This is a genomic window from Flavobacterium sp. CAU 1735, assembly GCF_039888695.1.
Taxonomy (GTDB): domain Bacteria; phylum Bacteroidota; class Bacteroidia; order Flavobacteriales; family Flavobacteriaceae; genus Flavobacterium.
The window spans coordinates 91,970-207,312 of sequence record NZ_JBDQQQ010000004.1 but is presented as its reverse complement, the minus strand read 5'-3'; the positions used below and the strand labels follow the sequence as shown (position 1 = coordinate 207,312).

The 115,343-nt window shown below is 40.2% G+C and carries 95 protein-coding genes (1 of these 95 cut by a window edge); 57 read left to right on the top strand and 38 right to left on the bottom strand.

Annotation, left to right across the window (positions count from 1 at the left end):
• The 4 genes from uvrA to AAFN64_RS11355 form a co-directional block, all read right to left on the bottom strand.
• Positions 1-2,708 carry the 5' portion of an excinuclease ABC subunit UvrA gene (gene uvrA, locus AAFN64_RS11370; RefSeq protein WP_300489140.1) on the bottom strand. 127 nt of this gene lie to the left of the window's left edge, so 2,708 of the gene's 2,835 nt are visible here — the first part of the coding sequence; the start codon lies at positions 2,706-2,708; its stop codon lies off the left edge, out of view.
• Positions 2,709-2,961: 253 nt separating this feature from the next.
• Positions 2,962-4,782: a chloride channel protein gene (locus AAFN64_RS11365; RefSeq protein ID WP_347760514.1), complete on the bottom strand. Its 1,821-nt coding sequence runs from the start codon at positions 4,780-4,782 to the stop codon at positions 2,962-2,964.
• 81 nt (positions 4,783-4,863) lie between these two features.
• Positions 4,864-5,529, bottom strand: coding sequence for a DNA alkylation repair protein (locus AAFN64_RS11360; RefSeq protein ID WP_347760513.1), 666 nt, complete (start codon positions 5,527-5,529; stop codon positions 4,864-4,866).
• Positions 5,513-6,115, bottom strand: a complete 603-nt coding sequence (locus AAFN64_RS11355) for an acyl carrier protein phosphodiesterase (protein ID WP_347760512.1) — start codon at positions 6,113-6,115, stop codon at positions 5,513-5,515. Before AAFN64_RS11355 ends, AAFN64_RS11360 begins: the two co-directional genes overlap by 17 nt.
• Positions 6,116-6,365: 250 nt before the next feature.
• Between AAFN64_RS11355 and glmM the strand changes: the two genes are divergently transcribed.
• Entirely contained in the window at positions 6,366-7,754 is a 1,389-nt protein-coding gene (gene glmM, locus AAFN64_RS11350; RefSeq protein WP_347760511.1) for a phosphoglucosamine mutase, read from the top strand.
• A gap of 80 nt (positions 7,755-7,834) precedes the next feature.
• Here glmM and AAFN64_RS11345 read toward each other — a convergent pair whose 3' ends face one another.
• From AAFN64_RS11345 to AAFN64_RS11320, 6 genes are all read right to left on the bottom strand, one after another.
• Positions 7,835-8,593 carry an SDR family oxidoreductase gene (locus AAFN64_RS11345; RefSeq protein ID WP_347760510.1) on the bottom strand — a complete coding sequence of 253 codons (759 nt, stop codon included), beginning with the start codon at positions 8,591-8,593 and terminating at the stop codon, positions 7,835-7,837.
• 76 nt (positions 8,594-8,669) lie between these two features.
• Positions 8,670-9,188 (bottom strand): 5'(3')-deoxyribonucleotidase, encoded by a 519-nt coding sequence (locus tag AAFN64_RS11340; protein WP_347760509.1) that lies wholly within the window; start codon positions 9,186-9,188, stop codon positions 8,670-8,672.
• A 6-nt stretch (positions 9,189-9,194) separates the two neighbouring features.
• Positions 9,195-9,623: a GNAT family N-acetyltransferase gene (locus AAFN64_RS11335; protein ID WP_347760508.1), complete on the bottom strand. Its 429-nt coding sequence runs from the start codon at positions 9,621-9,623 to the stop codon at positions 9,195-9,197.
• A gap of 127 nt (positions 9,624-9,750) precedes the next feature.
• Positions 9,751-10,998, bottom strand: a complete 1,248-nt coding sequence (locus tag AAFN64_RS11330) for an agmatine deiminase family protein (protein ID WP_347760507.1) — start codon at positions 10,996-10,998, stop codon at positions 9,751-9,753.
• A gap of 47 nt (positions 10,999-11,045) precedes the next feature.
• Positions 11,046-11,420 (bottom strand): VOC family protein, encoded by a 375-nt coding sequence (locus AAFN64_RS11325; RefSeq protein ID WP_347760506.1) that lies wholly within the window; start codon positions 11,418-11,420, stop codon positions 11,046-11,048.
• 91 nt (positions 11,421-11,511) lie between these two features.
• The gene (locus tag AAFN64_RS11320) at positions 11,512-12,324 is read right to left on the bottom strand and encodes a helix-turn-helix domain-containing protein (protein ID WP_300489112.1); all 813 of its coding nucleotides are present in this window, start codon (positions 12,322-12,324) and stop codon (positions 11,512-11,514) included.
• A 75-nt stretch (positions 12,325-12,399) separates the two neighbouring features.
• On the opposite strand from AAFN64_RS11320, the gene def reads away from it, so the two are divergent.
• From def to AAFN64_RS11280, 8 genes are all read left to right on the top strand, one after another.
• On the top strand, positions 12,400-13,047 hold the full coding sequence (gene def, locus AAFN64_RS11315; RefSeq protein WP_300489109.1) for a peptide deformylase: 648 nt from the start codon (positions 12,400-12,402) through the stop codon (positions 13,045-13,047).
• Positions 13,048-13,049: 2 nt separating this feature from the next.
• Positions 13,050-13,442 (top strand): VOC family protein, encoded by a 393-nt coding sequence (locus tag AAFN64_RS11310; RefSeq protein WP_300489106.1) that lies wholly within the window; start codon positions 13,050-13,052, stop codon positions 13,440-13,442.
• Between the two features lie 200 nt (positions 13,443-13,642).
• The gene (locus AAFN64_RS11305) at positions 13,643-14,815 is read left to right on the top strand and encodes a porin (protein ID WP_347760505.1); all 1,173 of its coding nucleotides are present in this window, start codon (positions 13,643-13,645) and stop codon (positions 14,813-14,815) included.
• A 26-nt stretch (positions 14,816-14,841) separates the two neighbouring features.
• A complete protein-coding gene (locus tag AAFN64_RS11300; protein WP_300489101.1) occupies positions 14,842-16,272 on the top strand; it encodes an anion permease in 1,431 nt (476 codons plus the stop codon).
• A 16-nt stretch (positions 16,273-16,288) separates the two neighbouring features.
• Positions 16,289-16,945, top strand: a complete 657-nt coding sequence (locus tag AAFN64_RS11295) for a succinate dehydrogenase cytochrome b subunit (RefSeq protein ID WP_347760504.1) — start codon at positions 16,289-16,291, stop codon at positions 16,943-16,945.
• A gap of 13 nt (positions 16,946-16,958) precedes the next feature.
• The gene (locus AAFN64_RS11290; protein WP_347760503.1) at positions 16,959-18,875 is read left to right on the top strand and encodes a fumarate reductase/succinate dehydrogenase flavoprotein subunit; all 1,917 of its coding nucleotides are present in this window, start codon (positions 16,959-16,961) and stop codon (positions 18,873-18,875) included.
• A gap of 16 nt (positions 18,876-18,891) precedes the next feature.
• A complete protein-coding gene (locus tag AAFN64_RS11285) occupies positions 18,892-19,638 on the top strand; it encodes a succinate dehydrogenase/fumarate reductase iron-sulfur subunit (RefSeq protein WP_347760502.1) in 747 nt (248 codons plus the stop codon).
• A 154-nt stretch (positions 19,639-19,792) separates the two neighbouring features.
• Complete coding sequence (locus AAFN64_RS11280; protein ID WP_300489089.1) at positions 19,793-21,286, top strand: aminotransferase class V-fold PLP-dependent enzyme; 1,494 nt, start codon at positions 19,793-19,795, stop codon at positions 21,284-21,286.
• 15 nt (positions 21,287-21,301) lie between these two features.
• Here AAFN64_RS11280 and AAFN64_RS11275 read toward each other — a convergent pair whose 3' ends face one another.
• The gene (locus AAFN64_RS11275) at positions 21,302-22,213 is read right to left on the bottom strand and encodes a lysophospholipid acyltransferase family protein (RefSeq protein WP_300489087.1); all 912 of its coding nucleotides are present in this window, start codon (positions 22,211-22,213) and stop codon (positions 21,302-21,304) included.
• 110 nt (positions 22,214-22,323) lie between these two features.
• Between AAFN64_RS11275 and AAFN64_RS11270 the strand changes: the two genes are divergently transcribed.
• A complete protein-coding gene (locus AAFN64_RS11270; RefSeq protein ID WP_300489084.1) occupies positions 22,324-22,962 on the top strand; it encodes a rhomboid family intramembrane serine protease in 639 nt (212 codons plus the stop codon).
• 49 nt (positions 22,963-23,011) lie between these two features.
• Positions 23,012-23,698: an SIMPL domain-containing protein gene (locus AAFN64_RS11265; RefSeq protein WP_347760501.1), complete on the top strand. Its 687-nt coding sequence runs from the start codon at positions 23,012-23,014 to the stop codon at positions 23,696-23,698.
• Between the two features lie 54 nt (positions 23,699-23,752).
• Here AAFN64_RS11265 and AAFN64_RS11260 read toward each other — a convergent pair whose 3' ends face one another.
• A complete protein-coding gene (locus AAFN64_RS11260) occupies positions 23,753-23,956 on the bottom strand; it encodes a hypothetical protein (protein WP_347760500.1) in 204 nt (67 codons plus the stop codon).
• 292 nt (positions 23,957-24,248) lie between these two features.
• Here AAFN64_RS11260 and guaA point away from each other — a divergent pair, with 292 nt between their 5' ends.
• The 13 genes from guaA (at position 24,249) to AAFN64_RS11195 (ending at position 42,268) form a co-directional block, all read left to right on the top strand.
• Entirely contained in the window at positions 24,249-25,778 is a 1,530-nt protein-coding gene (gene guaA, locus AAFN64_RS11255) for a glutamine-hydrolyzing GMP synthase (RefSeq protein WP_347760499.1), read from the top strand.
• A 74-nt stretch (positions 25,779-25,852) separates the two neighbouring features.
• Positions 25,853-27,853, top strand: a complete 2,001-nt coding sequence (locus AAFN64_RS11250) for a LysM peptidoglycan-binding domain-containing protein (RefSeq protein WP_347760498.1) — start codon at positions 25,853-25,855, stop codon at positions 27,851-27,853.
• A complete protein-coding gene (locus AAFN64_RS11245) occupies positions 27,853-28,254 on the top strand; it encodes an OsmC family protein (protein ID WP_347760497.1) in 402 nt (133 codons plus the stop codon). Before AAFN64_RS11250 ends, AAFN64_RS11245 begins: the two co-directional genes overlap by 1 nt.
• Positions 28,254-28,694, top strand: coding sequence for a DUF805 domain-containing protein (locus AAFN64_RS11240; RefSeq protein WP_347760496.1), 441 nt, complete (start codon positions 28,254-28,256; stop codon positions 28,692-28,694). Before AAFN64_RS11245 ends, AAFN64_RS11240 begins: the two co-directional genes overlap by 1 nt.
• Positions 28,694-28,930, top strand: a complete 237-nt coding sequence (locus tag AAFN64_RS11235) for a DUF3820 family protein (protein WP_300489066.1) — start codon at positions 28,694-28,696, stop codon at positions 28,928-28,930. Before AAFN64_RS11240 ends, AAFN64_RS11235 begins: the two co-directional genes overlap by 1 nt.
• A gap of 102 nt (positions 28,931-29,032) precedes the next feature.
• Positions 29,033-30,649 (top strand): CTP synthase, encoded by a 1,617-nt coding sequence (locus tag AAFN64_RS11230; RefSeq protein ID WP_347760495.1) that lies wholly within the window; start codon positions 29,033-29,035, stop codon positions 30,647-30,649.
• 31 nt (positions 30,650-30,680) lie between these two features.
• Positions 30,681-32,576 (top strand): membrane protein insertase YidC, encoded by a 1,896-nt coding sequence (gene yidC / locus AAFN64_RS11225; RefSeq protein WP_300489059.1) that lies wholly within the window; start codon positions 30,681-30,683, stop codon positions 32,574-32,576.
• 116 nt (positions 32,577-32,692) lie between these two features.
• Complete coding sequence (locus AAFN64_RS11220) at positions 32,693-33,439, top strand: hypothetical protein (protein WP_347760494.1); 747 nt, start codon at positions 32,693-32,695, stop codon at positions 33,437-33,439.
• Between the two features lie 58 nt (positions 33,440-33,497).
• Positions 33,498-34,685 carry a tRNA 2-thiouridine(34) synthase MnmA gene (gene mnmA, locus AAFN64_RS11215; RefSeq protein ID WP_347760493.1) on the top strand — a complete coding sequence of 396 codons (1,188 nt, stop codon included), beginning with the start codon at positions 33,498-33,500 and terminating at the stop codon, positions 34,683-34,685.
• A gap of 25 nt (positions 34,686-34,710) precedes the next feature.
• Positions 34,711-36,324 carry a S8 family serine peptidase gene (locus AAFN64_RS11210; RefSeq protein ID WP_347760492.1) on the top strand — a complete coding sequence of 538 codons (1,614 nt, stop codon included), beginning with the start codon at positions 34,711-34,713 and terminating at the stop codon, positions 36,322-36,324.
• A 143-nt stretch (positions 36,325-36,467) separates the two neighbouring features.
• The gene (locus AAFN64_RS11205; RefSeq protein WP_347760491.1) at positions 36,468-39,404 is read left to right on the top strand and encodes a S8 family serine peptidase; all 2,937 of its coding nucleotides are present in this window, start codon (positions 36,468-36,470) and stop codon (positions 39,402-39,404) included.
• Between the two features lie 129 nt (positions 39,405-39,533).
• Positions 39,534-41,168 (top strand): S8 family serine peptidase, encoded by a 1,635-nt coding sequence (locus AAFN64_RS11200; RefSeq protein WP_347760490.1) that lies wholly within the window; start codon positions 39,534-39,536, stop codon positions 41,166-41,168.
• A 161-nt stretch (positions 41,169-41,329) separates the two neighbouring features.
• Entirely contained in the window at positions 41,330-42,268 is a 939-nt protein-coding gene (locus AAFN64_RS11195) for a nitronate monooxygenase (RefSeq protein WP_347760489.1), read from the top strand.
• 33 nt (positions 42,269-42,301) lie between these two features.
• Here AAFN64_RS11195 and AAFN64_RS11190 read toward each other — a convergent pair whose 3' ends face one another.
• Positions 42,302-42,982: a Crp/Fnr family transcriptional regulator gene (locus tag AAFN64_RS11190; RefSeq protein WP_300484845.1), complete on the bottom strand. Its 681-nt coding sequence runs from the start codon at positions 42,980-42,982 to the stop codon at positions 42,302-42,304.
• A 104-nt stretch (positions 42,983-43,086) separates the two neighbouring features.
• Between AAFN64_RS11190 and AAFN64_RS11185 the strand changes: the two genes are divergently transcribed.
• The 8 genes from AAFN64_RS11185 to AAFN64_RS11150 all read left to right on the top strand — a co-directional run bounded on the left by AAFN64_RS11185 (position 43,087) and on the right by AAFN64_RS11150 (position 51,865).
• Positions 43,087-45,468 carry a heavy metal translocating P-type ATPase metal-binding domain-containing protein gene (locus AAFN64_RS11185; RefSeq protein WP_347760488.1) on the top strand — a complete coding sequence of 794 codons (2,382 nt, stop codon included), beginning with the start codon at positions 43,087-43,089 and terminating at the stop codon, positions 45,466-45,468.
• Positions 45,469-45,596: 128 nt separating this feature from the next.
• On the top strand, positions 45,597-45,788 hold the full coding sequence (ccoS, locus tag AAFN64_RS11180) for a cbb3-type cytochrome oxidase assembly protein CcoS (RefSeq protein ID WP_300484850.1): 192 nt from the start codon (positions 45,597-45,599) through the stop codon (positions 45,786-45,788).
• A 2-nt stretch (positions 45,789-45,790) separates the two neighbouring features.
• Positions 45,791-47,986 carry a cytochrome-c oxidase, cbb3-type subunit I gene (gene ccoN, locus AAFN64_RS11175; protein WP_347760487.1) on the top strand — a complete coding sequence of 732 codons (2,196 nt, stop codon included), beginning with the start codon at positions 45,791-45,793 and terminating at the stop codon, positions 47,984-47,986.
• Positions 47,987-47,992: 6 nt separating this feature from the next.
• Complete coding sequence (locus AAFN64_RS11170) at positions 47,993-48,181, top strand: CcoQ/FixQ family Cbb3-type cytochrome c oxidase assembly chaperone (RefSeq protein ID WP_136401240.1); 189 nt, start codon at positions 47,993-47,995, stop codon at positions 48,179-48,181.
• An 11-nt stretch (positions 48,182-48,192) separates the two neighbouring features.
• A complete protein-coding gene (locus AAFN64_RS11165; RefSeq protein WP_300484855.1) occupies positions 48,193-49,137 on the top strand; it encodes a cbb3-type cytochrome c oxidase N-terminal domain-containing protein in 945 nt (314 codons plus the stop codon).
• A gap of 46 nt (positions 49,138-49,183) precedes the next feature.
• The gene (gene ccoG / locus AAFN64_RS11160; RefSeq protein ID WP_300484857.1) at positions 49,184-50,602 is read left to right on the top strand and encodes a cytochrome c oxidase accessory protein CcoG; all 1,419 of its coding nucleotides are present in this window, start codon (positions 49,184-49,186) and stop codon (positions 50,600-50,602) included.
• 35 nt (positions 50,603-50,637) lie between these two features.
• On the top strand, positions 50,638-51,084 hold the full coding sequence (locus AAFN64_RS11155) for a FixH family protein (RefSeq protein ID WP_300484859.1): 447 nt from the start codon (positions 50,638-50,640) through the stop codon (positions 51,082-51,084).
• A 79-nt stretch (positions 51,085-51,163) separates the two neighbouring features.
• Positions 51,164-51,865: a sulfite exporter TauE/SafE family protein gene (locus AAFN64_RS11150; protein WP_347760486.1), complete on the top strand. Its 702-nt coding sequence runs from the start codon at positions 51,164-51,166 to the stop codon at positions 51,863-51,865.
• On the opposite strand, the gene AAFN64_RS11145 is transcribed toward AAFN64_RS11150, so the two are convergent.
• Complete coding sequence (locus AAFN64_RS11145; protein ID WP_347760485.1) at positions 51,862-52,437, bottom strand: uracil-DNA glycosylase family protein; 576 nt, start codon at positions 52,435-52,437, stop codon at positions 51,862-51,864. The two genes, AAFN64_RS11150 and AAFN64_RS11145, sit on opposite strands and share 4 nt — an antisense overlap.
• Positions 52,438-52,604: 167 nt before the next feature.
• Entirely contained in the window at positions 52,605-53,966 is a 1,362-nt protein-coding gene (gene hemN / locus AAFN64_RS11140; protein ID WP_347760484.1) for an oxygen-independent coproporphyrinogen III oxidase, read from the bottom strand.
• Positions 53,967-54,100: 134 nt separating this feature from the next.
• Here hemN and AAFN64_RS11135 point away from each other — a divergent pair, with 134 nt between their 5' ends.
• The 7 genes from AAFN64_RS11135 (at position 54,101) to AAFN64_RS11105 (ending at position 61,463) form a co-directional block, all read left to right on the top strand.
• A complete protein-coding gene (locus AAFN64_RS11135) occupies positions 54,101-54,490 on the top strand; it encodes a rhodanese-like domain-containing protein (protein ID WP_300484867.1) in 390 nt (129 codons plus the stop codon).
• A gap of 117 nt (positions 54,491-54,607) precedes the next feature.
• Entirely contained in the window at positions 54,608-55,249 is a 642-nt protein-coding gene (locus AAFN64_RS11130) for a histidine kinase (RefSeq protein WP_347760483.1), read from the top strand.
• Positions 55,218-55,937: a response regulator transcription factor gene (locus AAFN64_RS11125; protein ID WP_347760482.1), complete on the top strand. Its 720-nt coding sequence runs from the start codon at positions 55,218-55,220 to the stop codon at positions 55,935-55,937. Before AAFN64_RS11130 ends, AAFN64_RS11125 begins: the two co-directional genes overlap by 32 nt.
• Positions 55,938-56,061: 124 nt before the next feature.
• Positions 56,062-58,332, top strand: coding sequence for a cation:proton antiporter (locus tag AAFN64_RS11120; RefSeq protein ID WP_300484873.1), 2,271 nt, complete (start codon positions 56,062-56,064; stop codon positions 58,330-58,332).
• A 61-nt stretch (positions 58,333-58,393) separates the two neighbouring features.
• Complete coding sequence (locus AAFN64_RS11115; RefSeq protein ID WP_347760481.1) at positions 58,394-58,954, top strand: AraC family transcriptional regulator; 561 nt, start codon at positions 58,394-58,396, stop codon at positions 58,952-58,954.
• A gap of 83 nt (positions 58,955-59,037) precedes the next feature.
• Complete coding sequence (locus AAFN64_RS11110) at positions 59,038-61,242, top strand: heavy metal translocating P-type ATPase (protein ID WP_347760480.1); 2,205 nt, start codon at positions 59,038-59,040, stop codon at positions 61,240-61,242.
• A gap of 5 nt (positions 61,243-61,247) precedes the next feature.
• Positions 61,248-61,463, top strand: a complete 216-nt coding sequence (locus AAFN64_RS11105; RefSeq protein WP_300484877.1) for a hypothetical protein — start codon at positions 61,248-61,250, stop codon at positions 61,461-61,463.
• Positions 61,464-61,569: 106 nt separating this feature from the next.
• On the opposite strand, the gene AAFN64_RS11100 is transcribed toward AAFN64_RS11105, so the two are convergent.
• From AAFN64_RS11100 to AAFN64_RS11085, 4 genes are all read right to left on the bottom strand, one after another.
• Complete coding sequence (locus AAFN64_RS11100) at positions 61,570-62,592, bottom strand: M28 family metallopeptidase (protein WP_300484878.1); 1,023 nt, start codon at positions 62,590-62,592, stop codon at positions 61,570-61,572.
• A 122-nt stretch (positions 62,593-62,714) separates the two neighbouring features.
• Positions 62,715-63,377 (bottom strand): thiamine diphosphokinase, encoded by a 663-nt coding sequence (locus tag AAFN64_RS11095; RefSeq protein WP_300484880.1) that lies wholly within the window; start codon positions 63,375-63,377, stop codon positions 62,715-62,717.
• Between the two features lie 82 nt (positions 63,378-63,459).
• Positions 63,460-64,275: a DUF4249 domain-containing protein gene (locus AAFN64_RS11090; RefSeq protein ID WP_347760479.1), complete on the bottom strand. Its 816-nt coding sequence runs from the start codon at positions 64,273-64,275 to the stop codon at positions 63,460-63,462.
• 24 nt (positions 64,276-64,299) lie between these two features.
• On the bottom strand, positions 64,300-66,666 hold the full coding sequence (locus tag AAFN64_RS11085; RefSeq protein WP_347760478.1) for a TonB-dependent receptor: 2,367 nt from the start codon (positions 66,664-66,666) through the stop codon (positions 64,300-64,302).
• Positions 66,667-66,844: 178 nt separating this feature from the next.
• Between AAFN64_RS11085 and AAFN64_RS11080 the strand changes: the two genes are divergently transcribed.
• From AAFN64_RS11080 to AAFN64_RS11055, 6 genes are all read left to right on the top strand, one after another.
• Positions 66,845-67,849, top strand: a complete 1,005-nt coding sequence (locus tag AAFN64_RS11080) for a histidine kinase (RefSeq protein ID WP_347760477.1) — start codon at positions 66,845-66,847, stop codon at positions 67,847-67,849.
• On the top strand, positions 67,825-68,520 hold the full coding sequence (locus AAFN64_RS11075; RefSeq protein ID WP_347760476.1) for a response regulator transcription factor: 696 nt from the start codon (positions 67,825-67,827) through the stop codon (positions 68,518-68,520). The genes AAFN64_RS11080 and AAFN64_RS11075 overlap by 25 nt, the downstream gene beginning before the upstream one ends.
• Before the next feature lie 298 nt (positions 68,521-68,818).
• Positions 68,819-74,128 carry a gliding motility-associated C-terminal domain-containing protein gene (locus AAFN64_RS11070; protein WP_347760475.1) on the top strand — a complete coding sequence of 1,770 codons (5,310 nt, stop codon included), beginning with the start codon at positions 68,819-68,821 and terminating at the stop codon, positions 74,126-74,128.
• A gap of 74 nt (positions 74,129-74,202) precedes the next feature.
• Positions 74,203-75,138 (top strand): type IX secretion system membrane protein PorP/SprF, encoded by a 936-nt coding sequence (locus AAFN64_RS11065; RefSeq protein WP_347760474.1) that lies wholly within the window; start codon positions 74,203-74,205, stop codon positions 75,136-75,138.
• Between the two features lie 15 nt (positions 75,139-75,153).
• Positions 75,154-77,004 (top strand): OmpA family protein, encoded by a 1,851-nt coding sequence (locus AAFN64_RS11060; RefSeq protein WP_347760473.1) that lies wholly within the window; start codon positions 75,154-75,156, stop codon positions 77,002-77,004.
• A gap of 169 nt (positions 77,005-77,173) precedes the next feature.
• Positions 77,174-83,623, top strand: a complete 6,450-nt coding sequence (locus AAFN64_RS11055; RefSeq protein WP_347760472.1) for a T9SS type B sorting domain-containing protein — start codon at positions 77,174-77,176, stop codon at positions 83,621-83,623.
• Between the two features lie 109 nt (positions 83,624-83,732).
• Here the strand turns inward: AAFN64_RS11055 and AAFN64_RS11050 are convergent, their stop codons facing one another.
• The 6 genes from AAFN64_RS11050 to AAFN64_RS11025 form a co-directional block, all read right to left on the bottom strand.
• On the bottom strand, positions 83,733-85,955 hold the full coding sequence (locus AAFN64_RS11050) for an NADP-dependent isocitrate dehydrogenase (RefSeq protein ID WP_347760471.1): 2,223 nt from the start codon (positions 85,953-85,955) through the stop codon (positions 83,733-83,735).
• A gap of 240 nt (positions 85,956-86,195) precedes the next feature.
• Positions 86,196-86,549 (bottom strand): 50S ribosomal protein L19, encoded by a 354-nt coding sequence (rplS, locus tag AAFN64_RS11045; RefSeq protein WP_347760470.1) that lies wholly within the window; start codon positions 86,547-86,549, stop codon positions 86,196-86,198.
• Positions 86,550-86,716: 167 nt separating this feature from the next.
• Positions 86,717-87,394 (bottom strand): tRNA (guanosine(37)-N1)-methyltransferase TrmD, encoded by a 678-nt coding sequence (trmD, locus tag AAFN64_RS11040; protein WP_300490167.1) that lies wholly within the window; start codon positions 87,392-87,394, stop codon positions 86,717-86,719.
• A gap of 44 nt (positions 87,395-87,438) precedes the next feature.
• Complete coding sequence (locus AAFN64_RS11035) at positions 87,439-88,173, bottom strand: hypothetical protein (RefSeq protein WP_347760469.1); 735 nt, start codon at positions 88,171-88,173, stop codon at positions 87,439-87,441.
• 11 nt (positions 88,174-88,184) lie between these two features.
• A complete protein-coding gene (locus tag AAFN64_RS11030; RefSeq protein WP_300490173.1) occupies positions 88,185-88,631 on the bottom strand; it encodes a DUF1569 domain-containing protein in 447 nt (148 codons plus the stop codon).
• A gap of 3 nt (positions 88,632-88,634) precedes the next feature.
• Positions 88,635-89,435 (bottom strand): class I SAM-dependent methyltransferase, encoded by an 801-nt coding sequence (locus AAFN64_RS11025; RefSeq protein WP_347760468.1) that lies wholly within the window; start codon positions 89,433-89,435, stop codon positions 88,635-88,637.
• 145 nt (positions 89,436-89,580) lie between these two features.
• On the opposite strand from AAFN64_RS11025, the gene AAFN64_RS11020 reads away from it, so the two are divergent.
• The 6 genes from AAFN64_RS11020 to AAFN64_RS10995 all read left to right on the top strand — a co-directional run bounded on the left by AAFN64_RS11020 (position 89,581) and on the right by AAFN64_RS10995 (position 95,155).
• Positions 89,581-90,738, top strand: coding sequence for an MFS transporter (locus AAFN64_RS11020; protein WP_300490179.1), 1,158 nt, complete (start codon positions 89,581-89,583; stop codon positions 90,736-90,738).
• 63 nt (positions 90,739-90,801) lie between these two features.
• Positions 90,802-91,734, top strand: coding sequence for a peptidylprolyl isomerase (locus AAFN64_RS11015; protein ID WP_300490181.1), 933 nt, complete (start codon positions 90,802-90,804; stop codon positions 91,732-91,734).
• A 342-nt stretch (positions 91,735-92,076) separates the two neighbouring features.
• Complete coding sequence (locus AAFN64_RS11010) at positions 92,077-92,361, top strand: microviridin/marinostatin family tricyclic proteinase inhibitor (RefSeq protein WP_300490184.1); 285 nt, start codon at positions 92,077-92,079, stop codon at positions 92,359-92,361.
• A gap of 56 nt (positions 92,362-92,417) precedes the next feature.
• Positions 92,418-93,392: an MvdC/MvdD family ATP grasp protein gene (locus AAFN64_RS11005; RefSeq protein WP_347760467.1), complete on the top strand. Its 975-nt coding sequence runs from the start codon at positions 92,418-92,420 to the stop codon at positions 93,390-93,392.
• An 88-nt stretch (positions 93,393-93,480) separates the two neighbouring features.
• On the top strand, positions 93,481-94,506 hold the full coding sequence (locus AAFN64_RS11000) for an MvdC/MvdD family ATP grasp protein (protein WP_347760466.1): 1,026 nt from the start codon (positions 93,481-93,483) through the stop codon (positions 94,504-94,506).
• Positions 94,507-94,603: 97 nt separating this feature from the next.
• Entirely contained in the window at positions 94,604-95,155 is a 552-nt protein-coding gene (locus tag AAFN64_RS10995; protein ID WP_347760465.1) for a hypothetical protein, read from the top strand.
• A 51-nt stretch (positions 95,156-95,206) separates the two neighbouring features.
• Here the strand turns inward: AAFN64_RS10995 and AAFN64_RS10990 are convergent, their stop codons facing one another.
• The 3 genes from AAFN64_RS10990 to AAFN64_RS10980 form a co-directional block, all read right to left on the bottom strand.
• Positions 95,207-95,596, bottom strand: coding sequence for a GreA/GreB family elongation factor (locus AAFN64_RS10990; RefSeq protein ID WP_136401174.1), 390 nt, complete (start codon positions 95,594-95,596; stop codon positions 95,207-95,209).
• An 11-nt stretch (positions 95,597-95,607) separates the two neighbouring features.
• Positions 95,608-97,170, bottom strand: coding sequence for an FMN-binding glutamate synthase family protein (locus AAFN64_RS10985; protein ID WP_347760464.1), 1,563 nt, complete (start codon positions 97,168-97,170; stop codon positions 95,608-95,610).
• Positions 97,171-97,445: 275 nt separating this feature from the next.
• A complete protein-coding gene (locus AAFN64_RS10980; RefSeq protein ID WP_300490199.1) occupies positions 97,446-98,003 on the bottom strand; it encodes a thioredoxin family protein in 558 nt (185 codons plus the stop codon).
• 83 nt (positions 98,004-98,086) lie between these two features.
• On the opposite strand from AAFN64_RS10980, the gene AAFN64_RS10975 reads away from it, so the two are divergent.
• Positions 98,087-98,431: a tRNA-binding protein gene (locus tag AAFN64_RS10975; protein ID WP_300490202.1), complete on the top strand. Its 345-nt coding sequence runs from the start codon at positions 98,087-98,089 to the stop codon at positions 98,429-98,431.
• On the opposite strand, the gene AAFN64_RS10970 is transcribed toward AAFN64_RS10975, so the two are convergent.
• The 6 genes from AAFN64_RS10970 to AAFN64_RS10945 all read right to left on the bottom strand — a co-directional run bounded on the left by AAFN64_RS10970 (position 98,432) and on the right by AAFN64_RS10945 (position 103,229).
• Positions 98,432-99,310, bottom strand: coding sequence for a helix-turn-helix transcriptional regulator (locus AAFN64_RS10970; RefSeq protein ID WP_347760463.1), 879 nt, complete (start codon positions 99,308-99,310; stop codon positions 98,432-98,434). It lies immediately after the preceding gene.
• Entirely contained in the window at positions 99,289-99,723 is a 435-nt protein-coding gene (locus tag AAFN64_RS10965) for an N-acetyltransferase (protein WP_347760462.1), read from the bottom strand. Before AAFN64_RS10965 ends, AAFN64_RS10970 begins: the two co-directional genes overlap by 22 nt.
• A gap of 115 nt (positions 99,724-99,838) precedes the next feature.
• A complete protein-coding gene (locus AAFN64_RS10960; RefSeq protein ID WP_347760461.1) occupies positions 99,839-100,783 on the bottom strand; it encodes a putative sulfate exporter family transporter in 945 nt (314 codons plus the stop codon).
• Between the two features lie 65 nt (positions 100,784-100,848).
• Positions 100,849-101,754, bottom strand: coding sequence for a LysR family transcriptional regulator (locus AAFN64_RS10955; protein ID WP_347760460.1), 906 nt, complete (start codon positions 101,752-101,754; stop codon positions 100,849-100,851).
• 45 nt (positions 101,755-101,799) lie between these two features.
• A complete protein-coding gene (locus tag AAFN64_RS10950) occupies positions 101,800-102,594 on the bottom strand; it encodes a DNA alkylation repair protein (protein ID WP_347760459.1) in 795 nt (264 codons plus the stop codon).
• A complete protein-coding gene (locus tag AAFN64_RS10945; RefSeq protein WP_347760458.1) occupies positions 102,591-103,229 on the bottom strand; it encodes a peroxiredoxin-like family protein in 639 nt (212 codons plus the stop codon). Before AAFN64_RS10945 ends, AAFN64_RS10950 begins: the two co-directional genes overlap by 4 nt.
• A gap of 138 nt (positions 103,230-103,367) precedes the next feature.
• Here AAFN64_RS10945 and AAFN64_RS10940 point away from each other — a divergent pair, with 138 nt between their 5' ends.
• Both AAFN64_RS10940 and AAFN64_RS10935 read left to right on the top strand, forming a co-directional pair.
• Positions 103,368-103,718 (top strand): helix-turn-helix domain-containing protein, encoded by a 351-nt coding sequence (locus AAFN64_RS10940; RefSeq protein ID WP_347760457.1) that lies wholly within the window; start codon positions 103,368-103,370, stop codon positions 103,716-103,718.
• A gap of 33 nt (positions 103,719-103,751) precedes the next feature.
• Positions 103,752-104,672, top strand: coding sequence for a DUF4421 family protein (locus AAFN64_RS10935; RefSeq protein WP_347760456.1), 921 nt, complete (start codon positions 103,752-103,754; stop codon positions 104,670-104,672).
• A gap of 11 nt (positions 104,673-104,683) precedes the next feature.
• Here the strand turns inward: AAFN64_RS10935 and mgtA are convergent, their stop codons facing one another.
• Complete coding sequence (mgtA, locus tag AAFN64_RS10930; RefSeq protein ID WP_347760455.1) at positions 104,684-107,362, bottom strand: magnesium-translocating P-type ATPase; 2,679 nt, start codon at positions 107,360-107,362, stop codon at positions 104,684-104,686.
• Positions 107,363-107,389: 27 nt separating this feature from the next.
• Positions 107,390-107,542, bottom strand: coding sequence for a hypothetical protein (locus AAFN64_RS10925; protein ID WP_347760454.1), 153 nt, complete (start codon positions 107,540-107,542; stop codon positions 107,390-107,392).
• Positions 107,543-107,975: 433 nt separating this feature from the next.
• Between AAFN64_RS10925 and AAFN64_RS10920 the strand changes: the two genes are divergently transcribed.
• Positions 107,976-109,118, top strand: a complete 1,143-nt coding sequence (locus tag AAFN64_RS10920) for an FIST N-terminal domain-containing protein (protein WP_300490237.1) — start codon at positions 107,976-107,978, stop codon at positions 109,116-109,118.
• Positions 109,119-109,120: 2 nt separating this feature from the next.
• Entirely contained in the window at positions 109,121-112,150 is a 3,030-nt protein-coding gene (locus tag AAFN64_RS10915; protein WP_347760453.1) for a PAS domain S-box protein, read from the top strand.
• Between the two features lie 85 nt (positions 112,151-112,235).
• On the opposite strand, the gene AAFN64_RS10910 is transcribed toward AAFN64_RS10915, so the two are convergent.
• Positions 112,236-112,988 carry an ATP-binding cassette domain-containing protein gene (locus tag AAFN64_RS10910; RefSeq protein ID WP_347760452.1) on the bottom strand — a complete coding sequence of 251 codons (753 nt, stop codon included), beginning with the start codon at positions 112,986-112,988 and terminating at the stop codon, positions 112,236-112,238.
• A gap of 22 nt (positions 112,989-113,010) precedes the next feature.
• On the bottom strand, positions 113,011-113,838 hold the full coding sequence (locus AAFN64_RS10905; RefSeq protein ID WP_300490246.1) for a siderophore-interacting protein: 828 nt from the start codon (positions 113,836-113,838) through the stop codon (positions 113,011-113,013).
• Between the two features lie 129 nt (positions 113,839-113,967).
• Between AAFN64_RS10905 and AAFN64_RS10900 the strand changes: the two genes are divergently transcribed.
• Positions 113,968-114,960 carry an AraC family transcriptional regulator gene (locus tag AAFN64_RS10900; protein WP_347760451.1) on the top strand — a complete coding sequence of 331 codons (993 nt, stop codon included), beginning with the start codon at positions 113,968-113,970 and terminating at the stop codon, positions 114,958-114,960.
• The last annotated feature ends 383 nt before the right edge of the window (positions 114,961-115,343 follow it).

Below are 115,343 nucleotides of genomic sequence, written 5' to 3'. Positions count from 1 at the left end.
ATATAATCGGCCAGTTTGATCACATCTAAATTATGTTCGATGATCACTACGGTATTACCTTTGTCAACCAGTTTGTTGATCACTTCCATTAATACACGGATGTCTTCAAAATGCAATCCTGTCGTAGGCTCGTCCAAAATATAAAAGGTATTACCCGTGTCTTTTTTAGATAATTCCGTGGCCAATTTGATCCGTTGGGCTTCTCCTCCGGATAGGGTTGTACTTTGCTGACCAAGGGTGATATAGCCTAAGCCTACATCCTGTATGGTTTTTATTTTACGGTAGATTTTCGGAATGTTTTCAAAAAACGGAACCGCTTCGTCTACCGTCATCGCCAATATATCCGAAATGGATTTTCCTTTATAACGGATTTCGAGTGTTTCACGGTTAAAACGTTTTCCCTGACAGGTTTCACATTCTACATATACGTCTGGTAGGAAACTCATCTCGATGGTACGAACACCCGATCCTTCGCAGGTTTCGCAACGTCCGCCGGATACGTTAAAGCTAAAACGCCCCGGTTTATAACCACGAATCATTGCTTCCGGAGTTTGGGTAAACAAAGTTCGGATTTCCGAAAATACATCGGTATACGTTGCCGGATTGGAACGCGGTGTACGGCCAATCGGACTTTGATCAATATCAATTACTTTGTCGATATGTTCCAGTCCTTCGATTTTTTTATACGGTTGCGGTTTTTTAACGGCATTAAAAAAGTGCGTATTCAGAATCGGATAAAGCGTTTCGTTAATTAACGTTGATTTTCCACTTCCGGAAACACCGGTCACACAGATCAGTTTTCCCAATGGGAATTCAACGCTTACGTTTTTCAGATTGTTTCCGGTCGCACCACTCAATTTTAATACTTTTCCGTTTCCTTCACGGCGTACTTCCGGAATAGCAATTTCCATTGTCCCGTTTAAATAGGAAGCGGTTAAGGTTTTTTCGGATAACAATTCCTGCGGCGTTCCTTTACTGATGATTTCGCCACCAAAACGACCGGCTTTCGGACCAATATCGATCACATAATCGGCACGTTCGATCATGTCTTTGTCGTGCTCGACTACAATAACCGAATTGCCGATATCACGCAATTGTTCCAGCGAGCGAATCAGACGTTCGTTGTCGCGTTGGTGCAAACCAATACTCGGTTCGTCCAGGATATACAATACACCAACCAGTTGGGAGCCGATTTGTGTGGCCAGTCGGATTCGTTGTGCTTCACCACCCGAAAGGGATTTGGAACTACGATTTAGCGACAGATAGTTCAATCCTACATCGACAAGAAAACTCAAACGCGCGCGTATTTCTTTTACAATTTCGGTAGCGATTGCTTTTTGTTTTTCGGATAAATGGGGTTCAAGTTCCTGAAACCATAGACTCAATTCATCGATATCCATGGCCGAAAGTTCACCAATATTTCTTTCGTTGATTTTAAAGTATAACGCTTCCTTTCGCAATCGGGTTCCTTCGCAAACAGGACAATTAACTTCGTCCATGAATTCTTTAGCCCAACGTTTGATCGTTGCCGAATCACTTTCGTCGTGCTGGTTTTTGATAAAATTGGAGATCCCTTCAAAATCGATTTTATATTCTTTTGTGATTCCCATAACTTTCGAAACCACAGAGAATTTTTCATTTCCACCGTTAAGGATCATGTCGATCGCTTCCGGTGAAATTTTTTCGATCGGATCGGTTAGTTTAAAGCCAAACTTTTCACCGATGATTTCCAGTTGTTTAAAAATCCAGGAATTTTTCTGTTCCCCTAATGGTGCAAAACCGCCGTTTTTAATCGAAAGTTTTGGGTTTGGAATAATTTTATTCAGATTTACTTCACTCACCAAACCCAGTCCGTTACAATGTTCGCAAGCGCCTTTTGGCGAGTTAAACGAAAAGTTGTTCGGTTCCGGATTCGGATACGAAATCCCGGTTGACGGACACATCAGGTTTCGGCTAAAAAAGCGAACTTCCTGACTTTCCTGTTCGATTACCATCATGATATCTTCTCCGTGATACATGGCGGTTTTAATACTTTCGGTAAGTCTTTTGTCGTTGTCTTCCGTATTTTCAATTGCCATACGGTCGATCACAATTTCGATATCGTGGGTTTTATAACGGTCGACTTTCATACCGAATTCCAGATCGCGGATTTCTCCGTCTACGCGCACTTTAACAAAGCCCTGTTTGGAGATTTGTTCAAACAATTCGCGGTAGTGTCCTTTTCGGGAACGGATCACCGGCGCCAGAATATTGATGCGTTTTCCGTTGAAATTTTCAAAAATCAGCTCTTTAATTTGCTCATCACTATAACTCACCATTTTTTCACCGGTGTTGTAACTGTAGGCTTCACCGGCACGGGCATAAAACAAACGAAGAAAATCGTAAATCTCGGTAATGGTTCCTACGGTAGAACGCGGACTTTTGCTGGTCGTTTTCTGTTCAATGGCAATTACCGGCGAAAGACCGTCAATTTTATCCACATCCGGACGTTCCAGTCCACCCAGAAATTGGCGGGCATACGCAGAAAAAGTTTCAATGTAACGGCGCTGTCCTTCGGCATAAATGGTATCGAAAGCCAGCGATGATTTTCCGGAGCCGGATAAACCGGTAATTACAACCAGTTTCTCCCGCGGAATCACAACGTCAATATTCTTTAAATTATGCGCTCTTGCGCCTAATACTTCAATAGTTTCTTCTGTGTTTAGCATAAAAAATCGAGCAAAACGCAAAGGTACTGTTTTGAGCGCGATTTGAGACGTCCCGAAGAAAGAAATTTTTGTTATTTTTTAGTAGTGGAATGCCAGGTTGAGATCGCAAAACCAAACTAAAAAGCATTTGATTCCCAATAGATAACTATTCTTACAAAGAATCCGGAGCGAAAGTTTTTTTCGTTGTAAATGTTCTATAAAATCTTCTGAAGATCGGGTAAATAATGATGGGTTTTATGGCAATAATCGGCTATTATTCGATTCGCATGTCTTTTAACTTTTCACGATAGCTTTCCAGTACTTCGATTTTGGAAATATACCCCAGGTATTTGTTGTCTTTTAAAACAAAAAGGATGTCGGTATGATAGGTTTCGAATTTATCCATTACCGTTTCCATGATTTCGTCATAACAGATAACGGCTTCGGGTTTTTCGGTTACATCCTGTAAGGAGGTGTATTTGATTTGAAAAGGTTTGAAAATAATATTTCGGATGGAATCAAAATTAATCACGCCGGTTAATTCTTCTTTTTCGTTTAGTATCGGAAAAAGAGTCTGTCGGGTATTCGAAAGTAAATCGACAATATTTTCCAGTTTCGAATCGGAAGTAATCGTTGTAAAATCATTGCGGATATGTTTCGACAGGTCAATCGAGGAAAGAATGTTTTTGTCTTTATCACTGGTAAATACCTGACCTTTATCGGCCAGATTTTTAATGTCCATCGAATGAATTTCCATTTTTTTGGTGATGGCAAAACTGATAGACGAAACGATCAATAACGGAACCATTAATCCATAGCCACCGGTGATTTCAGCAATAAGGAAAATCGCGGTTAATGGTGCGTGAAATAGGCCACTTAATACGCCCGCCATTCCAACAATGGTAAAATTACTAACCGGAAGGTTGTCTGATAATCCGATTAAACTAAAAAATTTCGCGACGCAAAAGCCGAGATAGGAACCTACAAACAGGGAAGGTGCGAAGTTACCACCGTTTCCACCGCTTCCTAATGTGAGTCCGGTCGCAAAAACTTTTAAAAACATTGTAGCACCTACAAATACCAACAGAATGATATCGTTGTCTTTAAACGAGTTTAAAAGCGTGTTTTCGAGTATTTTACTCGGATTTCCGTTCGATAGTATTTTAATGCTTTCATATCCTTCTCCAAAGAGGGTTGGAAAAAAGAAAATCAGTATGGCCAGCATTGAAGCACCGATCAGTGCTTTTTTATAGGTTTTGTTTTTATAACGATCGAAAAAATGCTCGACCTTTCGGAACGTTCGGGCGTGGTAAACCGAAACCAGTCCGGCAAAAATTCCAATGGCAATATAATAGGGAATGTTGTGATAATCAAAAGTGAGCTGTTGGTGGAAGGATAAAAGGATATCCTCTTTTAAAAGCACATTGGTGACCAACGAACCGGTTGCGGCTGAAATCATAATCGGGATAAAAGCGGTAACACTCATATCGGCCAGAATCACTTCAATGGCAAACAATACACCGGCAATTGGAGCGTTAAACGCGGCAGCAATACCGGCGGCAACACCACAGGCTAATAAAAGCGTTCGGTCTTTGTAATTCAAACGGTATTTTTGCGCATAGTTCGATCCGAAAGCCGCTCCGGTAATGGTAATTGGAGACTCCAATCCGGCCGATCCTCCCAAGCCTACCGTAAGGGAACTCGTAATGATCTGTGCATACATCTGTTTCCGGGGCATGATACCCGATTTTTTAGCTACGGCAATCATAATCTGTGACGTACCTTTTTCGATACTTCCGTCCAGAAATTTTTTGATCACAAAGGCGGTCAGTAAAATCCCGACAATCGGCAGGATACTGTTACTATACGGTAAGTGAAGTATATTATCGATATAATTCGCAAAACGGAATACCGAGTGTGCAAACGTTTTTAGTACGATTACCGCTAAAGCCGAAGATAAAGCCACTAAAATACAGGATAAATAAATAAACTGTCGGTTGTTTAAAATAGCTTTTAAGAAAAATAACGAGGCTTCTAAACGCTTTAAGTTTTTTCGCAAAAAAAGGATTATAGGCGAGACGTTTTTATTCGGCATTGTAGCAAGGTTTAGATGATCCGTTTCGGAAACTTGAAACTGCTAAATTAAGCCTTTTGAGTCAGTATCATTTTAAAAACGTTATAAATTTTTTAAAGCTTCCCGTTTGCTTAATGGTTTTAAAGTGGTGTCCAAAACAAATTTTATAACGGCTTTCGGGTCGGTTTTGGCATATTCCCGTAGCGCCCATCCGATTGCTTTTTGGATAAAAAATTCGCCGGAACCGGAATGTTTTTCGCATAAGGCAAACAATAGGGCGACATCGGTTTTGTTTTTATAACCCAATTGAAAAAGTATAGCGGAGCGGTTTAACCACATGTTTTCGGAATCGGAAAACCGAGCCACGACGGTTTCGGTTTCTTCAGGAAATTGCAACAGATAATTGCCCAACAGGTATTTGGCTAGAAAATCGACGGTATCCCACCATGAATCGGTGATGAGGGTCTTTTCGATCAGCTCGATATCCTTTTTTACAAATTTTCCGCGCAGTTCCTTTTCCAGTATTTCCATAGCGGCATAATGAAACTCTCTTTGTTGCTGCTGTAAGAGTGTCAAACCAATTTCACGGGCATTGTTTTTGACTTCGGTTTTATGCTGCGACCCGATTTGTTTGGTAATCTGTTTTCGCAAAGGCGCTTTGATGCCGTAAAACTGAAAATGATGTTTCATATAGGCTTCCATAGGTCCGGCATTGTCTGCCGAAGCATTTTCGCGGAAAGCTTGTGTAAGATCAGTTAGAAAAGTCATGCGTAATTTCCGCTAATTTATCGGTTGCAAATTGTTTTATTTCTTCAAAGAAAAGGGTGAATTCGATTTCAAAGTTGACATAGTATTCCTTTAATTCCCGTACGGAATATTGCATACGGGAACGGTTTTTTGTACGCTGATCCATTTGGAAAAGTATGGTCGCAATACCGTCTATGGAGGCATAGCTAACCAACCAGTTCCGTTCAATCATATACGGCATTAGTCCTTTGGTTTTATCGGTTAGCAAATCATAATGCTCTTTTAAAGACGAATAAAATGCCGAAACATAGGTTTCCAGTGGGATTTCGGAATATCGATCCCAGTTTTTAGCTAGGAAATGATCATAAAAAACATCCATAATCACACCGGAATAATGACCGTAGGCTTCATGCAGTCGGTGTTTACTTTTTCTGAAAATCGGATGCGCATCGGTAAAGGTATCGATCGCACGGTGTAACAGTATGCCTTTTTGAATATCCGGGTTAAAGTTCCGGTAATCATTACCGCGAATACCATCGGCCATAAAGTTGCCAATTTTAATCAGATCATGATCTCCGGATAAATAGATATGGGCTAAAAAGTTCATTAGTGTTTACATTTCAGTCATTGTGGACTCTGGTTTGTAAATGTAACGATAACTTTTCTAAAAACAGTATCGAAAAAGGGAAGGTTTGCCGGATTCAACCGATGTCGTTTGCTTTACATTATTTCAGAATGGTACGTGCTTTTTTAAAACTAAAAAATGTTACAGAATAAAAAAAGGATTAGAATAGGGTACTACGCCGACAACTTTTTATATTTGTGATGATTTTGAATTTTAATCCCCAATAGCATATATGACACTGATAAAATCGATTTCCGGTATTCGAGGAACAATAGGAGGAAAAACTGGTGATAACTTAACACCGGTGGATGCGGTAAAATTCGCTTCCGCCTATGGAACGTTTTTAAAACAAAATAGCAATAAGGAAAAATTAACCGTTGTGATTGGTCGCGATGCCCGGATTTCAGGGCCGATGATTCACAATCTGGTCGTAAATACACTGATAGGTCTTGGAATTGATGTTATCGATTTGGGATTATCGACAACGCCAACTGTTGAAGTTGCCGTTCCGTTGGAAAAAGCCGATGGCGGAATCATTCTAACGGCTTCGCATAATCCGAAACAATGGAATGCGTTAAAATTATTAAATGATAAAGGCGAGTTTTTAAATGGCGCCGATGGTGCTAAAATTCTGGAAATTGCCGAAAGTGAAGCATTCGATTTTTCGGATGTGGATCATTTGGGAACGATTACCGAAAACGATGCTTATATGGACATTCATATCGATGAGGTATTGAATTTAGCCTTGGTAGATGCCGAAGCGGTAAAAAAGAAAAAATACAAAGTGGTTGTCGATGGTGTGAATTCCTCCGGAGGGATCATCATTCCGAAATTACTGGAGCAAATGGGCGTGGAAGTGGTACGTTTGTATTGCGAACCAAATGGTCATTTTCCACACAATCCGGAGCCGTTAAAGGAACATTTGGGAGATATCTGCGAATTGGTGGTAAAAGAACAAGCCGATTTCGGTATTGTAGTTGATCCGGATGTAGACCGATTGGCGTTTATTTCCAATGACGGAGAAATGTTTGGAGAAGAATATACACTAGTAGCCGTGGCTGATTATGTGTTGAGTCGTACGCCCGGAAATACCGTTTCGAATATGTCGTCGTCCCGAGCGTTACGCGACATAACGCAGAAATACAACGGAACCTACGAAGCCAGTGCGGTGGGAGAGGTGAATGTTGTGGAACTGATGAAAAAGAATAACGCGATTATCGGTGGTGAAGGCAACGGAGGTATTATTTATCCGGAAGCACACTACGGGCGTGATGCTTTGGTTGGTGTCGCTTTATTCCTGACCTATCTGGCCGGACAAGAGCAATCGGTGGCCGAATTAAGAGCCGGCTATCCGCAGTATTTTATGAGTAAAAATAAAATCGAGTTAACCCCACAAATCGATGTAGATGCCATTTTAAAAGCCATGACAGCGAAATACCAACATGAGAATATTTCGACTGTAGATGGTGTGAAGATTGATTTCGCAGAAGACTGGGTACATTTGAGAAAGTCGAATACGGAACCGATTATCCGGATCTATACCGAAGCACCTACTCAGGAGCAAGCTGATAAACTGGCGTTGCGAATTATCGATGAAATCAAAGAAATCGCCGGAATCTAAAACCGGGATTATATAAATAAAAAACCTGTTCGCTTAAAAGCGGACAGGTTTTATTTTTTAGGAGCAAGCGTCCTTTCGTTTTATAACATCATTCCTCCGGAAACTTCAATACGTTGTGCGTTAATCCAGCGCGCGTCATCGGTACAAAGGAAAGCAACTACACCGCCAATATCGTCCGGTAAACCAACACGTCCTAATGCGGTTGCCGCAGCAATGTTTTTGTTCATTTCGGCATTATCGCGAACCACACCGCCACCAAAATCGGTTTCGATAGCACCCGGAGCGACCACATTCACGCGGATTCCTCGGGAACCTAATTCTTTAGCCTGGTATTTGGTTAAAGTTTCAATAGCACCTTTCATCGAAGCATAAGCGGCATAACCCGGAAATGAAAAACGAGCCAGTCCGGTCGAAATATTTACAATACCACCGCCGTTAGCCATAAGTGGTAAGGCTTTTTGTGTAAGGAAAAATGGCCCTTTAAACTGAATTCCCATTAAGGTATCAAACTGTTCTTCGGTAGTGGCTTCAAAAGAAGCATGAATTCCGATTCCGGCATTATTTACCAGATAATCAAAATGATCGGCTTGGAAATGGGTTTTTAAAGTCTGCTGAACGATTGTCCAAAAAGCGTCAAACGATGCGATATCGGATACATTTAACTGAACGGCTGCTGCTTTTCGGCCGTATTGCTCGATTTCTTTGACTACTTCGAGTGCTTCTTCTTTTTTACTGTTATAGGTTAGTACGACATCCAGTCCTTTTTGAGCCAGTTGCAGTACCATATTTTTACCAAGTCCGCGGCTTCCGCCGGTTACAAGTACTATTTTTTGAGCCATTGCTTTGATTTTTAAAGTTTTACTAGGCAAAGGTAAGCGGTTGTAAGAAGGTAACTATGGTGATAGTTTAAGTATTTTACAACAAAATTTTTGCAACATCCGACCAACTGTCTACACGCGTATGATTTTTTGTATTTCCGGAAATATTATGCGGCTGGGAAAACAACAGGGTTTTTCCGTCAAAATAATCCAGGTTTTTAAAGTGATCATCAATCATGATATCTCCTTTTACAACTGTTTTTGAACCGCACATCACGATTTGCTTCCAGTGGAGAAACGGAAAATGTTCTTCCAGCCAATAGAATTTGTCCGTAAGGCTTTTGGGAAATTCCATAGCAGCGCTCACAATAAACAGTTCGTATTTCTCATTGAGTTGTCGCATTACTTCGACACTACCTTCCATAACCGGTAGGTTTCTAAAAAAACCGTCACTAAAAATATATTCTAAAGCATTTTTAAAAGTGTCGACTTCTGATGTTCCATTCATTTTTTCGTAAGATTGGCGGATGCCAAGTTCCTGGTATTCGAATTCTATCAATTGGGCATATATATCGGCCAGGACGCCGTCCATATCCACTAATAAGCGTTGTTTCATATGGTATTATGATTTAAGCGATTTTACTAAATATTTAGGCACTTCGGTATACCCTTGTCGGTCATAAAACCGATGTGCTTCGGTTCTTCTGGAGTGGGAGTGTAATTCGATCCGATCACAGTTTCGTTCCCGTGCCAATGCCACACAATAGGCTTCCATTTCTTTCCCGATTCCTTTACTACGGGCGGTTTCGTCTACGGAAAAATAACTGATCCGCGCAAAATCGCCATCGAGTGCCAGTTGCGGAATAAAATGCATCGAAATAAAAGCGAGTACTTCGTTGGCTTCTTCATAAACGAACAAAACCGCATCGGGATGTGACAGTAGAATTTCTATTTTTTTTAGGATAAAATTTCCAGTATCGGGATAGCCCATTTGTGCCAGCAAATCCTGAATTTTTGAACTGTCGGCTAGAGTTGCTTTTCGAATGGGCATAGAAGATTGGCTAATGTGTGTTGATCAAATTTAACGGTTTATGGAAAAATAATGCTGTCGGTTGGTGTTAATTTATCTATAAATTTCCGATTGCCCAATTGGAAAATTCAGCCTGTAATACCGTTGTTTACAACTTGACTTTTGGGACATTACGCGTATGGCAATGAATACCGCCACCGCATAAATTTAGGGCAATACTGTCGATTGCGATGACTTTCCGATCCGGGAATACGTTTTTTAAAATGGCCAGCGCGGCTTCATCTTTTTCCTTTATGATATACGGCATACCTTCGCGGTAGTATTTTTGAGCGATAACCAGATTGTTTGTAATCAGAAAATTACAATAACTCAACGCCGGTAGTACTTTCATACGTTCCTGAGGAAACGGACTTCCGTCTTTGAGTTTGCCGTGGAGTAAATCATAAGGGAAATGATAATTTTCATAAACGTCGTCACCTTCTTTAACCGTAATATAAATGGGTTCCGGAACCGGCATTTGTATGATGTTAAACGGGTCTCCGTTTTGATCAGTTTCTTTTTGCAGTATCGTATAAGCTAAATCCAGTCGTTCTTTATTTAAGGCATGAATCGGACTTTGTAAGGCTTCTTCCGTTGTGATATGTGCCAATACGATGGTATTTCGATTTACAAAACGACACATTTCATCAATATGACCGTTTGCCGAAGCCGAACGATAGGCTAAGAATGCACCGTTTTCGTCCGGAATGGGTCCGGCATGCATATCTTCGTCGTCATAAGTGGCATAGGGTAACCAGATTACCTTATCGAGGTTAAAAATTCGTTTAAATTCATCTTCCACCTGTTCTTTAGTCCAGCCTTTGTTACGTTTTGTAACTTCGGTATCTTCAATGGTCATTAAAATGCCATTTCCGTTAAATTCCCGATCACCGCCTTCACTGGTTAATCGCGTAAAAATCAAACCTTCGATATCGATAAATTTAGCATGAACCCGGTCGAATTCTTCCATCTTTTTGGAAATCGGATGGTTGTTCGGAAAAAAACCGTAGGAATCGAAGTTAAAGTCAACCACAGCGCGTTCGCCTTTTTCATTGATAAGTATTTCGGCTCCAAAATCCCGCGGGTAAATAAAATCGGATGGGAAAACCATAAAACTGATTTTCCCGGTATCGATCGCGTGATTTTTCAATTCCTGTATGGCGCGTTCTTTGGCGGCTTCGTCATAACAGGAAACGATAACGGCTACATTGTCCAGTAAATGGGAAATAATGGAAATGGTTACGGCTTCGATGTCATAGTCTTTGGAAACAGTGGCATATTGTACCAATGGCCATATGAGTAAAACGGATTCCTGTGGGTCGAATTCACCAACGGTTTTGAAGTTATGTGCGCGCATCACAAATAATTTTTGGCTTATAAAGTTACAAAAATTATACGGTTTTTTTAGGAACCGGAGTAGGTAACGATATCAATTCCGATTCCGTTTGGATCCTGAATAGCAAAATGTCGGTCGCCCCAGGGTTCGTCCCGTAATTCGATTTCGATAGGAATGTTTTTGGAACGCATGTCCTGATAAATACTGTCTACAGCAGCCACTTCAATAGTAAGGTACATGCCGTTACCGGCAAATGCCGACTGGAATAACGGTTGCTGTGACGGATGGTTGGGAAGTAAAAAACTGACTTCGAAAAAACCGTCCGGGCTATGTAACAAGAGATAAAAATCGTTTTCGAAAGTGATACCAAATCCTAATACAGTAGTATAAAAGGCTTTACTTTCTGCAAGTTTTGTCGTGATAATACCAAAGTTAAATTTCATGATTGTTGTTTTAAATGTGCCCTACAAAGTTCCGTTGGGAAGTCTGGAAAAAATTGTAAAAAACGGACAATCGAAAGTGGCTCCTAAAATTTTATTGCTTTAGAGCATTTTTAGGGGTAAGCCCATACATACTTTTGAATTCTTTGATAAAATGCGCCTGATCATAATAACCATAATCCAGGAATGAATATTCATTTCGGCCATTCGGATTGGAATGCTGTTGTAATGCGTTTTGGAAACGTACCACCTTACAAAATGTTTTGACAGAATCGCCTAAGTAATATTTGGACAACCGACGTAGTTGCCGCGGACTGATACCGGTGTTGAGGTCGGTTTCCACATTCAGGTTTCCGGAATTTTTAAAGATTTTGTCGATCGCACTAAAAAAGCGAAAATCAGGTTGTAACACAGTACGATTGATTTGGTTCAGGTAGTAATGATCCAATTTTTGTTTACTAGTTTCGGTATCTTGATCAGAATTAAAATGCATTTTAAAATAGTTTGCTTTTTCCGGTAAAACCAATTGTAATAATTCGGAACGATGGGATAGTTCGGAAGCATCCATTTGAAAAAGAAGCGGAAACATGGCCGGGTAAAAACGAATACCAATATAATGGAATGTTTTTCCCAATGGAAATTCGGTGCAATGCGCACTAAATCCGCTAATGTAGGCTTCTGAAGGATTATCGAGTTCAAAATAAATATCCATACAACCGTCTGCAACCACTTGATACTTAAATTCGTCCTGGAGTTTACAATCGGTTTTCAATTGCCAGTAGCAATAAATATAAGCAGAAAGCCTGATATCGGGCGGAAATTCCCGGTAGCTCACACGGTCAGAAGTGGGCTGTATTGTAGGCTGAACCGGTGTGTATAACGCTTTTATGTTGCTATTTATCGTCAAAATGATTGTGATTTGCCGGAATCCGATTAATTTTAAATCTTTGTTACAGGTAAAAATAATGTCTTAAATTTAGAAATGAAAAAAATATACCTATTGTTGTTTACTTTTGTCAGTATGACTTCTATGGCGCAACATTTTACAAAAGAAGAAAAAGCCCGTATCCATTCCGGTGACAGAAAACAGAAAATGAAGGTTATTCAGATAACGGAGCCTTCGGAGTTGCTCATTCTACAATCGGTATCAAAAGATATAAATCCCAACGACAAAGATTTACCGGTATTACTGGACAGAATGTATCAGGCGGTTACCGATCCCGAAGAAGGTGGTGTAGGAATTGCAGCACCTCAGGTTGGAATTAACCGAAATGTAATCTGGGTTCAGCGGTTTGATAAAAGTGGTGAACCATTTGAAGCCTATATCAATCCGGTGATTATCTGGCGTTCCAAATTGCTTCGAAAAGGAAATGAAGGCTGTTTGTCGATTCCGGATCGAAGTGGCGATGTATTCCGTAATTATACTATCCGATTGTCCTATCAGGATATAAAAGGTGTGAAGCAGGAAGAAATTATCGAAGGTTTTACAGCGGTGATTTTTCAGCATGAAACCGATCATCTGAACGGTATTTTATTTACCGACCGACTGGAAGAACAAACAAAGAACACCTATCACAGCATTAACAATGAGACCTCGTTATATTTAGAAGACCGTTTAAAACGCCAGTAATTATGAAAGTCAGTTTGGGAAGGGTAATTCTCTTAGTGGAAGATTACGACAAAGCATTTGATTTCTATCGCAGGAATTTTTTCTGTAAAAAACTTTACGATGCGGTTATGCCAGACGGACAACGCTATGTTCATATTGGCTTTTCCGATAATACTACCGTTGGATTATGGCTGCTTAAAGCAGACGATGCGACCCAGTCGGAACGTATTGGTCACCAAACCGGAGGTCAGCCCACCATTGTAATTTATACCGATAATTGCGAAGACCTTTACCACTATGTAAAGACCAATACGGTCGAAATTATCGAAGGACTCACCGTAACGCCCGAAAGTAAGTTTTTCCACTGTAAAGATTTATACGGAAACCGACTTACGGTTGTTGAAGTGCTTCATTAACTTTTACTTTTTTTTGAGCTTCAGACGTTTCGATTGACTTCTTGTTAACGAAATGTTGTGTTTTTAACAGCTTATCTTTAAAATTGAAAAAAAATATTTTGTAAGGTATTTTTTTATAATTTTTTTGTTAATTTTATAGTGATAACAATTTCCCTTGTAAGGTAAATACCTAATACTTACAAGGCCCTAAATTCGTCACTATGAATAATAAAATTGTTAACGTATTACTTGCCAAAGCTTTATTTCTTTTTTTGCTGCCTTATAATCTGTTGGCTCAAAATGCCGATAGTCTAAAGATACCGCCAGCTCCGGCTCCGGTCGCAACTCCGGTAAAATACCCGCAACTTCAGTTTAAAGGCCTTTTTCAGGCACGCTATCTGGTAGGACTTACCGATAATGTCGACTTAAACGGTTTGCATCACTCCGATGGCAATGTTACCCAAAATTCGTTCGATATTAAAAGAATGCGGGCACAAGTCAGAGCCAAAATATCCGAACGAACGGAAGTCGTTGCCTTGGTAAATCTGGCCGACTTTAAATCGGATCCCAAAAACAAAGTACTCGAAAACGCTTACCTCAAATATACGTTTAATAACTATTTTGCGATTACCGTTGGCCAATTTCGTCCCTGGTTTGGTATCGAAGAGACCTATCCGGTCGATATTATTAAATCGATGGATTTTTCGAATCAGTATTATGAATTCGGAAAAAACGGCTGGACGAGTTTCCAGATTGGTGCTGCATTAAGTGGCGCGGTAGCTATAGGGACTTTACCGGTAACGTATGCTTTTTCGGTCGTAAACGGAAATGGCCGGAATCAGGAAATGGACAAAGACAACGGAAAACAATATTCGACTCGGATTGTAATGGGATTGTCAAAAAAGAACAATGTGAACTTCGGATTAAACGCAGGACTTGGCGAGGTTTTTAAAAAAGAAGTATACGCTTTTGGTGCCGATATCACGGCCGATTTTCAGTTGACCGATCGCTTGTTTTTCGAAACCCAAATGGAAGCCAAACAAGCCATTAATCACAATCTGTATTTTTCGCTACCGGTAGAAGAACGCACACCGTATATCAGTAATTACCAGATACGCGGTTTTTATTTTCTGCCCAATCTACGGTATGAAATCAAATATAAAAAACTGAGTGCTATCGAGTTTTCCTGTCGTTATGAATATATGGATTCCAATTTCCGAATCAATTCCAATGTTCGCCAGACACTCGTACCTATGCTGGGATTCGAGTTCCTGAAAGATTATGGTGCCCGGATTCAGTTGGGATTACAAATCGACCGTTACCAGCATACGATAGACGATACGACTACGCATAACAATAACCTGCTATTACTACAGGTACAGAGCCGCCTTTAAAAAATACTAATATAAAACTGCTCCCCATGAAAGAAGTTAACATTACCAGGGTTTTGATCACTTTGGCTGCCGGTATTGCTTTATGGCTTATTCCGCAACCGGATGGCGTTACTCCCGAGGCATGGCATCTGTTTGCCATTTTTGTAGCGACAATTTTAGGAATTATACTAAAGGCGGCTCCCATGGGAACGATGTGTATGATTGCTATCGGAATCACGGCATTATCACAGGTATTGGCACCGGGCGAAGCCGGTAAGTCCATCACATTGGCACTAAGAGGGTTTGGCGATAAAGTAATTTGGCTTATCGGAATTTCGTTTTTTATCGCTCGTGGATTTATTAAAACCGGATTGGGAAACCGGATTGCCTTTTTGTTTATCCGGATTTTTGGAAAAAGTTCCCTCGGATTGGCCTATGGATTGGGACTGGCCGATTTGTGCCTGGCACCGGCAATTCCGAGTAATACGGCACGCGGTGGGGGTATCATTTATCCGATTATGAAATCGATGGCCATTAGTTTTGGCTCCGAACCCGATAAACCCGAAACACACCGCAAGCTGGGTTCCTACCTAACGCTGAACAGTTATAATATGAACCTAATTGCGTCGTCTATGTTTTTAACCGGAACGGCCAGTAATCCGATGTGTCAGAAGTTTGCAGCCGATCTGGGTATTAAAATTTCCTGGATGTCATGGGCCATTGCGGCGATTATCCCGGGATTGGTTTCTTTTTTTGTGATTCCGTTTGTGTTGTATAAATTATATCCGCCGGAATTAAAGAAAACTGGCGATGCACCGCAAATGGCCGCCAAAAAACTAAAGGAAATGGGACCGGTTACCCGTAACGAATGGCTGATGTTACTGGCATTTTTCCTGCTTTTGTTTTTATGGATTACAGGGGATTTGTTTTCAATTGATGCAACAACAACAGCTTTTATTGGTTTGATCATGTTATTACTGACGTCTGTATTGACCTGGGAAGATATTAAATCCGAAAAAGGAGCCTGGGATACGATCGTATGGTTTTCGGTTTTGGTAATGATGGCCAGTTCGCTAAACGAGTTGGGTTTTATCGGATGGTTTAGTAACTTGGTAAAAGTACAAATTGGCGATTTAAGCTGGCAGATAGCCTTTCCGGTGATCATTCTGGTCTATTTTTTTAGTCATTATCTGTTTGCCAGTGCTACGGCGCACGTAGCGGCCATGTATGCCGCATTGTTGGGCGTAGGTGTTTCGCTGGGAATTCCGGGACTTTTACTGGCTTTTATGTTGGGTTTTATCGGTTCCTTATACGGAACACTAACACATTATGGTCACGGTCCGGCACCGGTATTCTTCGGAAGCGGTTATGTAGATTTAAAAAACTGGTGGCTCCGCGGACTCGAAACCGGTCTGATCTTATTGCTCATCTATATGACCGTTGGCGGACTATGGATGAAAATTATAGGTTACTATTAATTTAAAAGAATATAGCATGCAATCACTTACAAGAAAAATTTTTATGTGCCTGACGGGGCTGTTTTTGTGTTTTTTCCTGATCATCCATCTTTTGGGAAACCTGCAACTATTCCTGCCGGCCGAAACAGCACAATTACAGTTTAACGCCTATTCGCATTTTTTATCGGGAAATCTGTTTATCAAAATGGTTTCGTATGTACTCTACGCTTCGATTATGCTCCATGCGCTGTACGCTTTGATTATTACGATGAAAAACAAACAGTCGGGCGGAAGCTATACAACCGATAACCGCGGAAGAGCCAGTAAATGGTACAGTCGGAATATGGGTGTATTGGGAACGGTTTTATTACTTTTTCTGATCATTCATTTTAAAAATTTCTGGTACGAATATAAATTCGGAGTGTTACCTATGGATGCAAACGGCAATAAAGACTTATACACGCTGGTTGTAACGACCTATCAGGAGGGATGGTATGTGGTGATCTATGTTATATCGATGATCGCTCTGGGGTATCATCTTTTACATGGTTTTTTCAGTGCAATCCGAACTTTGGGTGTATTTCATCCCAAGTTTGTACGATGGATCCGCTATTTCGGAATCGGCTATTCGCTGATGATCAGCCTTGGATTTGCCATTATTCCGGTGTATGTCTACTTTCTAAATGCTAAATAAAAAATGATGGGATATGAATATGGATGCTAAAATACCGGGAGGACCGCTCGAAGAAAAATGGTCCAATTATAAAAAGAATGCCAAACTGGTTAATCCGGCCAACCGTAAAAAAATCGATGTGATTGTAGTAGGAACCGGATTGGCGGGAAGTTCTATTGCCGCTTCGCTGGGCGAAATGGGCTATAACGTAAAATCGTTTTGTTTTCAGGATAGTGCGCGACGAGCGCATTCTGTTGCGGCTCAGGGTGGTGTCAATGCGGCTAAAAATTATAAAAACGATGGCGACAGTGTGTACCGGATGTTTGTCGATACCTTAAAAGGAGGCGATTTCAGAGCCAGAGAAGCCAATGTATACCGTATGGCGGAATGTTCGCTAAATCTGATCGATCAGGCCGTAGCACAAGGCGTTCCGTTTGGACGGGAATACGGAGGTTATCTGAATAACCGTTCTTTTGGTGGCGTACAGGTGAGTCGGACGTTTTATGCCCGCGGACAAACCGGTCAGCAATTATTGATAGGAGCCTACCAGGCGTTGATGCGTCAGGTGCATAAAAAAACGGTACAATTGTTTACCCGTCATGAAATGCTCGATCTGGTGACAATCGACGGAAAGGCGCGGGGAATTATTGTACGAAACCTCGACACCGGCGAAATCGAAAGACATGCGGCACATGCGGTGGTCTTGGCTACCGGTGGATTTGGTAAAATTTATTATTTGTCTACGCTGGCAATGGGATGTAACGGTTCGGCTATCTGGAGAGCGCATAAAAAAGGCGCCCTGATGGCGAGTCCGAGTTGGACACAAATTCATCCGACGTCATTGCCGCAATCGGGCGATTACCAATCGAAACTTACGTTAATGTCGGAATCCCTGCGGAACGACGGACGTATATGGGTACCGTTAAAAGAAAACGAACAACGTGAAGCAAACGCTATTCCGGAGGAAGAACGTGATTATTATCTGGAGCGAAGGTATCCGGCTTTTGGAAACCTGGCACCAAGGGATATTTCTTCCCGTGCGGCCAAAGAACGTATCGATGCCGGATTTGGCGTAGGCGCGTTAAAAAATGCCGTCTATCTGGATTTTTCCAAAGCTATCCGGGAACAGGGTGTGGCTAAAATCAAAGAAAAATATGGAAACCTGTTCGATATGTATCGGAAAATTACCGGGATCGATGCGTATAAAGAGCCGATGATGATTTCGCCGGCAGCGCATTTTTCGATGGGCGGATTGTGGGTCGATTATGAACTGATGACAACCATTCCGGGACTTTTTGCCTTGGGTGAAGCCAATTTTGCCGATCATGGTGCAAACCGACTGGGAGCCAATTCCTTATTACAAGCTTCTGTCGATGGTTATTTTATTGCGCCCTATACCATGGCAAATTATCTTTCAGGTGAAATTCATACCGGAAAAATTCCAACGGATCATCCGGCTTTTGACGAAGCCGAAAAACAGGTAAAAGAACAGTTGGATCGCTTTGTCCATTCAAAAGGAACCAAAACGGTCGATCATTATCATAAGACATTGGGAAAACTGCTATATGACTATTGTGGACTTTCCCGAAGCGAATCGGGCTTACAGTTTGCAATTGCCGAAATCCGGAAGTTGCGAAAAGAGTTCTACGAAAATGTACATATTCCGGGAACAGCCGACACGATGAATGCCGAACTGGAAAAAGCCGGTCGTGTAGCCGATTATCTGGAAATTGGAGAATTGATGTGTTACGACGCTTTAACGCGAAACGAATCCTGCGGTGCACATTTCCGCGAAGAATACCAGACACCCGATGGAGAAGCCATGCGAAACGATGCCGAGTTTCAGTTTATTTCCGCCTGGGAATGGACCGGGAAGGATGATGAACCTACGTTGCATAAAGAGCCATTGGTATTCGAAAATGTAAAACCTATTGTAAGAAGCTACAAATAATTAAAGGGAAAAGACTATGAAATTACACCTGAAAATTTGGAGACAAAAAGATAAAAATACACAGGGAAAACTGGTCGATTATCTGTTGGAAGACGTTAATCCGCATATGTCGTTCCTGGAAATGTTGGATACGCTTAACGAAAAACTGGTGCTTTCGGATGAAACGCCCGTTGAGTTTGATCACGATTGTCGTGAAGGAATTTGCGGACAATGTGGCGTGATGATAAACGGACTGGCACATGGCCCGCTAAAAAACACCACGACCTGTCAGTTGCATTTGCGGGAATTTAAGGATGGGGAAACGATTGTGATCGAACCGTTCCGTTCCAAAGCCTTTCCGGTTAAAAAGGATCTGAAAGTCGATCGTGGTGCGTTCGACCGGATTATTGCTTCCGGCGGATTTGTATCGGTCAATACAGGACAAGCTCCGGAAGCGAATAGTATTCCGGTAAACCATCAAACGGCAGAATCCGCTTTCGACTCGGCCGCTTGTATCGGTTGCGGTGCTTGTGTGGCGACTTGTAAAAATGGAAGCGCAGCCTTGTTTACGTCGGCTAAGATTTCGCATATGGCGAAACTGCCGCAGGGTAAAGAGGAAAGAGAGCATCGGGTACTGAACATGATTCAGCAAATGGACCGTGAAGATTTCGGGCATTGTTCGAATACGGAAGCCTGCGAAGTGGAATGTCCGCAAAGTATATCGGTGCTTAATATCGCACAGATGAATTATGAATACAACCGGGCAAAAGTCCTGAAAAAGTAGACGCACACTGTTATATATTTCTAAAAAGGGGAAAGATGGAGGTTTTGGCTTCCATCTTTTTTTATGATTATAATTTAGTTATGATTATTTCGAAGCTTTTTTTAACAGTTTTAGTGCTTATAAATTATAAATTTGCACTTCAATAGTTTTTATAATGATAACAACAGCGACGGAACCCACAACATTAGAACAGTACTTCCAGCAATTCCGAAAAAATATTATCGGTATTGATCAGGAATTCGAATCTCCTTTCGGAAAACAAAAAATTATTTATACCGACTGGACAGCCAGCGGACGTTTGTATCGTCCGATCGAAGAAAAACTGATTAACGATTTTGGTCCTTTTGTCGCCAATACGCATACTGAAACGACTGTTTCCGGAACAGCCATGACAATGGCCTATCATGAAGCGCGTCATATTATTAAAAACCACGTAAACAGTAATCAGGATGATGTTCTGATTGTTGATGGTTCGGGAATGACGGGTGTAATTAATAAATTTCAGCGTATTTTAGGATTAAAAGTTCCTGAAAACTTACAGAAATACACGCAGATACCGGACGAGAAAAAACCGGTTGTTTTTATTTCGCATATGGAGCACCATTCCAATCAAACATCCTGGTTGGAGACCATCGCAAAAGTGGAAGTAATTCCGGCTTGCGAACAGGGATTGATTTGTCTGGATAGCTTCCGTAGTCTGTTGGAAGAATACAAAGACCGTACGTTAAAAATCGTTTCGGTTACGGCTTGTTCTAACGTAACGGGAATCCGTACACCGTACCACGAAATTGCAAAAATGATCCACGAATATAATGGTGTTTGTTTTGTCGATTTTGCCTGTTCGGCGCCCTATGTAAAAATTGATATGCATCCGACGGATAATCCGGAGGGTTATCTGGATGCCATTTTTATGTCACCACACAAATTCCTGGGCGGACCTGGTACGTCGGGTGTGTTGGTATTTAATAAAAAACTATACAAAAATATGATCCCGGATTGCCCGGGCGGCGGAACCGTAAGTTGGACGAATCCTTGGGGCGAACACAAATATTTAGATAATATCGAAGAACGCGAAGATGGTGGTACACCGGGCTTTTTACAAGTGATCAAAACCGCTTTGGCAGTGAAGCTAAAAGAGCAAATGGGAATTGATAATATCCTGAAGCGCGAACACGAAATTATTGAACAGGTTTTTGCACGCTTAAAAAGTGTACCGAATATCAATATTTTGGCCGGACAGCATGAAGATCGTCTTGGAGTGGTTTCATTTTATATCAATGAACTGCATTTTAATCTGGGCGTAAAAATACTAAACGATAAATTTGGTATTCAAACCCGTGGCGGTTGCAGTTGTGCCGGTACATACGGACATTATCTGTTACACGTTGATCAGGAAACATCGCATTATCTTACCGATAAAATTACTTCCGGTGACTTAATTGAAAAACCGGGATGGATTAGAATGTCCATTCACCCGACAACGACGACCGATGAGGTGGAATATGTTTGCAACAGCTTACAGGCTTTGGCCGAGAATCATAAAGAGTGGAGCAAGGATTATGAATACAACAAAAAATCAAATGAGTTTGTTCATAAAAACGCGTTGCACTCCGAAAAACAAATGGTCGAAAACTGGTTTCAACTATAAAAAACAAAGCCCTGATTAATTCAGGGCTTTTTTAATTCTTGGCGATCGATCCGATTGTTTGTCGCGGTGTTTCCAGCGTTTGTGTGTCCACAAATAAAATTCCGGCGCTTCATAAATTTGTTCTTCAACCATTCGTAAATATGTTGAGGTGATTTCGTAATTCGGAATTTCTTTTGGGTTTTCAGATAGCGGAACAAAAGTAGCCTGATAATGACCTCGTTTTACCTTTTGAACTTTTACAAAAACCAACGATAAATCCAGTTTTTTGGCCAACATTTCCGCACCGGTAAATACCGGAACATTGATTCCCATAAAAGTGTCAAAATAATTCGTACGGTGCAATTGCGGCGATTGATCACTGGCGAATCCGTAGAATCCTTTTACATTATTGATTTCGTTGCGACGAATTCCATCGACTGTTTCTTTGGCTTCAATTACAGTCGAATTAAAACGGGAACGAATATCGCGGATTAGTTTGTCAAAATATTTGTTTTGTATTTTTTTGTAAACGGCAAATGTTCTGAAATTAATGTATTTATCAATAATGATCAACCATTCCCAACTGGCATAATGCGCGCACATCATGATGATACTTTTATTTTTTTTCTCCATTTCCTGAACCAGCTCGACGTTGGTAAAAACAAAACGTTTTTTCATTTCGGCTTCCGAGATGGTCATTGTTTTTACCATTTCTAAAAACATATCACACATATGCTGGAAAAACTTCCGTTCAATACGAAGGCGTTCCTGATCCGATAAATGGGGTAAAGTATCGGCTAGATTTTTTCGCACGGTTTTTTTTCGGTATCCGATAACATGGTATACTATAAAATAAATACAGTCCGAAAGCAGATAAAAAACAGGAAAAGGAAGCATAGAGACACACCATAAAAACGGGTATGCTATTATATAAAGAATAAACTGCATTTTAAATTATTTTTTACAAATATACCTTTTAAAAATATTTTTACCATTCCAAATTAACATTACCTAAACAAACAATGTGTATTTTTACACAAAGAAAATAATAGAGTAGCATGAATCCTGTATTGTTAGTGATTATTGCGATTAATGTAATCGTAAGTTTTAAAGGATTTAACGATCCGGCTTTTTTTAGAAAATACGAATTTCATATCGGTAGTATTCGTGCCGGAGAACAGATCAGAATGTTTTCGTCTTCTTTTCTACATGCCGATATTGCCCATCTGGCTTTTAACATGATAACCCTTTTCTTTTTTGCACCTGTGGTACTACACGATTTGGGGACGCTTTCGTTTTTGATTATCTATATCGGGAGTCTGTTGTGCGGAAGTTTACTGACGTTGTATTTCCATAAAGACGATTATTATTACAGAGCAATTGGTGCTTCGGGTGCGGTAACAGGAATATTGTATTCGGCTATATTATTACGTCCGGACATGACATTGGGATTGTATTTTATTATTCCGGTTCCGGCCTATTTGTTCGGGATTGGTTATTTGCTGTATTCGATTTATGGCATGAAAGCCAAAAATGATAATATCGGACACGTAGCCCATTTTGGCGGCGCAATTGGCGGTTATGTGATCACAATTGCCAAAGTACCAGAAATGTTAACCGAAAATACGCTTATGGTAATCCTGTTGGCAATACCGATTATTATCCTGTTTTTTCTTGCAAAAACCGGGAAGTTATAAATTTTGGCATCACATTTGATTTATACTGTTTAACTTTAAAAGCACAAAAATGAAAAGATTAGTATTATTCGCAGTAGCCTTATTTATGGCAACCGTTTCAAACGCACAAGAAATGAAAACACAACCTCAGATAATTGTTTCCGGAGAAGGAAAAATTAAAGTTACTCCAGACTATGTGATTATCAGCGTAGGAGTGGAGAATACCGGTGATCAGGCCGCTGATGTGAAAAAGAAAAATGATATCGCCATCGACGCGGTGATCAAATACCTGAAAAAAGCAAAATTACCGGAATCGGATTATCAGACGAAACAGGTTCAGTTAAACAAAACCTACGATTACGAAAAGAAAAAACATTACTTCGTAGCGAATCAGACGATTTCTATTACTCTAAAAGATTTGTCTAAATACGATACGATGATGTTGGGATTAGTAGATTCTGGTATCAATGTGATCAATGGAGTGGATTTCAGATCGACTAAAGTAGCCGAATATGAATCACAGGCACGTGTTAGAGCGGTTCAGAATGCTAAGACTAAAGCGCAGGATTATGCAGGTGCTTTAAATCAGAAAATGGGGAAAGCGGTTTTAGTAACCGATAATTCATCAACGTATTATCCAAGACCGTATATGGCGGCAATGAAAATGTCAGCTGATACGGAAATGTCAAGAGAAACGTTGGCTATCGGTGAAATCGAAGTAACGGCAAACGTAACGATCAACTACGCTTTAGACTAATTAAAGCATCCTATATAAGAATAAAAACGGCTTCATTGAAGCCGTTTTTATTGTTTATAAACCTAAAAGAGTTATTGCTTTCGATTTGTTTGGATCTAATTCATAAGCCAAGTCTTCAATCAACCGGTTTTTACGATGCTGGTATTGACCTAGCATCATAGTGCTATCGTTATGATTCAAGTGTAACTGGATCATTTCGTTTACGGCACGGATTTCGTCTAGCAAATCGATGATTTTATATAGTTTCGCTTTATTCATACATCTAAGGTGCTGATTTTTTACGTATTAAAAGTGTATTTCTAAAAATCCTTTAGGACATTTTGACCATAATTATCCCGTTTTGTTTTACTGAAAAGAGTTATCCAAAATAGGTCTTTGTGAGTTTTAAACCTGACAGGTTTCGCAAACCTGTCAGGTTTAGATGCCGGGTTTAGCAGCGAAAACGACTACTACCGGGTAAAAATTTTTATGTAATCATTTGAATACGATTTCTTTACGTTTTTTTGCTCGTTTAAATTTTTCAATTTTCAAGAATTGTCTATTTTTGCACATGCAACACAACGTACTTATTTTAGATTTCGGGTCGCAATACACACAGCTTATTGCGAGAAGAGTTCGCGAATTAAATATTTTCTGCGAAATTTTTCCTTACAATCACTTTCCGAGTGATTTATCAAGTTATAAAGCGGTTATCCTTTCCGGTAGCCCGTTTTCCGTAAGATCAGAAGACGCTCCACATCCTGATTTGTCTCAAATCAGAGGTAAAATGCCATTATTAGCCGTTTGTTACGGTGCGCAATATCTGGCACATTTTAGTGGTGGAGAAGTAGCGCCTTCCAATATTCGCGAATACGGACGCGCCAACCTGTCTTTTGTTAAAGACGATGAATTGTTCTTTGATGAAGTAGCATTGAACAGTCAGGTTTGGATGAGCCATAGTGATACAATTAAACAATTACCAACGAACGGTGTACGTCTGGCCAGTACCAAAGATGTGGAAAATGCAGCCTACCGTATTGATGGTGAAACAACATATGCCATTCAGTTCCACCCGGAAGTATATCATTCGACCGATGGAAAACAAATGTTGGAAAACTTCCTGGTAAAAATTGCCGAAGTACCACAAACGTTCACGCCAAAAGCCTTTGTGGAGGAAATCGTGGAAGAAATGCGCGAAAAAATTCAAGGTGACAAGGTTGTTTTGGGACTTTCTGGCGGTGTCGACTCAACGGTGGCAGCCGTATTGTTAAATAAAGCAATCGGCGAAAACCTATACTGTATCTTCGTGAATAACGGACTTTTACGTAAAAATGAATTCGAAAATGTATTGGAACAATACAAAGGAATGGGATTAAATGTAAAAGGAGTAGACGCCTCGGCACGTTTTTTGAATGAATTGGCAGGAATTGAAGATCCGGAGTTAAAACGTAAAACAATCGGACGTGTGTTCATTGAAGTATTTGACGATGAAGCCAATCTGATCGAAGATGTAAAATGGCTGGCTCAGGGAACGATTTACCCGGATGTAATCGAATCGGTATCGGTAAAAGGACCATCAGCAACGATCAAATCGCACCATAACGTGGGAGGTTTGCCGGATTATATGAAATTACAAATCGTAGAACCGCTTCGTATGTTGTTTAAAGACGAAGTACGAAGAGTAGGAGCTACCTTGGGAATCAGTCCGGATTTGTTAGGAAGACATCCATTCCCGGGACCAGGTTTATCAATTCGTATCTTAGGTGATATTACACCGGAAAAAGTTCAGATTCTACAAGATGTGGATGCGATTTTTATCGAAGGTTTAAAATCACACGGATTGTATGATAAAGTATGGCAGGCCGGAGCGATCCTGCTTCCTGTAAATAGTGTAGGAGTTATGGGTGATGAACGTACCTATGAAAAAGTGGTGGCATTACGTGCGGTAGAATCGACCGATGGAATGACAGCCGACTGGGTGCATTTGCCGTATGATTTCCTAATGAAAATATCAAACGAAATTATCAATAAAGTGAAAGGGGTAAACCGGGTTGTTTACGATATCAGCTCCAAACCACCGGCCACTATTGAGTGGGAATAAAAAGAAAAGTAAATTCAGATAAGTCGTTATAAAATTCTAACTTTATAACGACTTATTCGCGTAAAAAAAGTAGTATGAAACATTTTGTAACTGTTGTAATTTCAGGATTATTCCTGTCGAATGTTGCCTTTGCGCAAACTAAAAATTACATCGAACATAAGGTAGAAAAAGGAGAAACGGTAGTGCAGATTGCCAAGAAGTACAGTGTAACGCCTTATGATATTTATCGGATGAATCCCGATTCGCAAAACGGATTAAAGGAAAATACGAAAATACTGGTTCCGACAGGTGCCGGCAAAATGCTTGCTGCTAAAACAGACGACAAAAAAGCACCGGTTAAAGAGGTGATAAAAGATAAGGTTAAAGAAGCGGTTGCTACTAAAACCATTACGCATACTGTAGAACCAAAAGAAGGGGTATATGGTATCGCAAAAAAATACGGAACCACTATTGAAGCGATTTATAAAAGCAATCCGTCTGTTGAAAAAGAAGGATTGAAAATCGGTCAGGTGTTAACGATTACTGTACCAAAAACAGACAAAGAGCCGGTTAAAAATACGGTTCAGGAAGTGAAACAATCACTTGCACCAACCAATGGTAAAACCTTGTACCATATAGTCGAAGCCAAAGAAACAAAATTTGGAATCGCTAAAAAATACGGACTATCGGTTTCGGAACTGGAAGACTTAAATCCGGGGATCAAAGAAAACCTGGAAATCGGGTACAATCTTAGACTGAGTAAAAATGTTCCGGCGGTTCAGAAAACAGTCGAAAAAGAAATCGAGAAAGTTGCTATAAACAATAAATACATGACCTATGAGGTAAAACCAAAGGAAACCATGTATCGTTTGACAAAATCGTCCGGTTTGTCGGAAGAACAGCTTATCGCGTTAAACCCGGAATTAAAGGATGGTGTTAAAGCCGGAATGCAATTGAAAATGCCAAATACGTCAAAGTTTGATGACGTTAAAGCGAATAAAGCATCGGTTGATATCGTAAAAACACTGAAAAAAGACAACGAAAAGGAACTGGTATTGTTTATGCCGTTTAATCTGGATCGTATTGCTTCTGACTCGGTTCGTACCACTCAGGAGCGATTGCGTTCGGATAAATTCCTGAACATGACACTGGATTTTTATGCCGGTGCTTTAATGGCTATCGATTCGGCACGCGCGCTGGGATTACCGGTAAAAGTCCGAATTTTTGATTCTAAAGAAACGAAAAACAACTCGGCTGTTGCTACGGTTATCGATAAAAATAACTTTTCGAATACCGATGCGGTTATTGGTCCGTTTTTCCAGTCGAATGTGGAAAATACTGCAAATTTGTTAAGTCAGTACAATACACCGGTGATTTCGCCATTGTCGAACGAAAAAGGAAAACCGTATTCGAATCTGTTCCAATCGATGCCTAATTCGGATGATGTGAAACGCAAGATGTTCGACTATATGCAGTCAAAAAACGGAAACATCATTGCGATTGTCGATCCGAAAAAAGGTTCTTCACGTCAATTCCTAAAAGAGAATTACCCATCGGTAAGACTGGCGGAATTAAACGAAAAAGGAGCTGTTACGTTGGAAAATATCAAAAGCTTAATGGAAGCCGATAAAGTGAATTTTGTAATTCTGGAAACCGAAAGCAAAACACTGGTGTTGAATTCGCTGAATGTTTTGGTGAGCGCCTTATCGCAATTCCAGGTACAATTGGTAACATTAGAGAAAAACGAAACGTTGGATTTTGATGAAATACCGTTGAGCCGTTTAACAAAACTAAGACTGTTGTATCCGTCGGTTACCAAAGATAACGAAACACCGGAGGCTTTGGTTTTTGCGAATACTTTTAAAAAGAAAAACAATATTTTCCCGAACCGTTTTGCAACCCGTGGTTTCGATGTAACGTTCGACGTAATTGTACGTATGTTCCAGGAAAACGGATTTAAAGAATCGGTAAATGAAAACGCTTCCGAACAGGTGGAAAACAAATTTGATTATACCAGTTTGGGTGGCGGCTATTACAATACGGGTGTGTATATTATGAATTATAACGACGATTTAACTGTTAAAGAAGCAAAATAATGACCTCAAAAGTAACCTATCTGGGCGATTTAAGAACATCGTCCATACATGTACAATCCGGGAGTGAAATTATTTCCGATGCGCCGGTAGATAACAATGGAAAAGGAGAAGCCTTTTCACCAACCGATACGGTAGCCAATGCTTTGGCAAGTTGTATGTTTACCGTAATGGGAATTAAAGCCCGTTCGATGGAGGTGGATTTTTCCGGATCGACAGCCGAAGTAACTAAAATCATGCAGGCCGAACCACGTAAAATTTCCGAAATTCAGGTGATTTTCCATATGGATATCAAGGCTGATGATAAGACCAAAACGATTCTGGAAAGAACGGCATTAACCTGTCCGGTGTATTTGAGTTTAAACCCGGATATCAAAAAAGTAATAACCTTTAACTGGAAATAATGATAAAAAAAGAACAGGATTACAACATGTTAGACTGGTGGAAAAAAGTAATGATTGATAATTATGCTACTTTTTCCGGCCGTGCCCGACGTGCGGAATATTGGAATTTTATGCTATTTCACATCGTTATTATGTTTGCCTTATGGATAGGGTTCTTTGTGGGACTTGGTGCCGAATCTGAAATAATCGGAGGATTAATTGGTGTTTTGTTGCTATTGTATATTGCAGGATCTATTCTTCCATCGTTGGCCGTAACGGTAAGAAGACTGCACGATGTGAATAAAAGCGGATGGATGTACCTGGTTTCTCTGATTCCGTTTGGATCTTTTGTATTATTATATTATATGGTATCGTACGGTGATCACGGAAGAAACGATTACGGAGAAGATCCGAAAATGCCGCTAGGCAGAAGTGCAATTTCCCAAATAGGAATGGAGTAATGTTTCCGGATAAACAAAAAGAATTACTAATAAAATTAGCTCATACAAAAATGCCCTTTGGAAAATACGAAGGGCGTTTTCTTATCGACCTGCCCGAATATTATGTCGTATGGTATCACAATAAAGGTTTTCCAAAAGGACAATTGGGCGAACAACTACAGTTGATATACGAATTAAAGCTAAACGGACTGGAAGAATTGGTACGAAACATCAAAAGGAATTTCCCAAAACCGTAACCGATTTATTAACGAATAATTGTCAGGGTACCGTTATTAATTCTCAATTTATAATTGTACTTTTGCCAAGTTTTTTACACAACTACAACAAACAACAACACAATGAATCAGACAAAATATATTTTTGTTACAGGAGGTGTGACTTCTTCCTTAGGAAAAGGAATTATTGCAGCTTCTTTAGCTAAATTATTACAAGCAAGAGGTTACCGAACGACGATCCAGAAATTCGATCCTTATATTAATGTGGATCCGGGGACATTAAATCCCTACGAACATGGAGAGTGTTATGTAACTGATGATGGAGCAGAAACTGACCTGGATTTAGGGCATTACGAACGTTTTCTAAATGTACCAACATCACAGGCCAATAACGTAACTACCGGTAGAGTCTATCTTTCGGTAATTGAAAAAGAACGTCGTGGTGAGTTTTTAGGAAAAACAGTACAGGTAGTTCCGCATATCACGAACGAAATTAAAGAACGCATGCAATTGCTGGGAAAATCCGGCGATTATGATATAGTGATCACCGAAATTGGAGGAACAGTAGGGGATATCGAATCCTTACCGTATATCGAATCGGTTCGTCAGTTATTATGGGAACTGGGCGATAACAACGGAATTGTGATTCACCTGACATTGGTTCCTTATTTGGCTGCTGCAGGAGAATTAAAAACAAAACCAACACAGCACTCGGTTAAAACCCTGATGGAAAGTGGAATCAAAGCTGATATTTTAGTTTGTAGAACCGAACACGAAATATCATCCGATTTACGTCAGAAACTGGCTTTGTTCTGTAACGTTAAAAAAGAAGCGGTGATTCAATCGATCGATGCTTCTACGATTTACGACGTACCGAACCTGATGCTGGAAGAAGGATTGGATCGCGTAGCGTTGAAAAAACTGGACTTACCGGAAAAAAACACCCCGGATTTGTCACAATGGAATGAGTTCTTACACAAACTGAAAAACCCGAAACACACCGTTAACATCGGTTTGGTTGGGAAATATGTAGAATTACAGGATTCGTATAAATCGATCCTGGAAGCCTTTATTCACGCCGGAGCGGCCAACGAAACTAAAGTGAACGTAATTAGCATTCACTCCGAGCATTTGGACGAAAGAACGGTAGCCGACAAACTAAAAGGTCTGGATGGAATTTTAGTAGCCCCCGGATTTGGTGGAAGAGGAATTGAAGGAAAAATAGAAACCGTACGCTATGCCCGCGAAAACAAAATTCCATTTTTCGGAATCTGTTTGGGAATGCAAATGGCGGTGATTGAATATTCCAGAAATGTACTGGGTTATGCCGATGCTAATTCGACCGAAATGAACGAAAGCACGTCCTATCCGGTGATCAGCATTATGGAAGAACAAAAAAATATTACCGATAAAGGAGGAACCATGCGTTTGGGTGCCTGGAAATGTACCTTAAAAGAAAACACATTGGCACACTCCATTTATGGAAAAACCAATATCTTGGAACGCCACCGTCACCGTTACGAATTTAACGGCGATTATATGGAAGTTCTGGAAAATGCAGGATTAAAAGCATCGGGTGTTAATCCGGACACCGGACTGGTAGAAGTTATCGAACTGGAAAACCATCCGTTCTTTATCGGAGTGCAGTACCATCCGGAGTATAAGAGTACCGTTGCGAATCCGCATCCGTTATTCGTACATTTTGTACAGGCGGCGGTTACGAATAAAGTTGGTTGCTAAAAAAGCAACACCGTAAATAGTAAACATTAGAATGGAAGAAAAGAAATTAGACGCAAAATCTATTGTAGGATTTGTTTTGATTGCCGGATTAATGATCTGGATGATGTTTAACAACATCGATAAAGAGAAAAAATCCATGGCTGCTGACGCTGAAAAAGCGAAAACCGAAAAAGTGGAAAAGGCTAGGGAAGCTGCTGTTAGTAAAGTAATAGCGGATACCACCAAAACCGATTCCCTTCGCGTAAAAGCGTTACAGAGTTCATTAGGTGCTTTTGCCTATAGCGCGTCATTGCCGTCGGCTAAAGAAAACGTTACGGAAGTATCCAATGGCGTTTTAACGTTAAAAATTGCGAACAAAGGTGGTTATATCACTGAAGCAACTATTAACGGGTTTGAGCAATTCAGCAAAGATTCTAAAAAACAGGTGGCCTTGATTCAACAAAACAATGCCAACCTGAATTTACAAATCCATACGCAGGACAATCGTATTTTAAATACGAAAGACCTATATTTCGAACCAACTGTTACCAAAGAAGGGGCTAACGATGTCGTAACCATGCGTTTAAAAGCGGGTGCGAATCAATTCCTGGAATACCGTTATGTATTAAAACCAAAAGAATACATGATGGATTTCGCGATCCGTTCGCAAGGATTGAGTTCGGTAGTGAACACAGCGAAACCGTTGGATATGGAATGGCAGTTAAAATCATTCCGTAACGAGAAAAGTGTAAGCTACGAAAACCGTTATACTGATTTGGTATATGAATACGAAAACGGAAAAGACAACTCGCTAAGTGCGACAAGTAAACTAGACGAAAAATCGGCGGAAGCGGTAACCTATGTAGCGTTTAAACAACACTTCTTTACTTCGATTTTATTAACCGATACACCGTTTAAAACGGCACAGTTAAAATCGGAAAATCTGGTTCACGACGAAAAAATTGACACGGTTTATACCAAAAACTTTGTAGCAAAATTACCGTTGGATTTTAAAAACGGAGAATTGAACTATAATATGAACTGGTATTATGGACCGTCGGATTATAATATCTTAAATTCATACAATAAGAATTTAGACGAAATCATGCCATTGGGATGGGGAATCTTCGGTTGGATCAACCGTTATGTATTTATCCCGGTTTACAATGTGTTGAGCGATTTTATTCCACACGGAATTGCGATCATTATCTTTACGATTTTAGTGCGTTTGGTAATGTCACCGGTAACGTATAAATCGTACCTGTCGCAGGCGAAAATGAAAGTATTGCGTCCGGAAATTGCCGAATTAAACGAGAAATACGGTAAAGATCCGATGAAGAAACAACAGGAGACGATGAAACTGTACAATAAAGCAGGTGTAAACCCAATGGCGGGTTGTTTGCCGGCGGTGATGCAGATTCCGGTTTTCTACGCCCTCTTCCAGTTCTTCCCGTCCTATTTCGATTTAAGACAGAAGAGTTTCCTTTGGGCAGATGACTTATCATCATACGATTCGGTATTACATTTACCATTCTATATTCCATTCTATGGAAATCACGTGAGTTTATTCCCGATTCTGGCTTCTGTTGCGATTTTCTTCTATATGAAAATGACAACCGGCGATCAGGCGATGAGCACACCGCCACAGGAAGGGATGCCGGATATGAGTAAAATCATGAAAATCATGATCTATGTTTCTCCTATCATGATGTTGTTCTTCTTTAATAACTATGCTTCCGGGTTGAGTTTGTACTATTTTATTTCAAACACAATCACGATCGGTATTATGTTGGTTATCAAGAATTACATTGTTAACGAAGAGAAGATCCATGCTCAGATTCAGGAAAATAAGACGAAACCTCAGAAACAGAGTAAGTTTCAACGAAAAATGCAGGAAATGATGGAGCAGGCTGAGGCACAGAAAAATGCCAAGGACAACAAAAAATAAAAAAAAGCATCCATCACGGATGCTTTTTTTGTATAATCTTTTGATAAATTAGCGAACCGACTTTATAAAATTATTTTCAGAATTATACGTTTTAATTTTGGATAAGCCCAATAACTATGAAAAAAACGTTTTTAGCGCTATGCTCTTTATTCTGTGCTGTAGCTTTCGCACAGGAAATCAATAAAACCGACGATAAAGGTCAACGTCACGGATTGTGGAAAGGTGTTTATGAAGATACCAAATACCCGCGCTATGAAGGAACTTTTGATCACGGTAAAGAAACAGGTGTTTTTAAATATTTCGACAACACCAAAGCAGGACCCGTTATTGGAACCCGTGATTTTTCGGCCAATGATGGTTCCAATTACAGTATTTTTTTCGATCAGAAAGGAAATAAGGTAAGCGAAGGGAAGATCGTAAACAAAGAACACGAAGGGGAATGGAAAATTTACCATAAAGGTGGGAAACCGGTGATGACGCAGGAGTATTATAAAAACGGAAAATTAGATGGTACGCGTAAGACCTATTATCCGAATGGTGCCATCGCAGAAGAAGCTACCTATGCAAACGGTCTGAAACAAGGTATCTATAAAAAATATTCCGATAAAGGAGTGGTTATTGAAGAGACGACTTATGTTAATGATCAATTCGACGGACCGTCTATCTATCGCAACGCAGCCAACGAAGTAACAGTTCGCGGTCAGTTTAAAAAGGGTAAAAAATCCGGAATCTGGAAATTCTACGAAAAAAACAAACTGGTTAAGGAAGTCAACGCGAAAAAAGTAAACGATATGACTTTTAAAATCGTTACCGATTCGGACGGAAAGAAGAAACCAACCGAATTAAAAAGCAAAACCGAATAATATCGTACTTTTGCGTAAAATAACTGAAAATCAATATAAAAAGAAGGAGAATAAATAAATGAAACGAGTAGTCGTAGGACTTTCCGGTGGTGTGGATTCGAGTGTGGCAGCCTATCTTTTACAAGAGCAGGGCTATGAAGTGATTGGCCTTTTTATGAAAAACTGGCACGACGATTCGGTAACAATATCGAACGAATGCCCTTGGCTGGAAGACAGCAATGATGCGCTTTTGGTAGCCGAAAAATTAGGAATTCCATTTCAGACAGTCGATCTGAGTGAACAATATAAAGAACGTATCGTAGACTATATGTTTAACGAATACGAAAAGGGGCGAACCCCAAATCCGGATGTACTTTGCAACCGCGAAATCAAGTTTGATGTCTTTATGAAAATAGCCTTAAGTCTTGGTGCCGATTATGTGGCAACGGGACATTATTGCCGTAAAGGAATCCTTGAAAAAGACGGAGAAGAAGTATATCAATTGCTGGCGGGTGTCGATGGTAATAAAGACCAGTCGTATTTCCTATGTCAGTTATCGCAGGAGCAACTGGCTAAATCCCTGTTTCCTATCGGAGAATTAACCAAACCACAGGTACGCGAAATTGCAGCACGTATGGAATTGGTTACAGCCGAAAAGAAAGATTCACAAGGACTTTGCTTTATCGGAAAAGTACGTTTACCGGAGTTTTTGCAACAGCAATTACAACCCAAAGAAGGATTGATTTTTGAAGTTGCTGCCGATAGTCCGGTTTACAATCAGGAACAACCAACATTCGCTTCGCAAAAAGAGGAATTGGCCTATTTATCTAAAAATATAGCCTATACGCCCGAAATGGGTAAAGTGGTTGGAAAACATCAGGGGGCACACTATTTTACAATTGGTCAGCGTAAAGGTTTAAACGTCGGCGGAACAAAAGAGCCGTTGTTTATTATTGCTACCGATGTGACGACAAATACGATTTATACCGGTCAGGGAAACAATCATCCGGGCTTGTTTAAAAAAGCATTGTTTATCCAACAGCCGGAAGTACACTGGATCCGTGAGGATTTAAAATTAAAAGCCGGAGAGAAAATGGAAGTAATGGCGCGTATTCGTTACCGTCAGCCGTTACAAAAAGCAACCTTATTCCAGTTCGAAAATGGGATGTATGTCCTTTTTGAAGAGCCGCAATCAGCTATAACGGAAGGGCAATTTGTTTCATGGCATATCGGAGAAGAATTAGTAGGTTCGGGAGTAATTTCTTAAATTGCGTTTTCAAATCCCCGAAAACATGAAAAAGTACTTTACGCTACTTATACTTTTATTATATAACGTATCCTTTTCACAAGAAGACGCATGGGTTTATTTTTTGGATAAACCCAATGCGCAAACGTTTCTCAATAATCCGCTGTCGATACTTTCACAACGCGCTTTAGACCGTAGAGCCGCACAGGGAATCGCACTCGATGTGATGGATGCGCCCATTCATCAGCCCTATATTGATCAGATAACGACAATTCCGGGGATTACGGTTATGGCCAAATCCAAATGGTTAAATGCATTACATGTTCGCGGAACACAACAGGCTATTACTAATTTAACAAGCCAGCCGTTTGTGAGCAGTGTTGATTTTGCGAATAAAACATTAAATATTACTGGAAGAACAGCACAAAATCCGACTTCCGGTTTGTTCCAGAAGGCATTTAGTGTACAGGCGGATTTCCCTTATGGACAATCGGCGACACAAATACAAATGCTCAACGGACATTTACTGCATCAACAAAACTATACCGGTAGCGGAAAAATTATTGCCGTATTGGATGCCGGTTTTCCCGGAGTTAATACGACCGCTCCGTTTGCCCGTATCCGTAATAACAATCAGATTAAAGGCGGCTATAATTTTGTAAACCGCAACGATAATTTTTATACCGGATACCAACACGGAACTCAGGTATTGTCCAATATGGCGGCCTATGTCGAAAATCAGTTGGTGGGAACTGCACCGGATGCCTCTTATTATTTATTTGTAACGGAAGATTATAATACCGAGAATCCATTGGAGGAAAGCCTTTGGGTAGAAGCGGCAGAAATGGCCGATAGTCTGGGTGTGGATATCATCAATTCATCTTTAGGCTATAGTCAGTTCACAAATGCCAGTTATAATTATACTTATCAGGATATGGACGGTAATACCACCTTTGTGACTCGCGGTGCGAATATCGCTTTTACCAGAGGTATGATTGTAGTGTGTTCTGCCGGTAACGAAGGCGCAAAACCGTGGAAATATATTACGGCTCCGGCTGATGGACCAAATGTACTGACTATCGGTGCCGTTAACTCCTCAGAAGTACGATCGTCTTTTAGTTCGCAGGGACCTACTTCAGACGGAAGAATCAAACCCGATGTAATGGCAATGGGTGCCGGTTCGGTAGTAACTACAGAAACCGGAGAATTAGGTTTTAATAACGGAACATCCTTTTCGTCACCAACGCTTGCCGGATTGGTAGCTTGTTTGTGGCAGGCATTACCCGATAAAACGAATCAGGAGATCGTACAACGAATAAAACAATCAGCGGATCGTTACACCAATCCGGATGATTTTTACGGCTATGGAATTCCGGATTTTTATTCGGCCATAAGTCTTACATTGGCAACCGATTCATTTACATTAAATGGATTTAGCCTATATCCTAACCCTACAACTGCCAACCTGACCATTTCGGCTTCGGGACAAAGAGAAGCTAGTTTTGTACTTTACAATAACCTTGGGCAGGAAGTAATTCGCAAAAAATTAAATGATATTCAGGAAACCACGATTTCGATGGAAAACCTGAAAACCGGATTTTACCTGTATACTATCGTATCCGGTACTGCGACTTTTTCCGGGAAAATAATCAAAAAATAGCTGTATTTTCCAAAATTTGGAAAAGAATAAAAGCGTCATATTTCTATGATTGACTCCTATTATGAGTTAGTTGTCCTATAATGTTAAAGGGGAAATAAGCTGATTTAGAGTAATATTACAAAATACTTTTTTAAAATTAAAACATGAAAAGAATTTTTGTATTATTTATACTCTTAGTGTACAATATGTCTTATTCACAAACAGAAGACGCATGGGTTTATCTTAAGGATAAACCAGATGCGGAAACTTTTCTGGATAATCCGCTATCAATGCTTACCCAAAGAGCTTTAGATCGTAGGCGGGTGCAAGGGATCCTACTTGATGAAATAGATGTACCCATTCACCAGCCGTATATTGATCAAATAGCCGCAGTTCCGGGTATTACGATTATGGCCAAATCCAAATGGATGAATGTGTTGCATGTTCAAGGAACGATGCAGGAGATTAAAGGATTGAAAACATTGTCTTATGTGTCTGATATTGATTTTGCGAATAAAGAAAATGAAGAGAATCCTCCCGTAATCGCAGCACTGAAATCAGTATCCGAATTTTCAAAAGGGTTCCGGAAAAATGGTAACATACAGGCTCGTCTTCCGAATAAACAATCGGATACACAAATACAAATGTTAAACGGACATTTACTACATCAACAAAATTTTACAGGAAACGGAAAAATTATTGCTGTATTTGATAAAGGGTTCGTCGGGGTAAATACCGGAGCACCTTTTGAACGGATTCGAAGTAACAACCAGATCAAAGGCGGCTATAATTTTATTACCCGAAGCGATGATTTTTATAGCGGAAATGATCATGGAACCAAGGTGTTGTCCATTATGGCAGGCTATGTCGAAAATAAGTTGGTCGGAACCGCTCCGGATGCCTCCTATTATTTATTTGTAACGAAAGATATTATTACAGTAAACCCGTTGTTAGAAGAAACCCTTTGGGTGGAAGCCGCGGAAATGGCAGATCGTCTGGGGGTCGATTTGATCAATTCTTCTTTGGGATATAGCAATTATAACTATGAACTTCTGGACGGCGATCATGCTTTTGTATCACTAGGTGCTAATATTGCGTTTACCAGAGGAATGATTATAGTAGGATCTGCTGGTGACGAAGGGGCTAATCCTTGGAGGTATGTTTCTGCTCCGGCCGATTCACGTTATGTATTGACGGTGGGTGCAGTAGATGCATCCAAAGTACGTGTCAATACCAGTTCTGAAGGACCTTCAGCAGACGGAAGAATAAAACCGGATGTAATGGCGATGGGTTCGGGAGTGGTAGTCGCTACTGAAGAGGGAGAACTTGATTTTGAAGATGGAACATCCTTTTCGGCACCAATTTTAACCGGACTTGTGGCTTGCCTGTGGCAAGCTTTGCCTAACAGATCCAATGACAACATTATACAGCATATAAAAAGATCTGCTGATCGGTATAACCATCCGGATAATTTTTACGGTTACGGGATTCCCGATTTCCAGTTGGCCTTAGATCCGACACTGGCAATCGGGGTTTATTCACCAAAAGTAGATGCGCGGGTTTATCTTAAGAATAAACCAGATGCGGAAACTTTTCTGGATAATCCGCTATCAATGCTTTCCCAAAGAGCTTTAGATCGTAGACGGGAGCAAGGGATCCTGCTTGATGAAAAAGATGTACCCATTCACCAGCCGTATATTGATGAAATAGCCACAGTTCCGGGTATTACGATTATGGCGAAATCCAAATGGATGAATGTGTTGCATGTTCGAGGAACGATACGGGAGATTGAAGGATTGAAAACATTGTCCTATGTCTCTGATATTGATTTTGCGAATAAAGAAAATGAAGAGAATCCTTACGTAATAGCAGGACTGAAATCAGTATCCGAATTTTCAAAAGGGTTTCGGAAAAATGGTAATATACAGGCTCATCTTCCGAATAAACAATCGGATACACAAATACAAATGTTAAACGGGCATTTACTACATCAGCAAAATTTTACAGGAAACGGAAAAATTATTGCTGTATTTGATAAGGGGTTTGTTGGGGTAAATACCGGAGCTCCTTTTGAACGGATTCGAAGTAACAACCAGATCAAAGGCGGCTATAATTTTGTTACCCGAAGCGATGATTTTTATAGCGGAAATGATCATGGAACCAAGGTGTTGTCTATTATGGCAGGCTATGTCGAAAATAAGTTGGTCGGAACCGCTCCGGATGCCTCCTATTATTTATTTGTAACGAAAGATATTATTACAGAAAACCCGTTGTTAGAAGAAACCCTTTGGGTGGAAGCCGCGGAAATGGCAGATCGTCTGGGCGTCGATGTGATCAATTCTTCTTTGGGATATAACAATTATAGGTATGAACTTCTGGACGGCGATCATGCTTTTGTATCACTAGGTGCTAATATTGCGTTTACCAGAGGAATGATTATAGTGGGGTCTATTGGGGAGAATGGGGTTAGACCCTCGAGGTATATTTCTGCTCCGGCCGATTCACGTAATGTATTGGCGGTGGGTTCAGTAGATGCATTCAAAGTACGTGTCAATACCAGTCCTCGAGGACCTTCAGCAGACGGAAGAATAAAACCGGATGTAATGGCGATGGGTTCGGGAGTGGTAGTCGCTACTGAAGAGGGAGAACTTGATTTTGAAAATGGAACATCCTTTTCGACACCAATTTTAAGCGGACTTGTGGCTTGCCTGTGGCAGGCTTTGCCTAACAGATCCAATGACAACATTATACAGCATATAAAAAAATCTGCAGACCGGCATAATAATCCAGATAATTTTTACGGGCATGGAATTCCTGATTTTTATTCGGCCATAAACCTTACATTGGCAACCGATTCTTTTGCATTAAATGGATTTAGTATATATCCTAACCCTGCAACTGCCAACCTGACCATTTCGGCTGCGCAGCAAAACGAAGCAACTGTAGTGTTTTATAACAGTTTGGGACAAGAGGTAATCCGAAAGTCACTCAATGGTAGGCAGGAAACAACAGTGTCTCTCGAAAACCTTAAAGCGGGAGTCTATTTTTATACTATTGTTGCTGGCGAAGCCACTTTTTCGGGAAAGATCATTAAAAAATAATCAAGTAAGCTTATAAAAATAGCGGAGATCATAATTGACCATTTAAACGAGCAAATTGTCCATAGTAAATGTAAAATGGATTAATTATTATATACTAATATGGTAGAATTATTTTTAAACGTATAAAATATGAAAATAATTTTTACTTTTTTAGTGGTATTTGTTCAAACGTTTTTATTTGCTCAGGAAGATGCCTGGGTTTATTTGAACAATAAACCTGATGCTCCGTTTTTTTTGAATAATCCATTGTCCATACTAACGCAACGGGCATTGGATCGAAGAGCTTCACAGAATATTGAGCTTGATGATATGGATGCGCCAGTTCATCAAGCTTATATAGACCAGATCAGTGCTAATGCAGGAATACAGATAATGGCAAAATCCAAATGGATGAATGCTTTGCATGTTAGAGGCGAGGAACAAGCCATAAGAGAATTGACAGTTTTACCGTTTGTAAATAGAATTGATTTTGCCAATAAAACTTTAAATGGGAATACTGGAATAGTGGCAAATAAAAACGAGAAAAAGAGGCCGGAAGCTAAAGTTGATGAAATATCAAATTTAGCTTCCGGTTCCTTATTAGAGCTATTTACTGATAGTCAAATAGAAGTGTTAAACGGACATTTATTACATCAGGAAGGGTATACCGGCAATGGGAAAATCATTGCACTTATCAATTCTGGATTTAAGGGAGTAAATACAATTCCACCATTTGAGAGAATTCGAAATAACAACCAAATTAAGGGTGGATATAATTTTGTAACTCGTGATGATAATGTTTATACGGGGACGGATTTTGGAACAAAGACGTTGTCTACTATGGCGGCCTATATAGAAAATAATTATGAAGGAACTGCTCTAGATGCTTCGTATTATTTGTTTGTGAGTTATGGAGAAAATGGGAAATCGCCTTTAGAAGAAAGTTTATGGGTAGAAGCCGCTGAAATGGCAGATAGTTTGGGTGTCGATATTTTAAATTTCCCTCTTGGATTTTATAAATTTGATAATCCGAATTATGATTATACGTATCAGGCTATGAACGGTGAGACTACTTTTATTTCGAGAGGAGCGAATATTGCTTTTAGCAGAGGAATGATAGTGGTGAGTCCCGCTGGAAATTTAGGAAATAAACCGTGGAGATATATTACTGCTCCAGCCGATGTCGCTAATGTACTAACAGTTGGTGCTATTAATCAGATAAGGGAATGGGCATCTTTCAGTTCTGTGGGACCAACCTCTGATGGAAGAATAAAACCGGATGTTATGGCAATGGGATCTGCTACTAGTGTAATAAGCGGTGAAGGTACTTGTGAATTTAAAAGCAGTACGATGTATGCCTCATCACTAATAGCTGGAATGGTAGCCTGTTTGTGGCAGGCATTACCCAATAAAACGAATGCTGAAATATTACAGTTGATCAAAGAATCTGCAGATCGGCATAATGATCCGGATAATTTTTACGGGCATGGTATCCCGAATTTTCAATTAGCACTCGAACAAGGAATGCTGAAAACGAATAGTTTTACAATAAAAAGACCTGTGCTTTATCCGAATCCAACGAGTGGTAAACTTACAATCACCGGATCAGATTACGGTGAAGCGCGGTTCCGCTTATATGACACTATGGGAAAAGAAGTTATGGACGAACAGTTAACGGGACTTCAGGAAGTTGAAATATCCACGAAAAAACTAAAATCCGGTATTTACCTGTATACAATTATCACCGGTGATACTGTTTTTTCCGGTAAGATAATTAAAAAGTAGTTTTATTGGCATCCGTTGACTCAGATCGGAATACTGTTTTTTGATTGTAATGTTACTTTTATAGTGCTAGACTAACCCCGATACCTTATCTTTGAAAAAGACTTCTATTTTACAGCGGTCATTACATTTTAGAGAGCCAATAAAATTAATGTTACTATATAATGAACAGAATAACGCAACTTTTTAATATTCAGTATCCCATTATTCAGGGAGGAATGATCTGGAACAGCGGATATAAATTAGCCAGTGCAGTGAGTAATGCCGGCGGTCTTGGACTAATTGGTGCCGGATCGATGTACCCGGACGTATTGCGCGAACACATTCAGAAATGTAAAAAAGCAACCGATAAACCTTTTGGTGTCAATGTCCCGATGTTATATCCCAATATCGAGGAAATAATGAATATTATTGTTGAAGAAGGTGTGAAAATTGTTTTTACCTCTGCAGGCAATCCCAAAACCTGGACGGCATTTTTAAAAGAACACGGCATTACCGTAGTGCATGTTGTGAGTAGCTCCAAATTTGCTTTAAAAGCACAGGAAGCCGGAGTGGATGCAATTGTTGCCGAAGGTTTTGAAGCCGGCGGACATAACGGTCGTGAAGAAACCACTACTTTAACACTGATTCCGATGGTGAAGGAACAAATCAGTATTCCGTTAATTGCTGCCGGAGGAATTGCTACCGGAAGAGGAATGTTGGCGGCTATGGTTTTAGGAGCCGACGGCGTGCAAATGGGATCCCGTTTTGCCGCTTCCGAAGAAAGTTCGTCGCATGACAATTTTAAGCAAACTATACTAAATGTAAAAGAAGGGGATACACAGTTAACGCTAAAAGAGCTGGCTCCCGTTCGACTGATTAAAAATAAATTCTACGAAGAAGTTCAGACTTTATATACCAAATGTCCTACACCGGACGAGTTAAAAGCCTTATTGGGGCGTGCAAGAGCCAAACGAGGTATGTTCGAAGGCGATCTGGAAGATGGAGAACTGGAAATCGGACAAATTGCAGGATTAATCCATGATATTAAACCGGTTTCGGAAATCGTTGTGAATGTAATAGAAGAATTTGAAGCTGCTAAAAAACAAGTAGCGATATTGTAATAAAAAAACCGGTTGTACAACCGGTTTTTTTATTTATTCTGCCATTTTACGCAGTTGATTTTTGTCTTTTAAACTAATTTTTTTCCCGGTTAAGGTTATTAACCCGTTTTTATTAAAGTCGGATAGTAAACGGATACAGCTTTCGGTTGCCGTTCCGATAATACTACTCAGTTCTTCACGGGAAAGCTGAATTTTTAAAGTGCCATCGGCATTCACACCAAAGGTATCGTGCAGATACAATAAAGTCTCGGCCAAACGTTCCTTTACACTTTTCTGAGCCATCGAAACCATATGATCATCAGCTTCTTTTAAATCGCTGCAAATCGTACGCATCACGTTCATCGAAAACTGATTGTTATTGTTAAAAAAGGCCAGAATTTCACTTTTTGGAATAAAACAAACCTGCATATCTTCAAGTGCAATTGCACTTAAGTTGGCGGGTTCGTCACTAATCATCGAACGTTGGCCCAAAAGTTCACCCGGTTTGACCAGTTTTACAATATGATCCTTACCGTTCTGACTGAGTTTGGATAATTTACAAACGCCGTCTTTGACACAATAAATGCCATTGGTAACTTCTCCTTCTTCAAAAAGAGGTTCTCCTTTTTTTATGGTATACGAAGTTTTACAACTGGCTATTTTCAGTAACTCCTCCTTATTCAAGGCCTTAAGTGAGCTAAATTCCCTAACGATGCATTGTTCACATTTCCCCATATAACTATCCTTAGCGTTTCATACAAATATAGCAAAAGTATGACAAATATCATATTTTATCTGTATGCGAATTCCAACCTTTGTCATAGGTAAAAGAGCAAATTATGAATACGCAAAATTGTTTCCATTGTGGTAACGATATTGTAAAAACAGAAGAAATCCTTTTTGAGGATAAATCTTTCTGTTGTCTGGGTTGTAAAACGGTATATGAAATTTTCAGCCAAAACGACCTGACGAGTTATTACGATTTCGAAAAAGCGCCGGGTGCGACGCCACAGGAAGTTCACGGAAAATACGATTTTCTCGATAATCGGGAAATCATTTCCAGATTGTTGGAGTTTGAAGAGGAAACGATACATATTGTATCGCTTTATATTCCACATATACATTGCAGTTCCTGTATTTGGATATTGGAAAATCTGCAAAAATTACAAAAAGGGATTAGCCAGTCACAGGTAAATTTTTCGCAAAAAAAAGTGCGGATTACCTATGATCCGCAGATTACCGATCTGAAGACAATCGTACTCCTTTTAAATGCTATTGGGTACGAACCATATATAAGTCTTGAAAATTATGAAGGTATCAGGAAAACCGTCGACAGGAGTTTAATTTACAAAATAGGGGTAGCGTTTTTTTGTTTTGGAAATATAATGCTCCTGTCTTTTCCTGAATATTTTGAAGTTGGCGAATATTGGATTGATCAGTATAAAGATTTCTTCCGTTGGCTGATCTTCGCACTTTCACTTCCCGCATTTTTCTATTCCGGATGGGGATACTATGTATCGGCCTGGAAAAGTATTCAATCGCGTATGCTTAGCATTGATATTCCAATCGCATTGGGAATCATTGTCATGTTTGTCAGAAGTACGGTCGATATCGTGTTCGATTATGGTCAGGGCTTTTTTGACAGTATGTGTGGTCTGATCTTTTTTATGCTACTCGGAAAATTATTTCAACAAAAAACCTATAGTTTCCTATCGTTTGAACGCGATTATAAATCCTATTTTCCAATAGCCGTTACCAAAATTAATCGCGATGGAAGAGAAGAAGCAACACAGGTATATGAGGTTGAAAAAGGAGATCGCTTGCTAATCCGGAACCAGGAGCTTATCCCGGTTGATGGTATACTAATCTCCGAAAATGCCTATATCGACTATAGTTTTGTAACCGGCGAAGAAGTGCCGATTGCCAAAAAATCGGGCGATAAAATTTTTGCCGGCGGGAAACAAATCGGAAAAGTGATCGAAATGGAAGTGCTACATTCCGTTTCACAAAGTTACCTGACACAATTGTGGAGTAACGAAGTTTTTCAGAAAAAAACGAATTTAAAATATAAAACCATTACCGATACCGTAAGCCGTTATTTTACTCCGGCATTGCTATTACTGGCGTTTATCTCGTTTGGTTATTGGATTTTTATAGATACAAACACTGCTTTTAATGTTTTCACTGCCATATTGATTGTAGCCTGTCCTTGTGCGCTGGCACTTACGGCTCCTTTTACACTAGGAAATGTATTGCGGATTATGGGGAATCGGAAACTCTATCTGAAAAACGCTACTGTAATTGAACAAATGGCGAAGGTCGATACCATTGTATTTGATAAAACCGGAACGATTACGTCCAATAAAAAATCGGCAATTGCCTATGAAGGCACACCATTACTGGAAAAAGAAATCGGCAAACTAAAAAACGTACTTCGGGCATCCAATCATCCGTTGAGCAGAAGACTATATGATTTTCTACCGGTTATGGAACTATTGGAAATCCGTGAATTTGAAGAGATCACCGGAAAAGGGATACGGGCTATCGTTGCCAATAGTGAAATCCGTTTGGGTTCGGCAACATTTGTAGGATTGACAAAAACGGAAAAATCAAAACAAACCAATGTCCATGTTAGTATTAATGGTGATTATAAGGGAAAATTCACCTTTGATAACCAATACCGGGAAGGACTGGAAAAATTGTTTGAAAAGTTAAGTCGTAACTATAGTCTTACCGTTCTTTCCGGAGATAATGAAGGCGAACGGGAAAACCTGACGCAATTATTACCGACTGGTACAACCTTGGTTTTTAATCAGAAACCCGAAGAGAAACTCGCTTATATAAAGGAGTTGCAGGAAAAAGGATCCAATGTAATGATGATTGGCGACGGATTAAACGACGCCGGAGCTTTGGCGCAGAGTAATGTGGGAATCTCAATTTCCGAAAATGTAAATGTCTTTTCACCGGCTTGCGACGGTATACTCGATGCCAGTCAGTTTTCTAAAATCGGTTACTTCCTGAAGTTTTCGCATAACGCTATGAAAACCATTATGATGAGTTTTGGGCTGTCACTGTTGTATAATGTTGTAGGACTGAGTTTTGCGGTTACCGGAAACCTTTCGCCGTTGGTTGCCGCGATCATCATGCCGCTTAGTACCATTACGATTGTAAGCTTTGTAACGGTGATGAGTAATTTATATGCCCGGAAAAACAAAAGCTAAAAATGAAAAATATTTTTAAAGTACTGAAAAACAGTATTTTAGAATATTGAAATATATAGGATTACATGATAAATATCATGTTTTTTAATGAGCAGCTAAAGTAATTTTGTTTAACACAATTTTAAGGTATGAGTGTCATTTACATTTTAATCTCCATCAGTATAGTAGTCGCTGCAGTATTTCTGTATGTCTTTATAAAGGCAGTCAGAAGCGGACAGTTTGACGACGATTACACACCATCTGTACGAATGCTTTTCGACGATGAGTTACAAAAGGATAACAAGCAAAAATCAGAAACAAAAATAGAAAAACAGAACTAATTATGGAAGTGCAACAATTTTATTACGACAACAAAATTGTAAAGAAATTCCTGTATGCCTCAATCGTTTTTGGGGTTGTTGGAATGCTCGTCGGGCTCCTTATTGCTACGATGTACCTGTTTCCGAATTTAACCGATGGAATCTCTTGGTTGAGTTACGGACGTTTAAGACCGTTACATACAAATGCCGTTATTTTCGCCTTTGTGGGTAATGCCATCTTTGCCGGGGTCTACTATTCTTTACAGCGATTATTAAAAACCAGAATGTACAGTGATGTACTGAGTAATATCAATTTCTGGGGTTGGCAGTTAATTATCGTTGCCGCTGCCATATCATTACCATTAGGATATACAACATCTAAAGAATATGCAGAGCTGGAATGGCCCATAGATATTGCCATTGCAATTATTTGGGTAGTATTTGGTATTAATATGATAATGACCATTTTGCGAAGAAGGGAGCGCCATTTATATGTCGCAATCTGGTTTTATCTGGCAACATTTGTGACCGTTGCAGTGCTGCATATCTTTAATAGTCTTGCATTACCGGTGAGTGCCATGAAAAGTTACTCGGTTTATGCCGGAGTTCAGGATGCACTGGTACAATGGTGGTACGGACATAATGCGGTGGCATTTTTCCTAACCACACCATTCCTGGGACTGATGTACTATTTCGTTCCAAAAGCAGCAAATCGTCCGGTATATTCCTACCGCTTGTCTATCATCCACTTTTGGTCTTTAATTTTCCTATATATCTGGGCTGGTCCACACCACTTGTTGTACACGGCTTTACCGGATTGGGCACAAAATCTGGGTGTTGTTTTCTCTGTAATGCTAATTGCTCCTTCATGGGGAGGTATGATCAACGGATTACTGACACTAAGAGGAGTTTGGGATAAAGTACGAACCGAACCGGTTTTAAAATTCTTCGTCGTAGCGATCACCGGATACGGTATGGCAACATTCGAAGGGCCAATGTTATCCCTTAAAAATGTAAATGCCATTGCACACTTTACCGATTGGATCGTGGCACACGTACACGTTGGAGCTTTAGCCTGGAACGGTTTTATGACCTTCGGTATGATTTACTGGCTAATCCCGCGTATGACCAAAACACAATTGTATTCGACCAAACTGGCCAATTTCCACTTCTGGATTGGAACGCTAGGGATTATCTTATACGCTTTACCACTATATGTAGCCGGGTTTGTTCAGGCGCAAATGTGGAAACAATTCAACCCGGACGGTTCATTGGTTTATGGTAACTTCCTGGAAACGGTAAAAGAAATCATGCCAATGTATGCGATGAGAGCCGTTGGGGGAACCCTGTTTGTAATTGGTTTACTGGTACTGGTATACAATATTATTATGACCATCAAAGTAGGTCAGAAAATTGAAGACGAATTAGCGGAAGCACCGGAATTACAAAGAATTTCTAGCAGCCGATTAAAAGGTGAAAAATTCCACGGATGGTTGGAAAGAAAACCAATCCAGTTAACAGTTTTGGCAACCATTGCGATTCTAATCGGTGGTATTGTTCAAATCATCCCAACATTGGTGGTAAAATCAAATATCCCGACGATTACAAGTGTAAAACCGTATACACCACTGGAACTGGAAGGACGTGACCTGTATATCCGCGAGGGTTGTGTAGGATGTCACTCTCAAATGGTTAGACCATTCCGTTCGGAAGTTGAACGTTACGGCGAATACTCCAAATCCGGAGAGTATGTTTATGATCACCCGTTCTTATGGGGATCCAAACGAACCGGTCCCGATTTGATGCGGGTAGGAGGAAAATATTCTGACAACTGGCACTTTAACCATATGTGGGACCCACAAAGTACCTCATCAGGTTCCATCATGCCAGGTTATAAATGGCTGTTCGACAACAAACCGATGGATTATTCCAAAACGGAAGATAAAATGAGAGTCATGGTAAAACTGGGTGTTCCATATACCGATCAGGAGATTGCCAATGCGCAGCAAAGTATTAAAGAGCAGTCGCAAAAAATAGAAAAGAATTTACATGCCGATCCGGATTTTGTAAAAAGCTATGAGGAAAGTAAAAAGAATGCTGCGGCCAGAGGCGAAGCTTTTGTACCTATGCACGACCGGGAAATTGTAGCCTTAATTGCCTACTTACAGCGTCTGGGAACAGATATTAAAGTTAAAGATGTAGCAGAAAACCAAAAATAATTTGTCATGCTAAAATTCATCAAACACAATATGGAGACCATTTCAGGAATTGAAATCTATCCGATCATTTCACTACTTATCTTCTTCCTGTTTTTTATAGGGTTGTACGTTTGGGTATTTACTTATAAAAAAGAGAAAATCACCGAAATGAGTAATATCCCTTTTGAAGATCAGGATATGGCCAACAATCAATAATTGTAAGAAATATGAAAAAGTATTTTCCAGTATATGTTCGAATTCCGGTTTTATTTGCCATCTTTTTTATGGCCATGGAATTCTTTATCGACTCCGGCGACAGACCCGCTTTTATCAAGTATCCTATAGTATCGCTAATCTTGTTATTGTTCCTTTTTGTATTGATAGCAATGGAAATTGTCTTAAAAGCGACCAATAATATTCTAGATGCTTTGTTAACGGAAGAACAACGCAAACAAAAAGAAATCGAAGAAAATCTTCCGTTGGCTGAAACACCGTTTGTAAAAAATCTGATGCAAAAACTGACGCGCTCCCGTAAAATGGAAGAAGAAGGCGAGTTGATGATGGATCACGATTACGACGGTATCAAAGAGTTGGACAACGTATTGCCGCCATGGTGGGTGTACCTGTTCTATGCCTGTATCGCTTTCGCCTTTATTTATCTGGTAAAATTCCATATTCTGGGCTATGACGATCAGACTGCGGAATTTGAAAAAGAAATGGCTGAAGCCAAAATAGCAGTGGAAGAATACAAAAAAACGGCACCGGATTTAATGGATAAGGAAAAAGTAACACAACTTACAGATGCTACTTCACTGGCTGCGGGTAAAGCAATCTTTGAAACCAATTGTATCGCTTGTCACCGAAATGATGGAGGTGGTGGTATCGGACCGAATTTAACCGACGATCACTGGATCCTTGGTGGCGGAATCAAAAATGTGTTCAATACCATTATGGAAGGTGGACGTGACGGAAAAGGAATGGTATCGTGGAAAGCGATTATCAAACCATCCGATATTCAGAAAGTGGCCAGTTATGTGTTGAGTCTGCAAGGTTCCAATCCAAAAGATGGGAAAGCACCGGAAGGTGATGTTTGGAAAGACGACAGTGCTCCGGCTACCGACGCTGCCAAACCGGCTGACAGTCTTCAAACGGCTGCTGTAACCCTAAAATAAAACAACACCTCAGGGTTCATAACCCTGAGGTCAAATCAAAAATATCATGTCTAGTTTACCCGATGAAAGTTTTAGAGATAGTATCGGAACTATCGATAAAGAAGGTAAAAGAGCTTGGGTTTTCCCTAAAATTCCGAAAGGAAAATTCTACGAAAAAAGAAAGCTGGTCAGCTATTTTCTGTTAGCCTTCTTGTTTTCGGCCCCTTTTATTAAAATTAACGGAAATCAGTTTCTGTTATTTAATGTGTTGGATCGGAAGTTTAATTTTTTTGGATTTCCATTCTGGCCACAGGATTTCCACCTGGTGGTGATTTCCATGATCGTTGGCGTTGTATTCGTAACCTTGTTTACCGTTGCCTTCGGACGTATTTTTTGTGGATGGATTTGTCCGCAGACCATTTTTATGGAAATGGTTTTCCGACGAATCGAATTCTGGATCGATGGCGACAGAGGGGCACAAATGCGTCTGGCCAAACAAGAGTGGAATGCCGAAAAAATACGAAAAAGAGTTACCAAATGGATCGTGTTCTTTATCATATCGTTTTTAATTGCCAATGTATTTCTGGCCTATCTGGTTGGAAGTGACCACGTACTCGAAATGGTAAAAGAAGGGCCGTTTCACAATACAAATACATTGATCGCCTTGCTGATTTTTACAGCAGTGTTCTATTTTGTTTTTGTATCATTCCGGGAACAGGTCTGTATCATAGCTTGTCCTTACGGGCGTTTACAGGGCGTGTTATTGGATAATAAGTCAATTGTTGTGGCCTACGATCATGTGAGAGGAGAAGGTGAAAACGGAAGAGCCAAATTCCGTAAAAATGAAGACCGATCACAAGTCGGAAAAGGCGATTGTATCGATTGCCGACAATGTGTAAACGTATGTCCAACCGGAATCGATATCCGAAACGGAACGCAATTGGAATGTATCAATTGTACCGCTTGTATTGACGAATGTGATCACATCATGGAGAGTGTCAACCTGCAAAAAGGGTTGATTCGCTATGCATCCGAAGATGAAATTGTAAAAAAAGAAAAATTCGTCTTTACGGCGCGAATGAAAGGTTATGTATCCGTTCTGATAATATTAACCGGTGTTTTTATTGGAATGTTATTCCTGAGAAACGAAGTAGAAGCCACCGTATTGCGATTACCGGGACAATTGTACGAACGAAAAGGGGAAAACATTAGCAATGTGTTTACCTATAAGATCGTCAATAAAACCGTAAAAGATTTTAATAAGGTACACTTTAAATTAGTAGATCCTAAAGGAAAAATTATAGTAGTGGGAAAACCACAGTTCCAGATTAAAAAAGAAGGAATGGCTCAGGGAACATTGTTTATCGAGATCCATCCGGCTTTTCTAAAAGGAGATAAAACCAAAATAACGATTGAAGTCTATGACGGAGACGTATTGATTGAAACCACAACGACCAATTTTTTAGGTCCGCGGAGTTTTAACTAAAGAATCGTTTATAAACCCTTAAAAAAAAACGCACCATGAAAGTAAATTGGGGAACCAGCATCGTAATCGCTTTCGGATTGTTTATCACTTTTATCATGTACTTCGTATTTAAAGTACAGTCTGATAAAAATTATGATCACGAAATGGTTACAGAAGAATATTATAAAAAAGAAATGAGCTTTCAACAACAGCTCGATAAAGAACAAAATGCGGCCGACTTAACCGAAAAAGTGACAGTCTCCGCAACACCAGAAGGTATTATGATTGCTTTTCCGGCAAGTTTCAATAAAGACAAAATCAAAGGAAAAGTGTCCCTTTACAGACCGTCCAACCAGAAACTGGACTTCGAAGTTCCGATTTCGTTGTCTGCTTCAAATTTGCTCATACCTAAAACAAATTTGGTGGACGGTCGCTGGGACATTGCTATCGATTGGGAATACGAAGGAAAAGCCTATTTAAACAAGTTAGTAGTCAATTTGTAATTTTTGGTTTGTAGTCAGGAGGTTTTTTAATAGTTTTTTGGTTGTCTTCTGGCTACAAACTAAATTAATCCGGAATGGTATGTTGCTTTCTGCATTTATATTCGGTTTGGTAAGTAGTTTGCACTGCATCGGTATGTGTGGTCCTATTGCCATGATGTTACCGGTAGACCAACACAATCCCGCAAAAAAAGTCATTCAGATATTGTTGTACCATAGTGGTCGCTTAACGGCCTATGCGGCATTGGGATTAGTTTTCGGAATTGTAGGGAAAGGTCTTTATCTGGCCGGACTACAACAACAAATGTCTATCATAGCCGGAATACTAATGATTATAGTCGTTCTCGTTCCGGAGAAAATCCTCGCGCGCTATAATTTTTCAAAACCGGTTTATCGCATGCTTTCCAAAATCAAAAGTAGTTTAGGAAATCAGTTTAAAAAGAAAAGTTATAAAGCACTTTTTACAATAGGATTATTAAACGGATTGCTGCCTTGTGGATTGGTATATGCTGCTTTGTTCGGTGCCATTGCCATGCAAAGCGAATCACTCGGAGTAGTATACATGCTACTTTACGGATTGGGAACAGTCCCAATGATGAGTACGGTTGTATATGCTTCCAATTGGATAAGTCAGCCAATACGGAACAAAATAGGAAAAATAATTCCTTATGTGGCCGTATGTATCGGCATGCTATTTATATTAAGAGGACTTGGACTTGGAATTCCGTATGTTTCTCCAAGTAATATGAGTCTTTTTGTTAGAGGTGAAGCGCATTGCGGCTAAGAAACCAAAGCTTTTCGGACTTGTTTTCGCAATTCCGGGATAACCTCTTCTTCAAACCAGGGATTCTTTTTTTGCCAGATCCGGTTTCGCGGTGAAGGATGAACCAAAGGAAAATAATCCGGTAAAAAATCGCGATAATGCGACACATTCTCTGTCAGCGTTCGATAGGAGCGCTCCTTAAGATAGTACGACTGAGCATATGATCCGATCAACAAAATAAGTTTTATATCCGTAAGTGCCGTAAAAAGCTGCGGATGCCAGGTTGGAGCACATTCCGGTCTTGGTGGTAAATCGCCCGATTTGCCCGTACCCGGAAAACAAAAGCCCATTGGAACGATACCAAATAATGACGGATCATAAAATTCTGCCGGTGCTACAGCTAACCAACGTCTTAATTCTTCTCCACTAGCATCATTCCATGGAATTCCGCTATCATGCGCCTTTCTTCCGGGTGCCTGTCCGATAATTAAAATCCGGGAGGTGTCGGAAAATGAAAGGATGGGCTTGGGTGGATACGGTAATGATGCCTGGCATATTGTACAGTTAGTAATTCTATTTAATAGCGAATCCATAATAATTGATTTAGATCGGAGTGCATTACTGTATAAAAGTACTATTTCTAACCGTATTTTGATTGAATGAAAGTTATATCGAATCCAAACTTTTAAAAATTTGGAGTAATGGAAAGACAAAAGCCGGAAATACCGGCTTTAGAGACTTTATTTTAGCGACGAATTTTTTAAATGGTCATGGAAAATAATTGTGTTTCGGGTGCTTTTCGTTTTAAACGTAAATCAAAAGCCATACATATATTGCGAACAAACGGTTTCCCTTTTTCGGTAACGGTAATACCGTCATCGGTGATTTTTAATAATCCGTCTTTTTCTATTTCCTGTAAAGAGGCGATGATGCTCTCTTGTTCCGGAAATTGTTCTTCATTGTCCCATTTGGTCTGAAACCGGCACATCAGATTTAAAATATGACGACGAATGATCAAATCTTCATGAGTTAGAATATGACCTTTAAAAACAGCCAGTTCGTTTTTTTCCAGACGGGCATAATAGTCTTCCAGTGTTTTCTCATTTTGAGCAAAAGCATACCAGCTATCACTAATGGACGATACGCCTAATCCAATCATCAATTGTGTTTTGGAAGAAGTATAACCCATAAAATTGCGATGCAGTTTTCCGTTTTGAAACGCATCATACATAGTATCGTCTTCAATCGCAAAATGATCCATACCGATTTCATAAAAACCGTTTTTTTCCAGCATCATTTTCCCGACCTCATAAAGTTGTCTTTTTTTCTGGTCTTTTGGAACATCTTCATCTTTAAAACCGCGTTGCCCGTTTCCTTTAATCCACGGTACATGAGCATAACTGTAAAATGCCAGTCGATGAGGTGCCAGTGATTTTGTTTTTTCGATCGTATCGATCACATCTTCCAGTTTTTGAAATGGCAAACCAAATACCAGATCGTGTGAAATAGAAGTATAGCCGATTTCTTTGGCCCAAAAAGTTACTTTGGCCACATTATGGAACGATTGTTCGCGATGGATCGCTTTCTGAACGGCAGGACTGTAATCCTGAACACCAAAACTTACCCGGCGAAATCCCAGTTCATAAAGCTTTACAAGATGTGCCCGGGTTGTATTGTTGGGATGTCCTTCAAAGCTGAATTCGTAGTTATCCATACGGTTGGCACGACTCAAAATTCCATTGATCAAAAGTTCAAGGTTTTCCGGAGAAAAAAAGGTAGGTGTACCACCGCCCAAATGGATTTCCCGGATATTCGGTGTTTCCGGAAAGGTATCGCAATACAATGCCCATTCCTTTAAAACGGCCTGAATATAGGTGTCTTCAACATCATGACGTTTGGTAATCCGTTTGTGACATCCGCAAAAAGTACACAGACTTTCGCAAAACGGTAGATGAATATAAAGACTAATGCCTTCGGAAGTATTGCTCTCCCGAAACGAACGGATATACGTATCGCGCCATGCCGCAACAGAAAACTGCGAATCGTCCCAATACGGAACCGTTGGATAGCTTGTATAGCGCGGTCCGGGAACATTATATTTTTGAACTAGTGAAATTGCCATAACCTAAAACTGAATTTTCAACAAACAAAATTAAATTATAGGACTTCGAAAAAAAATGATATTTATCATACGAAAACATTGGCAGACGATTACAGACATTTTTTGTACTTTTAGGCCTTTAATATTGGACGATTATGAAACTGAAAATTTTTAAACTGTTATTTTTTGTATTGTTTTTTACCGCTTGTCAGGCACAGGTAAAACAAGGAACCCAATTGGTTAACCCGGAAGTTTTTGAAAAAACAATTACAGCCAATAAAGGACAACTGATCGATGTGCGTACTCCAAAAGAATACCAGTCCGGTCACTTGAAAGGTGCTAAAAACCTGCATATCTACGAAAAGAACTTCGGAGAGGAAGTGGACAAATTGGATAAAACAAAACCGGTTTATGTGTATTGCAAAGCCGGAGGAAGAAGTGCTGAAGCGGTTGAAATCCTACAAGAAAAAGGGTTTAAAAAGATCGTGGAACTGGACGGCGGTATCGACGCATGGAATGATCAGAAAAAACCGGTGGAAAAATAAGACTTTTACTACATGACAAACCTGGATTATATATTTTTATTTTTGTGTCTGCTGATCCTTTGTATCGCTGGCTATCTCTTGTATAGACTGCAACAGCTGGAAAAAGAGAAAAAGTATATGCAGGTTAAATATGTGGATTTTGAAGAGCGTTTCAACCATTTGCAATTGGAAACACTCGAATCCAAACTGAATCCGCATTTGTTTAAAAATATATTAAATTCGATACAATCACATGCCTATCAAACGTATTTTGCGATGGATAAGCTGTCGAATGTTCTGGATTATATCTTGTATGAAAGTAGGAGGCGTTTTGTGAGCCCAAAAGAAGAAATTGATTTCGCTTTAAACCTGATTGAGATTAATAAAATCAAAATTAGTCCACTGTTTGCCCTTACGGTAAAAAAGAAAATCGACGAAACGGATGCCTCGTACCAACAACAGTTAATGGCTCCGCTAATTTCGATTGATCTGATTGAAAATGCATTTAAACATGCCGATTTACAAAGTGCCGATGCTTTTATTACGGTTGTTATCGAATTAAAAGGTCAGGTTTTTTCAATGACGGTGACCAATAAAATATCCAGTAAAGCGGCCTTTAAAAAAGACAATAGCGGACTAGGATCGGAAACCTTGGAACAACGATTAAAGATTATTTATAAAAACCATTATAAACTGGACAAATTCATTGAAGGAGATGTCTATGTTGCACAATTAAAAATTGATTTACGTGAGTACAAAACTCAAATGCTTGCTTCTTGACGACGAATTACCGGGATTAACCTATCTTAAAATGCTTTGTGAGCAAATTCCCGAATTGGAAGTGATCAAAGCTTTTAATAACCCGGAAACGTTTCTTGCCGAATGTAATAAGTATGATTTTGACCTTTTGATTTCCGATATTGAGATGCCGGGAATGAATGGATTACAAGTCGCTAACTTATTGGAAGGGAAGGCAATTATTTTTACGACAGCCTACAAAGACTTTGCGGCCGAAGCATACGACCTTGATGCGGTGGATTATGTCGTAAAACCAATTAAAAAAGAGCGCCTGCAACAAGCCATTCAAAAAGCGTTAAAACGTTTTGAGACTACAAAAACGACTCGAAAACACCTACAGTTAAATACCGATAAAGGTAAAACCATATTGTCGATCGATCAGATTTTCTTTATCAAATCGGCAGAAACCGATAGCCGGGATAAAGTGATTTATCTACAGGATCTTACCAATTTTGTCGCTAAAAATTACTCTTTTGACAAGTTGTTAAAACAATTGCCTGCGGAAGAATTTTGCCGGATCAATAAAAAAGAAGCTTTGGCCATTAAAAACATACAGTTTTATTCGCACGACGAGATTACTGCGAATGTGATGATGGCAAATGGTAAGCCGTTTAGTTTTGGTTTAAGTGAAAGTTACCGACCGGAATTTGTAGAGAAAGTGAAGCTATAGTATTTCGTTACAATTTTTGCCGGCTTCGTTACAAGAGGCGTTTTTAATATTACGAATTCATTTTTTTTCAAGGCTTTATATAGCATATTTGCACCAAAATAAGTGTAAGCCAAAATGATAACTTATGAAAAATTTTAAAAATAGCTTTTTTTATGTCGGCGTATTGGGAGTCGCTTTTGCGGCCATGTATTGGACCGTCCAAAACGGAAAGGTTCTGGAAGGTGGCCGTCATATTGTATTGCCCAATTCCGGGAATAGCCAATGGCAGGAATTTTTGGCATCTCTAATTCATAATCTGACACATCCGTTAGCGATTTTATTAGCACAAATTGTGACCATTGTTTTTGTGGCACGTTTGTTCGGAGAGTTATGTAAAAAAATAGGCCAACCAATGGTCATCGGTGAAATACTTGCCGGTATCGTACTAGGTCCCTCGCTTGTAGGAACCTATTTTCCGGAGTTTTCCAATTTATTATTTCCGGAAGCCTCATTAGGGAATTTACAGTTCCTGAGTCAGATCGGATTAATCCTTTTTATGTTTGTGGTCGGGATGGAACTCGATCTGAAAGTACTCCAAAATAAAGCCAAAGAAGCAGTGGTTATCAGCCATGCGAGTATCGTAATTCCGTTTACCCTCGGTATGGTTCTGGCTTATTTTATTTACACCCAATTTGCCCCGGATGGTGTAGAATTCCTTTCGTTTGCTTTGTTTACCGGTATCGCAATGAGTATTACGGCTTTCCCGGTATTGGCACGTATTGTACAGGAAAGAGGATTACATCGAACCAAACTTGGTGCAATGGTAATTACCTGTGCCGCAGCCGATGATATTACAGCCTGGTGTATTCTGGCCGCTGTAATCGCAATCGTTAAGGCCGGTTCGTTTTTAAGTTCCTTATATATTATAGCATTGGCGATTATCTATGTGATTCTAATGCTAAAAGTGGTGCGCCCGTTCCTAAAAAGAATCGGGGAATTGTACACCAGTAAAGAAAGCATTACCAAATCGGTTGTAGCAATATTTTTCCTGACGTTATTAATCTCATCATATGCTACGGAAGTAATTGGTATTCACGCTTTATTCGGAGCTTTTATGGCCGGAGCGATTATGCCGGACAATATGCGTTTTCGAAATATCTTTATCGAAAAAGTGGAGGACGTTTCGCAGGTAATGTTACTACCGTTGTTTTTCGTTTTCACCGGATTACGTACGCAAATCGGACTTTTGGATGATCCGTATTTATGGAAAATCTGTGGTTTGATTGTATTAGTAGCGGTTGTTGGAAAATTTGTAGGAAGTACGATAACGGCCAGATTCGTAGGTCAGAACTGGCGCGATAGTCTAATGATTGGCGCGCTGATGAATACCAGAGGATTGATGGAGTTGGTCGTGTTAAATATCGGATATGATTTAGGCGTGTTAAAACCGGAAATCTTTGCGATGATGGTTATCATGGCCTTGGCTACAACCTTAATGACCGGACCGGCTTTAGATTTGATCAATTTTATATTCAAGACCAAAGACGAGATTATCCCGGCTGAAATCAGTCAGGTAAGTAAATATAAGGTATTGGTGTCGTTCGATACGCCCGAAGAAGGAAAAGGTTTATTACGACTTGCGAATACTTTTGTTAAGAAGATGAAGAAAAATGCGATGGTTACAGCCATGCATATTCCGTCGAGTAATGAAGTACATCCCTTTAATGTGGAAGAATTCGAAGAACAATGTTTTAAACCGGTATTAGCCGAATCGAAAGAGTTAAAACAAAAGGTGACTACTTTGTTTAAAACCTCAACCGATGTGGATTCGGATATTATCGAAGTCTCCAATAAAGGTGAATTTGACCTGGTTTTGGTCGCTTTAGGACAATCTATTTTTGAAGGCACACTATTGGGAAAAATCCTTGGATTTACAACCCGTATCATCAATCCGGAAAACCTTTTGAATAAGTTTACCGGTAAGGAAAAACTATTCGAAAATTCACCGTTTGACGAACGTACCGAGCAAATTCTGGCAAAAACAGAAGTTCCGGTAGGGGTGTTGGTGAACAAAAATTTTGAAAAAGCCGATCGCGTTTTTGTGACCTTATTCGATGATTCCGATGCTTTCCTGATCGAATACGCCCAAAAGCTTATCGCAAATGTCGAATCGCAGGTAACGGTTTTGGATGTGGTTGGAAATATTAAAAATAATGCGACAATCAAAGAAGGTATCCGTGCAATCGAACAACAGGCGCCCAATCATATTAAGTTATTAAACGAACGCAAAATAGAAAAGGACTTTTTACAGGATCAAGATTTAATGATCATTAGTGTTGATAGCTGGAAAAAACTGGTAGAATCCAGAAGTACCTGGCTAAATAATACACCATCATTACTCATCTTAAAACCTTAAAAAGAAGTTAAGAATTTAAAATACCGTTGGCAAATTGTATTTTTGACAGTATATTTAGAATATGAAAATAGCTGTTAAAAATATGGTTTGCCAACGTTGCGTTTTGGCCGTTACCCAAATCCTGGATCAAATGGATCTTCCATACCAACAGGTTACGATGGGTGAAGTGACACTTGCGGATTCCGTTTCGGAAGAAAAACGGCAACAGTTTTCGGAGGCTTTGGAGGCGATTGGTTTTGAAATTATCGATGACAAACGCAAGCAGCTTATTGAAAAAGTGAAAACAACGATTATCAATTTTATTCATCACGATCAGGAAAAAACAAAACTGACGTTATCGGAATTCCTATCGGATAAAGTACAATACGACTATAATTATCTGAGTGGTCTTTTTTCGGAAATGGAAGGGATTACGATCGAAAAATACCTGATCAACCAAAAGATCGAGAAGGTAAAAGAGCTGATTGTTTACGATGAATTGTCGTTAAAACAAATTGCCGATTTGTTAGGCTACAGTAGTGTAGCGTATCTGAGTAATCAGTTTAAAAAAGTAACGGGATTAACACCGTCGCACTTTAAGAACATCCGTTCGGAAAAACGAATTCCGTTAGACAAAGTGTAAATCTTACAACTCCATTATAAAATTCTACAATAGTTTTCTGCGCATTCCGGTCTAACTTTGTTCTAACAAAAACAAATAACGATATGGAAGCCATTACTAAAAATTTTCCGGTAACCGGAATGACCTGTGCTTCATGTGCGGTAAGCGTGGAGAGTATGTTGAAACATCAAAAAGGTGTTATTGATGCCGCAGTTAATTATGCGAATGCCTCTGCCAAAGTAGAATACGATTCGAATGTTGCTTCGCTCGACGATTTTAAAAAAGCAATGCAAGCCATTGGTTACGATATGATCATTGAAGAAGATGTCAATGTAAACGTGCTAGTCGAAACCCAACAAAAAAATCATTACGAAGAACTAAAAAAGAAAACGATAGGCGCGTCGCTACTAACCCTTCCGGTTTTTATCATCGGGATGTTTTTTATGGATATGCCCTACGGAAATGAAATCATGTGGTTTTTTGCCACACCGGTTTTGTTCTGGTATGGAAAAGATTTCTTTATAAATGCCTGGAAACAGTTAAAACACCGTTCGGTCAATATGGATACTCTGGTCGCACTGAGTACCGGTATTGCCTATATTTTTAGTGTTTTTAATACCCTTTTTGCCGATTTCTGGCATCAAAGAGGACTACATGCCCATGTTTATTTTGAAGCGGCTACGGTGGTGATCGCGTTTATTCTTTTGGGTAAATTATTGGAAGAGAAGGCTAAAGGAAATACGGCTTCGGCAATTAAAAAACTGATGGGATTACAACCCAAAACGGTAACCGTGGTAAAAGACAACGGGGAGTTTATGGAAGCGCCAATCGAATCGATTGTGTTAGATGATCTGATTCTGGTAAAACCCGGAGAGAAAATTGCCGTAGATGGGGAAGTGGTTTCCGGAAGTTCGTTTGTAGACGAAAGTATGATTTCCGGAGAGCCGGTACCGGTTGAAAAGGGAATCGGAGCGACTGTTTTTGCCGGAACACTCAACCAAAAAGGTAGTTTACAGTTCCGGGCGCGGAAAGTAGGCGGGGATACCTTACTGGCGCATATCATTAAAATGGTACAGAATGCACAGGGTAGTAAAGCACCGGTTCAAAAACTGGTCGATAAAATTGCCGGGATATTTGTACCGATTGTGGTAGGAATTTCAATCCTGACCTTAATTATATGGCTGATTTTTGGCGGTGAAAACGGATTTACCCAAGGCTTAATGGCGATGGTAACGGTATTGGTAATTGCCTGTCCGTGTGCTTTAGGATTGGCTACACCAACGGCTATTATGGTTGGTGTTGGAAAAGGAGCCGAACAGGGCATTCTGATAAAAGATGCCGAAAGTCTGGAATTGGCTCAAAAAGTAGATACCATTATTTTGGATAAAACAGGGACAATTACGGAAGGAAAACCAAAAGTTACCGCTACAAAATGGTTACACGATAATGCGGCTAAAGCATCGATCTTAAAAACCATTGAAAAACAGTCAGAACATCCATTAGCACAGGCGGTGGTTGAAGAATATGCCTTGTTGGATACTGTTAGTCTGGATCATTTCGAAAGCATTACCGGATTTGGCGTAAAAGCAATAGCCGGCGGCGAAACCTATTTTGTTGGAAATCAGAAATTGATGGAAAATGAAAAGATTCGCATTTCAGACGAATTACAGCGATTTGCAGACGAATATTACCAAAATGCAGCTACGGTATTGTTTTTTGGTTCGACTCAGGAAGTGTTGGCTATTATCGCGGTTCAGGATGCGATTAAACCAACATCGGTACAGGCTATCGAAGAATTGCAACGCGACGGTATCGAAGTGATTATGCTAACGGGTGATAATGAGGCAACGGCTTCTTCCGTTTCCAGACAACTCAACATTAAGCGGTACAAAGCGGGTGTATTGCCACAGGATAAATCGGAGTTTGTAAAACAATTGCAACACGAAGGTCGCGTGGTGGCTATGGTTGGCGACGGAATTAACGATAGTGCGGCACTGGCGCAGGCCAATGTGAGTATTGCGATGGGTAAAGGATCGGATATTGCGATGGATGTTGCACATATGACGATCATTTCGTCCGATTTGAAAAAAATCCCGGTGGCGATTCACTTGTCAAAACAAACCGTAAAAACAATCAAACAAAACCTGTTTTGGGCGTTTATCTATAACGTTATCGGAATTCCGATTGCCGCCGGCGTATTGTTCCCGATTAACGGATTTTTACTAAACCCGATGATTGCCGGAGCGGCTATGGCAATGAGCTCTGTGAGTGTGGTGAGCAACAGTTTACTTTTAAAATTTAAAAAATAAATACAATGAAAACGATGAAATTTAAAACCAATATTAAATGTGCCGGATGTATCGAAAAAGTGACTCCGGTGTTAAATCCGCTTGTGGGTTCGGATAACTGGAAAGTGGATACCGAAAACCCGCAAAAGATTCTGACCATTAACAGCGATACGGTTTCCGAAGCTACGTTAGCGGAACAATTAAAAAATGTAGGTTATATAATTGAGAAAGTAACCGAATAAAAAAACAGCTGTCGGATTCTTATGATCTGACAGCTGTTCCGGATTAATCTTTAATTTGTACACCTGATCTGTTTTTAAAATGGGTCGGGTGTTTTTATTTTAGGATTTATTCACCGTTTTTATCCACTACGATACGGTTAGGGCGATTGGCCAGTTCCCATGCGGTAGCAAAAGCCAGTTTGGCTCTTTTTTCCAGTAAGTCGTACTCAATTTTGTCCGGAGTGTCACCCGGTTGGTGGTAATCTTCATGAACACCATTAAAGAAAAAGATCGCCGGTACACCGTGTTTCGCAAAGTTATAATGGTCGGAACGGAAATAGATTTGTTCCGGATCGTTTCGGTCGTTGTATTTGTAATCCAATAACAGGTTTACATATTTTTTATTGGCCTCTTCGTTGATGTTATGCAAATCCGTACTCAAACGGTCGGAACCGATCACATACACATAGTTACCATTGTCTTTATGTGCCGGATCACGTCGTCCGATCATATCGATATTGATATCGGCAATCGTGTTTTTTAATGGGAATAACGGATGTTCGGAATAGTAGCGGGATCCGTGTAATCCGTGTTCTTCTCCGGTCACATGTAGAAAAAGGATCGAACGTTTTGGTCCGTGGCCGGCTTTTTTGGCATCCATAAAAGCCTGAGCGATTTCCAGTAACGCTACCGTTCCGGAACCATCATCATCGGCACCATTATAAATCTCTCCGTTTTTCATCCCTACGTGATCATAGTGCGCGGAAATCACCAATACCTCATCCGGTTTTTCAGAACCTTCGATATAGGCCCAGATATTTTCCGAGTCTCCTAATTTAGGACTAAAGGGACGCACCATAAATTCGGAAGGAACTTTCTGATAAAAACTATCAGCTCCTTTTGGATAGGAAATCCCCATTTTTTTGTACTCGGCAATCAGGTATTCGCCGGCTTTTTTCTGTCCCGGTTCGCCGGTATTACGCCCCTGCATCTCGTCGGAAGCTACAATATAAAGGTGTTTTTTTAATTCTTCCTTATTAATTGTGTTCATATACTTGGATACATAATCCTTGGAGGAACTATTCTTCTGGGAAGAACAGCTGCTCAAAAACAGGGAAAGTGCGAGACCGCAAAGAAATATTTTTTTCATTGGTTTTGGAGTTGTAGGTTGTATGCTTATTTATATGTAGCCTAAAATACTATTTTGTTTCAATTGAAAAGTGAATTTTATTTATTATTTATTTTTAAGGTTAAAAAAGTAAATAATAAATACTAATCAAAACATTCCATTAGTAATAAATCACCTGATGTGTGTTCGATGCAAACCAGTCCGTCTTCATTTACATGATTACTGCTTCCGGTTCGATAACCAATGGTTAAGGTATCGTTTTGCAATGGATAGAATAGGTTTTTAGAGTGGATACCTGCTACGGTTCCTATCGGAATTAAGGAAAGTATCGTATGGGCCGGATACCATTTTTCAAACTTTTTTGGTAGCAGGAATACTTTTGAATGATCGTCCAGTATTACAATCTTCAGAAGGTTGCGGTAGCGGACAATATTGGTGATGTTGCTAATGGTATGATCAGCTCTTCTTCCGGTAGCCCAAACGACATTAACAGCCGGTATTTTTCGTTCGATAAGATAGTCAAAGGCCTTTTCCAGATCGGTTTTGTCCTGGTCGGGTGTATGAACAATTTCAATCGGATATTGGGTTTGACGGTAAAATTCCGCATCAAAATCACGGTCGAAGTCCCCTAAGAGTACATCTACTTTGATTCCGAGATCCAGAACGCGTTCCATAGCCGAATCGAGTACGATGACTAAAGGCGACCATTCCAACAGCTGTCCGAGCAATTCGTCGTTACAGGGCGCTCCGTTGGCAATAATTAAGGCCGGTTCCTGGTCGTCGCGGACAATATGGTGTGAAGACATTTGTTTACTTTTGAGTTATTCCAAAAGTAAGCAATGATTTTAAAACAAAAAAGACAACCGGTGAAAGTTGTCTTTTAGATTTTTATTCAATAACATAATTGGTTTCGGCGACTTCCGACAGGCTAAAATACCCGAGGGGATAATTGGCCTGATTGTTTTGGTTGATCACATTACCGCGTACGGTAGCCGGTGGCGTTTGGAACGGTCCGCCGCCGCCTTGTGCCACACTAATCAAAATGTTCATATAATTGTAATATTGTTTGGAAATCCCCATTAAACGGATGTTTACGTTATCGTTAACTTTCAGATCTTCGTGCGAATAAATATCGAAAGTCGTGTTTCCCTGTACAAAACGGTCGTCGCTGGAACGGAAAACAGCCAAAGTATTATTGCGAATATAACGGAATAAATAGTAGTTGTCTTCGTCTCCGGGATCGTTATAAAAGGTCTTTAACTCAATTTGATCACCGGTAAAACCACCGTCGTTTTTCTGTTCGATATTCAGAATATCGACAACGCTTTTTAAGGTTTCGGTCGCTTTATAGGTTACGCCATTGCTAACGATGGTCAGGGTATAGGTTTCTCCTAAAACCGGTTGGAAATTGGTACAGATATATTCACCGGGTACGGCTTCCAAAAAGTTAAAATCAACGTTACTGCTGTTGGTTACGACCACAGTGGCACCGCTTACTTTCGGAATTTCCGTACCGAAATAATCGGCGGTGGTGGTTAAATAGATTACCTGATTATTACCTGTTGTCCCTTTAATCCAGTTAAGGGCGGCATCCACAACCAATCGGGGCGGAGCACTGTCCAGTTTAACATCGACAACTTCTTCGCAGCTATTCAGCATCAGAATTGCAAACAGGAATGTGAAATATTTTAATATGGTTTTCATAATGATACGTTCTTAATGGATACTTTAGAATTTGAAGTTATACGTTACCGATGGTACAATTCCGAAAATAGAAAGTTTTATCGCTTCGTTTCGGGCCGTATCTTCGTTTTGACGGAAACTGATTGAGGCTGCGTTTTTGCGGCTGTACAGGTTGTAAATACTAAATACCCATTCGCCTTGCCATCCTTTTTTCTTTTCCGGTTTCGGTGTATAGGTTGCCGATACATCCAGGTGGTGGTATAACGGAAGGTTATTGTCGTTACGGCTACCGTAGCTCGGTACCGAAATTCCCTGATAAATATACTGTCCGTTTGGATAGGTTACCGGTTGACCGGATTGTAACGCGAAGATGGCTCCGAAAGTCCATTTTTCGGTATGGGTATACGATCCAGTGATCGAAAGGTTATGGGTTTTGTCGTATCCGGTACGGTACCAGTCACCGTTATTGATTCCGGTTTCGTTTGGCGTTCTTCCCGGTGTTTGCTGTTCGGAACGGGATAAAGTATAGGATACCCAACCGGTTAATTTTCCGGTGTTTTTGCGTAACAATACTTCCAAACCGTAGGCGCGGGCTTTTCCGTTAAGGATTACCTGTTCGATTGCGTTATTGGCAATTAGATCGGCTCCGTCAATATAGTCGACGCGGTTTTTGATGTTTTTGTAAAAGGTTTCCACTTCAAGGGAATATTTATCCTCATTGAAATTACGGAAATAACCAATCGCATATTGATCCAATGTCTGCGGTTTTAAGAAATTATCACTTGGCGCCCATACGTCTAAAGGCGTAGGAGAAGCCGTATTGGAAATCAAATGCAAATACTGACTCATACGGTTGTAACTCGCCTTTATGGATTGATCATCGTTTAAAGCATAGGAAACGGCGACACGAGGTTCAAAATTATCAAAGCTGGCGATGGTTTTATTTCGTCCGAAGTATTCGCTTCCGGTAGGTGTTGCTTTTTCGTAAATCTTTAAATCGTCGTTAAAAATAACCGCCTGATTGTTTGCGTAGGTGTTGATTTTTTGTTGTCCCAAACGGTAGAACATCGAATAGCGCAAACCGTAGTTAACGGAAAGGTTTTCGGTTAGTTTTTGTTCGGCATCGATATAAAATGAAGGCTCAAAGGCATATTTTTTATCCAATTGATCTGCGTTGATACCGGAATTCGGTTTGTTTGGTTCAATAGTTCCCGGGTTAAAATCATAATAAATAGCATTCACACCGTAGCTCAATTGTAGCTTATTGGAAATATAGTGTTTCAGATCGTATTTAAAGTTATAGTTTTTAATACCCGAATCCCAGTTAAATCCAACAAAGTCTAGTGTTAGTCCATAATAGTAGTCGCTATAAATCATTGACATATTGGAGAATAATTTATCGGAAAACAAATGATTCCAACGCAGATTAACCACGGTATTACCATAGGTATTCTTAAAGCTATCATTTAAATCAAACACATCACGACCAAAATAACCAGATAGATACAGGTTATTATTATCGTTTAATTTATAGCTTAGTTTGGTGTTTAAATCATAGAAATAAGCGGAGTTTTTATTGTCCGTCATTTTCAGGAATAAATGCGCGTAGGAACTTCTTCCGGCTACCAGAAACGAACCGCGGTCTTTGGTAATTGGCCCTTCGGCCAATAGACGGCTGGAAATTAATCCGATACCACCATTCATGTGGAATTCTTTACTGTTTCCTTCCTTTTGGTAAATGTCTAAAACAGAGGATAGTCGGCCACCAAATCGAGCCGGAATACCGCCTTTATACAGTTTCAGATCTTTGATCGCATCGGAATTAAAAACCGAAAAGAAACCGAAAAGGTGAGAGGAATTGTAAATAGTAGCCTCGTCCAGTAAGATCAGGTTCTGATCGGCTGCGCCACCACGTACGTTAAATCCTGAGGCGCCTTCACCGGCATTGGTTACTCCGGGAAGTGTCAGAATTGACTTTAAAACGTCGGTTTCTCCTAAAACAACCGGCATTTTTTTGATTTCTTTAATGGAAAGTTTGTTAACACTCATCTCCGGTCGGCGAATATCGACCTTTTTCTTGTTTTCGGTGATAACCACTTCCTGTAGTTCTCGTGAGTTTTCGCCTAATGCGAAGTTTTTACGGGTGTTTTGGTTCAGATTAAGCGTTTCTTCAACACCTTGATACCCCATATAGTTTATCTGTACGGTGTAGGTTCCCTTCGGAACGGTAATCGAGTAGAAGCCATACTCGTTTGTTGTAGCACCTGTTTGCAGGCTTTTGATGTAAACCGTTACCCCAATCAGGGTTTCGTTGTTCCGGGTATCCGAAATGGTACCGCTTAATGTCACTTTCTCCTGGGCAAATATGCCGACTGAGCAAAAAAACAGGCAAATAAAAAGTTTAAAGTTCATTTTTTTTGATAATTGTCGTTTTTTGATTGATGATTAAAAAATTACTGCAAAGATATCTTCTGCAAGAAAAATTAAGTTAAAATTTATATAAATTATTCGATTTATTATACTAGTGGCGTTTGTATAAAAAATAGTGCTAAGGAGTTGAAAATAGTCCGTTTACTCTATTTTTGTAATCATGAAAATACGCCTTGCCTACGAAAACTTCTGGTTCCGGAATGTTACCTTTTATCTGCTCCTTTTGGTCCTATTCCTGTATAATGAATACGCCGACAGAAAGCAGGATAAAACTCCGGAATACATATTCATTGAATTACTACTGATTTTAACAACCATTTATGGGGCAGTCATGTTTAGTAACGTAATTCTTGTAAGAAAATTTCTTTTGGAGAAAAAATATTTTACTTTTTTTAAATATTTTGCGCTTTTTTGGTTGTTTTATATCATCGTTCAGGTACAGGTTACGCAGAATTTTGGGGAGTATATTTCGCTTTTTAACGAAATACTCGGAACACTTTTTATGCTTTTTATCGGAACCGGGATTTATTTTATTAATTTATGGGTATTACAAAATGTTTTCCGAACCCATAAAAAGCTCCTGAATTCCCAGGCGGAGCTCACTTTTTTAAAGCAGCAACTCAACCCGCATTTCCTGCTTAATGCGATGAATAATCTATATGGAGACGCATTGGCCGAACCTCAAACGGTGGCTGAAAAGATATTAAAGCTTTCCGGTTTGTTGCGGTATCAGATTGAAGCGACCAAAAAAGAATATGTTTGTTTGACGGAAGAAATCGATTTTGTACAAAAATATATTGGTTATCATCAATATAAGAGCCATAATCTCAAGGTCACCGAACATTCGGAAGGCGATTTTGAAGATTTTTTTATACTACCGCTTGTATTTATGACGTTAATTGAAAATGCCATCAAATTCTCGTCAGAATGCGAACAACCTTATGTCGATATCCACTGGAAATTTATGGAGGATCATCTTATTTTTACGATTGAGAATAATTGTCTGGCAGAAGGCTCATTTTTGGAAAGTACGGGACTTGGACTGGAAAATTTGAGACGAAGGTTGATTGTATCGTTTGTAAAACATAAAATTACCATTGATAAAAATGTCATTGGTGTTTTTAAACTGGAATTACAATTATGGAAATTAAATATAAATGCCTGATCGTTGACGATGAAAAGCCGGCACACCGGGTTATAAAATCGCATATTGAACAGTGTCCGGAGCTATTATATGGTGGAAGTGCTTATAATGGTAAAGATGCTTTGCAAATGATTGTTAATGAGTGTTATGATGTGATTTTTCTGGATATCAATATGCCGATACTCACCGGTGTTGAACTCATGGAGCGTATGCCAAAACGTCCTGTAACGATTGTTACAACGGCCTATTCGGACTATGCGTTGAAATCGTTTCAGTATGATGCGGTGGATTATCTGTTAAAACCGGTTTCGTTCCCTCTTTTTGCCAAAGCGGTAGAAAAGGCAAAGCTATTTTGTAATGCCAATAGTCAGAAAACAGAAGTTAAGGATATAATACGCCTGAAAGTAAACGGCGATATAACCGATATTGCACTGGCTGAAATTGTTTGTATTGAGAGCGTAGGAAATTATCTAAAGGTATATATCCGGAATACGATTGTTCCGATTGTGGTGTATGGCAGTCTAATCGAAATAATGGATAATCTCGATAGCCGTTTTGTACAGGTGCACCGTTCCCATATTGTTAATGGAGAACACCTTATGGTTAATCATAAGCACAATCTGAGTCTGACAGACGACCGGATTGTTCCGGTTGGGCGAAAGTACCAGATTCTGGTCGATAAACTCAATTAAATCATTCTAACAAAAAGACAGTCAGCAGGCTGTCTTTTTTGATTAGAGACCTTAGGATATTGTTTTTGTATGTGGTATTGGAATGCCCTTTTTTTTGAATTCTTCCAAATTAGAATTTTGTAAGGGTATTAATTATACTATTTAAGACATTAAAAGGACAATAAAAATCCAACCGGAGCTGTATTCTCAATTTGCACTTAAGTTTGTTTAATGTTTTACAAAAGTGTTTAACATGTTTTGCAAAAGAGGTTGTTTTTACGACTTCTCAAAAACAAGAAACAAAATACTGAGTCACGATATGAAAAAGCTTTTACTTACCGTTTTACCCTTTATTTTTTCCGGTATAATGCAGGCACAGAACCGACCCAACAATTGTATTAATGCGATTGATATATGGGGAAATGATCATTTTATTTCCAATAGGGATAGTGCCGGAACAGCAGTTGATGAAATAACCGGAGATGAAAATTCAGTATGGTTAAAAATCAATGTGATTCAATCCGGCACATTGGGATTCGATATTACTCCTAAAAATCAGAAAGTAGGTCTTTCGTATAATTTTTGGGTATATGGTCCCAATAACGATTGTTCCAATCTTGGAAAGCCCATACGTTCTTGTACTCCAAAACAGAAAGAGGTGTATCCTAGTACCAATCGTATTGGAATGAATGGAAACACAACGGTGACACAAACGGATCGTGCCACCGGAAATGGATCTGTTCGATGGTTAGACGTTACAAAAGGAGAGTTCTATTATATTAGAATTGACAAGCCGACCAAAGATGCTGATTTTGATTTGCAATGGATCGGAAGTGCTGTCAATATAGATAATGCTACGGACAGTAGAAATGCTTTCGCTTTTGCTCCGCCGCCAGGTATCATAGATTTGGAGGCAACTATTAGTTCAAGTGCAACAACGATTTGTTCCGGTGATGCAGTAACCATTACGATTACCGGTACTCCCAATGCTACAGTGCTATACCATATAAATGGGGGAGCAGAACAAACCGCAATTTTGGATGCTTCGGGAACATTTTCGTTTTCGGAGAGTCTAACAACAACAACAGTGTATACTTTAACGGCTATAAAAATATATGATAGCATCGGAGTTTTGTTGCAGGAAGAAGCACTAAATGAAGCTGTAACGGTAACGGTTGGATCATTACCAACAGCTAGCATATCCGGTACTGCTACCATCTGCTCCGGAGAAACAACTCCAATAACTTTTAGTGGTACACCGTCGACTACAGTTACCTATACTGTTAACGGAGACGCTGATCAACAAGTTGTTTTGGATGCCTCCGGAACAGCAATTATTTCGGTAACACTTGCCGGAACGTATACATTGGTTCGCGTAACAACTCCGGGTACACCTGGTTGTTCGAAGGAACTGAGTGGTTCGGCAACAATAACGGTACTACCATCACCAACAGTCACAATAACTGGCACCGCCACTATTTGCATGGGTGAAACAGCTACCGTTACACTTACAGGTACACCGGATAGTACGGTTACCTATACCTTTAATGGAGGTTCTGAACAACAGCTAGTTTTGGATGCTTCGGGAACCGCAACACTTTCGACCACAACAGCCGGAACATATGCTTTAGTTCGTGCAACATCAGCCGGAGCGTTGGTCTGCACACAGAACCTGACGGGTTCTGCAACGATAACGGTAAAAACATTACCAACAGCCATAATAGGTGGTACTACAAGGATTTGTACGGGAGAATCGGCTAACGTTACGTTTATTGGTACGCCAGATAGTACGGTTTACTATACTATTAATGGGGGTGCTGAACAGCAGATTGTATTGAATGCTTTCGGAACAGGAACTGTTTCGGCAACAACAACCGGAATCTATACATTGGTTCGCGTAACGAGTTCGGGCACAACCGCTTGTTCTCAAGCGCTGAGTGACTCCGCAACGATCACCGTTATACCACCACCAACCGCTACAATAACCAGTACTGAAACGATCTGTTCGGGTGAGTCAGCTACAATTACATTTACAGGTACACCGCTTGCCACGGTTACTTATACTGTTAATGGCGGTTTAAATCAACAGGTTGCACTGGATGCTTCCGGAACCGCAATTCTTTCGACCACAACAGCCGGAACTTATACATTGGTACGCGCAATAACTTCGGGTACACCTGTCTGTTCTCAGGATCTGGTCGGTTCTACGACGATAACGATAGGATCGCTACCAACCGCTACAATAGCAGGTACTGCAACGATTTGTTCGGGCGAAACAGCTACCGTTACCTTTACCGGTACACCGAACAGTACGGTTACCTATACTATTGATGGAGGTTCTGAGCAACAGGTTGTTTTGAATGCTTCGGGAACAGGAACTGTTTCGGCAACAACAGCCGGAACCTATGCATTGGTTCGTGTCACAACTTCGGGTACACCTGGTTGTTCGCAGAATCTGACCGGTTCCGTAACAATAACCGTAAAGCCACTACCAACGGCTACAATAACCAGTACTGAAACGATCTGTTCGGGTGAAACAGCTACTATTACCTTTACCGGTACGCCACTTGCTACGGTTGCTTATACTGTTGATGGAGGTTCTGAGCAACAGGTTGTTTTGAATGCTTCCGGGACGGGAACTATTTCAACCACAACAGCCGGTACTTATGCATTAGTTCGTATAACAACTTCGGATACACCTGTCTGTTCCCAGAATCTGACCGGTTCTACGACGATAACGATAAAACCATTACCAACGGCTATAATAGCAGGTACAGCCACGATTTGTTCCGGCGAAACAGCTACCGTTACGGTTACCGGTACACCAAATAGTACGGTTACCTATACTATTGATGGAGGATCTAATCAGCAGATTGTTTTAGATGCTTTGGGAGCGGGAACAATTTCAACTACAACAGCCGGAACCTACACATTAGTTCAAGTAACGAATTCGGGATTACCGGCTTGTTCACAGAATTTGACAGGTTCCGCAACGATAACGGTAAAACCACTACCAACAGCTACTATATCAGGTACCGCAACGATTTGTTCGGGTGAAACAGCTACTATTACCTTTACCGGTACGCCACTTGCTACAGTTACTTATACTATTGATGGAGGTTCTGAGCAACAGGTTGTTTTGGATGCTTCCGGAACGGGAACCATTTCGACAACAACAACCGGAACCTATGGATTGGTTCGTATAATAGCTTCAGGAACGCCAGCCTGTTCACAGAATCTGACCGGTTCCGCAACAATAACGATAAAACCATTACCAACCGCTACAATAGCAGGTACAGCTACGATTTGTTCGGGTGAAACGACTCCGATAACTTTTACGGGTACACCGAATAGTACAATTACCTACACCTTTAATGGAGGATCCAATGAACAAATTGTTTTAGATGCTTCCGGAACGGGAACAGTTTCGGCAACAACAGCCGGAACCTATACGCTGGTTCAAGCAACGACTTCGGGATTACCGGTTTGTTCACAGAATCTGACCGGTTCCGCAACAATAACGATAAAACCATTACCAGAGGCTACTATATCCGGATCAACAACGATCTGTTCGGGTGAAACGGCTCCGATAACTTTTACCGGTACTCCAAATGCCATTGTGACCTATACGGTCGATGGCGGTACAAATCAAACCATAACATTAAACGGAACCGGAACGGCTTCTTTAACCACTCCGGGTTTAACAGCCAGCAGTATTTACAGTTTGGTAAGCGTAACCGGTGTTAATGCCTGTTCACAAAACCTAACTGGCTCCGCTACGGTAACAATTATGCCACTACCTACAGCAACAATTTCAGGAACAAGGGAAATCTGTTCGGGTACGGCTACAACGATAACTTTTACCGGTACTCCAAATGCCATTGTGACCTATACGGTTGATGGAGGGGCAAATCAAATCATACCGTTAGATGAGAGCGGAGTTGCATCCTTAACGACTCCGGCTTTAACAACCAACAGTGTCTATACTTTGGTGAGTGTGGTAGGTGTCAATACGTGTTCGCAAAATCTAACCGGTTCTGCTACTATTACGATTAACATAGAATTATTAGCAGGAATTTCAGCGACATCTCCGATTTGTTCCGGATCAACGGCTACAATAGCTTTTTCGGGTACTCCAAATGCCGTTGTGACCTATACGGTTGATGGGGGAACTGATCAGGAAATAACATTAGATGAGAGCGGAATAGCATCTTTGATCACTCCGATTTTAACAGCCAACAGTGTTTATAATTTGGTACGTGTTACTTTGGATGCTGCTTGTTCACAAGATGTGACCGGTTCCGCAACAATACTGATTATGCCGCTACCAACGGCAACAGTTTCTGGAACAATAGCCATCTGTTCGGGGTCGACCACAACAATAGCTTTTTCGGGTACTCCAAATGCTGTTGTGACCTATACAGTTGATGGCGGTATAAATCAAACGATAACATTAGATATAAACGGTGTAGCATCTTTGATGACTCCGGCTTTAACGGCAAATAGTGTTTACACTTTGGTAAGTGTGACAGGTAGTAATATGTGTACACAAAACCTGACGGGGTCAGCTATAGTAACAATATATCCATTATTAAATGCAACGATCTCAGGAACAACAACGATTTGTTCTGGGAAAACAGCAACAATCGTTTTTAGCGGTACAGCAGGTGCAATTGTAACCTACTCCGTAAATAGCGGTTCACCACAAACGGTAACACTTGATTCCAGTGGAACAGCTACGATTACTTCTGGAAATGCAAGCGTATATGAATTGCTAAGTGTTGCAAATGAAAACTGTGACCAGTCGATAAGCGGTGTAGCAACGGTAACGGTAATCCCACTGGCAGTACCAACGCTAACATTTACTTACGATTCAGTTTGTATAAATGCATTAGAAAGTCCACAGCCAATAACAGTCGATGGATTTACAACAGGAGGAATATTTAGTTCTGCTACAATTACAGTTGATCCTGTAACCGGAGTATTGGATCTTACAGGTGCTACAGTTGGCACTCATACCATTGTCTATACCGTTTCAGAGAATATAGAAAACTGTACCGGAGGAGGACATTCTGAAGCATCAATTGTAATAACAGAATCATCACTTATAACAACCATTGAAGGAGGTTGTGAGAATGCTACATTGTTATTAAAGGCGATTCCGGTTAACGGGTCGTATGATCCGGAAGCTGTGACCTATATCTGGAAAAATCAGAATGATATAACTGTAGGAACAAATAAAGCTTCATTTAATGTTGATGCATATATGGCACAAAATCCAACAGCTACTTTACCACAGGTATTTAAGGTGATCGTTTCAGATAACTGTATTGGAACCGCACAAATTTCTGTGACAAGTAATACATGTCGTATGATACCAAAAGGAATTTCACCAAATAATGATGGTTTGAATGATACTTTCGACCTAACAGGAATGAACATACAGGAACTTTCAATCTTTAACCGTTATGGTAGAGAAGTCTATAAATTCCATGGTAATTACACCAATCAGTGGAACGGAATATCCGACAAGGGTAACGAATTACCGGATGGCACGTATTTCTATGCGATTGTAAAAGAAGACGGAACAAGCGTAACCGGTTGGGTATATATTAACAGACAACGATAGACAACCAAGTAACAATACATTTAGTCTGTTTGTTTTTTAAGCAAGTAGCATATTCCAAAGAAATAAGTACTATTATGAAAAAAATATATTTGACCTCCTTGTTAATAGCGATATGTATTTTTGAGACCAATGCGCAGCAGGATCCTCATTATACACAGTATATGTATAATATGAATGTGATGAATCCTGCTTATGCCGGTTCAAAAGAAAGTTTGTCAGGAGGGATATTATACCGCCGACAATGGGTGGACATTGAAGATGCGCCCAAAACGGCTACTTTGTCGGTGCATAGTCCGGTCGGGAAAAATGTAGGTTTGGGAATTTCGGCTATATCCGATAAAATTGGCCCGGTAGAAGAAAACAATGTGTATGCAGATTTTTCCTATACATTGAATTTGGGCGGAGAACATCGTTTGGCATTGGGATTAAAAGCCGGAGCGACTTTCCATAAAATCGGATTATTCTCTGAAATCGGAAACGGATTTGTACAACATCAGGGTGATATCGCTTTTAAAGAAGATAGCAATACTACCTATTTTAATGTAGGGACCGGATTTTTCTATTATACTCAAAAATACTATATGGCCTTTTCGGTTCCAAGTTTGTTGAAAAAAACATATTTGGATGTGACGCAGAACGGACAGGAATATCAATTCGGAAGTGATGTACAACATTACTTTTTAACGGGAGGCTATGTATTTGAACTATCAGATAACACTAAGTTTAAACCATCTTTTATGTTGAAATCGGCTTTTAAAGCACCAACATCATTGGATGTATCGGCTAATATGTTGTTTTTCGAGAAATTCGAGATTGGAGCAACCTACCGTTTGGACGATTCTTTTGGCGGAATGATCAATTATGCTATTCTGCCGGGACTTCGTATCGGATATGCATACGACCATATCGTATCTGATCTTAAAATAACAACACCAGCTTCACACGAGTTTATGTTGTTATTTGACTTGAATTTTTTTACAAAAGTATCCCAGTCACCGCGATATTTCTAATTCCAAATCAGACATATGAAAAAACAATATATAACATTAGGACTATTGTTGCTTATGACAGCCAGTTATGGACAAGATAAGTTTACAAAAGAAGCAGATAAATTATTTGAGAATTACCAGTATATAGAAGCCATAGACGAATATTTAAAACTAACAGAAAGTAAAAATGCGAATGCATATGTTTTTACAAAACTGGCTGATAGTTACTATAATATTTCCAAAATGGATGAGGCTGAAAAATGGTATGTCAAAGCAATACAAAATCAAGCAAATGCAGCTGTTTATTACCGATATGCTCAGACTCTTAAGGCTTTAGGTAACTATCCGGAAGCTAATAAACAGATGGATATTTTTGTGTCTTTATTACCTAACGATGTCCGGTCTCAGGAGTATAAGGCAAATCCGAATTATATTCAGAAACTGAATCGTCAGTACAAAATGTTTGATATCGCAACAATGGATATCAATAGTAAAGATCAAAGTGATTTCGGAGCCGTCTTAACGGATGATAATACACTTTATTTTGTCAGTACCCGAAATACATCCCAAAAAATAGACAAATGGGTAGACAGACCCTATCAGGATATTTATGAGGCTATTCGAAACAGTAATGGTACCTTTTCGGAACCCAAACCGGTAAGTGAATTAAACACACCTTTCCACGATGGACCGGTAACGATTAGTAGCGACGGAAAAACCATGTATTTCGCAAGAGACGGACATAGTTCCAAATTATACGAGCGTAATAAAGATAATGTAAAAATAAGCCAACAGGGCATTTATAAAGCAACAAAAATAGATGGTAAATGGACCAATATCGAAGCATTACCGTTTAACAGCACTGCCTATTCGGTAACGAATCCGAGTTTAAGCAGGGATGGGAAAACGTTGTATTTTGCCTCGAATATGCCAGGAGGAATGGGAGAATCCGATATTTGGAGAGTCCGTATTGATGCCAATGGATATGGAAAACCGGAAAACTTAGGATCGGCTGTGAATACACAGGAGAAGGAAAACTTCCCTTTTATTGCCAACGATGATATTCTGTATTACGCCTCTTCGGGAAAACAGGGTTTTGGAGGCCTCGATCTTTTTAAAATTGATTTAAAATCTATGGGACAGGCTGTAAATCTGGGGAAACCAATAAATAGCGGGAAAGACGATTTTGCTTTAACGATCAATGAGAACAAAAATATCGGTTTTTTTGCTTCTAACCGAAGTGGGAAAGATGCTATTTATACGGCGATTCCAATCTGTTCCGTTGAAGCTATTGCTATGGTGACAAACGAAAAAACAGGAGATCTGATAGCAAATGCTTCGGTTGTAATACTAGACAACAAAGGAAATAGCATTGCAACAAAGCAGTCGGATTCCGAAGGGAAAGCACGTTATAGAATAGACTGTGAAAAGGCTTATGCGTTTCTGGTGACGGCACCGAATTTCGAACCGGCTTCTTTTCCGGTACAAAAAGTAAAATCAAGAGAAGTTCTGGTGAAAGCACCTTTGAGCCCTATTGAGGAAATCATAGCATTCAATCCTATTTATTTTGATTTCGATAAAAAGAATATTACGAAAGAAGGAGTTAGCGAGTTGGATAAATTAATAACCGTGATGAAAAATCATCCGGCATCAATGATTTTGATAAAATCGCATACCGATTCCAGAGGTAATGCAGAATACAATCAAAAGTTGTCCGAGAAAAGAGCACAATCGACTATGCAATATCTGATTTCTAATGGGATAGAAAAAGAACGTATTTCAGGTGAAGGTTTGGGTAGTTCAGAACCTAGAATTAATTGTACCAATTGTACTAAAGAGCAATATGCAAAAAACCGACGTTCAGAGTTTATAATTATTAATAAATAGATCTGAAATGTCTCCCAATGAAAATAAGTATACTGACTCAAGTCTCATAGCTTTTGGAAGTTAATAAATGTTATAATTCATATTTTCAGGGAGATATCAAGATCTTTATGTTGAAGTTGAAGCCGTTTCTACTTCGGATTCGACTGTTTTATCAAAAAAATACAAATAAATGAATAAACTATTTGTAGTAGTACTCTTTGTTTTTTCCGGTATAATACAGGCACAGAACTTATCTGACGACTGTTTCAATTCTGTGAATGTTTCTGTAAATGGCCTTTTTACCTCAAATGTTAGTGATGCCGGAACAATTGTTAACAAGATAACCAGATTCGGGAATAGAGATGAAAATTCAGTATGGTTAAAAATCAATGTGATTCAATCCGGAACGTTAGGATTTGATATTATTCCAAAAAATCAGAAAGTAGGTCTTTCGTATAATTTTTGGGTATATGGTCCCAATAACGATTGTTCCAATCTTGGAAAGCCCATTCGTTCTTGTATTCCAAGACTGAAAGACGGTAACCAAAGTACCAATCGTATTGGAATGAATGGAAACACAACGGTGACACAAACGGATCGTGTCATCGGAAATGGATCTGTTCGATGGTTAGACGTTACAAAAGGAGAGTTCTATTATATTAGAATTGACAAGCCGACCAAAGATGCTGATTTTGATTTGCAATGGATCGGAAGTGCTGTCAATATAGATAATGCTACGGACAGTAGAAAAGCTTTCGCTTTTGCTCCGCCGCCAGTTGGTATCATAGATTTGGAGGCAACGATTAATTCAAATGTAACAACGATTTGTTCCGGTGATGCAGTAACCATTACGATTACCGGTACTCCTAATGCTACAGTGCTATACCATATAAATGGGGGAGCAGAACAAACCGCAATTTTGGATGCTTCGGGAACATTTTCGTTTTCGGAGAGTCTAACAACAACAACAGTGTATACTTTAACGGCCATAAAAATATATGATAGTATCGGAGTTTTGTTGCAGGAAGAAGCGCTAAATGAAGCCGTAACGGTAACGGTTGGATCATTACCAACAGCTAGTATATCCGGTACTGCTACCATCTGCTCCGGAGAAACAACTCCAATAACTTTTAGTGGTACACCGTCGACTACAGTTACCTATACTGTAAACGGAGGCGCAGATCAACAGGTTGTTTTGGATGCCTCCGGAACAGCAATGATTCCGGTAACACTTGCCGGAACGTATGCATTGGTTCGTGCAACGACTCCGGGTACACCTGGTTGTTCGAAGGAACTGAGTGGTTCTGCAACAATAACGATAGTACCATCACCCACGGTCACAATAACTGGCACCGCCACTATTTGCATGGGTGAAACAGCTACCGTTACGCTTACAGGTACACCGGATAGTACGGTTACCTATACCTTTAATGGAGGTTCTGAGCAACAGCTAGTTTTAGATGCTTCGGGAACCGCAACACTTTCGACCACAACAGCTGGAACGTATGCTTTAGTTCGTGTAACATCAGCAGGAGCGTTGGTCTGTACACGAAACCTGACGGATTCGGCAACGATAACGGTAAAACCATTACCAACGGTCATAATAGGAGGCACTACAAGGATTTGTACGGGAGAATCGGCTAACGTTACGTTTATTGGTACGCCAGATAGTACGGTTTACTATACTATTAATGAAGGGGCTGAACAGCAGCTTGTATTGAATGCTTTCGGAACAGGAACTGTTTCGGCAACAACAACCGGAATCTATACATTGGTTCGCGTAACGAGTTCGGAAACACCTGCTTGTTCTCAAGCGCTGAGTGACTCCGCAACGATCACCGTTATACCGCCACCAACCGCTACAATAACCAGTACTGAAACGATCTGTTCGGGTGAGTCAGCTACAATTACATTTACAGGTACGCCGCTTGCCACGGTTACTTATACTGTTAATGGTGGTTTAAATCAACAGGTTGCACTGGATGCTTCGGGAACCGCAATTCTTTCGACCACAACAGCCGGAACTTATGCATTGGTACGTGCAATAACTTCGGGCTCACCTGTCTGTTCTCAGGATCTGGTCGGTTCTACGACGATAACGATAGCACCATTACCAACCGCTACAATAGCAGGTACTGCCACGATTTGTTCGGGCGAAACAGCTACCGTTACCTTTACCGGTACACCGAACAGTACGGTTACCTATACTATTGATGGAGGTTCTGAGCAAGAGGTTGTTTTGAATGCTTCGGGAACAGGAACAGTTTCGGCAACAACAGCCGGAACCTATACATTGGTTCGTGTCACAACTTCGGGTACACCTGGTTGTTCGCAGAATCTGACCGGTTCCGCAACAATAACCGTAAAGCCACTACCAACGGCTACAATAACCAGTACTGAAACGATTTGTTCTGGTGAAACAGCCACTATTACCTTTACCGGTACGCCACTTGCTACGGTTGCTTATACTGTTGATGGAGGTTCTGAGCAACAGGTTGTTTTGAATGCTTCCGGAACGGGAACTATTTCAACCACAACAGCCGGTACTTATGCATTAGTTCGTATAACAACTTCGGATACACCTGTCTGTTCCCAGAATCTGACCGGTTCTACAACAATAACGATAAAACCATTACCAACGGCTATAATAGCAGGTACAGCCACGATTTGTTCGGGCGAAACAGCTACCGTTACGTTTACCGGTACACCAAATAGTACGGTTACCTATACTATTGATGGAGGATCTAATCAGCAGATTGTTTTAGATGCTTTGGGAGCGGGAACAATTTCAACCACAACAGCCGGAACCTATACGTTGGTTCAAGTAACGGGTTCGGGATTACCGGCTTGTTCACAGAATCTAACCGGTTCCGCAACAATAACCGTAAAGCCACTACCAACAGCTACTATATCAGGTACCGCAACGATTTGTTCTGGTGAAACAGCCACTATTACCTTTACCGGTACACCACTTGCTACAGTTACTTATACTATTGATGGAGGTTCTGAGCAACAGGTTGTTTTGGATGCTTCCGGAGCGGGAACCATTTCGACAACAACAGCCGGAACTTATGGATTGGTTCGCGTAACGAGTTCGGGAACACCAGTTTGTTCTCAAGCGGTGAGTGACTCCGTAACGATAACTGTTATACCACCACCAACCGCTACAATAACCAGTACTACTGGAGCGATCTGTTCGGGTGAACCGGCCATTATTACCTTTACGGGTACGCCGCTTGCCACGGTAACTTATACTGTTAATGGCGGTTTAAATCAACAGGTTGTTTTGGATGCTTCCGGAACGGGAACTATTTCAACCACAACAGCTGGAACTTATACGTTGGTACGTGCAATAACTTCGGGTACACCTATCTGTTCTCAGGACCTGATCGGTTCTACGACGATAATGACAGGATCGCTACCAACCGCTACAATAGCTGGTACTGCAACGATTTGTTCAGGCGAAACAGCTACCGTTACGTTTACCGGTACATCGAATGGTACAGTTACCTATACTATTAACGGAGGTTCTGAACAGCAGATTATTTTGAATGCTTTGGGAACGGGAACTGTTTCGACAACAACAACCGGAACCTATACATTGGTTCGTGTAACGAGTTCGGGTATATCAGCTTGTTCACAGAATCTGACTGGTTCCGTAACGATCACCGTTATACCACCACCAACAGCTACAATAACAAGTGCTGAAACGATCTGTTTGGGAGAATCGGGCATCATAACCTTTACGGGGACACCCCTAGCTGCGGTTACTTTTACTATTGATGGAGGTTCTGAGCAACAGGTTGTTTTGAATGCTTCCGGAACGGGAACTATTTCAACCACAACAGCTGGGACTTATGCATTAGTTCGTATAGCAACTTCGGGCATACCTGTCTGTTCCCAGAATCTGACAGGTTCTACGACGATAACGATAACACCATTACCAACAGCTACTATATCAGGAACAACAACGATTTGTTCCGGTGAAACGGCTTCTGTAACTTTTACGGGTACACCGCTTGCTACGGTTACCTATACTATTAATGGAGGTTCTGAACAACAGATTATTTTGAATGCTTCGGGAACGGGAACTGTTTCGGGAACAACAACCGGAACCTATGCATTGGTTCGTGGAACAACTCCGGGTGCATCTGCTTGTTCACAGAATCTGAGTGGTTCGGCAACGATCACCGTTATACCACCACCAACAGCTACTATATCAGGAACTACAACAGTCTGTTCAGGTGAAACGACAGTTATAACCTTTACGGGTACACCGCTTGCTACGGTTGCTTATACTATTGATGGAGGTTCTGAACAACAGATTATCTTGAATGCCTCGGGAACGGGAACTATTTCAACCACAACAGCCGGAACTTATGCATTGGTTCGTGCAACGACTTCAGGAATACCAGCCTGTTCGCAGAATCTGACCGGTTCAGCAACAATAACGATCAAACCATTACCAACGGCAACTATATCAGGAACAACAACAGTCTGTTCGGGGCAAGCGGCAGTTATAACTTTTACCGGTACACCGCTTGCTACGGTGATGTATTCGAAAAATGATCTGTCAACTAATGAATTTATAACGTTAGATGCCATGGGAACGGCAACAATAACTTCCCCGGAAGTAACAACTACTGTTACGTATAGATTAATCAATATTATTTCGGCCGGTTTACCAGCCTGTAGTCAATCGATAACAGGCAGTCATTCAATAAATATAATTCCAGTACCAGAGATTCCGGTACTGCCACCTTATAGAGTCTGTGATAATGATGCAAGTGGACATGCTGTTTTTGATTTGACAATCAAAGAGAATGAAATTAAAGCCGGTAATACGGAACTATCGGTGACATTCCATGTCTCTGAGATAGATGCTGATTTAGAAAAAAATGCATTACCCATGTCCTATATATCCGGCTCGACCACGATTTATGTACGGGTAAAAAATACGACTACCGGATGCTATTCTGTTGCACCAATGAACTTAGAAACAGGGGAGGGATCGGTATTAATTATGCCGGTAACACCAGTAGTGAGTTGTGATGGAAGTGATGGTAATGGAATCGGAAGTTTTGATTTAAATGCATTAATTCCGGGTATGGTAAATGGACAAACGAATATTGATGTCAGTTTCCACGAAACCCAGGAAAATGCTCAAAACGGATTGTTTCCGATTACGACTCGACCGTACCGTAATAGTATTCCATGGAATCAGACACTATGGGTGTTGGCAAGTAACACAGTAACCGGATGTCAAAAGGTTTATTCATTCCGATTATCCGTTGAACGGGAACCAATGCTGCCGACGGTATTGGATTTGGATGAATGTGATACAGATTCTAACCCGTATGATAATCAGACGACATTCGATTTAACAGTAAATACAGCTGCGATCCTTGCAGCACAAACCGATTCATCTATAGCGTATCAGGTAAAGTACTATAACTCCAAAAGCAATGCGGAAGCTGATATACCGATCCTATCAGACGGAAACGTTATCGGTACCAATGGTCAGACGATCTGGGTACGCGTAAAAAGTAAAATTGCAGGATGCTATACTATTGGAAGTTTTAAGTTGATTATAAGGAAACCGTTATTGTTGATACATCCCGATGACATTATACATTGCGGTCTTACTCAGTCCAATAACGAACAACAACTCTTTGATCTAACGATTCGCGAAAACCAGATCACTGGAGGAGCAACAGGTTATATCTTTAATTATTATACCAATACAACTTTACCACCAGATGCGACTACGTTGATAAATACTCCAACGGCATTTCTAAATACAGATACACCACAAACTTTATTGGTAGAAGTGATAAGTGAAAAAGGGTGTAAGAGCTATGAAACCATAACGATCATTGTGGAACCATTAGAAAGACCGATATTAAATGCCGGTTTTGTTTGTATTGATAGTGCTACCGGTAGCACATTAAGTACACATACAATTAACAGTGGACTTGATGCAGCTACGTATACATTCCAATGGTACAAAGATGCTATAGGCGGAGTGCCGCAATCTATTGCGGGGGCTACAGGAATGACTTACGAAGTAAACCAACCGGGTGTTTATTCCGTAATAGCTACTAATATAATTTCCGGTTGTGTCTCTTTACCGGCAGAAGTGACGATTGAAAAATCGGAACCCGCCAAAGTAAGAGCTTATGCATCGAAAGCTTTTAGTGATGAACAATCGATTACGGTAGAGGCAATTGGAATCGGTGAATATGTATACCAACTGGACGACGAAAGTATCCAGTCGAATCCGGTATTTACTAATGTAAGTTCAGGATTGCATTGGATAACGGTTTATGATAACAACGGATGTTCGGTCGTAAAGATTCCCATAAGAATTATTAATTATCCGCATTATTTTACACCAAATGGTGATGGTTACCACGATTTCTGGAATATTGGTGATTTAGTGAACGATCCCAATGCAAAAATTTATATTTTCGATCGTTACGGGAAATTATTAAAACAGATTAAACCTTCAAAATCAAGTGGATGGAATGGAATGCTTAACGGTAGGCCATTACCAGCAACAGATTACTGGTTTACCGTGACCTATACTGAAGATGGAATGATTAAAGAATTTAAGTCGCATTTCTCATTAAAACGATAATCACAAAACACCTGACAGGTTTTTAAAACCTGTCAGGTGTAGCGAGGAATGGTATATAAAAATAAAGGCAACCCTAAGGTTGCCTTTGTAATTCTATAGAATAAGATAATTATGCTAATTTGGATAAAATCGCATTCAATGTTTCGCTTGGACGCATAGCGCTGTCTGTTAGCGATTGTGTTGGTTGGTAGTAACCACCGATATTTTGTGGTTTACCTTGTGCTCCGATTAATTCGGCATCGATTTTAGCTTCGTTTTCAGCAAGTTCTTTTGCAATAGGTGCAAATTTAGCCTGAAGTTCAGCATCTTTGGTTTGTGCAGCCAAAGCTTCCGCCCAGTAAAGCGCTAAATAGAAATGCGAACCTCTATTGTCGATCTGACCTACTTTTCGTGCTGGTGATTTATCGTTAGCCAGGAATTTCTCAGTTGCCTGATCCAATGTTTCAGCCAATACCAACGCTTTATCACTGTTAAATACATTTCCTAAATGTTCTAACGATACGGCCAAAGCCAGGAATTCACCTAAGGAATCCCAACGTAAATAACCTTCTTCCAGGAATTGCTCTACGTGTTTTGGAGCAGATCCTCCGGCACCGGTTTCAAACAATCCACCACCGTTCATTAACGGAACGATAGAAAGCATTTTTGCCGATGTACCCAATTCTAAAATAGGGAATAAGTCGGTTAGGTAGTCACGCAATACGTTTCCGGTTACGGAAATCGTGTCTAATCCGTTTTTGATTCTTTCTAAAGAGAAAAGTGTTGCTTCAACTGGAGAAAGGATTCGGATATCCAACCCGGTTGTATCGTACTCTTTTAAATAGGTGTTTACTTTTTTGATCAACTCTCTGTCGTGTGCTCTGTTTTCATCCAACCAGAAAATAGCAGGAGTATGGGTTGCTTTCGCTCTGTTTACAGCCAATTTTACCCAATCCTGAATTGGAGCATCTTTAGTCTGACACATTCTGAAAATATCACCGGCTTCTACGTTTTGTTCCATTAAAACAGTTCCGTCTACCGTCACTACACGGATTACACCGCTTGCCGTAGCCTGGAACGTTTTATCATGCGAACCGTATTCCTCGGCTTTTTGTGCCATCAAACCTACGTTTGGAACACTTCCCATTGTTTTTGGATCGAAAGCACCGTTCTTTTTACAGAAATCGATGGTAGCCGTGTACAATCCGGAATAACATCTGTCCGGGATAAGTGCTTTAGTGTCTTGTTGTTTGCCTTCAGCATCCCACATTTGTCCGGAAGTACGGATCATAGCCGGCATCGAAGCATCTACGATCACATCGGATGGCACGTGAAGGTTGGTGATTCCTTTATCGGAATTTACCATAGCCAAAGCCGGTCCTTTTTTGTAGGTGTCTAAAATCGCAGCTTCCACTTCAGCTTGTTGCGGATGTCCGGCAATTTTAGCGTATACATCGCCTAAACCGTTACGGGTGTCGATGTTTAATTCTTTAAATAAAGCCGCATATTTTTCAAATACGTCTTTAAAGTATACTTCAACGATCGCTCCAAAGATGATAGGGTCAGAAACCTTCATCATAGTCGCTTTTAAGTGTATGGATAACAATACGTTTTTCGCACGGGCATCTTCGATTTCTTTGGAAACGTATTCTTTCAATGCTTTTAAGCTCAACACCGAACTGTCGATGATTTCACCGGCTTTTAACGGCGTACTGGCTTTTAAAACAGTTGTTGTTCCGTCGTTAGCTGCAAATTCAATTTTAACATCAGTCGCTTCTGTTACCGTCACCGATTTTTCACTACCGTAAAAATCACCGTGATCCATACTCGCAACATGTGTTTTGGAATCAGCAGACCAGGCACCCATAGAATGAGGGTTTGCTTTAGCGTAATTTTTTACCGCTTTTGGCGCTCTACGATCGGAGTTTCCTTCACGTAATACCGGGTTTACAGCCGATCCTAATACTTTAGCATATTTAGCTTTAATTTCTTTTTCAGCATCATTTTTCGGATCTTCCGGGTAATCCGGTAGGGCAAAACCGTGTGCCTGTAATTCTTTAATCGCCGCTTTTAATTGCGGAATCGAAGCCGAAATATTTGGTAATTTGATGATATTGGCTTCCGGTGTTGTAGCCAGTTTTCCTAATTCGGCCAAATCATCATTAATGCGTTGTCCTTCTTGTAAAAATTCCGGGAAGTTGGCTAAAATTCTTCCGGCAAGAGAGATGTCTCTTGTTTCTATTTCAATTCCGGATGGAGCCGTGAATGCCTGTACAATTGGTAAAAAGGAATGTGTCGCCAACATCGGTGCCTCATCGGTGATGGTGTAGATAATCTTTGATTTTTGTGACATCGTTTGAATTTTTTAAATCGTATCGAAATAATGTTAGTAGTGTCGGGCTTTTAAAAAGCGTAGCAAAGATACGAAAATCAATAGAAAATGCGGTTGTAATAAGTGGGTTAACAGTGGAATTAGGATTTTATTAATTTGACGTTTAAAAAATGCTAAAATGATAATTTTGAGTGTTGAATTTTAGCGAAAAAAAAAGTCCCGACATGGCCGGGACTTGTTCTATAAAACATCGAAATAGAATTATCTTCTTCTTTTTTCTTTGATTTTTGCTTTTTTACCAGTAAGTTCTCTGAAGTAGAAGATACGAGCTCTACGAACTTTACCTCTTTGGTTCACTTCAATTTTTTGTAAAGCAGGCATGTTGATAGGGAAGATACGCTCAACTCCTACAGATCCTGACATTTTACGGATAGTGAAAGTTTCAGTTACACCAGCACCTCTTTTTTGGATAACAACTCCTTTGAAGAACTGTGTTCTTGTTTTTTCACCCTCTTTAATTTCGTAATAAACAGTGATAGTATCACCAGCTCCAAATTCAGGGAAATCTTTTTTCGCTACGAATTCGTCTTGAACAAATTTTAATAAATTTGACATGATTGTTAATGTTAATTGTTTTGAATCAGAGCAACATTCACGGATATCGTCAGAGGTTGGTCCAAATATGGGCGCAAAGATAGTGATTTTACATTATTTTGCAAGTGTTTTTGTAGTAAAAAACAATAAAAAATGCAAGTAGAATAAAAAAGCTATTCACCTGATTATTAGTCTTCCAGTAAATCCGGACGACGGGTTTTGGTGTGTTCGTATGCTTTTTGTTCCCGCCATTTTTCGATTTCAGGGAAATTTCCGCTTAATAAAATATCCGGAACTTTCCATCCTTTGTATTCCGCCGGACGTGTATAAATCGGTGGCGATAATAAATTATCCTGGAAACTGTCGGTTAAGGCCGAGGTTTCGTTACTCAATACACCCGGAATCAATCGGATGATACTGTCGGCTAAAACGGCCGCACCAAGTTCACCACCGGATAATACATAATCGCCAATAGAAATTTCTTTTGTGATAAACTGATCGCGCACGCGTTGATCGACACCTTTATAATGCCCGCATAAAATGATGATGTTTTTTAATAACGACATCGAATTGGCCATTTTCTGGTTTAATGTGGCACCATCCGGAGTCATATAAATAATCTCGTCGTAGTCGCGCTCACTTTTTAATTTTGAAATACAAGCATCAATCGGTTCAATGCTCATCACCATTCCGGCGCCACCGCCAAACTGGTAGTCGTCTACGTTTTTGTGCTTGTTGGTGCTATAATCGCGTAGATTGTGAAAATGAACTTCTACCAGACCTTTGCTGATCGCTCTTTTTAAAATAGAAGCTTCAAACGGACTCCTGATTAATTCGGGTAAAACGGTGATGATATCAATGCGCATATTCAAAAATTTTCGCAAAAATAGTCTAAAAAATAACAATGAGATTATTTCCCGGTTTTTTTAAGAATAAAGGCCTTTTGAGTAATTCGTTGTCCGCCTTTGCTATCCGGTATCGGATCGGAAACGCGATACAGTTCGAGTGTTTGCTGCTGACCATTTTGCCAGCCAAAGATAGCGGTAGAACCATCCGGTCGATTTAAAGAAATACTATTAATGGTGTCGGTGATCATTTGCATACAATCGCCGGAATAACAGAGGTTATAGCGATTGTAATCCGGAAGCCCGGTAATGGTAAAAGCCGAAAAAGTAACACGAGTGTTTTTTAACGTTTCCGGATATAGTATTTCGTAGGTACCGTCAATTACTTTTTTTGCCAGTGCCGACTCAAATGTTGTTTTGGATTTTGTAAAAACCGAAGGCGTGGTAGTCGTAGTGTATTCGGTATCGTTTAGGGTAAAAGTAGTATCGGAAGTCGCTTCCAGAATCATATCTTTTAAAACACCGTTATTTTGATAGGCTTCCTTTAAAACATACTGATTTCCTTTTTGTGTATAGGCCAGTTTTCCGGTTTCAAATCCGTTTGAAAATAGAATGCTGTCTTTTTCAAACGTTATTTCGGTACCATAAAAAGGAATATCCCGTAATCGTTTTGTTTTAGATTGCTCTAAATAGGATGTATTAATAAACGTCCCCGATAGTTTATAGCCAGAGTCACTTTTTGAACAGGAAAAAAGTGTCATACAACTAACTGCCAGAAAAATTCTATTCAGAGCAATCATAATCAGTTCGGTTAAACACCAAATTGTCTTAAATGATGATCAAGGTGTTTCCACTGTGCAATATCCCATTCTTCTGCCGTCATTGGTCCGAAAAATGGATGCTTTAGATTTTTAATCACCGAAGGTCCATTTTGAAAACGGCTAACATGTTCTATTAAGGTAGTCCTCGCAGCATCAAAATCGGGTTCGTGTGTGATGATAAATTCTTTTGCTGTTGGGATATTCGGATCAAAAGGTTTATCGTTGATTAATTTCTTTTTTGCCATTCGGCCAAATAAAAAGCCGATCAGACTTTGTTGTATCGTTAATTCCCCAAAAGCCACTTTTAACGGCGCCTGACAATGTTCCATCATCTGACTAACAGTCATTTTTCCCCAATGCGATAGGGAATGGGGCGACAATTGGTTGATTCGATCAATGATTTCCTGATTGGAATTCGTGTTATATAAGCTTTTCATAGGTTATTTTTTTGTGGCGACAATAGCGTAAACCATTGGTATTTTGTTATCCAGATGTTTGATACGGAATTTGTTTGGCGCAAATTCTTCTACTTCATTAAAACAGCTGTATGGCGAATAATCGTACTCTTCAAAGGTATTAATTTCCAGTGTATTTTTAATAAGCGATTGGAATACTTCTGAAAGCGGATGATTCCAGCTTACCGACTCGTTTTTTAGAGGTGCTTCTTTGTCGGCATAAGTACCCTCAGTCGTTTCAATAATCGTTTCGGTATTAAAATAACTGTATTCGATTTTTGTAAAATCATAATCAAACATCCATACCATCGGATGAAACTCGGCAAAAACGAATTTTCCACCGGGTTTTAGAAAATGATGGATCACTTTCGCCCATTTATCCAGATCGGGTAACCAGCCAATGGTTCCATAACTGGTAAATACGATATCGAATTCGCCTTCCAGCTGATTGGGTAAATCGTATACATCGGAACAAACAAAAGTAGCATCGAGATTGAGCTGCTCGGCTAGTTCGCGGGCTTTGGCAATGGCTTTGTCGGACAAATCCATACCGGTGGCTTTGGCTCCCATACGGGCCAGCGAAAGAGTATCCTGACCAAAATGGCATTGCAGGTGTAATATTTTTTTTCCGGTTACGTCGCCCAATAAATGAAGTTCAATATCATTTAATGTTGATTTTCCGTTTAAAAAGGCTTCCATATTATAGAAGTCGGAATCCACGTGGTAGTCCACTTTTTGGTTCCAGGTGGCTTTATTGGTTGCTAAATAATCTTTTGGAATTTCCATAGTGTGTTTTTTGATGGATGCTTTTCGGAAAAAGTCAGAAAAGTGCTTTACAAATATACTGTTTGTCCGTTTTTCTCAACATAGGTTGTTTATCTTTTCCTGTAATTTAAGATTTAATTAAGACATATCGGATTAATTTTGCGGCATGAACTTATCCAAAACAGATGTTGGCTTTATGGCCATTGCAACAGGTTTAATTGTCGCAAACCTGTATTATTGTCAACCCCTAATTATTCTTATCGCAAAAGAATTCGCTATTCCCGAAGATCAGGCTGGTACAATTACTTATCTAACACAGGCCGGATATGCTATCGGAATGTTTTTTATGGTTCCGCTAGGCGATAAACTGGAACGTAAAAAACAAATCCAGTTTACAACATTGGCGGCAGTTGTAGCGCTTATTATCGCGGCTACGGCTTCCAATTTCAGAATGCTGCAAATAGCCAGTTTCCTGATCGGAGCTGCTTCGATTGTTCCGCAGTTGATTTTACCGTTGTCGGCCAGTTTAGCCTCGCCCGAACAAAGAGGAAAAGTCATCGGTACAGTGATGAGTGGTTTATTGGTTGGAATTCTGATCTCGCGAACCGTTAGCGGTTTTATTGGAGCATGGCTCGGATGGCGCGGTATGTTTTGGATTGCAGCCGTATTGTGCGTGCTGATTGTAGTAGTGATTCAGAAAAAATTCCCGGTAAACAAACCCGATTTTAAAGGAACCTATGGCGAATTATTGCAGTCGTTGTTTTCGTTGATCAAAACACAACCGATGTTACGTGAAGCCACTTTGATCAATGCGTTAAGTTTTGCGCAGTTTGGTGCTTTCTGGACCACGATGGTATTGTTGTTATCCGGTGATCCGTTTAATTTTAACAGCGCTACAATCGGACTTTTCGGTATCGTAGGTGCTTCCGGTGCTTTGGCGGCTCCTTTGGTTGGTAAACTGGGCGATAAAGGAAATCCGAGAGTGGTGATTGGTTATGGTTGTTTGTTATTATTGATCAGTTTTATAGTATTCTACTTTTCTTCAGAAAGTATGATCGGAATTATGATCGGAATCGTGTTTATCGATGTCGGATTACAGTCGGTACATATTTCCAACCAGACGCGGGTATATTCGTTATTACCCGAAGCGCGTAACCGGATGAATACCGTATATATGTCGTTTAGCTTTTTAGGAACGGCACTTGGATCGGCTTTTGGACTTTGGCTATGGAATTTCGGAAAATGGCACGCCTTTTCAATTGGTGGCGCGATGTTATCGGTAGCCTCAATTATTATTTATGCACTCACGTACAAGCGTAAATAAAGAAATTCACATTTTGTAAAATAAACTTATATTTGTTGCTCATTATATTTAAAATTAAAAAAAATGCAAGACGGAATTTACGCAAAATTTAATACGAACAAAGGTGTTATTTTAGTGAAACTAACGTATGATAAAACACCTGGAACAGTTGGTAACTTTGTAGGACTGGCTGAAGGAAATTTAGAGAACGATGTAAAACCTCAGGGAAAACCGTATTACGACGGATTAAAATTCCATAGAGTTATCGCCGATTTTATGATTCAGGGAGGTTGCCCGCTTGGAAGTGGTGTTGGTGGACCTGGATATCAGTTTGACGATGAATTTCACCCGGAATTAAAACACGATACACCAGGTGTGTTATCGATGGCAAATGCCGGACCTGGAACAAACGGATCTCAGTTTTTTATCACGCATGTGGAAACGCCTTGGTTGGATAACAAGCACACGGTTTTCGGACATGTAGTGGAAGGTCAGGATATCGTTGATGCAATCGCTCAGGATGATGTTATCGAAAGCCTTGAAATCGTAAGAGTAGGTGACGAAGCACAAAAATGGAATGCTATTGAATCGTTCCGTACTTTCGAAGGTTCCCGTGAAAAACGTTTAGCGGAGCAAAAACGTCAGGCGGAAGAAGCATTGGAAAAACTGGCTGCCGGTTTTGAAAAAACAGAAAGCGGATTGCGTTATAAAATGATCCAGAAAGGAAACGGAAAACAAGCTGAAAAAGGAAAAACGGTTTCAGTTCATTATTCCGGATCTTTGGAAAACGGAATGGTTTTCGACAGTTCCTATAAAAGAAAACAACCTATCGAATTTCCATTAGGAAAAGGTCACGTTATCGAAGGATGGGACGAAGGTATTGCCTTACTACAGGTTGGTGATAAAGCGCGTTTCGTGATTCCTTCTTATTTAGGATACGGATCTCGTGGTGCTGGTGGCGTTATTCCACCGGATGCAACCCTTATTTTCGATGTGGAATTAATGGATGTAAAATAATATTCATTTTATACATATAGTAAAAACTGCCTTATATGGCAGTTTTTTTTGTTTTTAATACTAGGCGATTTGAGTGGTTTTTGTCCTTGTTATTCTTTTAGAAGTGTTAAAATGTCCTTTTTTAATATGCATGCATATTAGAATTGTGTTAAATTTAACAGTTTTTTATTAAATTATAACTTTTGTTAAAAGGTGTAATGTTCTTGTAACCAGTTGTTTGTTTTTATTTTTTATATAAACTGATTTTTTTTGCCTAAGCGATAAAAAAAATAGTATTTTGGGAATGTCAATTATTTGCAAATAACACTCGACAACTCAATTAACTTTAAAAATTTAGTAATTATGAAAAATAATAAAGACCTTAAAAAGCCTTTTTTTGCGAATTTCTTAGAGAACCAATTGTCTAACGAGGAAAAAAGCACCGTTCAAGGTGGTGATATCATCACATTGAAAACTGCTGATACGATCTACGTTACATTAAAATATCCATCAGATAACGAAGACGGACCTGGGCCAATCGTTACTTCTAAAAACTTGGATATGATGCAAACAATGAAATATCCATCGGATAACGATGAAACTGGAGGACCAATCTTAGTGCCAGACACAGATCCTACTATGTTGTAATAAAATTTACGGGCAATGACCTCTTTTGGGGACATTGCCTGTTTTTATTGTATGCCATGATATTATGTATAAGCCACAGTAATGATTTCTATACGATCGATATTGTAATAGAACGTTTAAAAGAACTGGGAAAAGAGGTTTTTCGATTAAATTCCGATACTTTTTCCGATCAGCTGGAATTTGAATATACAGTTGATCAAAATGGATACACTGTCCGATTAAAGCAAGATGGAGTATTGGTTTCTCTCGATACTGTCGAGGCCGTTTACTATAGGAAATTATGGTACATTGGTGTGCCGGACGATCTTGACGACGCCTTTAAAAATATGTATCTTCAGGAATATACTACCATGCGTAGTCTTTTTTTTGAATCCCTCCGTCATCTTCCCTGGATGAATCCTATGGAATTGGATCACCGGATAGGGGAAAACAAACTGGAACAACTGGTCTTTGCCCGTAAATCGGGTTTAAACATACCGGAAACGCTTATGACCAATGAGCCTGAAAAGGTAAAAACGTTTTTCCATACGGTTTGTAACGGCAATATGATTGCCAAATTACACGGCTCTTTATCCCGTAGTATGAAAGGGGATACTCCTTTTTTTCCAACGACCCGAATCGAAGAATCGGATCTGGAGCGTTTGGAAACTTTAGCGTACTGTCCGATGATATTCCAGCAAAACATTGAAAAAATGTATGAACTGCGAATTATCTATGTCGACGGTATTTTTTTTACCGGTAAAATTAATGCCCAGGCTTCAGAAGCCGGAAAAACCGATTGGCGTGCGGCAAAAGATATTATGCCGTCCTGGGAATTATATACCTTACCGGAACCGATCTGTCTGGCGCTGGAAAAAATGATGCGCGACATCGGTCTGTATTTCGGAGCGATTGACATGATCCGCCAAAAAGAAGGGCAATATGTCTTTCTGGAAGTAAACCCTCAAGGGGAGTGGGGCATGATTCAACGGGATTTAGGTTACCCGATTGGGCAAACCATAGCCGAAAAACTGGTAGCAAGAATCTGCTAAGGCAGCTCTGCTTTGTATTTGAAAATTAGTAATAACTGTTATAGTGAAACGCCCGGTTCGGGTCTGTAGATAACAAAAAAAAATAGTTATGGGAAAAGTATTGATCATTACGCATTCTCAGGATAATGAATGCATCGACATCGTATCGGGAAAAATTAGAGAACACGGCGGAGAACCGATCCGTTTTAATGTAGATGAATACCCGCTTAAATATAGTTTAAGCAGCTGTTTTGAAAACGGAGAATGGAAAATATATCTGGATTATGAAGGAACCCGTGTGGGTCTTCATGATTGTGCGGCCTTATGGTACAGACGCAGTATGAACTTGGGGGGTAACCTGAGTGAAGTGCTGGAAAGAGAATATCTGAGTAGTACCTATGGCGAAATCCGCGCTACTTTGTTTGGATTTTTAGAAAGTTTACCTTGTTTCCAGATTGGAAAATATAGCAAGTACAGACGTTTGGATAGTAAAGAAGAACAAATGCGTGTTGCCGATTTTCTAGGGATGAAAGTTCCGGAAACCTGTATTACCAATAGTCCGCAAGAGGCAAAACGTTTTGTAAGAGAACATCCGAAAGGAGTGATTACCAAAATGCAAAGTTCTTTCGCGATCGATAGAAACGGAGTGGAAAATGTGGTATTTACCAACCTGATCAAGGAAGAAGATCTGGACGAAATTGACACCTTACAATATTGTCCGATGCAATTCCAGGAAAAACTGGAGAAAAAAGTCGAATTGCGAATTACAATCGTAGGCGATGCGGTTTTTGCCTTCGAAATCGATTCCCAAAAACTGGATAATGCCCGATTAGACTGGCGTCGTGAAGGCGTTGAGTTGTTAAAAGATTGGACACCGTATGAATTGCCTTCGGATTTAAAAGATAAGTTGCTACAACTTATGGATATGTATGAAGTGAACTACGGCGCGATCGATGTTATTGTAACACCGGACGATGAGTATTATTTCCTTGAAATCAATTCGGCCGGAGAATTTTTCTGGTTGGACCGACTAATGGAAGGTAATCCGATTTCGGAACAAATAGCTAAGGTGCTTTTAGGTAAGGCAAACCGTAGGTATACACCGGTTTTTGAAAGAAATACGATGACTGTTTAGAGTCATATTATAAATTATCTCATACAAAAATTAAAAGCTCTCATTCGGGGGCTTTTTTTATTTGCTTTTGTATTTTTACAATCCTTATTTAATGATTATGCGTTACCTATATATATTACCGTTGTTTTTTAGTTTTTTTACTGCCAAAGCGCAGGTTGCCGCACAACATTGCGGTTACGATTTTACGTCCTATCTGGTGTTGGACGTCCATGAAAATGGTAAAAAAGAAACCATCAAAGATTTAAAAATTACAATTGTGGATAGTGCGGGAAATGATGTGATCAATCTGAATAATGTCTATAGTTGGACCAATGCAAACAAGGCGTTGGTTTTTTCCCTGAATTATAAGATTGACGATACCGGTAAAAGAATTACCGCAGAAACCGATAAAAATGCGAAGAGTCGTTGGTTTTTTCCTTTTGCAAAAGAAAATTATCTGCTTTCGGTAGCAAACACATTTCCGGCTGAAAACTTTTCGATTAAAGTAGAAGATATCGACGGCAAGGCAAACGGTGGCTTGTTTAAAACACAAATCGTTCCGTTAAACAGCTACAATATGTATGTGTTGTGTTCGGCACAAAACGAACGACAGGCAATGCAGTTCGGACCAAGAACCAACCGACCAGTGGAGATTATTCTGGAACGTTAGGCAGTAGGCATAAAAAAACACCGTCAGTATAGGAAGGTGTTTTTTTTTGGATTATTCTTCAATCGGGTTGGAAACCGAAATAATTCGGAGCGATTTTACTCCGGCCGGCATTTCCCAATCTACTTCGTCATTTTCTTTAAAACCGATCAGCGCGATACTCAGCGGTGCAATTACCGATACTTTTCCTTCTTTGATATTAGAAAGTTGCGGCAATACAATCTGAATTTTCATACGTTGTTTGGCTTTTGTATCTTCAATTTCCACAAAAGAATTGATACGTACAATATTGTCTTCCAGGACATCGTTTTTGTTTACAATGGCTCGGTCCAACTCCTGCGACAATTGCATTATTTCTTTTTTACTGGTACTGTTCTGACTACTTTTTGTCAATTCACGAAGTAACTGATAATCGGTCAGTGTTAATACAGGTATTGGTTTCATAACTATTATCTTTAAAAATTAGACATTTCCTTTTTACTATTCGTTTCTTTTTCTTTAAAATACAACTCGGCGAAACTCTGGTTGGAATTCCCCGATGTTCTGCGGTAAAATACACCTGGTGTAATCTCTTTCGGGTTTTCAAAACCACAGGCTCCGATAAATTCACCTAAAGCTTTCATCGTATTTTTATGGAAATTCGCAACACGTACACTCTTATCGGTAATATCAATTCCTTTGTATAGCGCTTTATCCTGAGTCGCAATTCCTACCGGACATTTTCCGCTGTCACATTGTAATGCCTGAATACATCCCAGAGAGAACATCATTCCACGCGCACTGTAACATGCATCGGCACCCAAAGCAAGCGCTTTTGCCATGTCGAAAGCAGAAATTACTTTTCCGGCCGCAAGAATTTTGATTTGCTCGCGAATTCCGTATTGGCGTAGGGTAGCGCTCACAAATACCAGTGCATCCGATAAGGCCATTCCCATATAATCGATAAATTCCATTGGAGCAGCTCCGGTTCCGCCTTCGGCTCCGTCAACAGTGATAAAGTCCGGGAAAATCCGGGTTTCCATCATGGCTTCTACAATGGTTACAAATTCGTCCTGACGACCAATACAGATTTTAAAACCAACCGGTTTTCCATTCGATAACTGTCGTAGCTGATTGATAAAATACAACAGTTCGATAGCATTGCTAAACGCCGTATGTGCCGATGGTGAATGTACCGTGGTATAGGGTTCGATACTACGAATCTTGGCGATTTCAGGCGTGTTCTTTTCTGCCGGTAATAAGCCACCGTGGCCGGGTTTGGCACCTTGTGACAGTTTTAACTCGATCATTTTTACTTCCGGATAGGCAGCTCTTTCGGCAAATAATTCATTCGAAAACGTACCATCCAGGTTACGACAACCAAAATATCCGGTTCCGATCTGCCAAATCAAATCACCTCCCTGACGGTGGTAGTCACTAATACCTCCTTCGCCGGTGTTGTGCGCAAATCCACCCATTTTGGCGCCTTTGTTTAGCGAAGTAACGGCCGTTTTACTCAACGCTCCGTAACTCATCGCGCTGATGTTTAAAATACTGGCGCTATAGGGTTGTAAACATTGCGTATTTCCAATCGTAATACGGAAAGTTGATTCATCTGCTTTTTTAGGATATACGGAGTGTGCCGCCCATTCGTATCCGATACGATTCGGGTCGTCCTGCATTCCAAAGGATATCGTTTGTTTTTCGTTTTTGGCACGTTGGTAAACGATAGATCGCTGACGTCGGTTAAAAGGTTTTCCGTCCAGTTCGCCTTCAAAGAAGTACTGTCGGAATTCGGGGCGAACCGATTCGAACAGGTAACGCATTCTACCAATTAACGGGTAGTTACGACGAATGGAGTGGCGCGGCTGAAAGGTGTCGACAGCAATGATGATCATTAGGGCTATCGGAAGTAAGAGGACTTCCCAGGCCAAACCGTGGAATTTTACAAAATACAAACCTGCGATTAAAGCGGTAATCGCTACAAACCAAATAATTTGACGTGCAACAAGGGATGCAAAAAACTTTTTAGATGTCATGATAAATATACAAAAGAGTCCGGCAGCGTTTATCGGCCGAAAAAAATTAATTTACTGTATAAAGTGTAAAGGATGTACCCGCGTATATATGCAAAAAGAAAAACGAACTATATACGGGGCCTAATTGATGAAGGCTTTGTTGTGCGAAAATAGAACAGCCAGACTGCGTTTCCTTACAGAAAGCAATGGCCTGATAACCGTTAATAGAGGACTACTTAACATGGTGTTCTTTTTGTTTACACAAGGCAAAGGTAGGTATTTTTTTTATATCTGCATTATTTCCACTTAATATTGCAGCCCAGACTGGGTTTTTGAATCGGATTGATCACCCTGTTATAAACGATTCCGTCGATAGCGCCACGTAAATCACTTCCGCTTAATGGAATACCGTTTCCGGGTCTGCTGTCATCCAATTGTCCACGGTAGACCAGTTTATTCAAACTGTCGAATAAATAGAAATCGGGTGTACAAGCCGCATCATAGTCGCGCGCAACTTGTTGGGTTTCATCATACAGATAGGGAAATTCGAATTTGTTTTCAAAGGCAAATTCGGTCATTAATTCCGGGGCATCCTGCGGATAATTGACAATATCGTTACTCGAAATCGCGATAAAGCCAACGCCTTGTACGCGGTAGTCATTAGCAATTCGGACCACTTCTTCGATAACATGGTGTACAAACGGACAATGGTTGCAGATAAACAGCACCACAGTTCCTTTTTCGCCTTTTAAATCGGAAAACGAATAAAACGTATCCGACGAATTGGTGTCTTTTAGGTGAAATTCAGGAGCAATAGTGCCTAACGGTAACATATTTGACGGAGTACGGGCCATTTTTATCGGATTGTTAAAAGTGCCTAAAGATAAGAATTTACCGAATGATTTGCTAATTTTGAAAAAACGAATCTAAAAAGAAAATGAACCAAGAGACTATTTCGTGGGCCGATTTTGAAAAAGTAGAAATGAGAGTCGGAACCATTCTGGAAGTTAACGATTTCCCCGAAGCCCGTAAACCGGCCTATCAACTAACCATCGATTTTGGAGCCGAAATCGGAATCCGAAAATCATCGGCACAAATCACCAAACACTATACTAAAGAAGCCTTAACCGGCCGACAAATAATTGCAGTTGTGAATTTTCCTAAAAAACAAATCGGAAAGTTTATGAGCGAATGTCTGGTTTTGGGTGCTGTTGCCGGAGAAGGTGACATTATATTATTGTCTACCGATTTTAAAGTAGAAAACGGATTGCGAATTGCCTAATCAGGAATTCGCCCATTTCGAAAACGAATAGGATTTACTATCGCGATATAAGTGGGCTTTTTCCCGAAATTGTAATGGCGTTAACCCGGTGTGTTTTTTAAAAAAGCGGCCAAAATAGGAGGGATCTTCAAATTGTAAATTATAAGCAATCGTATTAATAGGCTGGTCTTGTAACAATTGCTTTTTGATTTCCAACAGCAACTGCTGATCCAAATGCTGCTTTAAGGTTTTACCGGTAGCCGATTTTAAAAGAGTACCCAGATATTTTGGCGTACACTGTAATTGGGTTGCATAAAATCCGGGTTCCCGTTCGGTAGTAAAATGTGTTTTGATCAATTCAAAAACAGGATATAACCGGTCGTTTAGCTTTTTGTTAGCGGTCGGTTTATAGTGTTTGTCCAAAGCGAGTAAAAGCGCCTGCAAATAATGTTTGATCAGATTAAAGTTGATCGTTTCACTTTGTTGCTCCATTTGGATTAGCTCCAACAGTTTCTTAAAAACGGGTTGGGATTCAGATGTGCTATCTACAAATTTAGGTTCCTGAAACGGAACAAACAATTGCAATTGTAAAGCGGCAATATCCAGAAAGTTTTTATCAAAAAGCAACGCCTTGGCGCGAAGCGAAGTGTCGTTTAGATAATGTATTTGCCCGGGTAGAAGCCTATAAATCCGGCCACTACAAACCGGTAGAGCTTCAAAGTCAATATAGTGAGTGCCGTTGCCGTTTTCAAAAAAAAGAATTTCATAAAAATCGTGACTATGCGGTGGCATTTCAAACAATATAGGATGTTGCTGGTAGTTGTAATCACATAGAATAACCGGACGTGTATCGTCCGGAAATTCAAGGTTGTGTAGCATTATTGCATCTGATGTTGCCATTGCATTAAACATTCGATTTCCCCGGTACCAATTTCCAGACTTTCTTCTACAAGGGTAAATCCCTGTTTCTGATAAAAATGGATACTTGGGGCGTTCTTTTTATAAACTTTTAATTCGATAACGGACTGTTGCTGTTTTACAAAATCGATCAGTTGTTTTCCGATTCCTTTACCTTGCTGGTCCACAGCTACAAATATAGCAGCCAAAAAGGAATCGACCATGGAAATAAATCCCCCGATGGTATTGTTTTCGATAAAAATATAGGTGTCGGAGTTGGGTAAATAGGCGGTGGCCATTTCCGTTTTATGCGCTTCCCAGTATTCGGCAGGAATAAAATCGTGCGCTTTTACTGAGGCGGTATACCATAAGGCAACGGTTTCTTCGATTTCGGAAGGGTGTATTTTTCGTATCATTTTGTTTTTAAATTATTTGCTGACAAAAATAGTACGGTCTGAAAAATACCTTATCGGACAAATGGAAGATAGTATCGGACTTTTGGACAATAACCTATAGTTATTGAAACACGATTTAGACGATGGTTGTCCAGATCACAGCCAAGGACACTACGGAGATAAACAGCCACAACAGTATTCCCTGTAATAAGGGGCGTATTCCGGCTTTTTTAAGCGATTCGCGGGTTAATCCGGCTCCGATAAGAAATAAAGTGACCACCAAACCTTTTTTGGCTATCAGTACAATGGTGTCGTTTAAAACCCGGAAATCGGGAAAGTAACTGTTCCAAAGCATGGCTAATACAAAAAGAAAAATAAAATAAGGAATTGAAATCCGACTTTCCTTATTTTTAAAAACAAAGGAAGTGACCAGCGATAATGGGATAATCCAAAGTGCCCGTTGTAATTTTACAGTGGTGGCAACCTGAAGGGCCGTATCACCAAACCGTTGCGCCGCACCTACAACCGAACTGGTGTCGTGTATGGCAATGGCACACCACATTCCAAATTGGGATTCACTCAGTCCAAATAAATGTCCTAAAAACGGAAACAGGAACAGCGCAATTGAATTCAGAATAAAAACGGTTGCCAGTGAAACTGATATTTCGGATTCGCGGGCTTTTATAATTGGTGTTAGTGCGGCAATCGCGCTTCCGCCACAAATTGCCGTTCCGGCCGAAATCAGGAAACCGGTTTTTCGCGGAATCCGTAAAAATTTACCAAGGATAACGCCAAGGATAAGCGTCGCCGTAATGGATCCGATTGTAAAAAGAAAACCTTCTTTACCGGTTTGTAATGCATCGGTCAGATTCATCCCAAATCCCAATCCGACTATGGAAAACTGCAATAGGATTTTGGTGAGTTTATGACTGATTTTTTCAAACGGATTGCCAATAAACTGGGTTAAGATAAAACCGAATAAAAGTGCTAATGGCGCACTGATAAAAGGAAAAAGACATAACGTAATACCAAACAGGTACAGTCCTTTTTTGTAGTTAGCAGTAAGCGAAGTAAAGGTCATAGTGTTTTGTTTTGTTTGTCCGACAAAGTTCCGTCAATAAACAAGGTGACACCAATGATAAATAGTTATAAGCTATAACTTTTGGTTATACTGTTTTGTGCAAATCGTAAAAACATTTCCGGTATTTTTTCCAATTGTCCTTGTAAATGCGTAAAGTAAAAGACACGCTTAATGTCAATGTCATCAATATCGATAACTTTAAATTGTCCGTCTACGATTTCTTTACTAACCGCCGAAATCGAAAGCAAAGCCATACAATTGGAATTTGCCAGAAACGATTTAATACTTTCCGTACTGCCGAGTTGCATGATAAGGTTTAATCGGTTTAGCTGAATATCGTGTTTTCGGAGTTCGTGTGCGATGATTTCTAAACTTCCGGAGCCATTTTCCCGCAACACCAATGGAATACCATGAAATTCGTCTTTACTGATCCTATCTTTGTTTGCTAATTCCTGCGAAGTATGTACAACGGCTACAATTTCGTCTTTTAGGAAAGGGACATATTTTAAATCCTTATTTTTTGATTTTCCTTCCACAATCCCCAGAATTACTTTTTTCTGTAATACGGCTTCTTCTATTTTTTCGGTATTGGCATCAAGTAACGAAATTCGGATATCCGGGAAATGTTTGTAAAAATTTGCCAGTATCGGAGGAAGGATATAATGACTCAATGTTGTACTCGCGCCCAATAACAATTCGCCGGCCTGTTTTTCTTTGAGTAATCCCAAATCGTATTGGATTTTCCTATAAATCTCAAAAATCGACTCCGCATGTCGGTATAGGATTTCTCCGGCTTCCGTAAGGGTTATTTTGCTTCCCCGGCGTTCGAACAAACGGATGTTCAGTTCGGTTTCCAGTTCTTTAATATTTTTGGTAACTGCCGGTTGGGTAATGCATAAGACGTCTGCAGCCTTGGTAAAGCTTAAGTGACTGGCAACAGTATAAAATACTTTTAGGCGTATATCAGACATATCCGGAATAATTGCATTAGTTCAAAGATACGATTTAATAATCGTTTAACCGTTTATACTCCGTAAGGCTCTTTTAATAATAGAAGCGGTTTCTTTACTTTGACTTTCTTTTTCCCACTTTTTACACAGATTGACCACAAAATCCGGTCGGGTTTTGGAAGCATCATTTAGCCAGTTAGCCACACTGTCGCGGACATATTTGGAAGTATCCGAATGTAATGGTTCCAGAATTACGATTGCCGGTTCGGGTGTTTCTTTTAAGGCTTCGATATGTTTGCACCAAACGCCTCTTGGTCGAATGGATTCGCAGGCAAACCTACGGATATATTCGTTTTCGGATGCGGTCCACGGCGTGAGTAAACGAATGGCCTGTTCCAGATTTTCGGTAATGTCGGCGCGGAGTGCAATCCAGCTGATTTCCCGTACGCCGAAATGGCTATCCGCGGCAAATGGACGCATCCGTTCCAGTTTTTCTTCCAGTGAATGGTCACTTTTTCCAATAAAATAAGTCGCCCAACAACGTACGGTATCCGACGGATGTGTGGCGAGTTTTTCAAACAGCGTCGTATCGTTGTAAAGATAACTTTGGGTTAAAAGACTCACACCAATCGTTTCGTTGACAACCGTAACGGTTTGTTTCTTCAAATTGGCAATATCGGTCAGAATATCGTTGAGGTAGTCTTTGCGGTTCCATTGCGTGAGTACCGTTTCCAACAGTTGTTTCGGATTGATGGCCAGCCATTCGTTTAGGTTGGCCGATTCGATACTGCCATTGTTGAGTTGTTCCAGTATTTCCGGAGGGATTTGAGCGATGGTTCGGGCACCTTTTCGTACGGTCATAATTGGGCTGTTAGTGTTGCGATTTCAATACGGTTTCGATAGTCGGGATCAAGGTAAATGTAGCGGATCTGAGCGTTGCGATCGATAACAAATATAGCAGGAATTGGTAAAATACCACTGCTGTCGGCATTGAAATCCTCCAGTTGGATACCTAATTTTTGGTAATCGGGACGTACAAAATCCTGTAGACGAAAGGTAATGCCCAACTGTTGTGCAAGTTTGTTTTCGGAATCGGTTAACAGGGGAAAGGATAACCGATGGGTTTGTTGTTGGTTGTCGTTATAAACGGGGCTTTGCGGACTAACGGCAATCAGTCGGGATTTTTTTGCATGAAAAAGAGGTAATGCCTTTTCCAATGCTTGTAATTCGAGATTGCAATACGGACACCAGGAACCTCTGAAAAAGGCAATGATCAGGGTTTCTTCCGTATGAATATCTTGTAAATGAATTGTTTGTCCCGATGGATCGGTAAGTTCAAATTCCGGAAATGCAGCACCGATTTTAATAGTATCCTTTTCGGAATAGGTCGTTTGTAAATCGGTTATGGAGCGTTGGAAGTTTTTAAGGGTTTCCAGCGGAACCTGTGTGACGAGTTGTTCGTTCAGGGCTTTGATCTGTTCTTGTAGTGTTGGCATCGTATTTTCTGTTATTTTTGTAAAGATCATCGCTTTAAATGAAGCACACAATACCGCATTTTTTTACCCCATAGGGCGAAAAAGGACACTTTTACTGAATTTCAGTATCGTCCGTAAAATAAAAAATCTGGAAAAAACATGAAAACCAAAATACGCATTACCGAAAATAAGATTTGTCCGTTGGAAGAAGCCGTGAATACCATTAGCGGAAAATGGAAAATTCCGATTTTATGGCAGATGAATGAAGGTATTCGCCGACCGAGTGAATTGCTGAGAGGGATTGCCGTAGTCGACCGTCGGGTTTTAAACCAACAACTACGGGAAATGGAATCCGACGGATTGATACAAAAAGAAGTATTTCCGGAAGTACCACCACGAGTGGAGTATACGCTCACACCTTTAGGCGAAGATCTGGTTCAGGTATTATGGTCGTTAAATAGTTGGGGCGAAACCCTGATTGCGCACCGGGAATCACAATATACCATTTGATTTTACGTTAGAATCTTGTAAAAATAAAACTACATGACAGCTCCCCAATGGCTCCTGCTTTTACTATTTTTATCCGGAATACCAACTGTAGTCGCACAGGTTGACAGTACGTATATCGGAAAATTCCCTCAGGAATATTCGGTTCGGACCTATTTATCCCGAAAGTTTGTGACGCTAAACAGCGAATACCCGGATGCCGATAACAAAGAATATACAGCCAATAGTCCGTTTGCCATTGGAGCAGGTTTTACCTGGGGCAATTCCGGATTGAGTTATAGTTACGGGTTTGGTTTCCTGGCGGATAAATCGAAAGGAGAAACCCGGTATTTTGATTTGGAATACCATTATTACGGACGGAAAATTGTTCTCGACTTCTTCGGATTGGATTATAAAGGATTGTATTATCAGGATACGGAAAATGACGTGCTGAATATGTATCCCGATGCACAACTGACCAATATTGGCGTTTTTGGCCAGTATGTGTTTAACGGAGAACGCTTTTCCTATCGCGCGGCTTTCGATCAGGTTCAGGTGCAGTTAAAATCGGCGGGTAGTTTTTTACTCGGCGGAGGAGCGTATTACAACCGGGTTCGCGCCGATAATGTATTTGGTTTCCGAAAAGAATTGTATCAGATCGGACCAAGCCTTGGGTATGCGTATACATGGGTGATCAATCCACAGTTTTTTGTAACAGGGTCTTTAACACCGGGCGTTACCATGGGGTTTAAAAACTTCGAAGATAAGATTGACTGGAATCCCAGTTTGTTTTTCCGTTTTGCGTCTGGCTATAATATCAATGACTGGTCGGTTAATCTTTCTTTCCTGATGAACCGATTGTATGTTTCTTATGAGCAAAGCAACCAGGTCGGTGTAAGCACTGCTACGTTACAGCTCATGCTGGTGAAGCGTTTTGACAGTTCTTCCCGGTTGCTTAAAAAATTGCCTCGACTTTAGTGGATATAAAACTATAACCAGCTGCCAAATTTGCGGATAAAGCGTTCTTTAGCGAATTGTACCAGAAAACAATACCCAATTAATATTCCGATTAACCAAGGGAAATAGGCTAACGGTAATGGTTGCAGGTTTACCGAATGCGCAAACGGCGTAAACGGAAGTAGCAACCCGATTAGCATTACCAATGAGGTTAACGCAACTACCGGAGCGGTGGCCCAACTTTGTAGGAACGGAATTTTTCGGGTACGAATCATATGAACAATCAATACCTGTGAGAGCAAGCCTTCTACAAACCATCCGGTCTGAAACAGATGTTGGTGTTCGGGTGCATTCGCTTTAAAAACATAAAACAAAACGGCAAAAGTAATATAGTCAAATACGGAACTTACCGGTCCGATATATAACATAAACCGACTAATACTGTTGGCATCCCATTTTTGCGGTTTTTCCAGAAAGTCGTCGTCCATTCGATCCCATGGGATGGAAATTTGCGAAATGTCGTATAACAAATTCTGAATCAGTAATTGTATCGGTAGCATCGGTAAAAATGGCAAAAATATACTGGCGCCAAGCATACTAAACATATTGCCAAAATTGCTACTGGTGGTCATTTTGATATATTTGATGATATTCCCGAAAGTCCGGCGGCCATAAATCACTCCTTTTCGCAACACCATCAGATCTTTTTCCAATAAAATTATATCGGCACTTTCTTTGGCGATATCAACAGCAGTATCCACCGAAATACCCACATCGGCGTTGCGCAATGCCGGTGCATCGTTAATTCCATCGCCCATAAAGCCAACGGTATGACCTTGTTCCTGAAATAAGGTAACGATTCGGGATTTCTGTACCGGATTTAATTTAGCGAAGATACTGGTGGTTTCCAAACGTTCGATCAATTGATCATCTGTGAGTTGTGCCATTTCATTTCCCAATAAGACCTGATGAAACGGAATCCCTACGTCCCGGCATATTTTTTTGGTAACGATGTCATTGTCACCGGTTAATACCTTAATCGAAACACCGAGTTTCTGTAAACTTTCGATGGCTGGTTTGGCCGATGGTTTGGCCGGATCGAGAAAGCCGATAAACCCGGTGAGTACCATATTGCTTTCGTCGGCGATACTATAATTCGCACTTCGACTGTCGTATTCTTTAATCGCAACCAATAAAACGCGTAAACCGTCTTCGTTGAGTTTTTTAGAGGTTTGCATAACCGTAGCCCGGATGCTATCGTCCAACGGTACTATGGCATCGTTTTCAATATGAATCTGCGCATTTTCACCGGGATAAAAGGCATGGGAACAAAGTCCCAACAGTTCTTCCACGGCACCTTTGCAAATGAGTAGCTGTTTGCCGTTTTTTTGTTCCAGAATAACACTCATACGTCGGCGTTGAAAATCGAACGGGATTTCGTCTACTTTACGGTAGTTTTCCTCCACTTTTAAATAATCGTGCAGTTCAACGTGTTCGAGTACGGCTACATCCAACAGGTTTTTAAGTCCGGTTTGGTGAAAGCTGTTAAAATAGGCCCATTTTAAAACTTCGTCATCTTCGTTTCCCAAAACGTTGAGGTGGCGTTCCAAAATGATTTTATCCATGGTGAGCGTACCGGTTTTATCGGTACACAAAATATCCATCGCGCCGATGTTTTGGATTGCGTTAAGCCGTTTGACGATTACTTTCCGTTTGCTCATGTTTTTGGCGCCTTTTGCGAGATTGGCGGTTACGATCATCGGAAGCATTTCCGGGGTTAATCCAACCGCAATCGCGATAGCAAAAAGCAACGCATCCAGCCAGTTGTTTTTGGTTATACCATTGATCACAAAAACCAGCGGAACCATAACCAGCATATAGCGAATCAATAGCCAGCTTACTTTATTAACGCCTTTGTCGAAACTGGTTTCCGGACGTTTGCCGCTAAGGGCTTTGCCGATTTTGCCTAAATAGGTGTCTTTTCCGGTTGCGATAACAATAGCGGTTGCCGTACCACTAATAACATTGGTTCCCATAAAACAGCTATTATCAAATTCCAAAGGCGATTTGGAATCTTCGGCCATTATCGGGGTTTCATTTTTTTCCAGCGGAAGCGATTCTCCGGTTAAAATCGCCTGACTCACAAATAGGTCTTTCGATTGCAGAATGCGAATATCGGCCGGAATCATATCACCCGCGCTTAGATACACCACATCACCCGGTACGATATCTTTAAAATTAACTTCCTGTTTTCCGAAAGTACCACGCAATACCGTAGCCGTTGTTTCGACCATATTTTTAAGTTCTTCGGCCGCCTTATTGCTACTGAATTCCTGCCAGAAACGAAGTAAGGAGCTTAAGATAACCATAACGCTCACCACGACTATGGTTTTATAATCCTCTTGTCCCGGTTCGACCAGAATAATGTCCATCACAACCGAAATCATCAATAACACCAATAGTACAATGATAAACGGATTGATAAACGCACTTAATAATTGGTTGTACCACGGATCGGGTTTTTCATGTAGAATCTCGTTTGATCCGTAAACTTTTCTTTTTTCGTCGGCCTGTGCTTCGGACAATCCTTCCGGCCGACTTTCCAATAAGGCGTAAATAGTAGTGGTGTCGGCTTTTGCCACTTCGCAAAGCCGATTGGTTTCAAAAACCGGAAAACCCTTTGGGGTAATTTTTATTTTTGAGCTAAACATTCGGATACTTTTTTAAGGTTGGTTTTGTTACAAGCGGATTTCGTTCGAACACGATTTCCTGCCTATGGTTTCAGCCAAAAAAGAATCCAGGTCAAGTCCTAGAAAAGTATCGTAATTTTTAACCGGTAACTCTCTTTTAACCGGTCTGAAAAAGCTAATGATTGAAAAAAAGAATTTCATGACATCCATGTTTTTGTCGCTATAAGACAAACAACATCGGCTTGTCTTTATAGAGAAATGTTAGTACTTAATTCGGGATAATCGTCCATGATTATAATTATTATTAGGGCAAAAGTAAGACAAGAATTCGAACAGGGCTGTTAGAGACACTTTAGAATATTATTAGAAAAATATTAGAGTGGCTATTTATACTGTAAAAATGCAATTAAGGAATATTGTTGTTATTCAGTAATATAAACCTTAATTTTTTATTTTTAGTTAAAATTAGGATTTAAAAAGTTAGCAAAACGGTGTTTTTTTAGTAATTTAGGTAGCACGATCCCCCAAAACCCAAATTCCTATGACCGCAACTATTTTTAGCAATGCTATTCCTGGCAGCATCCGGTATTTTAAAACCGGAAATGATTCCGATAACCTATAATTCCAAAGTAGTATGAAAACGGCTTTGTTATGTTATCAGGACGGAGCTTTTACCAGTATTAGAAACGATGAGGTACTCGTTTTTTCCGAAGCACAACTGGTAATGGGCTTTGGCGCACCCGAATTGGTTAGCGCCCCGGAATCCTACGATTTTTTAAAACAACAGTTTCCTGCTGCCAATATCGTTTTGTGTTCGTCTTCCGGAGAGATTTACGACAAGGAAGTGTGCGACGGGACGATTACCATTAGCGCCAGTGCATTTGCATCTACAACGATGACAACGGCTATGGTGGCTATCGATGATTTTATATCGGCCTATGAAGCCGGAAAGGCACTCATCCAACGTATGCCGGTTGCCGGCTTGCGACTGGTGTTGGTGTTGTCCGATGGCGGAAAAGTAAACGGCAGCGAGCTGGTAAAAGGGATGAATGCGGTGAAACCCGATCATGTATTGATCACCGGTGGATTAGCAGGCGATGCCGATCGGTTTGAAAAAACTTATGTCGGATTAAATGGTTATCCCGAACCGGGAAAAATTGTAGCTATTGGTTTTTATGGCGAAAAACTCGTGTTATCGCACGGTTCGTTAGGAGGATGGGAGGCTTTTGGACTGGAGCGTATTGTAACCCGGTCTGAGCAAAACATCGTATATGAGATTGATCATAAAAATGCCCTGGATTTGTATATCAATTATCTCGGGGAATATGCCGCCGAATTACCGGGATCAGCTTTACTCTTTCCATTGTCGCTTACGTTGGAAGGTGGCAACGAAACCGTGGTGCGGACCATACTTTCTATTGATAATGTAGCTAAAACAATGACGTTCGCCGGGGATTTGCCCGAAGGCGCTAAGGTGAAATTTATGAAGGCAAATTTTGATAAATTGATCGATGCTGCCAGTGATGCCGCCGGTTCCTGTCTTACGATAACTCAGGCCAGTCCTAAGCTAGCATTATTGATCAGTTGTGTGGGACGGAAAATAATATTAGGAAATAGAATAGACGAAGAGGTCGAGGCCGTAGCCGAGATGTTTGGCGCACAAACATTATTAACCGGATTTTATTCCTACGGGGAAATATCGCCTTTACAGCCTTTCTCAAATTGTGAATTTCATAACCAGACGATGACAATCACAGGACTTAATGAAATGGAATGACTATGACGTATCATAAACTATTACAACGACAAATCAATAAGTATTTGCCTAAAGCACTTCGGCATAATAACGATTTGAACGATTTTCTGGCGGTTATTGATGCGACGTACCGGAGTTATGAAAAAGAGAAGAATATCATGCATCACGCTTTTCAGGAAAGTGAACGGGAATATAACGAAGTACACGACAGCCTGAAAAAAGAATACGAGCTTAAAAAACGATCGATCGATAATTTGTATGATAGTTTGCAACAAATTAACGAAGAACCGATTGCGATTAGTGATCAGGAAAAAAACGACCTGTTGTTTATTTCCGGTTATCTGAGCGAACAAATCAACAAAAGAAAAGCATCCGAAGAAAGTCTGAACCATACCATTCAGTTGCTTAAAACACTCCTGGCGAATCTTCAGTCCGGGATTATGGTGGAGGATAAAAATCGAAACATACTATTTGCAAATCAGTTGTTTTGCGACTTTTTTGCATTGGGAAAAACGCCCGATGACCTGATTGGAGCGGATTGTAAAGCCATTATGGCCGAACGTTGCCATTTGTTTAAAGATCCCGTACTGTTTAAAAAACGTTTCGAAACTGTTTTTAAAAACAAAATGATGGTTACCAACGAAATTATGGAAACCACCGACGGACATTTTTTTGAGCGGGATCATATTCCGATTCTGGTTAACGGTGCTTTAATGGGACATTTGTGGAAATATACCGATGTGACCGAACGGGAAAACGCCCTTTCTCTGATCGAAGAGAGTGAAGCACGCAATCGTTTGATCATGAACGCGTCGCTGAATGCGATTATCAATATCGACAGTAAAGGGAAAATCACCTTTTGGAACCGACAGGCGGAAAAAATGTTTGGCTGGTCGCAGATTGAGGTTCGGGGTAAAAATCTGGCCGAAACCATTATACCGGAACGCTATGTAGCCAAACACAGCGAAGGATTAAAACGCTATCTGGAAACCGGAGAAGGACCGGTGTTAAATAAACGCATCGAACTGAGTGGATTAAACCGCGCCGGAAATGAATTTCCTATTGAGATTTCGATATTGCCAATCGAACACAACGGGGAAAAGTTTTTCTGTGCTTTTATTCAGGATATATCCGAACGGAAAAAAGCCGAAAACAGTCTGAAAGCACAGGAAGAAAAATACCGGAATATCATAGCCAACATGAATATGGGGCTTATCGAAGTGGATCGCGATGAAAATATCCTGTATGCGAACCAGGGTTTTTTGTCGATTTCGGGATACGAACTGGATGAAATCCTCGGGAAATATGCCCCGGATTTATTTATGTTTGAAGAGCATCTGGAACTGGTTAAAACCAAACGGAAATTGCGGGAAAACGGGATTTCGAATTTGTTTCAGTTACCGGTTAAAAATAAAAAAGGCGAAAAACGCTGGTGGGCGATTAGCGGCGGACCAAATTATGACGATAACGGGCAATGGATCGGTTCCATTGGAATCCACCTCGATATTACGGAACAGAAACGCTTGGAGATTGCACTGAAAGATCAGAAAATAAAAGCACAGCAGGCTTCCAAATCCAAGGAAGCATTTCTGGCGCAAATGAGTCACGAAATCCGGACGCCTTTAAATGCGATTGTCGGATTTCTAAGAGAACTGGGAAAACAACAGCTCACATCAACGCAGCGGGATTATATCAACAACAGCGAGATTGCGTCCAAGCATCTTTTGGCGATTATCAATAATGTACTGGATATTTCGAAGATTGAAGCCGGTGAAATGACGTTGGAAAATACCGATTTCGTTTTGGAAAATACGATCGGAAACGTGATTACCGTTTTAAGTCCGAAAGCACGGGAAAAAGGACTAACCGTTAATAAAAACGTAGCTCCGGAGGTGAGTAAGGTTTTAAAAGGGGATGAGTTGCGACTCGAACAGATATTGTTTAACCTGTTGGGGAATGCTATTAAATTTACCGCTAGCGGAGCCATTAACATCAACTGTGTTCTGGTCAAAGAAGAAACCGGATGGCAAAAAATTAGAATATCGGTACAAGACACCGGAATCGGGATGGATGCCGGTTATATGAAAAATATCTTTAAAAAGTTTTCGCAGGAAGATAAAGCTGTGACGACCAAAAAATATGGTGGTACCGGATTGGGAATGTTTATCACCAAAGAATTGGTGGAACTGATGAAAGGTCGGATCGAAATTGAAAGTGAAAAAGGAAACGGAACAACGTTTCACGTATACCTGAAACTGGAAGAAGGAAATCCGGAAAAAATACAGACTGCCGGACGAAAAATGGAACCCGGAAGTCTAAAGGATATTTCGGTTTTATTGGTGGAAGACAACATACTAAATCGTATGGTGGCTCAGAATTCACTCAAATATTACAACTGTAAGGTAGAAGAAGCCGAAAATGGTTTAAAGGCACTGGAAATTTTAAAACAGCGAAAATTCGATATTATCCTGATGGATATTCAGATGCCGGAAATGAATGGAATCGAAGCGACACTGGCAATCCGTAATGAATTAAAACTGAATACGCCAATTATTGCGTTAACGGCTAATGCTTTTAAAACCGAAATAGACCGTTGTTATGCCGCGGGAATGAATGATTATGTTACCAAGCCGTTTGACGAAGAGTTATTGATCGGGTTGATTGCTAAATATACCGTACACGATCGAACGCCGGTAAAAGAAGCGCCGGAACGCCGGTTATACGATCTGGACATGCTACGGGAATTGTCCGGTAACAGTAGCGATTTTATCCGGGAAGTTGTAAACGTTTTTAGAGCGCAGGTTGCCGAACTGATCGAATGTGGGGAAAAAGCGATGGAAAAGCAGGAATTTGCCGAATTGGGTAAACTGGTTCACAAGATCCGACCTAGTGTGGAAAGTTTAAAAATAACCTCAATAGCAGACGAATTGAAATTACTGGAACAAATGGCAAAAGAAACGAACGACTACGAATCGCTTAGTGCATTATATGTTTTTGTAAAACAGGAACTGCAAACGGTGGTCGCACAATTGCAACAATACGAACTCGATTAAACCATATTGTTTTTAAAGGTTTCGTTGAGGTAATCGCAGAAACCCTTAAAAACGTTGCATCAAAAAAAGCTAGTTATGGATCGTTTTAAAATTCCAGTTGCAGGTTCCACTGATGGGTGTGGTTATAATAAAAAACAGCATTCGAATGCTCCTCGAGTTTCCCGTCATGAAGCACAAACACCTGATCGGCATTTTTGATCGTTTCCGGATTCCGGGTAATAATAATAACGGTTTTGTCTTTTATTAGCTCCTGTTTGGCTTTTTGAAGGTATAGCATATCCATTGCTCCGGAAGTAGCAACGGTTTCGTCCAAAAGCAGAATAGGCGCATTTTTCAGCATAGCCCGTGCGATCTGGATACGCAGTTTTTCCGGATCGGAAAGATGGCATTCCGGATGTCGTAATTGCGTATGCATACCATTGGGTAATTCCCAGGCGAAATCAATAACACGCGCGTTTTCGAGTACTTCGAATACCTGTTCGGGACTGGCTTTCGGATTGGCCGACCAGATGGCGTTGTACAGCGTATCGTCCGGTAGCGGAGTGGTAGCCGAAATAAGCGTAACATAGTTCGCTAACTGTTGTTGTGGCATACGGGAAATAGGAACACCTCCAATTTTAATACGTCCTTTTTTGGGATCCCACATTCGGGAAATTAAACCGGTAAGAGTGGTTTTACCCGAACCGGTAGCACCTACCAAGGCCACAGTATTTTGATCTTTTACGTAAAAAGACACACGGTTTACAATGTTATGATCTTTGATATAACCAAAGGAGACGTTCTCAAATCGGATATCAAATCGCGTAATAGTGGTAGTGGCTGTTTTAAATAGTTTCATGATTGCGTGTTAGGGTAAATTCCTATACGGATTGGTGTTCTGCACGGCGTTCTGTAGCCGATTGCTCTTCGCTTGTTCCGAATTTCCAATAGGAATAGGCATATAATTCTTCTTTTGTCCAGTTTAGTTCTTTGCGGAGGTAATTGCGTATGGCTTTAACAGCCGAAAATTCGGCAGCGACATACCCAAAACGACGCGTAGTGGCTTCGGGCAACGCTATTTCCCGAATACGGTCTTCGAGGATGGTATTTTGCAAATTTTCACCGTAAAAATGCCAGTTCAGAACCACTTTCGAACGGGTTTGAATCGGTTGGATTTCCTGTGGACTTTCAACCAGAATATGGGCTACGCCTTGGGTATTTTCCGGAAGGTCTTCCAGGATCGCACTGATTACCGGAATTGCGGTGGCGTCACCGGCCAGTAAATACCAGTCGGCTTCCGGATAGAGTTCCGTTTTTAAACCGTACATGGCTATTCCCAGCGGATCGCCTTCTTTGGCATGCATCGCCCAGGCCGATGCCGGTCCGTTATCACCATGCGCTACAAAATCGATATACATCTCGTTTTTTTCCAAATCGATGCCCCGATGTGTATAGGTGCGCACAGCCGGACTAACTTCAGGCGGTAACGGTAGCCATTTACCGTTTTCGAAGGTTGGAAAATGAATTTCCGTTACACCAGCCGGCGGGATAAAAATTTTATTGTTTTCTCCAACAGTCGCGGCAGCAAATCTTGGGACATCCACGCCGGTTAATGTAATTCTCAGATAATGGGGTGTTATATAGGTTTTGTGCTTTACTTTTAACGTAGCATTAATAATGTGTTGCGCTTTATTTTCTTTCTTTGCCATACGTCTCGCGGTTATTTAATTTATTATTTAGATTGTTTCTAAATAAATTATATCTTTGACAAAGTTCTGTTTTATCTGTTTTTAAGGTGTACTCAAAACGGATTATCAATTACTCAAAACGGATTATTTATGAAAATGACGATTACCAATACCGATCTGAACGATATATTGTTGGAACGGGAATTACCTCAGAATTTTAAAAGTGAAGAAGCATATAATGAGAAGCGTATTTCGATCGAACATCCGAAATTCGGTTCTTCCGATATTCTGGATTTGTGGTTTGAAGGCATTCATATAACCAAAGGACATACGCGTGTTAAAGAAGATCTTTCGTTAAAGGTAGAGAGTAATTATTCGGTCGTGGAAATGCATTTTGCACTTACCGGAAACAGTATGGCTACGACAAAACATTCCCGTGAGTTATTCCATTTTAAACCGCAGGAACACAATCTGATGTATGCCAAAGATTTCGAAGGGTTCTTTAATTTTAAAAAGCAAAATGAAACCAACGAGTTTTTTGAGGTTCATTTTACGGAAGATTATTTTAAGCGTTTTGCGAGTATCGGAAATCCGGGTATGGAGGCTTTTTTCTCAGCTATAGAAAAAGGCGCCATGACGATGGTGAGTAAGCAGAATATGAGTATTACACCACAAATGAACCGTATCATTTCGGAGATCATCAACAGTAAGCATTCCGGTTTGCTCAAAAGGTTGTTTATCGAGTCAAAGGCAATCGAATTGTTTATGTTACAGGTAGCGCAGCTGGAACAACAATCGTCCGAAAAAAAGCAGTCGATGAAAGCGCAGGATATCGAAAAAATACATTACGCGAGGACGTTACTGGAACAGAATATCAGTAATCCGTATACGTTGGTCGAATTGGCGCACGAAGTGGGCTTAAACGATTTTAAGTTGAAAAAAGGGTTTAAAGAGGTTTTTAATACGACGGTTTTCGGATATCTGCACGAGTTGCGTATGCAAAAAGCAAAACACCTTTTACTGGATCAGAAACGTACTATTGCTGAGGTGGCAGATTATTGCGGCTACGAGTACGTTCAGCACTTTATAACCGCTTTCAGGAAAAAATTTGGAATCACGCCGGGGAAATTTGTTTTAGAGTAAAGAGACAAGAAAAAAGAGAAAAGAAGTTTGTGTTATTTTGAATGTTGGATTTTAAATTTTGAATGGTTGTACCGGATACGTTTGTGTTATTTTGAATGTTAGATTTTAAATTTTAAATGTGCTGTGCCGGATAACACTTTGGGCTGTTTTAAATTGGAGAGACAAGAGAAAAGAAGTTTGTGTTATTTTGAATGTTGGATTTTAAATTTTGAATGTGCTGTACCGGATAACACTTTGGGCTGTTTTAAATTGGAGAGACTAGAGAAAAGAAGTTTGTGTTATTTTGAATGTTGGATTTTAAATTTTGAATGTGCTGTACCGGATAACACTTTGGGCTGTTTTAAATTGGAGAGACTAGAGAAAAGAAGTTTGTGTTATTTTGA

Bases quoted from the DNA above. Each gene is read 5' to 3' on its own strand.
- AAFN64_RS11365 (WP_347760514.1), bottom strand. From the start codon at position 4,782: ATGCCGAATAAAAACGTCTCGCCTATAATCCTTTTTTTGCGAAAAAAC.
- AAFN64_RS11360 (WP_347760513.1), bottom strand. From the start codon at position 5,529: ATGACTTTTCTAACTGATCTTACACAAGCTTTCCGCGAAAATGCTTCG.
- AAFN64_RS11355 (WP_347760512.1), bottom strand. From the start codon at position 6,115: ATGAACTTTTTAGCCCATATCTATTTATCCGGAGATCATGATCTGATT.
- glmM (WP_347760511.1), top strand. From the start codon at position 6,366: ATGACACTGATAAAATCGATTTCCGGTATTCGAGGAACAATAGGAGGA.
- AAFN64_RS11345 (WP_347760510.1), bottom strand. From the start codon at position 8,593: ATGGCTCAAAAAATAGTACTTGTAACCGGCGGAAGCCGCGGACTTGGT.
- AAFN64_RS11340 (WP_347760509.1), bottom strand. From the start codon at position 9,188: ATGAAACAACGCTTATTAGTGGATATGGACGGCGTCCTGGCCGATATA.
- AAFN64_RS11335 (WP_347760508.1), bottom strand. From the start codon at position 9,623: ATGCCCATTCGAAAAGCAACTCTAGCCGACAGTTCAAAAATTCAGGAT.
- AAFN64_RS11330 (WP_347760507.1), bottom strand. From the start codon at position 10,998: ATGCGCGCACATAACTTCAAAACCGTTGGTGAATTCGACCCACAGGAA.
- AAFN64_RS11325 (WP_347760506.1), bottom strand. From the start codon at position 11,420: ATGAAATTTAACTTTGGTATTATCACGACAAAACTTGCAGAAAGTAAA.
- def (WP_300489109.1), top strand. From the start codon at position 12,400: ATGAAAAAAATATACCTATTGTTGTTTACTTTTGTCAGTATGACTTCT.
- AAFN64_RS11310 (WP_300489106.1), top strand. From the start codon at position 13,050: ATGAAAGTCAGTTTGGGAAGGGTAATTCTCTTAGTGGAAGATTACGAC.
- AAFN64_RS11305 (WP_347760505.1), top strand. From the start codon at position 13,643: ATGAATAATAAAATTGTTAACGTATTACTTGCCAAAGCTTTATTTCTT.
- AAFN64_RS11300 (WP_300489101.1), top strand. From the start codon at position 14,842: ATGAAAGAAGTTAACATTACCAGGGTTTTGATCACTTTGGCTGCCGGT.
- AAFN64_RS11295 (WP_347760504.1), top strand. From the start codon at position 16,289: ATGCAATCACTTACAAGAAAAATTTTTATGTGCCTGACGGGGCTGTTT.
- AAFN64_RS11290 (WP_347760503.1), top strand. From the start codon at position 16,959: ATGAATATGGATGCTAAAATACCGGGAGGACCGCTCGAAGAAAAATGG.
- AAFN64_RS11285 (WP_347760502.1), top strand. From the start codon at position 18,892: ATGAAATTACACCTGAAAATTTGGAGACAAAAAGATAAAAATACACAG.
- AAFN64_RS11280 (WP_300489089.1), top strand. From the start codon at position 19,793: ATGATAACAACAGCGACGGAACCCACAACATTAGAACAGTACTTCCAG.
- AAFN64_RS11275 (WP_300489087.1), bottom strand. From the start codon at position 22,213: ATGCAGTTTATTCTTTATATAATAGCATACCCGTTTTTATGGTGTGTC.
- AAFN64_RS11270 (WP_300489084.1), top strand. From the start codon at position 22,324: ATGAATCCTGTATTGTTAGTGATTATTGCGATTAATGTAATCGTAAGT.
- AAFN64_RS11265 (WP_347760501.1), top strand. From the start codon at position 23,012: ATGAAAAGATTAGTATTATTCGCAGTAGCCTTATTTATGGCAACCGTT.
- AAFN64_RS11260 (WP_347760500.1), bottom strand. From the start codon at position 23,956: ATGAATAAAGCGAAACTATATAAAATCATCGATTTGCTAGACGAAATC.
- guaA (WP_347760499.1), top strand. From the start codon at position 24,249: ATGCAACACAACGTACTTATTTTAGATTTCGGGTCGCAATACACACAG.
- AAFN64_RS11250 (WP_347760498.1), top strand. From the start codon at position 25,853: ATGAAACATTTTGTAACTGTTGTAATTTCAGGATTATTCCTGTCGAAT.
- AAFN64_RS11245 (WP_347760497.1), top strand. From the start codon at position 27,853: ATGACCTCAAAAGTAACCTATCTGGGCGATTTAAGAACATCGTCCATA.
- AAFN64_RS11240 (WP_347760496.1), top strand. From the start codon at position 28,254: ATGATAAAAAAAGAACAGGATTACAACATGTTAGACTGGTGGAAAAAA.
- AAFN64_RS11235 (WP_300489066.1), top strand. From the start codon at position 28,694: ATGTTTCCGGATAAACAAAAAGAATTACTAATAAAATTAGCTCATACA.
- AAFN64_RS11230 (WP_347760495.1), top strand. From the start codon at position 29,033: ATGAATCAGACAAAATATATTTTTGTTACAGGAGGTGTGACTTCTTCC.
- yidC (WP_300489059.1), top strand. From the start codon at position 30,681: ATGGAAGAAAAGAAATTAGACGCAAAATCTATTGTAGGATTTGTTTTG.
- AAFN64_RS11220 (WP_347760494.1), top strand. From the start codon at position 32,693: ATGAAAAAAACGTTTTTAGCGCTATGCTCTTTATTCTGTGCTGTAGCT.
- mnmA (WP_347760493.1), top strand. From the start codon at position 33,498: ATGAAACGAGTAGTCGTAGGACTTTCCGGTGGTGTGGATTCGAGTGTG.
- AAFN64_RS11210 (WP_347760492.1), top strand. From the start codon at position 34,711: ATGAAAAAGTACTTTACGCTACTTATACTTTTATTATATAACGTATCC.
- AAFN64_RS11205 (WP_347760491.1), top strand. From the start codon at position 36,468: ATGAAAAGAATTTTTGTATTATTTATACTCTTAGTGTACAATATGTCT.
- AAFN64_RS11200 (WP_347760490.1), top strand. From the start codon at position 39,534: ATGAAAATAATTTTTACTTTTTTAGTGGTATTTGTTCAAACGTTTTTA.
- AAFN64_RS11195 (WP_347760489.1), top strand. From the start codon at position 41,330: ATGAACAGAATAACGCAACTTTTTAATATTCAGTATCCCATTATTCAG.
- AAFN64_RS11190 (WP_300484845.1), bottom strand. From the start codon at position 42,982: ATGGGGAAATGTGAACAATGCATCGTTAGGGAATTTAGCTCACTTAAG.
- AAFN64_RS11185 (WP_347760488.1), top strand. From the start codon at position 43,087: ATGAATACGCAAAATTGTTTCCATTGTGGTAACGATATTGTAAAAACA.
- ccoS (WP_300484850.1), top strand. From the start codon at position 45,597: ATGAGTGTCATTTACATTTTAATCTCCATCAGTATAGTAGTCGCTGCA.
- ccoN (WP_347760487.1), top strand. From the start codon at position 45,791: ATGGAAGTGCAACAATTTTATTACGACAACAAAATTGTAAAGAAATTC.
- AAFN64_RS11170 (WP_136401240.1), top strand. From the start codon at position 47,993: ATGCTAAAATTCATCAAACACAATATGGAGACCATTTCAGGAATTGAA.
- AAFN64_RS11165 (WP_300484855.1), top strand. From the start codon at position 48,193: ATGAAAAAGTATTTTCCAGTATATGTTCGAATTCCGGTTTTATTTGCC.
- ccoG (WP_300484857.1), top strand. From the start codon at position 49,184: ATGTCTAGTTTACCCGATGAAAGTTTTAGAGATAGTATCGGAACTATC.
- AAFN64_RS11155 (WP_300484859.1), top strand. From the start codon at position 50,638: ATGAAAGTAAATTGGGGAACCAGCATCGTAATCGCTTTCGGATTGTTT.
- AAFN64_RS11150 (WP_347760486.1), top strand. From the start codon at position 51,164: ATGTTGCTTTCTGCATTTATATTCGGTTTGGTAAGTAGTTTGCACTGC.
- AAFN64_RS11145 (WP_347760485.1), bottom strand. From the start codon at position 52,437: ATGGATTCGCTATTAAATAGAATTACTAACTGTACAATATGCCAGGCA.
- hemN (WP_347760484.1), bottom strand. From the start codon at position 53,966: ATGGCAATTTCACTAGTTCAAAAATATAATGTTCCCGGACCGCGCTAT.
- AAFN64_RS11135 (WP_300484867.1), top strand. From the start codon at position 54,101: ATGAAACTGAAAATTTTTAAACTGTTATTTTTTGTATTGTTTTTTACC.
- AAFN64_RS11130 (WP_347760483.1), top strand. From the start codon at position 54,608: ATGCAGGTTAAATATGTGGATTTTGAAGAGCGTTTCAACCATTTGCAA.
- AAFN64_RS11120 (WP_300484873.1), top strand. From the start codon at position 56,062: ATGAAAAATTTTAAAAATAGCTTTTTTTATGTCGGCGTATTGGGAGTC.
- AAFN64_RS11115 (WP_347760481.1), top strand. From the start codon at position 58,394: ATGAAAATAGCTGTTAAAAATATGGTTTGCCAACGTTGCGTTTTGGCC.
- AAFN64_RS11110 (WP_347760480.1), top strand. From the start codon at position 59,038: ATGGAAGCCATTACTAAAAATTTTCCGGTAACCGGAATGACCTGTGCT.
- AAFN64_RS11105 (WP_300484877.1), top strand. From the start codon at position 61,248: ATGAAAACGATGAAATTTAAAACCAATATTAAATGTGCCGGATGTATC.
- AAFN64_RS11100 (WP_300484878.1), bottom strand. From the start codon at position 62,592: ATGAAAAAAATATTTCTTTGCGGTCTCGCACTTTCCCTGTTTTTGAGC.
- AAFN64_RS11095 (WP_300484880.1), bottom strand. From the start codon at position 63,377: ATGTCTTCACACCATATTGTCCGCGACGACCAGGAACCGGCCTTAATT.
- AAFN64_RS11090 (WP_347760479.1), bottom strand. From the start codon at position 64,275: ATGAAAACCATATTAAAATATTTCACATTCCTGTTTGCAATTCTGATG.
- AAFN64_RS11085 (WP_347760478.1), bottom strand. From the start codon at position 66,666: ATGAACTTTAAACTTTTTATTTGCCTGTTTTTTTGCTCAGTCGGCATA.
- AAFN64_RS11080 (WP_347760477.1), top strand. From the start codon at position 66,845: ATGAAAATACGCCTTGCCTACGAAAACTTCTGGTTCCGGAATGTTACC.
- AAFN64_RS11075 (WP_347760476.1), top strand. From the start codon at position 67,825: ATGGAAATTAAATATAAATGCCTGATCGTTGACGATGAAAAGCCGGCA.
- AAFN64_RS11070 (WP_347760475.1), top strand. From the start codon at position 68,819: ATGAAAAAGCTTTTACTTACCGTTTTACCCTTTATTTTTTCCGGTATA.
- AAFN64_RS11065 (WP_347760474.1), top strand. From the start codon at position 74,203: ATGAAAAAAATATATTTGACCTCCTTGTTAATAGCGATATGTATTTTT.
- AAFN64_RS11060 (WP_347760473.1), top strand. From the start codon at position 75,154: ATGAAAAAACAATATATAACATTAGGACTATTGTTGCTTATGACAGCC.
- AAFN64_RS11055 (WP_347760472.1), top strand. From the start codon at position 77,174: ATGAATAAACTATTTGTAGTAGTACTCTTTGTTTTTTCCGGTATAATA.
- AAFN64_RS11050 (WP_347760471.1), bottom strand. From the start codon at position 85,955: ATGTCACAAAAATCAAAGATTATCTACACCATCACCGATGAGGCACCG.
- rplS (WP_347760470.1), bottom strand. From the start codon at position 86,549: ATGTCAAATTTATTAAAATTTGTTCAAGACGAATTCGTAGCGAAAAAA.
- trmD (WP_300490167.1), bottom strand. From the start codon at position 87,394: ATGCGCATTGATATCATCACCGTTTTACCCGAATTAATCAGGAGTCCG.
- AAFN64_RS11035 (WP_347760469.1), bottom strand. From the start codon at position 88,173: ATGATTGCTCTGAATAGAATTTTTCTGGCAGTTAGTTGTATGACACTT.
- AAFN64_RS11030 (WP_300490173.1), bottom strand. From the start codon at position 88,631: ATGAAAAGCTTATATAACACGAATTCCAATCAGGAAATCATTGATCGA.
- AAFN64_RS11025 (WP_347760468.1), bottom strand. From the start codon at position 89,435: ATGGAAATTCCAAAAGATTATTTAGCAACCAATAAAGCCACCTGGAAC.
- AAFN64_RS11020 (WP_300490179.1), top strand. From the start codon at position 89,581: ATGAACTTATCCAAAACAGATGTTGGCTTTATGGCCATTGCAACAGGT.
- AAFN64_RS11015 (WP_300490181.1), top strand. From the start codon at position 90,802: ATGCAAGACGGAATTTACGCAAAATTTAATACGAACAAAGGTGTTATT.
- AAFN64_RS11010 (WP_300490184.1), top strand. From the start codon at position 92,077: ATGAAAAATAATAAAGACCTTAAAAAGCCTTTTTTTGCGAATTTCTTA.
- AAFN64_RS11005 (WP_347760467.1), top strand. From the start codon at position 92,418: ATGATATTATGTATAAGCCACAGTAATGATTTCTATACGATCGATATT.
- AAFN64_RS11000 (WP_347760466.1), top strand. From the start codon at position 93,481: ATGGGAAAAGTATTGATCATTACGCATTCTCAGGATAATGAATGCATC.
- AAFN64_RS10995 (WP_347760465.1), top strand. From the start codon at position 94,604: ATGCGTTACCTATATATATTACCGTTGTTTTTTAGTTTTTTTACTGCC.
- AAFN64_RS10990 (WP_136401174.1), bottom strand. From the start codon at position 95,596: ATGAAACCAATACCTGTATTAACACTGACCGATTATCAGTTACTTCGT.
- AAFN64_RS10985 (WP_347760464.1), bottom strand. From the start codon at position 97,170: ATGACATCTAAAAAGTTTTTTGCATCCCTTGTTGCACGTCAAATTATT.
- AAFN64_RS10980 (WP_300490199.1), bottom strand. From the start codon at position 98,003: ATGGCCCGTACTCCGTCAAATATGTTACCGTTAGGCACTATTGCTCCT.
- AAFN64_RS10975 (WP_300490202.1), top strand. From the start codon at position 98,087: ATGAACCAAGAGACTATTTCGTGGGCCGATTTTGAAAAAGTAGAAATG.
- AAFN64_RS10970 (WP_347760463.1), bottom strand. From the start codon at position 99,310: ATGGCAACATCAGATGCAATAATGCTACACAACCTTGAATTTCCGGAC.
- AAFN64_RS10965 (WP_347760462.1), bottom strand. From the start codon at position 99,723: ATGATACGAAAAATACACCCTTCCGAAATCGAAGAAACCGTTGCCTTA.
- AAFN64_RS10960 (WP_347760461.1), bottom strand. From the start codon at position 100,783: ATGACCTTTACTTCGCTTACTGCTAACTACAAAAAAGGACTGTACCTG.
- AAFN64_RS10955 (WP_347760460.1), bottom strand. From the start codon at position 101,754: ATGTCTGATATACGCCTAAAAGTATTTTATACTGTTGCCAGTCACTTA.
- AAFN64_RS10950 (WP_347760459.1), bottom strand. From the start codon at position 102,594: ATGACCGTACGAAAAGGTGCCCGAACCATCGCTCAAATCCCTCCGGAA.
- AAFN64_RS10945 (WP_347760458.1), bottom strand. From the start codon at position 103,229: ATGCCAACACTACAAGAACAGATCAAAGCCCTGAACGAACAACTCGTC.
- AAFN64_RS10940 (WP_347760457.1), top strand. From the start codon at position 103,368: ATGAAAACCAAAATACGCATTACCGAAAATAAGATTTGTCCGTTGGAA.
- AAFN64_RS10935 (WP_347760456.1), top strand. From the start codon at position 103,752: ATGACAGCTCCCCAATGGCTCCTGCTTTTACTATTTTTATCCGGAATA.
- mgtA (WP_347760455.1), bottom strand. From the start codon at position 107,362: ATGTTTAGCTCAAAAATAAAAATTACCCCAAAGGGTTTTCCGGTTTTT.
- AAFN64_RS10925 (WP_347760454.1), bottom strand. From the start codon at position 107,542: ATGAAATTCTTTTTTTCAATCATTAGCTTTTTCAGACCGGTTAAAAGA.
- AAFN64_RS10920 (WP_300490237.1), top strand. From the start codon at position 107,976: ATGAAAACGGCTTTGTTATGTTATCAGGACGGAGCTTTTACCAGTATT.
- AAFN64_RS10915 (WP_347760453.1), top strand. From the start codon at position 109,121: ATGACGTATCATAAACTATTACAACGACAAATCAATAAGTATTTGCCT.
- AAFN64_RS10910 (WP_347760452.1), bottom strand. From the start codon at position 112,988: ATGAAACTATTTAAAACAGCCACTACCACTATTACGCGATTTGATATC.
- AAFN64_RS10905 (WP_300490246.1), bottom strand. From the start codon at position 113,838: ATGGCAAAGAAAGAAAATAAAGCGCAACACATTATTAATGCTACGTTA.
- AAFN64_RS10900 (WP_347760451.1), top strand. From the start codon at position 113,968: ATGAAAATGACGATTACCAATACCGATCTGAACGATATATTGTTGGAA.